The 113893-nt window shown below is 72.9% G+C and carries 107 protein-coding genes (1 of these 107 only partly in view); 58 read left to right on the top strand and 49 right to left on the bottom strand.

Translation table 11 applies throughout. From position 1 onward, the window contains the following. The 7 genes in view from DQE82_RS15100 to DQE82_RS15070 are tightly spaced (at most 32 nt apart) and all read left to right on the top strand, a layout consistent with a single transcriptional unit that may run on beyond the window. Nucleotides 1–445: the 3' end of a 3-dehydroquinate synthase II family protein gene (locus tag DQE82_RS15100; RefSeq protein WP_113973007.1), read on the top strand. It extends 659 nt beyond the left edge of the window; 445 of the gene's 1104 nt are visible here — the last part of the coding sequence; its start codon lies off the left edge, out of view; its stop codon occupies nucleotides 443–445. A gap of 26 nt (nucleotides 446–471) precedes the next feature. Beyond that, a complete protein-coding gene (locus DQE82_RS15095; protein WP_113973006.1) occupies nucleotides 472–1233 on the top strand; it encodes an amidohydrolase family protein in 762 nt (253 codons plus the stop codon). After that, nucleotides 1230–2546, top strand: a complete 1317-nt coding sequence (locus tag DQE82_RS15090; protein WP_113973005.1) for a phenylacetate--CoA ligase family protein — start codon at nucleotides 1230–1232, stop codon at nucleotides 2544–2546. The genes DQE82_RS15095 and DQE82_RS15090 overlap by 4 nt, the downstream gene beginning before the upstream one ends. Nucleotides 2547–2556: 10 nt before the next feature. Then, nucleotides 2557–3747 carry an FAD-dependent monooxygenase gene (locus DQE82_RS15085; protein WP_113973004.1) on the top strand — a complete coding sequence of 397 codons (1191 nt, stop codon included), beginning with the start codon at nucleotides 2557–2559 and terminating at the stop codon, nucleotides 3745–3747. After that, the gene (locus tag DQE82_RS15080; protein ID WP_064445549.1) at nucleotides 3747–4532 is read left to right on the top strand and encodes a 2,3-dihydro-2,3-dihydroxybenzoate dehydrogenase; all 786 of its coding nucleotides are present in this window, start codon (nucleotides 3747–3749) and stop codon (nucleotides 4530–4532) included. Before DQE82_RS15085 ends, DQE82_RS15080 begins: the two co-directional genes overlap by 1 nt. Nucleotides 4533–4564: 32 nt before the next feature. Continuing rightward, complete coding sequence (locus tag DQE82_RS15075) at nucleotides 4565–5245, top strand: isochorismatase family protein (protein WP_113973003.1); 681 nt, start codon at nucleotides 4565–4567, stop codon at nucleotides 5243–5245. Between the two features lie 11 nt (nucleotides 5246–5256). Continuing rightward, complete coding sequence (locus DQE82_RS15070) at nucleotides 5257–5958, top strand: SDR family NAD(P)-dependent oxidoreductase (protein WP_113973002.1); 702 nt, start codon at nucleotides 5257–5259, stop codon at nucleotides 5956–5958. On the opposite strand, the gene DQE82_RS15065 is transcribed toward DQE82_RS15070, so the two are convergent. Beyond that, on the bottom strand, nucleotides 5951–6691 hold the full coding sequence (locus DQE82_RS15065) for a DUF6081 family protein (protein WP_113973001.1): 741 nt from the start codon (nucleotides 6689–6691) through the stop codon (nucleotides 5951–5953). The two genes, DQE82_RS15070 and DQE82_RS15065, sit on opposite strands and share 8 nt — an antisense overlap. A 195-nt stretch (nucleotides 6692–6886) precedes the next feature. Between DQE82_RS15065 and DQE82_RS15060 the strand changes: the two genes are divergently transcribed. The 8 genes from DQE82_RS15060 to DQE82_RS15025 all read left to right on the top strand — a co-directional run bounded on the left by DQE82_RS15060 (nucleotide 6887) and on the right by DQE82_RS15025 (nucleotide 16328). Beyond that, a complete protein-coding gene (locus DQE82_RS15060) occupies nucleotides 6887–7222 on the top strand; it encodes a DUF485 domain-containing protein (protein WP_043323102.1) in 336 nt (111 codons plus the stop codon). Then, on the top strand, nucleotides 7219–8898 hold the full coding sequence (locus tag DQE82_RS15055; RefSeq protein WP_051610899.1) for a cation acetate symporter: 1680 nt from the start codon (nucleotides 7219–7221) through the stop codon (nucleotides 8896–8898). The genes DQE82_RS15060 and DQE82_RS15055 overlap by 4 nt, the downstream gene beginning before the upstream one ends. A gap of 60 nt (nucleotides 8899–8958) precedes the next feature. After that, on the top strand, nucleotides 8959–10557 hold the full coding sequence (locus DQE82_RS15050) for an FAD-dependent monooxygenase (protein WP_199495996.1): 1599 nt from the start codon (nucleotides 8959–8961) through the stop codon (nucleotides 10555–10557). A 78-nt stretch (nucleotides 10558–10635) separates the two neighbouring features. Further along, complete coding sequence (locus tag DQE82_RS15045; protein WP_113973000.1) at nucleotides 10636–11877, top strand: 3-deoxy-7-phosphoheptulonate synthase; 1242 nt, start codon at nucleotides 10636–10638, stop codon at nucleotides 11875–11877. A gap of 345 nt (nucleotides 11878–12222) precedes the next feature. Then, nucleotides 12223–13161: a ParB N-terminal domain-containing protein gene (locus DQE82_RS15040; protein ID WP_199495994.1), complete on the top strand. Its 939-nt coding sequence runs from the start codon at nucleotides 12223–12225 to the stop codon at nucleotides 13159–13161. A 180-nt stretch (nucleotides 13162–13341) separates the two neighbouring features. Further along, nucleotides 13342–14823, top strand: coding sequence for a vanadium-dependent haloperoxidase (locus tag DQE82_RS15035; RefSeq protein ID WP_199495992.1), 1482 nt, complete (start codon nucleotides 13342–13344; stop codon nucleotides 14821–14823). A gap of 108 nt (nucleotides 14824–14931) precedes the next feature. Beyond that, complete coding sequence (locus tag DQE82_RS15030) at nucleotides 14932–15270, top strand: PadR family transcriptional regulator (protein ID WP_043323114.1); 339 nt, start codon at nucleotides 14932–14934, stop codon at nucleotides 15268–15270. Then, a complete protein-coding gene (locus DQE82_RS15025; RefSeq protein WP_199495991.1) occupies nucleotides 15267–16328 on the top strand; it encodes a DUF1700 domain-containing protein in 1062 nt (353 codons plus the stop codon). Before DQE82_RS15030 ends, DQE82_RS15025 begins: the two co-directional genes overlap by 4 nt. On the opposite strand, the gene DQE82_RS15020 is transcribed toward DQE82_RS15025, so the two are convergent. Further along, nucleotides 16325–18316: an acyl-CoA dehydrogenase gene (locus DQE82_RS15020; protein WP_069088386.1), complete on the bottom strand. Its 1992-nt coding sequence runs from the start codon at nucleotides 18314–18316 to the stop codon at nucleotides 16325–16327. The two genes, DQE82_RS15025 and DQE82_RS15020, sit on opposite strands and share 4 nt — an antisense overlap. 176 nt (nucleotides 18317–18492) lie before the next feature. Here DQE82_RS15020 and DQE82_RS15015 point away from each other — a divergent pair, with 176 nt between their 5' ends. The 3 genes from DQE82_RS15015 to DQE82_RS15005 are packed head-to-tail and all read left to right on the top strand — an operon-like array spanning nucleotide 18493 to nucleotide 23559. After that, nucleotides 18493–20214 (top strand): ABC transporter ATP-binding protein, encoded by a 1722-nt coding sequence (locus DQE82_RS15015; protein ID WP_113972998.1) that lies wholly within the window; start codon nucleotides 18493–18495, stop codon nucleotides 20212–20214. Beyond that, nucleotides 20211–22001 (top strand): ABC transporter ATP-binding protein, encoded by a 1791-nt coding sequence (locus DQE82_RS15010; RefSeq protein WP_113972997.1) that lies wholly within the window; start codon nucleotides 20211–20213, stop codon nucleotides 21999–22001. The genes DQE82_RS15015 and DQE82_RS15010 overlap by 4 nt, the downstream gene beginning before the upstream one ends. 34 nt (nucleotides 22002–22035) lie before the next feature. Continuing rightward, nucleotides 22036–23559 carry a class I SAM-dependent methyltransferase gene (locus tag DQE82_RS15005; RefSeq protein WP_113972996.1) on the top strand — a complete coding sequence of 508 codons (1524 nt, stop codon included), beginning with the start codon at nucleotides 22036–22038 and terminating at the stop codon, nucleotides 23557–23559. A 40-nt stretch (nucleotides 23560–23599) separates the two neighbouring features. Here the strand turns inward: DQE82_RS15005 and DQE82_RS15000 are convergent, their stop codons facing one another. From DQE82_RS15000 to DQE82_RS14975, 6 genes are read right to left on the bottom strand one after another with little or no spacing between them, the layout of a single operon-like run. Next, entirely contained in the window at nucleotides 23600–24298 is a 699-nt protein-coding gene (locus tag DQE82_RS15000; protein WP_113972995.1) for a LysE family translocator, read from the bottom strand. Then, a complete protein-coding gene (locus tag DQE82_RS14995; RefSeq protein ID WP_233514670.1) occupies nucleotides 24291–24668 on the bottom strand; it encodes a hypothetical protein in 378 nt (125 codons plus the stop codon). The genes DQE82_RS15000 and DQE82_RS14995 overlap by 8 nt, the downstream gene beginning before the upstream one ends. Nucleotides 24669–24673: 5 nt before the next feature. After that, nucleotides 24674–25933 carry a lysine N(6)-hydroxylase/L-ornithine N(5)-oxygenase family protein gene (locus DQE82_RS14990; protein WP_064445563.1) on the bottom strand — a complete coding sequence of 420 codons (1260 nt, stop codon included), beginning with the start codon at nucleotides 25931–25933 and terminating at the stop codon, nucleotides 24674–24676. 16 nt (nucleotides 25934–25949) lie between these two features. Further along, the gene (locus DQE82_RS14985) at nucleotides 25950–26987 is read right to left on the bottom strand and encodes an FAD-binding oxidoreductase (protein ID WP_113973106.1); all 1038 of its coding nucleotides are present in this window, start codon (nucleotides 26985–26987) and stop codon (nucleotides 25950–25952) included. Next, nucleotides 26980–28344 carry a class I tRNA ligase family protein gene (locus DQE82_RS14980; RefSeq protein ID WP_113972993.1) on the bottom strand — a complete coding sequence of 455 codons (1365 nt, stop codon included), beginning with the start codon at nucleotides 28342–28344 and terminating at the stop codon, nucleotides 26980–26982. Before DQE82_RS14980 ends, DQE82_RS14985 begins: the two co-directional genes overlap by 8 nt. After that, complete coding sequence (locus tag DQE82_RS14975; RefSeq protein ID WP_064445565.1) at nucleotides 28337–28714, bottom strand: cupin domain-containing protein; 378 nt, start codon at nucleotides 28712–28714, stop codon at nucleotides 28337–28339. The genes DQE82_RS14980 and DQE82_RS14975 overlap by 8 nt, the downstream gene beginning before the upstream one ends. Before the next feature lie 298 nt (nucleotides 28715–29012). On the opposite strand from DQE82_RS14975, the gene DQE82_RS14970 reads away from it, so the two are divergent. Next, complete coding sequence (locus DQE82_RS14970) at nucleotides 29013–29918, top strand: helix-turn-helix domain-containing protein (RefSeq protein ID WP_233514669.1); 906 nt, start codon at nucleotides 29013–29015, stop codon at nucleotides 29916–29918. Nucleotides 29919–29960: 42 nt separating this feature from the next. Here DQE82_RS14970 and DQE82_RS14965 read toward each other — a convergent pair whose 3' ends face one another. From DQE82_RS14965 to DQE82_RS14940, 6 genes are all read right to left on the bottom strand, one after another. Continuing rightward, complete coding sequence (locus DQE82_RS14965; protein ID WP_113972991.1) at nucleotides 29961–30635, bottom strand: pyridoxamine 5'-phosphate oxidase family protein; 675 nt, start codon at nucleotides 30633–30635, stop codon at nucleotides 29961–29963. A gap of 118 nt (nucleotides 30636–30753) precedes the next feature. Continuing rightward, nucleotides 30754–31116 carry a helix-turn-helix transcriptional regulator gene (locus DQE82_RS14960; protein WP_043323144.1) on the bottom strand — a complete coding sequence of 121 codons (363 nt, stop codon included), beginning with the start codon at nucleotides 31114–31116 and terminating at the stop codon, nucleotides 30754–30756. 78 nt (nucleotides 31117–31194) lie between these two features. Further along, entirely contained in the window at nucleotides 31195–31602 is a 408-nt protein-coding gene (locus DQE82_RS14955) for an arsenate reductase ArsC (protein ID WP_043323146.1), read from the bottom strand. A 56-nt stretch (nucleotides 31603–31658) separates the two neighbouring features. Beyond that, nucleotides 31659–32744, bottom strand: coding sequence for an ACR3 family arsenite efflux transporter (arsB, locus tag DQE82_RS14950; protein ID WP_113972990.1), 1086 nt, complete (start codon nucleotides 32742–32744; stop codon nucleotides 31659–31661). Between the two features lie 100 nt (nucleotides 32745–32844). Then, entirely contained in the window at nucleotides 32845–33537 is a 693-nt protein-coding gene (locus DQE82_RS14945) for a helix-turn-helix domain-containing protein (RefSeq protein WP_113972989.1), read from the bottom strand. Nucleotides 33538–33555: 18 nt separating this feature from the next. Further along, a complete protein-coding gene (locus tag DQE82_RS14940) occupies nucleotides 33556–33981 on the bottom strand; it encodes a metalloregulator ArsR/SmtB family transcription factor (protein ID WP_069088396.1) in 426 nt (141 codons plus the stop codon). A 328-nt stretch (nucleotides 33982–34309) separates the two neighbouring features. On the opposite strand from DQE82_RS14940, the gene DQE82_RS14935 reads away from it, so the two are divergent. From DQE82_RS14935 to DQE82_RS14925, 3 genes are read left to right on the top strand one after another with little or no spacing between them, the layout of a single operon-like run. Further along, on the top strand, nucleotides 34310–34636 hold the full coding sequence (locus tag DQE82_RS14935) for an ArsR/SmtB family transcription factor (protein WP_369799347.1): 327 nt from the start codon (nucleotides 34310–34312) through the stop codon (nucleotides 34634–34636). A 55-nt stretch (nucleotides 34637–34691) separates the two neighbouring features. Next, nucleotides 34692–36107: an NAD(P)-binding domain-containing protein gene (locus DQE82_RS14930; protein ID WP_113972988.1), complete on the top strand. Its 1416-nt coding sequence runs from the start codon at nucleotides 34692–34694 to the stop codon at nucleotides 36105–36107. After that, the gene (locus tag DQE82_RS14925) at nucleotides 36107–36292 is read left to right on the top strand and encodes a hypothetical protein (RefSeq protein ID WP_104112324.1); all 186 of its coding nucleotides are present in this window, start codon (nucleotides 36107–36109) and stop codon (nucleotides 36290–36292) included. The genes DQE82_RS14930 and DQE82_RS14925 overlap by 1 nt, the downstream gene beginning before the upstream one ends. Here DQE82_RS14925 and DQE82_RS14920 read toward each other — a convergent pair. Both DQE82_RS14920 and DQE82_RS14915 read right to left on the bottom strand, forming a co-directional pair. Then, the gene (locus DQE82_RS14920; protein ID WP_104112325.1) at nucleotides 36289–37071 is read right to left on the bottom strand and encodes a DUF2470 domain-containing protein; all 783 of its coding nucleotides are present in this window, start codon (nucleotides 37069–37071) and stop codon (nucleotides 36289–36291) included. The genes DQE82_RS14925 and DQE82_RS14920 overlap by 4 nt on opposite strands. Before the next feature lie 151 nt (nucleotides 37072–37222). Beyond that, nucleotides 37223–37519: a DUF1540 domain-containing protein gene (locus tag DQE82_RS14915; RefSeq protein WP_064445572.1), complete on the bottom strand. Its 297-nt coding sequence runs from the start codon at nucleotides 37517–37519 to the stop codon at nucleotides 37223–37225. A gap of 635 nt (nucleotides 37520–38154) precedes the next feature. Between DQE82_RS14915 and DQE82_RS14910 the strand changes: the two genes are divergently transcribed. Continuing rightward, nucleotides 38155–38730 (top strand): VanZ family protein, encoded by a 576-nt coding sequence (locus DQE82_RS14910; protein WP_113972987.1) that lies wholly within the window; start codon nucleotides 38155–38157, stop codon nucleotides 38728–38730. An 84-nt stretch (nucleotides 38731–38814) separates the two neighbouring features. On the opposite strand, the gene DQE82_RS14905 is transcribed toward DQE82_RS14910, so the two are convergent. Then, nucleotides 38815–41535 (bottom strand): sugar-binding protein, encoded by a 2721-nt coding sequence (locus DQE82_RS14905; RefSeq protein WP_043323166.1) that lies wholly within the window; start codon nucleotides 41533–41535, stop codon nucleotides 38815–38817. Nucleotides 41536–42043: 508 nt separating this feature from the next. On the opposite strand from DQE82_RS14905, the gene DQE82_RS14900 reads away from it, so the two are divergent. From DQE82_RS14900 to DQE82_RS14870, 7 genes are all read left to right on the top strand, one after another. Beyond that, a complete protein-coding gene (locus DQE82_RS14900) occupies nucleotides 42044–43192 on the top strand; it encodes an ROK family transcriptional regulator (protein ID WP_043323169.1) in 1149 nt (382 codons plus the stop codon). 256 nt (nucleotides 43193–43448) lie between these two features. Continuing rightward, nucleotides 43449–44501 carry an extracellular solute-binding protein gene (locus tag DQE82_RS14895; RefSeq protein ID WP_064445575.1) on the top strand — a complete coding sequence of 351 codons (1053 nt, stop codon included), beginning with the start codon at nucleotides 43449–43451 and terminating at the stop codon, nucleotides 44499–44501. Nucleotides 44502–44562: 61 nt separating this feature from the next. Next, nucleotides 44563–45636: an ABC transporter ATP-binding protein gene (locus DQE82_RS14890; RefSeq protein WP_043323172.1), complete on the top strand. Its 1074-nt coding sequence runs from the start codon at nucleotides 44563–44565 to the stop codon at nucleotides 45634–45636. Beyond that, nucleotides 45633–47381 carry an iron ABC transporter permease gene (locus DQE82_RS14885; protein ID WP_064445576.1) on the top strand — a complete coding sequence of 583 codons (1749 nt, stop codon included), beginning with the start codon at nucleotides 45633–45635 and terminating at the stop codon, nucleotides 47379–47381. The genes DQE82_RS14890 and DQE82_RS14885 overlap by 4 nt, the downstream gene beginning before the upstream one ends. Continuing rightward, complete coding sequence (locus tag DQE82_RS14880) at nucleotides 47369–48190, top strand: creatininase family protein (RefSeq protein WP_043323177.1); 822 nt, start codon at nucleotides 47369–47371, stop codon at nucleotides 48188–48190. The genes DQE82_RS14885 and DQE82_RS14880 overlap by 13 nt, the downstream gene beginning before the upstream one ends. Before the next feature lie 47 nt (nucleotides 48191–48237). Beyond that, a complete protein-coding gene (locus DQE82_RS14875; RefSeq protein ID WP_043330003.1) occupies nucleotides 48238–49692 on the top strand; it encodes an argininosuccinate lyase in 1455 nt (484 codons plus the stop codon). A gap of 95 nt (nucleotides 49693–49787) precedes the next feature. Continuing rightward, entirely contained in the window at nucleotides 49788–50687 is a 900-nt protein-coding gene (locus tag DQE82_RS14870) for an ROK family protein (RefSeq protein ID WP_043323180.1), read from the top strand. 70 nt (nucleotides 50688–50757) lie between these two features. Here the strand turns inward: DQE82_RS14870 and DQE82_RS14865 are convergent, their stop codons facing one another. The 23 genes from DQE82_RS14865 to DQE82_RS14755 all read right to left on the bottom strand — a co-directional run bounded on the left by DQE82_RS14865 (nucleotide 50758) and on the right by DQE82_RS14755 (nucleotide 72584). Continuing rightward, nucleotides 50758–51618 carry a CoA ester lyase gene (locus tag DQE82_RS14865; protein WP_113972986.1) on the bottom strand — a complete coding sequence of 287 codons (861 nt, stop codon included), beginning with the start codon at nucleotides 51616–51618 and terminating at the stop codon, nucleotides 50758–50760. Between the two features lie 12 nt (nucleotides 51619–51630). Further along, complete coding sequence (locus DQE82_RS14860) at nucleotides 51631–53094, bottom strand: dihydroorotase family protein (RefSeq protein WP_113972985.1); 1464 nt, start codon at nucleotides 53092–53094, stop codon at nucleotides 51631–51633. Between the two features lie 22 nt (nucleotides 53095–53116). Further along, entirely contained in the window at nucleotides 53117–54523 is a 1407-nt protein-coding gene (locus DQE82_RS14855; RefSeq protein WP_064445579.1) for an MmgE/PrpD family protein, read from the bottom strand. Then, a complete protein-coding gene (locus DQE82_RS14850; protein WP_113972984.1) occupies nucleotides 54516–55355 on the bottom strand; it encodes a cyclase family protein in 840 nt (279 codons plus the stop codon). Before DQE82_RS14850 ends, DQE82_RS14855 begins: the two co-directional genes overlap by 8 nt. 31 nt (nucleotides 55356–55386) lie before the next feature. Then, nucleotides 55387–56586 carry a CaiB/BaiF CoA-transferase family protein gene (locus tag DQE82_RS14845; protein WP_043330005.1) on the bottom strand — a complete coding sequence of 400 codons (1200 nt, stop codon included), beginning with the start codon at nucleotides 56584–56586 and terminating at the stop codon, nucleotides 55387–55389. Continuing rightward, nucleotides 56579–57439, bottom strand: coding sequence for an IclR family transcriptional regulator (locus DQE82_RS14840; RefSeq protein ID WP_043323194.1), 861 nt, complete (start codon nucleotides 57437–57439; stop codon nucleotides 56579–56581). Before DQE82_RS14840 ends, DQE82_RS14845 begins: the two co-directional genes overlap by 8 nt. 42 nt (nucleotides 57440–57481) lie before the next feature. Further along, a complete protein-coding gene (locus DQE82_RS14835) occupies nucleotides 57482–58471 on the bottom strand; it encodes an EamA family transporter (protein ID WP_113972983.1) in 990 nt (329 codons plus the stop codon). Beyond that, entirely contained in the window at nucleotides 58458–58922 is a 465-nt protein-coding gene (locus tag DQE82_RS14830) for an Ohr family peroxiredoxin (RefSeq protein ID WP_043323200.1), read from the bottom strand. The genes DQE82_RS14835 and DQE82_RS14830 overlap by 14 nt, the downstream gene beginning before the upstream one ends. Next, complete coding sequence (locus DQE82_RS14825; RefSeq protein WP_043323203.1) at nucleotides 58919–59746, bottom strand: alpha/beta fold hydrolase; 828 nt, start codon at nucleotides 59744–59746, stop codon at nucleotides 58919–58921. Before DQE82_RS14825 ends, DQE82_RS14830 begins: the two co-directional genes overlap by 4 nt. Further along, a complete protein-coding gene (locus DQE82_RS14820; RefSeq protein WP_043323205.1) occupies nucleotides 59743–61107 on the bottom strand; it encodes a M20/M25/M40 family metallo-hydrolase in 1365 nt (454 codons plus the stop codon). The genes DQE82_RS14825 and DQE82_RS14820 overlap by 4 nt, the downstream gene beginning before the upstream one ends. 34 nt (nucleotides 61108–61141) lie before the next feature. Next, the gene (locus DQE82_RS14815; RefSeq protein WP_113972982.1) at nucleotides 61142–61888 is read right to left on the bottom strand and encodes an SDR family NAD(P)-dependent oxidoreductase; all 747 of its coding nucleotides are present in this window, start codon (nucleotides 61886–61888) and stop codon (nucleotides 61142–61144) included. A 100-nt stretch (nucleotides 61889–61988) separates the two neighbouring features. Continuing rightward, a complete protein-coding gene (locus tag DQE82_RS14810; protein ID WP_043323208.1) occupies nucleotides 61989–62840 on the bottom strand; it encodes an ABC transporter permease in 852 nt (283 codons plus the stop codon). Nucleotides 62841–62852: 12 nt separating this feature from the next. Beyond that, entirely contained in the window at nucleotides 62853–63632 is a 780-nt protein-coding gene (locus DQE82_RS14805; RefSeq protein WP_030499079.1) for an ABC transporter ATP-binding protein, read from the bottom strand. Between the two features lie 75 nt (nucleotides 63633–63707). Next, complete coding sequence (locus DQE82_RS14800) at nucleotides 63708–64817, bottom strand: ABC transporter substrate-binding protein (protein ID WP_043323209.1); 1110 nt, start codon at nucleotides 64815–64817, stop codon at nucleotides 63708–63710. Between the two features lie 128 nt (nucleotides 64818–64945). After that, on the bottom strand, nucleotides 64946–65332 hold the full coding sequence (locus DQE82_RS14795) for a hypothetical protein (protein WP_043323211.1): 387 nt from the start codon (nucleotides 65330–65332) through the stop codon (nucleotides 64946–64948). Continuing rightward, a complete protein-coding gene (locus DQE82_RS14790) occupies nucleotides 65332–65643 on the bottom strand; it encodes a hypothetical protein (protein WP_064445583.1) in 312 nt (103 codons plus the stop codon). Before DQE82_RS14790 ends, DQE82_RS14795 begins: the two co-directional genes overlap by 1 nt. After that, nucleotides 65643–66719 (bottom strand): class I SAM-dependent methyltransferase, encoded by a 1077-nt coding sequence (locus DQE82_RS14785; protein ID WP_043323216.1) that lies wholly within the window; start codon nucleotides 66717–66719, stop codon nucleotides 65643–65645. Before DQE82_RS14785 ends, DQE82_RS14790 begins: the two co-directional genes overlap by 1 nt. A gap of 63 nt (nucleotides 66720–66782) precedes the next feature. Beyond that, a complete protein-coding gene (locus DQE82_RS14780; protein WP_113972981.1) occupies nucleotides 66783–68810 on the bottom strand; it encodes an FAD-dependent oxidoreductase in 2028 nt (675 codons plus the stop codon). A 361-nt stretch (nucleotides 68811–69171) separates the two neighbouring features. Beyond that, the gene (locus DQE82_RS14775) at nucleotides 69172–69756 is read right to left on the bottom strand and encodes a TetR/AcrR family transcriptional regulator (protein WP_043323222.1); all 585 of its coding nucleotides are present in this window, start codon (nucleotides 69754–69756) and stop codon (nucleotides 69172–69174) included. 58 nt (nucleotides 69757–69814) lie between these two features. After that, a complete protein-coding gene (locus DQE82_RS14770) occupies nucleotides 69815–70540 on the bottom strand; it encodes an ABC transporter ATP-binding protein (RefSeq protein ID WP_069088408.1) in 726 nt (241 codons plus the stop codon). After that, nucleotides 70537–71667, bottom strand: coding sequence for an FtsX-like permease family protein (locus tag DQE82_RS14765; RefSeq protein ID WP_113972980.1), 1131 nt, complete (start codon nucleotides 71665–71667; stop codon nucleotides 70537–70539). The genes DQE82_RS14770 and DQE82_RS14765 overlap by 4 nt, the downstream gene beginning before the upstream one ends. A 115-nt stretch (nucleotides 71668–71782) precedes the next feature. After that, entirely contained in the window at nucleotides 71783–72250 is a 468-nt protein-coding gene (locus tag DQE82_RS14760; protein ID WP_113972979.1) for an SRPBCC domain-containing protein, read from the bottom strand. Next, nucleotides 72204–72584, bottom strand: a complete 381-nt coding sequence (locus DQE82_RS14755; protein WP_176722809.1) for a metalloregulator ArsR/SmtB family transcription factor — start codon at nucleotides 72582–72584, stop codon at nucleotides 72204–72206. Before DQE82_RS14755 ends, DQE82_RS14760 begins: the two co-directional genes overlap by 47 nt. A gap of 324 nt (nucleotides 72585–72908) precedes the next feature. Here DQE82_RS14755 and DQE82_RS14750 point away from each other — a divergent pair, with 324 nt between their 5' ends. The 10 genes from DQE82_RS14750 (at nucleotide 72909) to DQE82_RS14705 (ending at nucleotide 83710) form a co-directional block, all read left to right on the top strand. Continuing rightward, nucleotides 72909–74111, top strand: a complete 1203-nt coding sequence (locus tag DQE82_RS14750; RefSeq protein ID WP_043323232.1) for a dipeptidase — start codon at nucleotides 72909–72911, stop codon at nucleotides 74109–74111. After that, a complete protein-coding gene (locus tag DQE82_RS14745; RefSeq protein WP_069088411.1) occupies nucleotides 74108–75733 on the top strand; it encodes an ABC transporter substrate-binding protein in 1626 nt (541 codons plus the stop codon). Before DQE82_RS14750 ends, DQE82_RS14745 begins: the two co-directional genes overlap by 4 nt. A gap of 32 nt (nucleotides 75734–75765) precedes the next feature. Further along, complete coding sequence (locus tag DQE82_RS14740; protein WP_043323238.1) at nucleotides 75766–76719, top strand: ABC transporter permease; 954 nt, start codon at nucleotides 75766–75768, stop codon at nucleotides 76717–76719. Nucleotides 76720–76783: 64 nt separating this feature from the next. Continuing rightward, complete coding sequence (locus DQE82_RS14735) at nucleotides 76784–77665, top strand: ABC transporter permease (protein WP_223200978.1); 882 nt, start codon at nucleotides 76784–76786, stop codon at nucleotides 77663–77665. A gap of 2 nt (nucleotides 77666–77667) precedes the next feature. Beyond that, nucleotides 77668–78849 (top strand): Xaa-Pro peptidase family protein, encoded by a 1182-nt coding sequence (locus DQE82_RS14730; RefSeq protein WP_113972978.1) that lies wholly within the window; start codon nucleotides 77668–77670, stop codon nucleotides 78847–78849. After that, nucleotides 78846–79682 (top strand): alpha/beta fold hydrolase, encoded by an 837-nt coding sequence (locus DQE82_RS14725; protein WP_043323247.1) that lies wholly within the window; start codon nucleotides 78846–78848, stop codon nucleotides 79680–79682. The genes DQE82_RS14730 and DQE82_RS14725 overlap by 4 nt, the downstream gene beginning before the upstream one ends. Next, on the top strand, nucleotides 79679–80662 hold the full coding sequence (locus tag DQE82_RS14720; protein WP_043323248.1) for an ABC transporter ATP-binding protein: 984 nt from the start codon (nucleotides 79679–79681) through the stop codon (nucleotides 80660–80662). Before DQE82_RS14725 ends, DQE82_RS14720 begins: the two co-directional genes overlap by 4 nt. Next, nucleotides 80646–81635, top strand: coding sequence for an ABC transporter ATP-binding protein (locus DQE82_RS14715; protein WP_043323250.1), 990 nt, complete (start codon nucleotides 80646–80648; stop codon nucleotides 81633–81635). The genes DQE82_RS14720 and DQE82_RS14715 overlap by 17 nt, the downstream gene beginning before the upstream one ends. Before the next feature lie 29 nt (nucleotides 81636–81664). Beyond that, a complete protein-coding gene (locus DQE82_RS14710) occupies nucleotides 81665–82867 on the top strand; it encodes a dipeptidase (protein WP_198033260.1) in 1203 nt (400 codons plus the stop codon). Nucleotides 82868–82954: 87 nt separating this feature from the next. Then, on the top strand, nucleotides 82955–83710 hold the full coding sequence (locus DQE82_RS14705) for a GntR family transcriptional regulator (protein ID WP_064445588.1): 756 nt from the start codon (nucleotides 82955–82957) through the stop codon (nucleotides 83708–83710). A 67-nt stretch (nucleotides 83711–83777) separates the two neighbouring features. On the opposite strand, the gene DQE82_RS14700 is transcribed toward DQE82_RS14705, so the two are convergent. Beyond that, nucleotides 83778–85145 (bottom strand): PHB depolymerase family esterase, encoded by a 1368-nt coding sequence (locus tag DQE82_RS14700; RefSeq protein WP_082930904.1) that lies wholly within the window; start codon nucleotides 85143–85145, stop codon nucleotides 83778–83780. 242 nt (nucleotides 85146–85387) lie between these two features. Between DQE82_RS14700 and DQE82_RS14695 the strand changes: the two genes are divergently transcribed. The 4 genes from DQE82_RS14695 (at nucleotide 85388) to DQE82_RS14680 (ending at nucleotide 89337) form a co-directional block, all read left to right on the top strand. Continuing rightward, nucleotides 85388–86359 carry a PaaX family transcriptional regulator C-terminal domain-containing protein gene (locus DQE82_RS14695; protein ID WP_069088415.1) on the top strand — a complete coding sequence of 324 codons (972 nt, stop codon included), beginning with the start codon at nucleotides 85388–85390 and terminating at the stop codon, nucleotides 86357–86359. Nucleotides 86360–86435: 76 nt separating this feature from the next. Further along, nucleotides 86436–87689, top strand: coding sequence for a cytochrome P450 (locus tag DQE82_RS14690; RefSeq protein ID WP_113972977.1), 1254 nt, complete (start codon nucleotides 86436–86438; stop codon nucleotides 87687–87689). Nucleotides 87690–87784: 95 nt separating this feature from the next. Then, nucleotides 87785–88045 carry an acyl carrier protein gene (locus DQE82_RS14685; protein ID WP_030499102.1) on the top strand — a complete coding sequence of 87 codons (261 nt, stop codon included), beginning with the start codon at nucleotides 87785–87787 and terminating at the stop codon, nucleotides 88043–88045. 53 nt (nucleotides 88046–88098) lie between these two features. After that, on the top strand, nucleotides 88099–89337 hold the full coding sequence (locus tag DQE82_RS14680) for a beta-ketoacyl synthase (RefSeq protein WP_043323254.1): 1239 nt from the start codon (nucleotides 88099–88101) through the stop codon (nucleotides 89335–89337). Nucleotides 89338–89345: 8 nt separating this feature from the next. Here DQE82_RS14680 and DQE82_RS14675 read toward each other — a convergent pair whose 3' ends face one another. The 3 genes from DQE82_RS14675 to DQE82_RS14665 all read right to left on the bottom strand — a co-directional run bounded on the left by DQE82_RS14675 (nucleotide 89346) and on the right by DQE82_RS14665 (nucleotide 91707). Continuing rightward, nucleotides 89346–90668: a glycosyltransferase family 2 protein gene (locus DQE82_RS14675; protein ID WP_113972976.1), complete on the bottom strand. Its 1323-nt coding sequence runs from the start codon at nucleotides 90666–90668 to the stop codon at nucleotides 89346–89348. 2 nt (nucleotides 90669–90670) lie between these two features. After that, entirely contained in the window at nucleotides 90671–90940 is a 270-nt protein-coding gene (locus DQE82_RS14670) for a phosphopantetheine-binding protein (protein WP_030499105.1), read from the bottom strand. A gap of 86 nt (nucleotides 90941–91026) precedes the next feature. After that, nucleotides 91027–91707 carry a 4'-phosphopantetheinyl transferase superfamily protein gene (locus DQE82_RS14665; protein WP_069088418.1) on the bottom strand — a complete coding sequence of 227 codons (681 nt, stop codon included), beginning with the start codon at nucleotides 91705–91707 and terminating at the stop codon, nucleotides 91027–91029. 65 nt (nucleotides 91708–91772) lie between these two features. Here DQE82_RS14665 and DQE82_RS14660 point away from each other — a divergent pair, with 65 nt between their 5' ends. Beyond that, nucleotides 91773–93179, top strand: a complete 1407-nt coding sequence (locus tag DQE82_RS14660; protein WP_069088419.1) for a condensation domain-containing protein — start codon at nucleotides 91773–91775, stop codon at nucleotides 93177–93179. 16 nt (nucleotides 93180–93195) lie between these two features. On the opposite strand, the gene DQE82_RS14655 is transcribed toward DQE82_RS14660, so the two are convergent. Together DQE82_RS14655 and DQE82_RS14650 are read right to left on the bottom strand one after the other, a co-directional pair. Next, nucleotides 93196–94398, bottom strand: a complete 1203-nt coding sequence (locus DQE82_RS14655; protein ID WP_043323260.1) for a cytochrome P450 — start codon at nucleotides 94396–94398, stop codon at nucleotides 93196–93198. Nucleotides 94399–94408: 10 nt separating this feature from the next. Further along, on the bottom strand, nucleotides 94409–95572 hold the full coding sequence (locus DQE82_RS14650) for a nucleotide disphospho-sugar-binding domain-containing protein (RefSeq protein WP_113972975.1): 1164 nt from the start codon (nucleotides 95570–95572) through the stop codon (nucleotides 94409–94411). A 193-nt stretch (nucleotides 95573–95765) separates the two neighbouring features. Here DQE82_RS14650 and DQE82_RS14645 point away from each other — a divergent pair, with 193 nt between their 5' ends. Continuing rightward, entirely contained in the window at nucleotides 95766–96932 is a 1167-nt protein-coding gene (locus DQE82_RS14645) for a cytochrome P450 (protein WP_064445596.1), read from the top strand. 7 nt (nucleotides 96933–96939) lie between these two features. Here DQE82_RS14645 and DQE82_RS14640 read toward each other — a convergent pair whose 3' ends face one another. After that, nucleotides 96940–97803 carry a TauD/TfdA family dioxygenase gene (locus tag DQE82_RS14640; RefSeq protein ID WP_113972974.1) on the bottom strand — a complete coding sequence of 288 codons (864 nt, stop codon included), beginning with the start codon at nucleotides 97801–97803 and terminating at the stop codon, nucleotides 96940–96942. Nucleotides 97804–97964: 161 nt separating this feature from the next. On the opposite strand from DQE82_RS14640, the gene DQE82_RS14635 reads away from it, so the two are divergent. The 6 genes from DQE82_RS14635 (at nucleotide 97965) to DQE82_RS14610 (ending at nucleotide 105275) form a co-directional block, all read left to right on the top strand. Further along, entirely contained in the window at nucleotides 97965–98990 is a 1026-nt protein-coding gene (locus DQE82_RS14635) for a methyltransferase (protein WP_113973105.1), read from the top strand. Nucleotides 98991–99234: 244 nt separating this feature from the next. Further along, nucleotides 99235–100254 carry a polyprenyl synthetase family protein gene (locus DQE82_RS14630; protein WP_069088422.1) on the top strand — a complete coding sequence of 340 codons (1020 nt, stop codon included), beginning with the start codon at nucleotides 99235–99237 and terminating at the stop codon, nucleotides 100252–100254. After that, the gene (locus DQE82_RS14625) at nucleotides 100251–101288 is read left to right on the top strand and encodes a UbiA family prenyltransferase (protein WP_113972973.1); all 1038 of its coding nucleotides are present in this window, start codon (nucleotides 100251–100253) and stop codon (nucleotides 101286–101288) included. The genes DQE82_RS14630 and DQE82_RS14625 overlap by 4 nt, the downstream gene beginning before the upstream one ends. Beyond that, entirely contained in the window at nucleotides 101285–102985 is a 1701-nt protein-coding gene (locus DQE82_RS14620; RefSeq protein WP_113972972.1) for a prenyltransferase/squalene oxidase repeat-containing protein, read from the top strand. The genes DQE82_RS14625 and DQE82_RS14620 overlap by 4 nt, the downstream gene beginning before the upstream one ends. After that, nucleotides 102982–104253, top strand: a complete 1272-nt coding sequence (locus DQE82_RS14615; RefSeq protein ID WP_113972971.1) for an NAD(P)/FAD-dependent oxidoreductase — start codon at nucleotides 102982–102984, stop codon at nucleotides 104251–104253. The genes DQE82_RS14620 and DQE82_RS14615 overlap by 4 nt, the downstream gene beginning before the upstream one ends. Then, nucleotides 104250–105275 carry a histidinol-phosphate transaminase gene (locus tag DQE82_RS14610; RefSeq protein ID WP_113972970.1) on the top strand — a complete coding sequence of 342 codons (1026 nt, stop codon included), beginning with the start codon at nucleotides 104250–104252 and terminating at the stop codon, nucleotides 105273–105275. The genes DQE82_RS14615 and DQE82_RS14610 overlap by 4 nt, the downstream gene beginning before the upstream one ends. On the opposite strand, the gene DQE82_RS14605 is transcribed toward DQE82_RS14610, so the two are convergent. Both DQE82_RS14605 and DQE82_RS14600 read right to left on the bottom strand, forming a co-directional pair. Further along, a complete protein-coding gene (locus DQE82_RS14605; RefSeq protein WP_113972969.1) occupies nucleotides 105180–106181 on the bottom strand; it encodes a 2-hydroxy-acid oxidase in 1002 nt (333 codons plus the stop codon). The genes DQE82_RS14610 and DQE82_RS14605 overlap by 96 nt on opposite strands. A gap of 15 nt (nucleotides 106182–106196) precedes the next feature. Continuing rightward, nucleotides 106197–107135, bottom strand: a complete 939-nt coding sequence (locus DQE82_RS14600) for a 3-oxoacyl-[acyl-carrier-protein] synthase III C-terminal domain-containing protein (protein WP_113972968.1) — start codon at nucleotides 107133–107135, stop codon at nucleotides 106197–106199. Between the two features lie 71 nt (nucleotides 107136–107206). Here DQE82_RS14600 and DQE82_RS14595 point away from each other — a divergent pair, with 71 nt between their 5' ends. From DQE82_RS14595 to DQE82_RS14570, 6 genes are all read left to right on the top strand, one after another. Further along, nucleotides 107207–108403 carry a glycosyltransferase gene (locus tag DQE82_RS14595; RefSeq protein WP_113972967.1) on the top strand — a complete coding sequence of 399 codons (1197 nt, stop codon included), beginning with the start codon at nucleotides 107207–107209 and terminating at the stop codon, nucleotides 108401–108403. A 48-nt stretch (nucleotides 108404–108451) separates the two neighbouring features. Further along, complete coding sequence (locus DQE82_RS14590) at nucleotides 108452–109429, top strand: ATP-binding cassette domain-containing protein (RefSeq protein ID WP_113972966.1); 978 nt, start codon at nucleotides 108452–108454, stop codon at nucleotides 109427–109429. Nucleotides 109430–109452: 23 nt separating this feature from the next. Continuing rightward, on the top strand, nucleotides 109453–110217 hold the full coding sequence (locus DQE82_RS14585) for an ABC transporter permease (RefSeq protein WP_030499122.1): 765 nt from the start codon (nucleotides 109453–109455) through the stop codon (nucleotides 110215–110217). 121 nt (nucleotides 110218–110338) lie between these two features. After that, a complete protein-coding gene (locus DQE82_RS14580; RefSeq protein ID WP_043323274.1) occupies nucleotides 110339–111991 on the top strand; it encodes a class I adenylate-forming enzyme family protein in 1653 nt (550 codons plus the stop codon). 44 nt (nucleotides 111992–112035) lie between these two features. After that, nucleotides 112036–112512 carry a hypothetical protein gene (locus DQE82_RS14575; protein ID WP_043323276.1) on the top strand — a complete coding sequence of 159 codons (477 nt, stop codon included), beginning with the start codon at nucleotides 112036–112038 and terminating at the stop codon, nucleotides 112510–112512. Between the two features lie 347 nt (nucleotides 112513–112859). After that, nucleotides 112860–113858 carry a glycoside hydrolase family 11 protein gene (locus DQE82_RS14570; protein ID WP_064445607.1) on the top strand — a complete coding sequence of 333 codons (999 nt, stop codon included), beginning with the start codon at nucleotides 112860–112862 and terminating at the stop codon, nucleotides 113856–113858. Nucleotides 113859–113893: the final 35 nt, after the last annotated feature.

The following is a 113893-nucleotide window of genomic DNA, read 5'->3' as shown; positions in this document are numbered from 1 at the left end:
CCTGGTCGGCTCGCACTCCACCGGCATGATCCTGTGCTGCAGCGAGACGCATCCGCTGCCGTACATGCCGACCCGGCCGTTCCGGGTCAACGCCGGCGCGCTGCACTCGTACACGCTGTCCGCCGGCGGGCGGACCAACTACCTCAGCGAGCTGGTCTCCGGCGGCCGGGTGCTGGCCGTCGACTCGCAGGGGAAGTCCCGGGTCGTCACCGTGGGACGGGTCAAGATCGAGACGCGCCCGCTGCTGGCGATCGACGCGGTCTCCCCCTCCGGGACACCTGTCAACCTCATCGTCCAGGACGACTGGCACGTGCGCGTGCTCGGGCCCGGGGGCACGGTCCTCAACGTCACCGAGCTGACCGCCGGCACGAAGGTGCTCGGCTACCTGCCGGTGGAGAAGCGGCACGTCGGCTACCCGATCGACGAGTTCTGCATCGAGAAGTGAGCGGCGGCGGGAAGGGGAGCGGGGCGATGACCGCGCAGCCGGTGCTGGACTTCCACGTACGCCTGGCGCCCCGGCCCGGCGCGCGGGAGCGGCTGCTCGACGCGCTGGGCGAGTGCGGGCTGGCGCGGGCGGTGGTGTGCGCGGGCGGCACCATCGACCTGGACCGGCTGTCCCGCCAGCTCGTCATTGGCGGCCACGTCGAGACCGACGCCGACAACGACGCGGTGGCGGCGGCCTGCGCGGGCACCGACGGGCGGCTGGTGCCGTTCTTCTTCGCCAACCCGCACCGGCCGGCCGAGGCGTACCGGTCCCGGGCCGCCGAGTTCCGCGGCCTGGAGATCTCACCCGCCGTGCACGGCGTCGCCCTCACCGACCCGCGGGTCGCCGACCTGGTGGCCGTGGCGGCGGAGTTCGACCATCCGGTGTACGTGGTCTGCCTGGACCGTCCCGGCGCGGGCGTGGCCGACCTGGTCGGCCTGAGCCGCCGGTTCCCGCGGGTGAGCTTCGTGCTCGGGCACAGCGGCATCGGCAACATCGACCTCTACGCCCTGAGCCTGATCCAGGACGAGCCGAACATCTCGCTGGAGACCTCCGGCGGCTACACCTGCGTGGCCGAGGCGGCGCTGCGCCGCCTCGGCGACGGCCGGGTGGTGTTCGGCTCCGAGTACCCGCTGCAGCACCCGGCCGTGGAGCTGGCCAAGTTCCAGGCGTTGCGACTGCCGCCGGACCAGTGGCGGCGGGTCGCCTGGGACAACGCGCATCGACTGCTAGGAGAGGAGAAGCGGTGAGCGAGCCGAGTTCGACCCTGCCCCGGCTCGGCCAGTGGCACGGCCCCGAGGACCTGCGGCGCCTTCAGGAGAAGCAACTGGCGGAGACGTTCACCTGGGCGGCCCGATCGCCGTTCTACCGGGCGCGGCTGACGTCCGGGGCGCCGCCGGTGACCCCGGCCGACCTGGCCGACCTGCCGCTGACCACCAAGCAGGACCTGCGGGACAACTACCCCTTCGGCATGCTCGCCGTGCCCCGCGAACGGCTGGCGACCTACCACGAGTCGAGCGGCACCGCCGGCAAGCCCACCCCCTCCTACTACACCGAGGAGGACTGGACCGACCTGGCGGAGCGCTTCGCCCGCAAGTGGATCGGCATGTCCGCCGACGACGTGTTCCTGGTCCGCACGCCGTACGCGCTGCTGCTGACCGGGCACCTCGCCCACGCCGCCGCCCGGCTGCGCGGGGCCACCGTGGTGCCCGGCGACAACCGGTCGCTGGCCATGCCGTACGCCCGGGTGGTCCGGGTGATGCACGACCTGGACGTCACGCTCACCTGGTCGGTGCCGACGGAGTGCCTGATCTGGGCCGCCGCGGCGATCGCGGCCGGGCACCGGCCCGACATCGACTTCCCGGCGCTGCGCGCGCTGTTCGTCGGCGGCGAGCCGATGACCGACGCCCGCCGACGGCGGATCAGCCGCCTGTGGGGGGTGCCGGTCATCGAGGAGTACGGCTCGACCGAGACCGGCAGCCTGGCCGGCGAGTGCGCCGAGGGCCGCCTGCACCTGTGGGCCGACCGGGCGCTGTTCGAGGTGTATGACCCGGCCACCGGGACGGTCCGCGCGGACGGGGACGGCCAGCTCGTGGTCACGCCGCTGTTCCGGGAGGCGATGCCGCTGCTGCGGTACAACCTCGAGGACAACGTGTCGGTCTCCTACGACGACTGCGAGTGCGGCTGGAAGCTGCCCACCGTGCGGGTGCTCGGCCGGTCGGCGTTCGGCTACCGGGTCGGCGGTGCCACGATCACCCAGCACCGGCTGGAGGAACTGGTCTTCTCCCTCCCCGAGGCGTACCGGGTGATGTTCTGGCGGGCCAAGGCGGAACCGGCGCTGCTGCGGGTCCAGATCGAGGTGGCCGCCGCGCACCGGGTCGCCGCCGAGGCGGAGCTGACCCACGCGATCGGGGCCGCGTTCGGCGTGGACAGCGAGGTCACCGGCCTGGCGCCCGGGAGCCTGATCCCGCTGGACGCGCTGACCAGCATGCCGGACGTGGTGAAGCCACGCAGCCTGTTCGGCCCGGACGAGGACTGGAGCAAAGCGCTCCTCTACTACTGAGGGAACCGACATGCCGCAGATGAGGGTCGCCGTGGCCGGCGCCGGCATCGCCGGGCTCGCCTTCGCCGCCGCCCTGCGCCGGGCCGGGATCGACTGCCACGTGTACGAGCAGGCCGAACAGCTGACGGAGGTGGGCGCGGGCGTGCAGGTGGCGCCGAACGCCACCCGGCTGCTGCACCGGCTGGGCCTGCGCGACCGCCTGCGTACGGTGGCGGTGGCGCCGCAGGCGATCGAGATGCGCCGCTGGGACGACGGCACGCTGCTGCAACGCACCCCGCTGGGCAGCGCGTGCGGACGCCGCTTCGGCGCGCCGTACTACGTGGTGCACCGCGCGGATCTGCACAGCAGCCTGCTGTCGCTGGTGCCGCCCGACCGGGTGCACCTGGGCGCCCGCCTCACCGCCGTGACGCAGACCGCCGACGAGGCGTACCTGCACCTGTCCAACGGCACCACCGTCGCGGCGGATCTCGTGGTGGGCGCCGACGGCATCCACTCGGTCGCGCGCGAGCAGATCGTGGCGGACCGGCCGCGCTTCTCCGGGCAGTCCATCTACCGCGGGCTGGTGCCGGCCGAGCGGGTGCCGTTCCTGCTCACCGAACCCCGGGTGCAGTTGTGGCTCGGGCCGGACCAGCACTGCGTCTGCTATCCGGTGTCCGCCGGCCGGCAGGTGAGCTTCGGCGCGACGGTGCCGGCCACCGACTGGCGGCAGGAGTCGTGGTCCGGCCGGGGCGACGTGTCGCAGCTCGCGGCCGCGTACGCCGGCTGGCACCCGGACGTCACCCGGCTGATCGCCGCGGCCGACCGGGTCGGCAGGTGGGCGCTGCACGACCGGGAGAGCATCGACCGGCTCAGCGCGGGACGGGTGACGCTGATCGGCGACGCCGCGCACCCGATGCTGCCGTTCCAGGCGCAGGGCGCGAACCAGGCCGTCGAGGACGCGGTGGTGCTCGCGGTCTGCCTGGCCGGCGTGGAGCCGGCGGGCCTGGGCGCCGCGCTGCGCCGCTACGAACGGATCCGCCTGCCCCGGACCACCCGGATCCAGCGCCAGTCCCGGGCCAACGCCGAGACGTTCCACCTGGCCGACGGCGCCGACCAGCGCCGCCGGGACGTCGCCGCGCAGTCCTCGTCCGGCCTGGACCGCCACGAATGGCTCTTCGGGTACGACGCCGAGAAAGCCACCACGACCAGCGGAGGCACCTGATGGAACTGACCGGAATCGAGTCGAGGGTCGCCCTGGTCACCGGCGCGGCGCAGGGCATCGGCGCCGCCGTGGCCGGTGTGCTGGCCCGGGCGGGCGCGCAGGTGGCGGCGGTGGACCGCAACGCCGAGGCGCTGACCACAGTCGTGACGAAGCTCGCCGCCGAGGGCGACTCGGCGCGCGCCTACTGCGTCGACGTGTGCGACAGCGACGCGGTGGACGCGCTTGTGCGGCGGGTCGAGGACGAGATGGGCCCGGTCGGCATCCTGGTGAACGCCGCCGGCGTGCTGCACACCGGACCGGTCGTCGAGCTGTCCGACCGGCAGTGGCGCCGGACCTTCTCGGTGAACGCCGACGGCGTGTTCCACGTGTCCCGGGCGGTGGCGCGGCGGATGGTCGGCCGCCGCCGGGGCGCGATCGTCACCGTGGCGTCCAACGCCGCCGGGGTGCCGCGTACCGAGATGGCCGCGTACGCCGCCTCCAAGGCCGCGTCCGCCCAGTTCACCCGCTGCCTGGGGCTGGAGCTGTCCGGCTACGGCATCCGGTGCAACGTGGTCTCGCCCGGCTCCACCGACACCCCCATGCTGCGGGCGATGCTCGGCGAGGGCGCCGACCCGAGCGCGGTGATCGAGGGCACGCCGGGCGCGTACCGCGTCGGCATCCCGCTGCGCAAGCTGGCCCAGCCGCGCGACGTGGCCGAGGCGGTCGCCTACCTGGTGTCCGACCAGGCGGGCCACGTGACCATGCACGACCTGTACGTCGACGGCGGCGCCGCCCTGCACGTGTGACGCCGTCGCACGGAAACCGGAGGCGAGAACCGATGGCCATGACCCCGATCGCGCCGTACCGCATGCCCGGCGACGGCGACCTGCCCGGCACCACGCTGCCGTGGCGTCCGGACCCGGACCGGGCCGCCGTGCTGGTGCACGACCTGCAGCGCTACTTCCTGCGCCCGTTCGCGGCCGGGGAGTCCCCGATGGCCGAACTGCTGCCCAACGTCGCGAAGCTGCTCGCCGCGGCGCGGGCAGCCGGCGTGCCGGTGCTGTACACCGCGCAGCCCGGCGGCATGAGCCGGCGGGACCGGGGGTTGCTGCACGACCTGTGGGGCCCCGGCATGAGCAGCGACGAGGACGACCGGGGCATCGTCGACGACGTCGCCCCGCAGCCGGGCGACACGGTGCTGACCAAGTGGCGCTACAGCGCGTTCTTCCGCAGCGACCTGGAGGAGCGACTGCGCGGCGCCCGGCGGGACCAACTCGTGGTCTGCGGCGTGTACGCGCACATGGGGTGCCTGATCACCGCCTGCGACGCGTTCAGCCGCGACATCGAGGCGTTCCTGGTGGCGGACGCGCTGGCCGACCTGTCGCGTGCGGACCACCTGATGGCGCTGCGCTACGCCGCGGACCGCTGCGCGGTGCCCTTGTGGACGGCGGACGTGCTGGACGGCCTGGCGGGCGCCGCCGGCGCGGCGCGTCCGGATCGGAGCAGCATCAAACGATGAGGAGAGCATCGATGTCGGAACGGACCCGGGTCGTGGTCGTCGGCGGCACCTCGGGGATCGGGCGGCACTTCGCCCGGTCCTGCGCCGAACGCGGAGACGACGTGGTGATCACCGGCCGTTCGGCGGCCCGGACCAAGACCGTCGCGGACGAGATCGGCGGGCGGACCCGGGGACTCGCCCTCGATCTGGCCGAGCCGGAGCGGATCGCGGACGCGCTCGCCGACGTGCCACACGTCGACCGGCTCGTGGTCGCGGCGCTCGACCGCGACCACAACACCGTCCGCGCGTACCGGCCGGGCGACGCGGCGCGGCTTCTGACCGTCAAGCTGGTCGGCTACACGGCGGTCCTGCACGCCCTCGCCCCGCGGATGACCGACGAGAGCGCTGTCGTGCTGCTCGGCGGCCTGGCCAGCCACCGGCCGTACCCCGGCTCCACCACAGTCACCACCGCCAACGGCGGGATCAGCGCGCTGGTCCGGACCCTGGCGGTGGAACTCTCGCCGATCCGGGTCAACGCCCTGCACCCGAGCATCGTCTCCGACACGCCGTTCTGGAGCGACAAGCCCGCCGCGCGGGAGGCCGCCGCGACCCGCGCGCTCACCCGGCGGCCGGTCACCATGCGGGACTGCACCGAGGCGATCGACTTCCTGCTGACGAACCGCGCGATCAACGGGATCAACCTGAACATCGACGGCGGAGACGTGCTCATCTGACGCCTGCGGCGATCCGCCACGGCCCCCACCACCCGGTCGCGCCCTGCCCGTGCTCCCGCTGCTCGCGGGAGTACCGGGCCAGGTCGCGAGCGGAGAACAGCGCCATGCCGGCGTGGAATCCGGTCACCGGCACCGGAACCCGCGCCCAGTAGGCGAGCCGGCCGTCGACGTGGAACTCCACCTCCGACGTCGGCGCCCGGTAGGTGATGGCGTAGCCGTGCGCCCGGCCCGGCTCCGTCGGCACATCCAGGACTACCCGGTGGACGTAGTGCTCGTGCGGCTGGGTCACGCCGGGCAGCGCGAGGCGCTCGACAGTCGCGTACACGGTGTCGTTCGTCGCGGCGGCGTTGAACACGACGCCGGTCTCCAGGTCGAACAGGGCCACCGTGCCGAACGCGTCCAGCAGGTCGTGCGGGATCTGCCGGTACGTCCGCACGCCCATCTCCACCTCGACGGTCAGCGTGCCCTCCGCCGGCACGGCGAAGCGTCGCACCGACCGGTACATCTGCTTGGCGTTGTTCTGCCGGGGATCGGTGTCGTGGAAGCGGGTGAACGGGTCGACGGTCAGCTCCAGCCGCCCGTCGCCGGTGCGGACGCGGGCGTTGCGGTCCTGGTACCTGTGGGTCTGCCCGTCCGCGCCGGTGATCGACATGACCGCCCAGCGGGCGGGGTCCAGCTCGCGGCCGGTGAAGTCGTCGTACGTCCACGCGCTGGTTCTCAGTGCCGACGTCATGCAGTCACCATCGGACGCCGGCCGGGCGCGGGCATCACCCGTTCACGCGGTTCGGCCGGGCCGGGCACGCCAATGCGCCGGCCACGCCCCGGAAATCCCGTGATTAAGCCATGCCGCAGCGTGAGCGGTCGCCGAGACTGACGCCGCACGCCATCTCCGCATCGTCTGCGACGTTCTCACCAGGGGGAGAGAGCAATGGACACGGCAGCTCCGGCACCGGACGGCGGTCGTTACCTCGCCGTCCATCACAGCGCAGAGTTCAGGGAACTACGGCGACGATCGAGCACGGTCACGCTCTGGGCCAGCGTCGCCTTCTTCGGGTGGTGGTTCCTCGGCAGCCTGCTCGCCACCTACGCTCCGGACTTCTTCCGAGAGAAGGTGGCCGGCCCGGTCAACGTGGGCCTGCTCTTCGTCTTCCTGTCGTTCACCTTCGTGGTGACGCTCGCCGCCTTCTACCTGCGCTACGCCCGCACGCGGCTCGACCCGCTCAGCGAGAAGATCCGCGCCGACCTGGAAGGAGCGTCCCGATGAGCGTCGTCCTCGCCGACCCGCCACCCCCGGTCGACAACACGTGGGCGACGCCCGCGATCGCCGTCCCGGTCACCGTCGTCCTCGCGCTCGCGGTGCTCTACCTGGTCCGCTCGGCGCGCGCCAGCACCACCACCGCGGACGGCTTCCTGCTGGCCGACCGGCGGATCGGGCCGGTGCAGAACGCGCTGGCGGTGGCCTCCGCGCCGCTGATGTACTCGACGATGTACATCATCACCGGCCACATCGCGCTCAGCGGCTACGACGCCATCCTGCTGATGACCGCCTTCACGATGGGCACCATGCTCGCGCTGTTCCTCTTCGCCGGGCCGGTGCGCAACGTCGGCGGCTACACGCTCGGCGACCTGCTCGCGGTGCGCGTCCGGGAACGGCCGGCGCGGATGGCCTCGGCGGTGCTCACACTGCTGACGTACGTCATGCTGACCGTGATCATGATGGCCGCCATCGCGTTCATCTTCAACCGCTGGTTCGGCGTCGACGCGCTCGTCGGCCTGGTCCTCCCGGTCTTCGTGGTCGGCCTGGTCACCGTCGGGTACGTGTACCTCGGCGGGATGCTCGGGGTCACCCGCATCCTGGTGTTCAAGCTGGTGCTGTCGGTGGTCGTGGTGGGCGTGCTGACCGCCTGGGTGCTGGCCCGCTTCGACCTGAACCTGTTCAGCCTGCTGGAGCGGGCCGAGGCCAACGCGGCGCCGGTGCCCAGCGGCAGCGACCTGCTCGGCCCGGGCCGGCTGTTCGGCGAGGGCGCGACCACGCTCGTGCACCTGTCGAAGCTGTTCGCCATCGCGGTCGGGGTGGCGGCGATCCCGTTCCTGTTCATGCGCAACTTCGCGGTGACCAGCGGGCGGGACGCGCGCCGGTCGACCGGGTGGGCGTCGATGATCATCGTCGGGTTCTACCTGTGCCTGTCCGTGGTCGGGCTGGGCGCGGTCGCGATCCTCGGCCGGGACAACATCGGCGTCATCAAGGCCCACCGCGACATCAGCTTCCCCAAGCTCGCCGACGAGCTGGGCGGGCCGGTGATGGTCGGCTCCCTCGCCGGCGTCGCGGTCCTGACGATCGTCGGGGTCTTCGCGCCGCTGCTGCACAGCGCGGTGACGACGGTGACGAAGGACCTGAACGTGCTGCGGGGCCGCCGGCTGGACCCGGCCGCCGAGCTGAAGGACATCAAGCGCAACACCCTGATCATCGGCGTCGGCTCCGTCCTGCTGGCGGTCGCGATGCTGCCGGTACGGACCCACATCTTCATCCCGACCTCGATCGACGTGGCCGGCGCGGTGGTCCTGCCGATCGTCGTCTACGCGCTGTTCTGGCGCCGATTCAACACCCGCGGCCTGCAGTGGACGGTCTACGGCGGCCTCGCGCTCACCGCGTTCCTGGTGCTGTTCTCCAACGGCGTCTCGGGCGAGCCGGACGCCATCTTCCCGGACCGCAACTTCAAGTTCGTGGACGTCGAGCCCGCGCTGATCACGGTGCCGGTCGGCTTCCTGCTCGGCTACCTCGGCTCGCTCACCAGCCGCGAGCGCGACGACGCCGCCTTCGCCGAGATGCAGGTCCGGTCCCTCACCGGCGCGGTGGCCACGGGACCGGCGCGGCCGGCCGCCGTCGACGACGAGGACCGCGACGGCCGCCAGGACCGGGCGCCCAGCCCGGTGAGCTGACCATCCGCCACGGTGTGGGGCGGCCCCCTCCGCCGTCCCACACCCCCTCGGGAGGCAACTGTGGATCCGGTACCGGTTCTGGTCGTGGGCGCGGGCCCGGTCGGCATGGTCACCGCGCTGGCGCTCGCCCGTCACGGCGTCGCCTGCGTCCTCGTCGACCAGGGCTTCGAGACGTCCGTCCATCCCAAGCTGGACTACGTCAACGCCCGCAGCATGGAGTTCTTCCGGCAGTTCGGCCTCGCCGACGACGTGCGTGCCGCCGGGGTCGCGCCCGAGCACCGGTCCGACGTGATCTGGTCGACCGGCCTCGCCGGTGAGCCGATCACCAGGTGGGGCCTGCCCTCGGTCACCGAGGAGTGGCGCCGCATCGCCGAGCACAACGACGGCACCCAGCCGGCCGAGCCGGGCCAGCGGATCTCCCAGATCGACCTGGAGCCGGTCCTGCGGGCGCGCTGCCGGCGGGAACCGCTCGTCGACCTGCGCCTCGGCGTACGGTTCGACTCGCTGACCCAGGACGACGCGGGGGTCACCAGCGTGCTGGCCGACGACACCGGCGGCGAGGTCCGGCTGCGGTCGCGGTACGTCGTCGGGTGCGACGGCGCGTCGAGCCGGGTCCGCCGGGCCGTGGGCATCGGCGAGGAGGGCTTCGACGTGCCCGGCCTGCCGGGCGCGTTCATGGTGCACTTCACCAGCCGGGACCTGGACAGCCTGCACCGGCACGGCCGGTTCTGGCACTACTTCGCGTTCCGGTACGTGATCATCGCGCAGGACGAGGTGGACACCTGGACCGCGCACGTCAACGGGATCGACCCGAACGAGTTCGACGAGCCGCCGGCCGACCCGGAGGCGTTCCTGCTCGACACGATCCGCACCGAGCTGCGGATCGACAAGGTGCTGCTCACCTCGCGCTGGCGTCCCGGCTTCATGCTCGCCGACCGGTACCGCGCCGGCCGGGTGCTCCTCGCCGGGGACTCGGCGCACCGGATGTTCCCCACCGGCGCGTACGGCATGAACACCGGCATCGGTGACGCCGTGGACGTGGCCTGGAAGCTCGCCGCGGTGCTCCGGGGCTTCGGCGGCCCCGCGCTGCTCGACAGCTACGACGCCGAACGCCGCCCGGTGGGGCGGCGCAACATGCACACCTCGCACCGGCACCTGGGCGTGCACCTGCGGGCGGGGGAACTGCTGCGCGACGGCGCCCCGCTGCCGTCCGTCGCGGCCTTCCTCGACGCCGAGCGGGGCGAGAACGAGTACCGGGGCATCGAGCTGGGCTACCGCTATGCCGGCTCGCCGGTGCTCCGGCCGGAGGGCCCGGCCGAACCCCCGGACGACCCGCGGGCGTACACCCCGACGACCTGGCCCGGCGCCCGCCCGCCCAGCCTCCTGCTCAGTGGCGGGCAGCAGATCTTCGACCGGTTCGACCCGGCCTCGTTCACCCTCGTGGACTTCACCGGCGACGGCGCCGCCGATCCGCTGCTGGCGGCGGCGGCCGCGCGGGGCCTGCCGGTCACCCACACCGTGGTGACCGACGCCCGGGCCCGCGAGCTGTGGGAACGCGACCTCGTCCTGCTGCGGCCGGACCACCACGTCGCCTGGCGGGGCAACACCGCGCCGCCGGACCCCGACGCCGTGGTCCAGCGCGTACGGGGTGGCGGATAGGCGCGACGTGCCGTCACCGGCGGCCGGGTCACGCGCACACGCGACCGGCGGTCCGGCTGACTCTCGACTGGAGGACAGATGCAGCAATCCGGTTCAACGGCGGAACGCAGCCCACTCGGGCCGTGGGAGGGCAAGCCGGCGGTCCAGCAACCGGACTGGCAGGACCACCCGGCGTACGCCCAGACCTGTGCGGCGTTGGCGGCGGCCCCGCCGCTGGTCCCGCCCGGGGAGGTACGGCGGCTCCGGCAGGCGTTGTCGGAGCTGGCGTCGGCCGGCGGGCTCCTGCTGCAGTTGGGCGACTGCGCCGAGAGCCTCTACGAGTGCACCCCCCGGCACACCTCGGACAAGATCGAGGTCATCGACCGGCTGGGGGACCGGCTCAGTGAGCTCACCGGGCGCAACGTGCTGCGGGTGGGCCGGATGGCCGGGCAGTTCGCCAAGCCCCGGTCGCAGGCGACGGAGTGGCACGACGCGCTGAGTATCCCCTCCTTCCGCGGCCACATGATCAATTCCGAGCTGGCCGCGCCCGGTACGCGCAAGGCCGACCCGCGCCGCATGTGGTGGGCGTACGAGGCGAGCGACCGGGTGCAGCGGGTGCTGCGCGCCCACCGGGAGGGGGCCGGGCGGGCCGCGCGGACCGAGGGACCCTGGTCGAGCCACGAGGCCCTCGTTGTCGACTACGAGTCCCGGCTGATCCGCCGGGACCCGGACACGGGTGAGCGCTACCTGGCGTCGACCCACCTGCCGTGGGTGGGGGAGCGGACCCGCCGCTCCGCCGAGGCGCACGTGGCCATGCTGTCCACTGTGGCGAACCCGGTCGGCTGCAAGATCGGGCCGGACGCCGACCCGGAGGAGGTCCTGCGGGTGTGCGAGGCGCTCGACCCGCGGCGCGAGCCCGGCCGTCTCGTCCTGATCCCGCGGATGGGCCGGGACCGGATCCGGGAGGCCCTGCCGCCGATCGTCCGCGCGGTGGTGAACGCGGGCCACCCGGTGCTCTGGCTGAGCGACCCCATGCACGGCAACACCGTCAAGGCCTCGGTCGGCCTGAAGACGCGGCACCTCTCCGACGTGGTCACCGAGGCGCTGCGGTTCCGCGACATCCTCGACCGGCAGCGGCAGCACGCCGCCGGGCTGCACGTCGAGGTCGCCGCCGCCGACGTGACCGAGTGCGTCGGCGGGTCCGTGGCCGGCGAGGACGACCTGGCGCGTCACTACACCTCGCTGTGCGACCCCCGGCTCAACCCGGGGCAGGCCACCGAGTTGATCGAAGCGTGGGCCAAGGACACCGCGACGGTCGGCCCGGCGCCGAGGCGGCCCTGAGGTGCCGACCGTTTTCGAACTGCGGGAAAATTGACAGACGGAGACCTGCCGGAGCAAATTCGGCCAGGCTAGCCGCGCCGCAGTTCGTCGTCCACTACCTGCGTGGGTAGTGTCTACTACCCGTGCCGGGACCGTCAGTGGTGTTGCCCAGCAGGAATCCCATCGCAATGATGTGTGGGAAGGTGTAATCCTTCGATCGGTGACGCGCGCACCTCATCTTATCCGCACGGAATCCTGTCTCGGCTGAAGCGAGTGTTTCCAATGTGGGGCAACTCAAACACGCTGGAAGTGAAGGGCAACGACGAGAGATTTCCCCTGCCGGACGCAGCTACGGAGGATCGGTCTGTGCTTGGCGAGACGGTTCCGGTTTCCGCGCTGCTGCCCGGCGACTCCCCGCGACTGGCGGGAGAGAACGTCGAGCACATCCGGCTGCTGGCCGCGATGCACGACCTCCCCCCGATCCTCGTGCAGCGCGGCACGATGCGGGTGATCGACGGCATGCACCGGCTGCGGGCCGCCAAGCTGCGCGGCGACGAGACCGTACGGGTGACGTTCTTCGACGGCGACGACGCCGCGGCGTTCCTGCTCTCGGTCGACGCCAACATCAAACACGGGCTGCCGCTGTCCCGCGCCGACCGGGAGGCCGCCGCCACCCGCATCCTGCGGTTGTATCCGCAGTGGTCGGACCGCGCCGTCGCCGCCGCCGCCGGGCTGTCCCCGACCACTGCGAGCGGCATCCGGCGCCGCCTGCTGCAACCGGCGGCGCGGGAGGGCAGCCGGGTGGGACGGGACGGCCGGGTCCGCCCGCTGGACGGCTCGGCGGGCCGCCGTCGGGCCAGCGCGGTCATCGCGCTCCGGCCGGACGCGCCCCTGCGTGCCATCGCGAAGGAGGCCGGGGTGTCGGTGGGCACGGCGCGGGACGTGCGCGCCCGGCTGCAGGCGGGCCGGGACCCGGTCCTGACCCCGCAGCGGCCGGCGGCCGAGCCCGAGCCGGCCGCCGACGACGGGTCGGAGGCGCGCAGGCGCCGGCCGGGCCAGGCCCCGGCGCCGCCCGTCGACTGGCCGGCGGTACGCGGCAACCTGATCCGCGACCCCGCGGTGAAGTACGCCGAGGTGGGCCGGGCCTTCGTCCGGTGGGCCGACGGGCACGTGGTCGACCCGGCCGCCTGGCGCGAGTTCGTCGACGCCGTGCCGCCGTACTGGCGCACATCGGTGGCCGAGCTGGCCCGCTCGTGCGCCGCCGCCTGGCTGGCGTTCGCCCAGGAACTGGAGGACCGGGCGTGAAAACGGCGGTCCGCATATTTGCGGCGGTTGTCGACAGCGCGTCGAATTCCGTTGCCGTCGCCACTACCCGATCGAGTAGTGGACCGGCGTGAATAACGCGCGTTAATGTTCCTTCGATCCGCTGCCCTCATTTTCGGTGAGCACATTTGTGCGGCGGTCCAATGGAGAGGAGAATTCCCGGTGAAGATTCTGAGGCGGCCGCGGAAACGGCATCTCGGGGGTGCCGCGGCCGTCGCCGCGGCGATCGCCCTGGTGGTGTCGCTGACAAACGGTGTGTCGGCGGCCCCGCAGGCAGCGACCTTCGACCTCGACCACGGGAACGCCCTGACCGACGTCATCTACCCGGCCCTCAACACCGAGCCGCGGGTCGAGTACAGCGGCCGGCCCGGGTCCTGGGCCGCGGACCGGGCCATGCTCATCGAACTGCCGTGGTTCGACGCCCTGGCGGCGTACCACCCCACCGCGGTCGGCATCTTCTCCACCATCGGCCGCCGTCCCGCCGAGGAGCACACGACGCGCAACAAGAACATCGCCGTCATCTACTCGGCCTACACCTCGCTCAGCAAGCTCTACCCGCAGCACGAGGCGACCTGGCAGCGGATGATGGCCACCGCGGGCCTGGACCCGGCGGTCACCGCGGAGGACCGCACCACCGCCAGCGGCATCGGCATCCTCGCCGCGAAGAACGCGATGGCGGCGCGCCGCAACGACGGTACGAACCGGGACGGCGACGCGGGCGGCCGCCGCTACAACCGCGAGCCGTACGCCGACCACACCGGCTACCGGCCGGTCAACAGCCCGTACGAGCTGCGCTTCCCGTCGCGCTGGCAGCCGAACACCATCTCCAAGCGCGAGGTCGTCAACACGCAGGAGTTCGCGACGCCCCAGTTCGGCCGGGTCAAGCCGATCACCTTCGACCGGCCCGAGCAGTTCCGGCTCACCCCGCCGGCGAACCACCACCTGCTGAACCCGAAGGGCTACCGCAAGCAGGCCGACGAGGTGCTGCGCGCCTCGGCCGGCCTGGACGACCGCAAGAAGATGAGCGCGGAGATCTTCAGCGACAACATCACGCCGTACGGCGCCATCGCGCACACGCTGCTGCGGGGCCGGTACAACACCGAGGACTCGGTCCGGTTCATCGTGATGACGGACGTCGCCGGGTTCGACGTGGCGATCGCCTCCTGGTACTACATGCGCAAGTACGACTCGGTGCAGCCGTTCAGCGCGATCCGCCACCTGTATCCGAACAAGAAGCTGACCGCGTGGGGCGGCCCGGGCCGGGGCACCGTCAACGACATCACCGGCACCCAATGGCGCAGCTACCTCAGCTCGGTCGCCATCGCCGCTCCGGAGTACCCGTCGGTAAACGCGGCGGTCTGTGTCGCCTACGCCCAGGTCGCTCGCCGGTTCACCGGCACCGACAAGCTGACCGTGGTGATCCCGGTGCGCAAGGGCTCCTCGATCGTGGAGCCGGGCGTGACCCCGGCCGCCGACATGATGCTGACCTGGAACAGCTACTCGGAGTGGGCCGCCGAGTGCGGGCAGAGCCGGGTCTGGGGCGGCGAGAACTTCCCCGCCTCGGTCGCGGCCGTCGACCAGTACGCGCCGCAGCTCGGTGACCGTGCCTTCGACTTCGTCCAGCGCAAGCTGAACGGGCGCTGATCCCCGCTGTACCGGTCCGCGCTGCCGGCCATGCCCTCGGGCGTGGCCGGCAGCGCGCGTTCCGACCCCCTCACCACATGTCTTGCATAGCAAGGTATCTTGCGAGGCATGGACGGGGCACGTGAGCGGATCACCACGAACATCCGCAAGGGCGTGCTGGAGTACTGCGTGCTCGCGCTGCTCTCACGGCGCGACATGTACGGCCTGGAACTGGCCGACTGGCTCGCCGTGCGCGGCCTGACCGCCAGCGAGGGCAGCCTGTATCCGCTGCTCGCCCGCATGCGGCAGGCCGGCACCGTGCAGACCCGGTGGGTGGCCCCCGAGCAGGGGCACGCCCGGCGGTACTACGCGATCACCGACCAGGGGCGGGCGCACCTGCGGGTGTTCGCGACGGTGTGGCGGGAGATCCAGCCGCACGTGGACGAGTTGATGGGGGAGGAAGGATGAGCGACGACGGCCTCCCGGAGGCGGCGTGGGCCTACCTGCGGGCGCTGGACGCGGAGTTGTCGGACGTCCCGTCCGGCACGGCGGAGGAGATCGTCGCGGATGTCCGCGCGCACATCGCCGACGCCCTCGACAGCGGGCGGAGCGCCGACGAGGTCCTCGCCGGCCTGGGTGCCGCGCCGGACGTGGCCCGGCAGGCGCGGGAGGAGCTGGGGCTACCGGACCAGGACCGCCCGGAGCGGGTCGGCCGGACGCTGTCCCTGGTCGCGTCGGCGGTCGGCGTGCTGATCGCCGTGTGCGTGAGCTTCCTGCTGCCGTCCACAGTGCCGGTCGAGCCGATCCAGACCGACGCCGGCGAGCCGGGCGTCCTCGGCCGGCTCGGTCCGGGAATCGCGCTGCTCACGCTGCTGCCGGCGCTCGTCGCGGCCGCGCCGCTCGTGGCGCCCGCCCGGGTACGCGCCGGGTCGCGGCTCGCCGGCGCGATCGCGCTGACCATGTTCGCCTGCGCGGCCGGCGAGACGGGCCTGTACTACTTCCCGCTCGCGCTGGTGGCCTGGGCGGCGGCGCTCGTGCCGTGGGCCGTGCGGCGAGGCGCCGGGGGACGGTGGTGGCACGTCCTGGCCGGTGGGATCGTGGCGATGCCCGGCGTACTCGTGGCGGTCGCGTCGGCCGGCGGCTCGGTCGGTGTCGGCTGGGTGGGCGCGGCGCTGTGGATCGCCGGGCCGGTCGCGGCCGGTGCGCTGTGCGCCTACGGATTCCGGGCCGGGTACGCGGTGACCGCGCTGGCCGGCGCGCTGGTCATGATCCTCGCGATGGCCGAGCGCGGCTTCCTGTTCGCCGCCTTCTGGCTGTTCGGCGGGCTGTACCTGGCGCTCGGTGCCGCCGGGTACGCGGCGGCGCGGCCGGCCGACGGTGACCCCGCCACCGCGCGGGCGGCCGACGGTGACCCCACCTCACCGCCCGTCGACGGCGATCCCGCCGGGACGCCCGGCGCACCGGCCCGGCCGCGACCTGAGCCGGCCACGGAGGCGGACCCGGAGGCCGCGGCGCCGGCTGGCTAGGCCGGCACGGCCTGCGGGTCGGCGGCGGTGTCGTGCGCGGCCATCGCCTCCTGGCGTCCGGGCTCCTCGCGCAGGATCGCGGCGTGCAGCCAGGCGTCCGGGATGGCGAACCCGTCCACGAGCGTGCGCATGTACGGGCGCAGCTCCTTGAGCAGCCCGTTCACCACGCTGGTGATCGTCTTCGAGCGGGCCGGGGTGAGCCGGCCGTGCTCCAGCAGCCAGCCCTTGTTCGCCTCGATCACGGTGAGCGCGTACAGGTCGCAGACCCGGGACAGCAGCTCCTTGACCGCCGGGTCGGCGGTGGCGTCGATCCCGGCGACGAACGCCTCCAGCGTCACCCGGTCGATGTGCGCGGCGGCGACGGCGAGGACGTGGTCCTGGACGTCGTTGAAGATGTCGAAGGGCCGGTCCTTCTTGGTCGACGCGCCACCGCGCAGGCGGCGCACCGCGCTGTCGAGCAGGTGCTCCTCGCGGTCCTCGAAGAGCTTGAGCTGCCAGCCCCGGTCGGTGACCGCGACCTCGTCGTCGCGGCCCGGCACCGCGCTGACCAGACGTGCGATCAGCGCCCGGGCGGCGGTGCGCTCCAGCACCATCTCGCGTACCTGCTCGGCGACGAAGGAGGCGCGTCCCCAGCCGTCGAGCGAGCCGAACTCGTCCCGGTAACCGGTCAGCAACCCCTTGGCGACCAGTTGCAGCAGCACCGTGTTGTCGCCCTCGAACGTGGTGAAGACATCGGTGTCGGCCTTGAGGCTGGGCAGGCGGTTCTCCGACAGGTAGCCGGCGCCGCCACACGCCTCCCGGCACATCTGGATGGTGCGGGTGGCGTGCCAGGTCTGCGCCGCCTTCAGCCCGGCGGCCCGGGACTCCAGCTCCCGCTGCCGGTGTTCGTCGACCGGCCCGTCGCCGCCCTGGATCTCGTCCAGCGCCGCGACCAGCTCCGCCTGGGCGAAGGTCAGCGCGTACGTGGTGGCCAGCGCGGGCAGCAGCTTGCGCTGGTGCGCCAGGTAGTCGTTGAGCAGCACCTCGCGGTCGCCGTCGGCGTCGCTGAACTGCCGGCGGATGTCGCCGTAGCGCACCGCGATGGCCAGCGCCGCCTTGGTGGCCGCCGACGCCGCGCCGCCCACGCTCACCCGGCCCCGGACCAGGGTGCCCAGCATGGTGAAGAAGCGCCGGGAGTCGTTCTCGATCGGGCTGGAGTACGTGCCGTCCTCGGCGACCTGCGCGTACCGGTCCAGCAGCATGTCCCGCGGCACCCGCACGTGGTCGAAGCTGAGCCGCCCGTTGTCCACGCCGAGCAGGCCGGCCTTGGGTCCGGCGTCGCCGATGGTCACGCCGGGCATCGGCCGGCCGTGCTCGTCGCGGATCGGCACCAGCCAGGCGTGCACGCCGTGCCGGCGCCCGCCGGTGACGAGCTGGGCGAAGACCACAGCCATCCGCCCGTCCCGGGCCGCGTTGCCGATGTAGTCCTTGCGCGCCGCCTCGTGCGGCGTGTGCAGGTCGAAGGTCTGGGTCTGCGGGTCGTACACGCAGGTGGTGCGCAGTTGCTGCACGTCCGAGCCGTGGCCGGTCTCGGTCATCGCGAAGCAGCCGAAGAGCCGGCCCGCGACGATGTCGGGCAGGTAGGCGTCGTGGTGCCGCTTCGTGCCGAGCGCGGCGACCGCGCCGCCGAACAGGCCCCACTGGACGCCGGCCTTCACCATCAGTGACAGGTCCACCTGGGCCAGCATCTCGGTGGCGACGATCGAGGCGCCCACGTCGCCGCGGCCGCCGTACTCGACGGGGAAGCCCGAGGCGATGCCCAGTTCGACAGGGAGTTCGGACAGCAGCCGGGTGATGCGCTCGCGAGCCTGGTCACCGGTCTCGCCGTACACCGGGAGGAAGCGTTCGTCGAGGTGTTCGCGGTGCGCCCGGCGGACGTCGGCCCACCGGCCGTCAAGCGTTTCCCGCAGGCGTGCGATGTCGATGCGGCCGGCTGCGTGATCGAACATTGTCACTCCTCGGTGCAGTGGACATTTGCGTACACTCTCGGCCTGATCAACATTACCGGCGGTGATCGCGCGCCGCTGGCGGAGCGCGTGGTGAGCCCGGCCACCCCCCGGCGGTTCGGCTGCCCGCGGGGCTGAGGTTAGGCTGTCCTCACTTCAAGCACTGGAGGCATCCCCTCGTGTCCCCGCTTCCCCCCGGCAGCGCCGTCACCGCCCGGCACGTGCTCCGCCAGGCGCTGCGCCGCCAGCGCCGCCCGGTGCTGATCGGCGTGACCCTGCTCGGGCTGCACCAGGTCACCGAGGCGCTCGTGCCGGTGGCGATCGGCGTCATCATCGACCGGGCCGTGGTGACCGGCGACCCGTGGGCGCTCGCGTACTCCGTCGCCGGCCTCGCCGCCCTGTTCACCGTGCTGGCGTTCGCCTACCGCAACGGCGCCCGCCAGGCGTTCGCGGCCGTGGAGCGGGAGGCGCACCTGCTACGGGTGGAACTGGCCGAGCGCGCGCTCGACCCGCGCGGGCACCGCTCCGGCCTACGCGACGGCGAACTGCTCTCGGTCGCCGCCTCCGACGCCGAACTCTCCGCGTACGTGGTCCGGGTGGCCGGCTTCGGCGTCGCCGCGGTGAGCGCGCTGACCGTCGCGGCCGTCGCGCTGCTGGTCATCGACGTCCCGCTCGGACTCGGCGTGCTCATCGGCGTACCGGTGCTGGTCCTGGCGCTGCAACGGATGGCACCGCTGCTGTCCCGGCGCAGCGCCTCCCAGCAGGAGGCCCTCGCCGAGACCACGGCGCTCGCCGTCGACCTCGTCTCCGGCCTGCGCGTGCTGCGCGGCATCGGCGCCCAGCACCACGCCGCCGGCCGGTACGCCGCCGCCAGCCGGCGCGCCCTCGCCGTGACGCTGCGCGCCGCCAACACCAAGGGCCTGCACCTCGGGCTCACCACCGCCGCGAACGGCCTCTTCCTCGCCGCTGTCGCCGGTGCCGCCGGCTGGCTCGCCCTGCGTGGCCGGCTCACCATCGGTGAACTGGTGACAGTGGTCGGGCTCGCGCAGTTCGTCGCCGAGCCGGTGCAGACGCTGGGCTACTGCGTGCAGTTGTTCGCGATGGCCCGCGCCTCCGCGGCCCGGGTCGCGCGCGTGCTCGGCGCCGAGCCGCTGACCCGGCCGGGCGCCGCGTCCCGGCCGGACCGTACGGACGGGCCGCGGCTCGTCCTCGACCACGTCGGGCACGCCGCGCTGGACGGGGTGTGCCTGCGCGTCGACCCGGGGGAGATCGTCGGCGTGCTGGCGTACGACCCGGCCGACGCGGACGCGCTGGTCGCGTTGCTGTCCGGACGGGTGCCCGCGGACCGGCGCCGGGGCGCGGTACGCGTCGACGGCGTACCCGCCGACGACCTGGACATCGACGCGCTGCGCGGCGCCGTGCTGGTCGAGCCGCACGACGTGACGCTGTTCGAGGGAACCGTGGCCGCCAACCTCGCCGCCGGCCGCAGCACCGACGAGGGACGCCTGCGCGCCGCGGTCCGGGCGGCCGCGGCGGACGACGTGGTGGACGGGCACCCCGGCGGCCTCGGCCACCGGCTCGTCGAGCGCGGCGCCAACCTCTCCGGCGGCCAGCGCCAGCGGCTCGGGCTGGCGCGGGCGTTGCACGCCGACCCGCCGGTGCTCGTGCTGCACGACCCCACGACCGCAGTGGACGCCGCCACCGAGGCCCAACTCGCCGACGGACTGGCCGGTGCGCGCCGCGACGCGCCCCGAGGCACGCTGCTGGTCACCAGCAGCCCCGCCCTGCTGCGGATCACCGACCGGGTGGTGGTGATCGCCGACGGCCGGGTGACCGCCGAAGGGACGCACGAGCACCTGCTGGCCACCGACGCCCGCTACCGCGAGGAGACACTGCGGTGACCGCTGACCCGCGTACCGCCGAACCCGGCCGGGCGTTGCTGCCCACCGCGACCGCCCGGCGGACCTGGACGACGCTCGGCGCGGAGTTCCGGCGGCGGCCCGGCCTCAGCGCCGCCGCGACCGCCGTGCTCGTCGCCGCCGCCACCGGTGGGCTGGTCGCGCCCTGGGTGCTCGGCCGCCTCGTCGACGACGTCATCGCCGACGCCCCGGTCTCCCGGATCGCCGGCCGGGTCGCGGTGATCGCCGGTGCGGCAGTGCTCACCGGACTGCTCACCGCCGCCGGGGCCGCGCTCGCGTCCCGCCTGGGCGAGACGGTGCTGGCCCGGCTGCGCGAGCGGGTGCTCGACCGGGCGCTGCACCTGCCCTCGGCGACGCTGGAACGGGCCGGCACCGGTGACCTGCTGGCCCGGGTCGGCGACGACGTGGCGGTGGTGACGAACGTGATCGCGGTCAGCGGTCCGGCGTTCGTCGGCGCGCTGCTGTCCGTGGTGCTGACCGTGTTCGGGCTGGTCGCGCTCGACTGGCGGCTCGGCCTCGCCGGGCTGGTGGCAGCGCCCGCGTACGCGCTGGCGCTGCGCTGGTACCTGCGCCGGTCGGCGCCGTACTACGCCCGTGAGCGCGTCGCCACCGGCGAGCGGACGCAGGCGATGGCCGGCGCGCTGCGCGGCGCGGCGACAGTGCGCGCGTACCGGACCGAGGACGCGCACGTCGCGGCGATCGCCGAGCGCTCCGGCGTGGCGCGCGACCTGTCGCTGGAGATCTTCAACCTGCACACCCGCTTCGGGCTGCGGATCAACAGGTCGGAGTTCCTCGGCCTGGCCGCGGTGCTCGTCGCCGGGTTCTTCCTGGTCCGCGCCGACCTGGTCACAGTGGGCGCGGCGACCACCGCCGCGCTCTACTTCCACCGGCTGTTCAACCCGATCGGCCTGCTGCTGATGGAGTCCGACTCGGTGCTGCAGGCCGGCGCGAGCCTCGCCCGGCTGGTCGGCGTGGCCACGCTGCCCGACACCGCCCCGTCCGGTCCGGCGCCGTCGGCGGCCGTGCGGCGCGGCCCGGCGGCGCTCGACGTCACGGTCCGCCGGCACCGCTACGACGACGACGGCCCCCTGGTCCTGGCCGACGTCGAGCTGCGCCTGGCCCCGGGCGAGCGGGTGGCGCTCGTGGGCGCCAGCGGCGCGGGCAAGAGCACGCTCGCCGGCATCGCCGCCGGGATCATCGCGCCCACCGACGGGTCGGTACGCCTGGGCGGCGTGCCGCTGACCGAGCGGGGCGAGCACGCCGTGCGGCGCGACGTCGCGCTGGTCAGCCAGGAGGTGCACGTCTTCGCCGGGCCGCTCGCCGAGGACCTGCGCCTGGCCGCCCCGGACGCCACCGACGCCGAACTGCTCGACGCGCTGGACCGGGTCGGCGCCACCACCTGGCTGCGCGCGCTGCCGGACGGGCTGGCCACCGCGGTCGGCGAGGGCGGCCACCGGCTCACCGCCGCGCAGGCCCAGCAGGTCGCCCTGGCCCGGCTGGTGCTGGCCGCGCCCGCCGTCGCCGTGCTGGACGAGGCCACCGCCGAGGCCGGCAGCGCCGGAGCGCGTGACCTGGACCGGGCGGCCCTCGCGGCCACCGAGGGACGGACCACCCTGATCGTGGCGCACCGGCTCAGCCAGGCGGTCGCCGCCGACCGGATCGTCCTGCTCGACCACGGGCGGATCGTGGAGCAGGGCACGCACTCGGAACTGCTCGCCGCCGACGGCCGGTACGGGCATCTGTGGCGCTCCTGGAGCGTCCCGGTATGATCGCGCACCGCCCATCGGCCCAGGTGAGGGGAACATGACCGACGCGCCGGCCCGCTTCGTGCTCTTCCCGGGACGGCACCACCTGCTGACCCGGTTCCAGGCCGACTACCTGCGGCGGCTGGCCGGGGACGACGCCACAGTGGTCTGGGCGGTGACGTCGGCCAACCACGAGAACACCAGACGCAACCCGGTGCCGTACCACCGGCGGGAAGCCGCGATCGAACGGTTCAGCGTGCTGAGCGGGCTGCGCTCGGTGGTGGTGCCGATCTTCGATACCGCGTACACCGACGCGTTCGCCGAGGTGACGCTGAAGTCCATCGCGGTGGCCACCGGGCTCGAACTCACCCCCGCCGACACCGTGCTGGCCTGCTCCACGCCGGAGGTCGCGAAGCTGTACGAACAGCTCGGCTTCCGGATCGCGCCGGTCGAGGCGGCCCCGGACCTGCCCGAGCCGCCCGAACGGCCGTGGGACGTGCTGCTGCGCCTGGCCGCCGGGGACGAGACCTGGCGCGCGCTCACCCACCCGGCCACTGTCGACGTGTTCGAGCGCTACCGCCTGGTCGAGTCGATCCGGTCGGTGGTGAACGACCCGCTCGTCGGCGACGAGGGCGGCCTCACCGTGACCCGCGACTACCGCACCTACGTGGAGGCGTTCGCCACTGCCGCGCAGCGCAAGTGGGACTCGGTGCGCCGGTACGTGCAGCCCGGACGCATCGTGGACATCGGCTGCGGCGCGGGCGCGGTCCTGGAGCTGGCCGACCGGGAGGCCGCGCTGCGCGAGAGCGACCTGATCGGCGTGGAGGTCGCCCGCCACCTCTACCAGGAGTGCCTGCACAAGAAGGCGCAGGGCGTGTTCCGCAACGCCAACGTCTACTTCTTCCACCGCAACGTCCTCGGCGGCGCGGTGTTCAAGGACCGCTCGGTCGACACCACGCTCACCTTCGCGCTGACCCACGAGATCTGGTCGTACGGGCGGCGGCGGGAGTCGCTGCTGCAGTTCGCCCGCCGCATCCACGACCACACGGTGCCCGGCGGCGTCTGGATCAACAGCGACGTGTGCGGTCCGGACGACCCCCGGCGGCAGGTGGTCCTGCGACTGTCCACCGACGACGGCGACAACCCGGCCGCGCCCCGCACCGACCTGGCCGAGCTGACCTCGGCGGAGGTCCGGCGCCACGTCGGCGGGCTGTCGACGCGGGCGCGGCTGGACCAGTTCGCCGTCGACTTCGCGTTCGACTTCGCCTACGAGCCGCTCCCGGACGGCGCGGTACGCCTGGAGCTGGGCGCCGCGATGGACTACCTGACCCGCAAGGACTACACGGACAACTGGCTGTCGGAGACGAAGGAGCAGTTCTGCGGGCTGAGCTTCGCCGACTGGACGGCCCTGCTCACCGAGGCGGGGTTCGAGATCGGCCCGGCGTCGGCGCCGGTGCGCAACGAGTGGGTGATCGACAACCGGATCGCACCAGTCGCGTCCCTCACCGACCTCGACGGCCGGCCGCTCGACTGGCCGACCACCCACGTCCTCACCGTCGCCCACCGCCCCCGCAACCAGTGAGACCGACGGCGCCCGCCGAGGCGGCGGGCGCCGTCGTCGCTCACCGGCTCAGCGCGATCCGGATCGCCAGGACGATCAGGATGAGCCCGGTCAGCCGTTCGATCACCAGCAGCACCGACGGCCGGGTCAGCCAGGGCTGCAGCCTGTCGATGAGCATGATGTAGCAGGCCCACCAGAGCACGGCGAGGCCGATGAACGTGGCGGCGAGCACCGCCGTACGGGCCGCCGCCCCGTCGCCGGGCCTGACGAACTGCGGCACGAACGAGACGTAGAAGACGACCACCTTGACGTTCAACAGCTGGCTGGTGACGCCCATGACGAACGAGCGGCGGGCCACGTGCGGCTCGTCGGCGGCCGGGGCCTCCGGCACCGGCGCGGGGCCGGTGTCCGGGTCCGGCCCGGCGCCGCCCGCGCCGACCGGGACCGGCTGCGCCGCCGGGACCGCCCGGCGCGGCCGGGTCGCCCAGAGGATCGTGCCGCCCAGGTAGAGCAGGTACAGCGCGCCGGCGACGCGCAGCACCGTGTAGAGCGTCGGCGAGGAGACCAGCAGCGCGGACAGGCCGGCGGTGGCGAACGACGCGTGCACCAGCGCGGCGACGAACAGCCCGGCCAGCACCACGAACCCGGCCCGCCGGCCGTACCTGACGGTCTGCCGGGTGACGAGCGCGAAGTCGACGCCCGGCACGATGATGATGAGCAGGCTGGCGGCGACGAAACTGATGATCTGGATGTCAGACACGACGCCGGCTCTCCTGTCCTGCGGCGAGCGCCGGCGCCGCCTCCTCGATGACGGAGACGCCGCTGTCCTGGCGTGGCCCGTGCCGGCGCCACTGTTCCCGCAGCCGGATCCGGCCGTCCGGCAGCCGCTCGGGCCGGGACTCGCACTCGCCGACCACTATGGTGCCGTCGGTGAGCACCTCCAGGTAGGCGAAGCGCACCACGCCCTGGGCGTCGCAGGTTCCCGCGAGCCGGCCGTGCCGGACCGGGCCACCGGTGATCTCCGCCCAGACCAGGTCGCCGCGCTGGTGGTAGTGCCCCCGCAGCGGCTCGGCGTCACCGGCGTGGTCGACGGAGACGAAGACGCGGCCGTCGTAGTCGAATGTCGTCATCGCGCTCACGCCCACCGGGTGCTCACGTAGTCGTCACGGAACCGGCAGACCGTGCGGCCGGCGATCGAGTTCAGGATCATCGCGCTGCGGATCGGCAGAATGCTCAGGTTGGAGTCGACGAGCCCCTGCACGTACCGCCCCCGGTTCAGCACGAAGATCTTGTGGTCGTCGGCGTGCTTCCACCGGATCGAGTAGTCCGACTCGATCACCGGTTCGCCGCGCTCGTCCACGTCGATCAGCGCGGACAGTTCCGGATCGAAGGGGAGCGGGGCGAGCCGCCGGCCCGCCGCGACGATCACGTTCACCGCCCGGTGCCGTTCCTCGCCACTGCCGGCGGTGAGGCACTCCAGCTCCACCTCCCCGTCGAGCTGCCGGGCGCCGGTCACGGTACGGCTCGGCATGATCGTGACCGGGAACCGGCCGGTCCGCAGCCGCTCCTCGTAGTTGTGCTGGTAGACGCCGCGCAGCGTGCCGGGGGAGATGCCGTCGCTGGTCAGGATCTGCCCGGAGACGAGCCGTTCCCGCACGTCCCGGGACAGGTTGAGGAACGCCTCCTGGTAGGCGGGCCGGTACAGGTCGTTCGCCGAGGGAGAGTCCTCCAGCGGCGCGAACCAGGACCGCCGGCCGATCCACTTGATGTCGCGGCAGCCGCGGGCGAGCAGCGCCGCGACGCACTCCGCGCTGGTCTGGCCGCTGCCGATCACGACCCACGGCACGTCCGGCTCGTCGGGCACGCCGGCCAGGCGCCGGTTCAGCTCGTCGGCGACGAACAGGTGCCGGGGATCGAGGGCGTCCAGGAAGTCCGGTACGAAGGGGACGGTCCCGCTGCCGAGCACCAGGTGCTGGGAGCGGGCGACCTCGACGCCGCCGCTGCGGGTGACTATCGCGCCGTCGAACTCGACCCGGTCGACGCGGGCGCCGTAGGTGATGCGCGGCAACTGCTCCGCCGCCCACACCAGGTACTGCTGGTACTCGATCCGGGGGATGGTGTCGAAACCGGCGCCCAGCAGGGCGTAGACCCGGCCGGTGGTGACCAGGTAGTTGAGGAACGACAGCGGGTGCGTCGGGTCGTAGAGCGAGACCAGGTCCTTGACCCAGCCGGTCTGCATGCGCACGCCGCTGTGCAGCATCCCGTCGTGCCAACCCGGCTGGTCCCGCGCCTCGAACAGCGCGATGTCGTGCGGCGCGAGCGCGTCGTACATCGCGGCGAGGCTCAGGTTCGCCGGCCCCGCGCCAATTCCCACTGTGTGATAGGTCTGCGTCATCAGTCTGCCTCTGTGTCTAGCCGTGCGGGACACGGATCGCGGATCGGGAGTTCAGCAGGGCGGTGGCGGCGAGCCGGCTGGCGGCCAGGACGGTCTTGGCGGCGCCGCCGCTGCCGCCGGTGAAGGTGTGCACGGCGCCGGCCACTGCGCGCAGGGCCAGGCCGGGCGGGTCGCTGTAGCAGTCGGCGGCGCTGACCGGCGGGCCGTCCGGGCGCGGGTCCAGGCCGGGCAGCCGCCGCGCGGCGACCGCCCGCACCCGAGCCGCCAGGCCGGAGTCCGGCGCGGGCGCGGGCGGGTCGACGTCCCAGCGGTCGCTGGGCAGCCCGAGAAGGACACGCCCCGGACCGGCGGGCCGCCCGTACAGGCCGCTCGTCTCGTCGACGAAACACGGCAGGTCGGCCCGGCCGGTGCGGTGGTGGGCGTACTGGATGTGCTTGGTGCGCAGCGTGCTCGGCAGCCCGGCGGCGCGCAGCAGGCCCGGCGTCCAGGCTCCGGCCGCCACCACGACGAGGTCGCCGGTGAGCCGGCGGCCGTCGCGCAGGTCGACCGCGCCGTCGCCGAGGCGGGCCACCGGCGTGGTCTCGGTCCGGTCCAGGCCCCGCAGGACGCTGCGGCGCAACCGGTCCGGGTCGAGGTGGCCGGCCCGGCGTTCCCAGACCCCCACCGTGCCGTCCGGGAGCCGGTCGAAGCCGAACCGCCGGGAGACCTCGTCGCGGGTCAGCACCTCGGCCCCGGCCACGCCGGCCGCCGCACCGGCGTCGACGGCGTCGAGCAGGTAGAGCGAGCCGGTGGCCCGCCACCCGGCGGCCGCGGCGAGCGCCGGGTCGTCCCACAGCTCGGCGAGGCTCGCGGTGGCCAGGGCCCGGGCGGCCGGATCGGGCTCGAAGGCGCGTGCCAGGCCACCGGAGGCGGCGGTGGCGTCGGCGTGCCCGCCGCCCGGACCGCCGCCGTGCGGGCCGACCAGCACCGCCTCGGCGCCCGCGTCCCGCAGCCGCCGGGCGAGCAGGACCCCGGCGAGGCCGGCGCCGACGACGAGCACGCGGGGCTCACCCACCGGAGGCCGCCGGTTCCGCGCCGCCGACGACGTCGAGCAGGCGGGCCGCCCGGTCCGGGTCACCGGGGTACGCGGCCAGCGCCGCCCGGACGACGGTGGCGCTGTCGAAGTGCGCCGGGCGCAGGGCCTGCTCGCCCCGGGTCAGCTCGACGTCGGCGAGCACACCGTCCAGACCGGGTACGGCCCCGGCGCGCGTGGCGGCGTAGCGCGCCTTGAACGCCTCGTACACCTCGGGCCGGAAGTCCGACTCGTAGCGGTCCGGCCGGTCCCAGCTCAGGAACGCCCGCACCACGGCCGGGTCCTCGTCGGCGAGGAACTCGTGCGCCCAGATCGCGTGGCCCCGGCTGGTGGAGAACTTCGCGCCGGTGAGCCGGTAGAACTCGTTCACCACCAGGCCGGTGGGCCGGTCGGGCAGCCCGGCGGCCAGGTGCAGGGCGGGGATGAGCAGCGCGTAGTAGAAGGCGTTGTCCACCCCGAGGAAGATCCACTGCTCGCCCACGTCCCGCCACGCGTCGAGGTACCCGGCCAGGGTGTCCGCGTCCGGCCGCAGGTGGCGGGCGGGCAGCAGCAGGTTGGCCAGGGCCATCTCGGCCCAGACGTCGATGCGCAGGCCGTCGTCCCACTCGATGCCCCAGTCCGTCGGGTACGCCAGCGGCACCTCCGGCAGCCCGCCGTCGAGGTACGACGCGACGAGCCGGCGCAGCCGGGGCGGTAACACCGCCCCGGACCAGAACCCGGCGAGCCGTTCCCGGTGCTCGTCCAGCCGCAGCACCGGCACCGTGTGGGTGACCGGCTCCGGTGGCGCGTCGCAACAGGTGGACCGCGCGTCGACCAGGTTCGCGGCGCTGCAGAAACCGCCGCACCCCTCGCAGGTGCCGCCGTTCGCGCCTGCCCCGCAGGCCGGGCAGCGCCCCGCGACCCGCACGTGGTGCAGGGTCCGCCGGCAGGCCGCGCAGGCGCGCAGCGACACCGGCGCGACCTCGACCACCTTCGCCTCGACCAGTTCGGTGAGCAGGCCGGCCACCGCCCGGCGGTACGCCTCGTCGGCCAGTGGGTCGGCCATCACGTCGTACCGGATCCGCGCGGCGCGCAACGCGGCGTGGATCAGCCACCCGTAGCGGGCGACCGTGTCGGCCGGCGTCTCGCCGTTCGCCTCCGCCCGGGCGAGCACGTAGTTCTGGTGGGCGTCCAGCCCGCACTGGGTCACCACCCGCCGGCCGGCGGCGCGCAGCGCGCGGGCCGCCACGTCCCCGGCGACGTACGGGCCGCTGAGGTGCCCGAGGTGCAGCGGACCGTTAGGGGTGGGCGGCGGGGTGACCAGGAGCACCGCGCCCCGCCCGGCCGGATCGTCAGCCACGGCCGGTCCCGTCGCCCGCGTCCGTCCGGCCGGTCTCGGGGCGCGGCATCCAGTAGACGCTCAGGATGGTCAGCGGCTGCTCGGGGGAGGGGTTGTGGATGACGTGGCGCTGCTCGGGTTCGAGCAGGATCACCCCGCCGGTCGGCACCTCGACCTTCTCGCCGCCCGCCTCGTAGATGGCGGTCCCGCGGGTCACCACGGCGAACTCCACCTCGGGGTGGACGTCCTCGGTGCTGCTGCCGCCAGGCGGGATCACGCACCACATGGCGTCGAACGGCAACGGGCCGAGATCGCGGTACTGGGTCCAGCGGCCGATCTGGATGCCGTACTCGTCGGTGAGCTCGGCGGTGTCGCTGACGTACCTTCGCATGTTCGTCCTCCTGGTCGGCGCGATGCCCGTCGGGCGCGCCGGACGGATCTGGGTTTGCGGAGAGTGACCGGAAGTGGTGCTTCTGCGACGCAGAGCCAACCGCCTGCCGGAGTGGCAATTCGACTTCGGTCGATAGCGTCGGACCCACTGTGGACCTAACCTCGGCTGGCCAACAGGAGCTACACCGGCAGATCACCGGCAATGGCGCTACTGATTGCCCGCTCAGTGGCCGCGCAGCGGTGGTCCGCCTGTACGAATCCACCAGAACCGGTACGGAGACGACGCTGTGATCGGCTACATGGATACGTTGGGTGACGAAATTGCTACCGCTCGGCGACGAGCCAACCTGACTCAGGAGGAACTGGCCGCCCGCACCGGACTGAGCGTCCGGAGCATCCGCAACCTGGAGTCGTCGCGGGTGACCCGCCCGCGCCCGGCGACAGTGCGGCTGCTGCGCGACGTGCTCGGCCTGCCGGCCCACCCGGCGCCGGCCCGGATCCGCCCCATGCAGTTGCCGCTGGAGATTCCCGGCTTCACCGGCCGTTCGGCACAACTACGGCAACTCGACCGGCTGCTCGACGGCGGACCGCGGCGGATGTCCAGCGTGGTGGTCTGCGTCCTGTCCGGACGCTCCGGGATCGGCAAGACGGCGCTGGCGCTGCGCTGGGCCCACCGGTCCGCCGCACGGTTCGTCGACGGGGTGCTGCACGTCCAGCTCGGCGGAAGCGACTCCCGCCGGCCGGCGGTGGCGCCCACGGAGGCGCTCGCCGGCCTCATCGAGGCGCTCGACGTGCCCGGCGGCATTCCCTGCGGTCCGGCCGCGCGCACCGGGCTGTACCGCAGCGTGCTCGCCGGGCGCCGGATGCTCATCGTGCTCGACGACGCGCGCGACGCCGAACAGGTCCGGCCGCTGCTACCCGGTGTCCCCGGCTGCATGGTGGTGGTGACCAGCCGGGACCGCCTCACCGGACTGGTCGTCGGCGAGGCCGCGCGTCCGGTCGTGGTGGACGAGCTGGCGGCCGGTGAGGCGTGGGAGCTGCTGGCGGCCCGTCTCGGCGAGCGTCGCCTCACCGCCGAACGCGAGGCGGTACGGCAGATCATCGCCCACTGCGCGGGGGTGCCCCGGGCGCTGGCGGTGGTCGCCGCCCGCGCCGCCGTCGCGCCCCGGCTGCCGCTGGCGGAGGTGGCCCGCCAACTGCGGTAGGGACCGGCGGACCGGGGCGGTCGCGGGGCGCGGGCGCCCCGGTCAGCGCCGGTCGGCGCGGGTGCCGGCGCGGGCGGCCACGTGGGCCGGCACCGGCGCGGTCGGCGGGAGCGCCGGGTCGGTCACCGGCTGCTCCCAGCGGGCCACGAGCGGAAGCTCGCCGGCCCAGAGTCCGAGCGCGGCGTCCGGGCTGTCGCCGTCGTCCGGCGGGCCGCTGCGCGTCTTCACCGACGCCTCGGCCAGCGGCAGCGCCAGCAGGGCCGTGGCCGCCAGCTCCCGCCGGTTCGGGCGGCGGGCGTGGTCCCACTGGCCGGGGGCGACGTGCTCGGTGAGCAGGCGGAGTCCGTGCAGCTTCTCCTCGGTGCCGGTCACCCACCGAGGCCGGCCGTAGATCATCGCGCTGCGGTAGTTGACGCCGTGCTCGAACACCGAGCGCGCCAGCACCAGGCCGTCGACCACGGTGACCGTGACGCAGACCTCGGTGTCGGTGGTGAGGCTCCGGCTGGCCACCGAGCCGTGCAGGTAGAGGTGGCGGTCGTCGAACCCGTAGACGGTCGGCACCACCATCGGGTGACCGTCCACCAGGACGCCGAGGTGGCAGACGAACCCGGCCCGGAGCACGTCCAACAGGGCGGCGCGGTCGCGGTGCCCCTTCTCCTTCATCCGGCGCAGGCTCGTGCGGGGCGTCGCGGACAACTGCCCGTCGGCATCGGTCATGGCTGATCTCCCGTCGGTCCCGCCGTTTCTACCGGGCCGGACGGCGCTCCTCAAGAGGGCCGGCGGGGACGACCCGGTCAGGTCGGCGGGTGCTCGCGGCAGCCCCGCGGTCGCCTGCTCAGCGGACCTTCCTCGTCGGTCGCTTACGAGGCGGCGTCAGCAGCTCGGCGATCGCCGAGATCGCGGACGGCACCAGGCGGTAGTACGCCCACACACCCCGCTTCTCACGCTCGATCAGACCGGCCTCGGTGAGGATCCGAAGGTGATGGCTGACGGTCGGCTGGGAGAGCCCGAGCGGCGCGGTGAGGTCGCTGACGGACGCCTCGCCCTCCGGAGCGGACTGGATCAGGCTGAGCAGGCGCAGCCGGGCCGGGTCTGCCAACGCCTTCAGCACTCCCGCGAGGCGTTCGGCATCGGCACGCTTGATCGGCTCGCCGGTCAGCGGCGAGATGGCAGGGGTGGCAGTTTTCGCAGTTCCCACGCTTGCATCGTTGCATCAACGGCCGCCGCATGCCGGTGCAACCAGGACCGGATCATGGTGAGTCGCACGACAGGGGTGTCAGGCGGTGGGGCGCAGGTCGGCGAGCAGCCGTTCCACCCGGGCGCGGATCTCGTCCCGGATGGGGCGTACCGCGTCGACGCCCTTGCCCGCGGGGTCTTCCAGCTTCCAGTCCTCGTACCGCTTGCCCGGGAAGACGGGGCAGGCGTCACCGCAGCCCATGGTGACGATGACGTCCGAGGACTCCGCCGTCTCGTACTCCAGGCGCTTGGGGGTCTGGTCGGTGATGTCGATGCCGACCTCCCGCATGGCCTCGACGGCGGCGGGGTTGACCTGGTCGGCGGGCGCGCTTCCGGCGGAGCGGACCTCGACGGTGTCGCCGGCGAGGTGGCGCAGCCACCCGGCGGCCATCTGGGAACGGCCGGCGTTGTGCACGCAGACGAACAGGACGCTGGGTTTGTCGCTCATCGGGTCTCCATGATCCTGATGGTTGCCGTGACGTGCCGCGGCGCGGTCGGGGCATCTCATGGCCGGGTTCCCGGCGCGGGGAACAGGCGGGCACGGGCCCACAGCGACACGTAGACCAGGCCGACGAGAACCGGAACCTCGATCAGCGGGCCGACGACGCCGGCGAGGGCCTGGCCGGAGGCGATCCCGAAGGTGCCGATCGCGACCGCGATCGCCAGTTCGAAGTTGTTGCCCGCCGCGGTGAAGGCCAGGGTGGTGGTGCGTTCGTAGTTCAGGCCGATGGCCCGGCCGAGCAGGTAGGAGCCGGCCCACATGAGGGCGAAGTAGGCCAGCAGCGGCAGGGCGATGCGGGCCACGTCGACCGGCCGGTCGGTGATGGCCTCACCCTGCAGGGCGAACAGGACGACGATGGTGAACAGCAGTCCGTACAGGGCGACGGGTCCGACCCTGGGCAGGAATCGCCGCTCGTACCAGTCGCGGCCCCTGGTCCGTTCGCCGAGGCGGCGGGACAGGTAGCCGGCGAGCAGGGGGATGCCGAGGAAGACGAGCACGTTGCCGGCGATCTCCCAGCCGGAGACCTGCAGCGCGGCGCCGTCCAGACCCAGCCAGCCCGGCAGCACCGACAGGTAGAACCAGCCGAGCAGGCCGAACGCGAGGACCTGGAACACCGAGTTGACGGCGACGAGGACCGCTGCCGCCTCCCGGTCGCCGCAGGCCAGGTCGTTCCAGATGATGACCATCGCGATGCAGCGGGCCAGGCCGACGATGATCAGACCGGTGCGGTACTCCGGCTGGTCGGCCAGGAACATCCAGGCCAGGGCGAACATGACGGCGGGACCGACGATCCAGTTGAGGATCAGCGACGAGACCAGGAGGCGCCGGTCACCGGTGACGGTGTCGAGGCGGTCGTAACGGACCTTGGCCAGTACCGGATACATCATGATCAGCAGGCCGAGGGCGATGGGCAGGGAGATGCCACCGACCTGGACGGCGTCGAGAGCGTCGTCCAGGCCGGGAACGATCCGGCCGAGCAGCAGGCCGGCGACCATGGCCAGGCCGATCCAGACCGGCAGGAACCGGTCGAGGCGCGAGAGGCGTGCCACCAACGGTGGGGCGTGTTCGGCTCTGGTGGCGGTGCTCATCGGTCTGCTCCCGTGGATCGTCGGTGCCGGCGCGTGCGCGTCGGGTGAGGTCGCCCTGTGCCGGGCGGCTGCGTCGGGCGCCCGCAGACTGAGGCGGTGATCAGGCCGGCTTCCCGCAGGGTGCGGCGGTGTGCGGGGCGACGCGATCGACGCGGTCGGCGAGGTCGGCGTAGGCCGCCTCGAACGCTTCGTCGGTGTCGACGCGGGCCGGGTCCGGCACGGACCAGTGCAGGCGGGGGCGGACCGGCCCGGTGAGTTCCTCGTGGGCGTTGTCGCAGACGGCGATGACCAGGTCGCCGTCCCGGACGACGTCGTCGACGTGTGCGGTGCCGGCCGGGTCGAGGTCGAGGGCGTGGCGGTGGGCCACGGCGAGCGCGCGGGGATGGACCCGCGGCGCCGGCCTGGTGCCGGCGGATGCGGCGTCGCCGTTGGCGCGCTGCCTCCACAGCGCCGCGGCCAGTTGCGAGCGGGCGGAGTTGTGGGTGCAGACGAAGACGACCCGATGCGCGCCCGCCAGTGGTGGCGGCGTGAGGGCGGAGAGGGCGGCCGGTCGGAGTCGAAGGTAGATGCGTCGCCGATCGCCCTCCGACCGGCCCCGGACGACGAGGCCCGCGTCGGCGAGGACCTTGACGTGATGGGCGACCAGGTTCGTCGGCATGGCGAGGGTGTGTGCGATCTCCCCGGGTGAGGCGTCGCCCAGGGTGAGCGCGTCCACGATGGCCAGGCGGGCCGGGTCGCCCAACGCGGCATGGATCCGCGCGCGCTCGACCAGCGAGAAAGACTCAATGTCCATTGACTCAATAATTTCTGATTAATCTGGAGGCGTCAAGCCGGCGCGGCCGGATCCCCCGGGAGCGCGAGTCGCCGCGGCGGTCGGCTCGATCGACAGCAGGCCGGCGAGCTGGCGCAGGATCTGTGGCCGCGCCCGGTAGTAGACCCACGTGCCCCGCCGTTCGGCGTCCACCAGGCCTGCCTCGCGCAAGGTCTTGAGGTGATGAGAGATCGTCGGCCCGGTCAGGTCGAACGCCGGCGTCAGGTCGCACACGCAGGCCTCGCCGCCGTCGGCGGAGGCGATCATCGACATCAGCTGCAGCCGTACCGGATCACCGAGGGCCTTGAACGCGGGCGCGAGGATCGCGGCCGTCTCTGCCGGGACCCGGCGCTGCGCCAGTGGGGGGCAGCACGGCGCGTCGGCGTCGAGGTCGACGAGGGGGATCGGCGCTTGGCGCTTCGGCATGCCTCTAGGTTGACATCCATCTAATCAGCGTGCAACTCTCTGTTTAGACATATGTCAAGACAAGGTGCTCCCAGGAAATGAGGCTCGTCATGTTCGGCTTCCCGCGTCGCCGGCCGTCATCCGTGGCAGGGGTCCGGTTCTGCGACTCCTGCGCCCGGGTGTCCACTCCCGCGCAGAGGATCGCCCGCCTCCGCGACCGCGCCCGCACCACCGCCTACGCGCTGACGGCACCCCGCTGAGAAGCGGGACCGCTGCCCTGCGGATCGCCCGCTCCGGCGCCTGCTAGGCTTCCATCGTCAATCGGCGATTAACGATGGAGGGAGAGATGATGGGGGACCTCCTCGACCGCGACACCGCGCAGACCTATGCCTCGTGGTTCCGGGCCCTCGCGGACCCGACGCGGGTGCAGGTGGTGGAGTACCTGGCCCGCCATGCCCGGCCGATGAGTGTGGGGGAGATCGTCGCCGCCGTCGGGCTCGCCCAGTCCACCGTCTCCCAGCACCTGAAGATCCTCACCGAGGTGCGGTTCGTGCTCGTCGAGCCGGTCGGCACCGCACGCCACTACCGCATCAACGACGCCTGTGTCGGGTGCTTCCCGTCCGCCGCCGACGTCGTCATGGGCCGCCCGGCCCCCGATCCGGTCGGAGCCTGCTGAGGCAGGCGTCACCCGCACCTCTTGATCCGCCATTCTCAACACCGAGGAGTTCCCGATGAGTGTCCTGGACGAGTCGCCCGTCGTGGTGATCGGCGCGGGCCCGGTGGGTCTCGCCGCCGCCGCCCACCTGCACGAGCGTGAGCTGCCCTTCCTCGTCCTGGAGGCCGGGGACACCACCGGCGCGGCGGTGCGGCAGTGGGGGCACGTGCGGCTGTTCTCCCCGTGGCGCTACAACGTCGACCCCGCCGCCCGCCGGCTGCTCGACGACGCCGGCTGGGTCGCCCCGGTCGAGGATGCCCTGCCCACCGGCGCCGAGCTGGTCACCGACTATCTTCAGCCGCTCGCGGACCTGCCGCAGCTCAAGCCCCACCTGCGCTACGGCGCGCGGGTGGAGGCGATCAGCCGGCTCGGCCTGGACCGGCTGCGCACCGCCGGCCGCGAACAGACGCCGTTCCTGATCCGCCTCGCCGACGGCGACGAGTTGCTCGCCCGCGCCGTCATCGACGCCTCCGGCACCTGGGGCACCCCCAACGTCCTCGGCGCCTCCGGCCTGCCCGCCCGCGGCGAGACGGACGCCGCGGCGTTCCTCGAGCACGCCCTGCCCGACGTGCTCGGCAGCGGCCGGGACCGCTTCGCCGGCCGGCACACCCTCGTCGTCGGCGCCGGCCACTCCGCCGCGAACACCCTGCTCTCCCTGGCCGAGCTGGCCACCGCCGAACCCGGCACCGAGGTGACCTGGGCGATCCGCTCGGCCAGCCCCGCCCGCACCTACGGCGGCGGAGACGCCGACGCCCTGCCCGCCCGCGGCGCGCTCGGCGCCCGGCTGCGCGACCACGTCGACGCCGGCCGGATCAGGCTGCTCACCGGTTTCTCCGTACACGGCCTCACCCCGGCCGAGGGCCGGGTCACCGTGGCCGTCCGGCACGCCGACGGCACCGACGAGTCCGTCACCGTGGACCGCGTCGTCGCCGCCACCGGCTTCCGCCCCGACCATTCCATCGCGGCCGAGCTGCGCCTGGACCTCGACCCGGTCATGGGAGCCACCCGCGCCCTCGCCCCGCTGATCGACCCGAACGAGCACTCCTGCGGCACCGTCCCGCCGCACGGCGCCGCCGAACTCGCGCACCCCGAGGTCGGCTACTACGCCGTCGGCATGAAGAGCTACGGCCGCGCGCCGACGTTCCTGATGGCCACCGGCTACGAGCAGGTCCGCTCCGTCGTCGCCGCACTCGCCGGCGACTGGGACGCCGCCCGCGACGTCCAGCTCGACCTGCCCGAGACCGGCGTCTGCAACAGCAACCCCGCCGACTCCACCGGCGCGGACAGCTGCTGCGGCCCCGACCCGGCGGCCACGCCGGCCGCACAAGGGTTGGCGACCGGAATCTCCGGGGGCCTGCTCTCCGCGCCGCTCAGCCTGGTCAGCCTCGACACCCCGACCAACGGCGAGACCGGCGGCTGCTGCACCAGTTGATGACCACCACGACGGCGCCCGCCGGCCCCACGGCCGGCGGGCGTCACGGGTGGCGCCTCGTCGCCGCCCTCGCCGTCACCAGCACCATCGGATACGGCACCCTCCATCGCCTGCTGGCCGCGGTCACCACCGCCCGCCTTCTCGCCGCCGCCGCGATGCGCTCGGTAGGGAGCGGACAGCCCTAGCCGAGCAGCGTCCGCAGCGCCCCGGCGAGGCCGGCGCCGGCGGTGACCGGGTGGAGGAAGGACAACCGGATGTCGGCGTGACCGTCCGGCCGCTCCGCGCGCAGCACGATGCCCTCGGCGTCGAGCGCGACCGGGACCATCCGCGTCGCGCCGGCGCTGACGGCGCTGTCGACGAGCGCACCGAGCCGGTCCAGGAGGTCGCCGTGGCACCGGGTCAGGTGCGCGAGGTGGGCGGCCTCGTCGACGGCGATCGGGTCCGGGCGGGCGGCACGGTACGTGCCGAGGTCCACCGCGACGGGTTCGGTGGCCCGGTCGAGGAGGATCTCGTCCGGCTCGATCGCCCACAGCGCCACCGGCGGCAGGTCGAGCAGCGACATCACGGTGGCCGGGTCGCAGGCGTCGAGCGCGGCCGGGTCGAAGCGGCGGGCGGTGCCCAGGATCCGCAGCCGGTCCCGCACCCGCGAGCGTACGGCGACCGGAGCGAGGTGGGTCACGTCCACGCGTACCGCACCGCGGTGACCGCGCGCGGCCACCAGCAGGCCGCCGGTGCGGCTCATCGCGTCGACCGCGAGGACGATCGTGCCGTCGGGGAGGACTGCGTGGGCGGACAGGAGGTCGGCGGTGGTGTCGCCGAGCGTCAGCCGCAGCGACGAGGCAGCGCTCAGCACGCACCGGGCGGCGACGGCGTCGCGGGGCGTGGAGGTGACCGGAGACGGCCCGGCGGCGACCGGGGTGACGCCGGTCGACGGGGCCGGGCGCCCGGCGGGGTGCAACGCCATGTCTGTCTCCTCGGCCGGAAGGGGTGAAGTCGGCCCAGGTCAGACGGTAGTAGGTAAGCCTTACCTGTGCAACGGCGGGTCGGGTGCCGGAGACGCATACGGGTCACGACGGTGACCGTCGTGACCCGTACGGGCGTGGGTGTCCGCTTTGTTAGGCGGGCTGGTAGGTCAGGCAGTCGCTGACGGTGGCGCCGGGGCCCACCGTGATCGACTCGGCCGTGCAGGCGAGGTTGGTGTTGAACACGCACTCGGCCCGCGCGCACGCGCCCACCGCGCCGGTGACCTCCGCGATCCCGCCGCTCATCGACGACTCGACGAACGTCGCGCAGGACGCCGCGTCGGCGCTCGCCGCCACGGTGATCGCGGGCGCGTGACAACCGTTGTCGTTGAAACTGCACGCCGTGGCGGCGCACTCACGTACCGGCGGAGACTGCAACAGCGTCTTCATGGTGCCTCCAAGTCATGCGGGCCGGCGGTGCGACGGCCGGCCTCGTGGTGCTCGAATGCCATTCGGTATTAGCCCTGCGAGCGGGGCTTCAAACCTGTCCGCCCGAAGTGAGGATCATGCTCACCATAGCAGCGCAATGCGGCGTCGGCGGCGGTAAACCGTCGATCCCGCGCGAACTCCCGGGCGGGCGAAGATGAGGCTTACCTTTGTAAGGAAAGCCTTTGTTTGCCGGTGCGAGGTGGGCATGCGCTGGCCCCGTCCGCGCTGGTCCGAGCGCAGGGTGCGGTCCGGCGAACGGCCTGGAGCGCGCCGAGGGTCATGCGCCGGATCGGGGAGGTGAATTGATGTGCGGAAATCGGCGCTCCGGAGCCGGGAATTGGTTTCGCCGCCCGGGGCGGAAATCGAATTTCCGCAGCGCCGGTTCCGTACACGGAATTGTGCGCCCGCGCCGGTCGGCGGCGGTGGGTCGGCCGGGGGTCCGCGTCGTGCCCGTGCGGCGGGCTGTCGTCCGCGCGGGCCGCCCGGGGCGGGGGCCCGCGGGGTGGCGGGCAGGATGGCACCCTGGGCGCGCCGGGACGCCGGTCCGCGCCGGTCGGACCTGGCAGGATCCCCGGGCGGACAGAAGGTGAGGCGGCGTGGTCGAGGGGTGGCACGGCTGGTTCGGCACGATCAACGGGGTCGTGCTCGTCACGGTGGCCGCGCTGCCGTTGGCCGCGCTGGTGGTGTGGCTCCTCGCGCGCCGGCGCGGCGGCGGGCCGGCCTGGCGGCTGTCGCTGGCCGAGGTCGGCATCGTCTACGGGACCGCGCCGTGGGTCTGGATGATCATGCTCCCGGGGGACGGCGCCGGTGTGGTTCCGGGCCGGGTGAGCCTGGTGCCGCTGCGGGACCTGCTGACCGTCCTCGCGAGCGGGCCGCTGACGGTGGCGGTCCAGATCGTCGGCAACCTGCTGGTGTTCGCGGCGCTCGGGTTCTTCGGCCCGCTGCGGTTCGCGGCGCTGGCGTCGGTGCCGCGGATCCTGGCGCTCGCGGCGGGCTGCTCGGTCCTGGTCGAGGTCGCGCAGTACGTCCTGCGGCTGGACCGGGTGTCCTCGGTGGACGACGTCCTGCTCAACACCGCCGGCGCCGGACTGGCCGCGCTGGCCTCGCGCCGCTGGTGGCCGGCCCCGGCGTCTCCGGACCGGCCCCTGCCGGTGCCGGCGGCGAAACGCTGAACGGCCCGGATACGGCACGATGGGCCGGACCTCACGGCCCGGCCCATCGCGTCAGCGCGTCAGGTCGACGCGTTCACCGTCCGGTCAGCACAGCTTCTTCGCCAGAGCGGTGGTGGCGCCACCGCTCTCGTAGGAGACGAGCAGCGAGGTGCCGGCCGGGAGCGACCCGCTCAGCGGCAGGACGAGCGTGCCGTCCTTCCGCAGGCTGGCCTGGGTCTGCGCCACGACCCGGCTGCCGTCCCAGACGAAGACCCGGGCGGTGCCGGCCTTCTTCACCTGGAGCTGCACCGAGACCTTGTTGGCGGTGCGGGTGACCTTCTTGAGCTTCACCGTGTTGTCCGCCAGCTTGGCGTAACCACCCGGTGCGACCCCGTCCGAGACGGACTGCAGCAGGGTCTGCGGCGAGTCCACGCTCAGCGCCGCGGTGTCGGGCATGATCGGAGCCTTCGGCGCCGACGGCTGCGCCGGCAGGCCCGGCAGGAGCGCGTTGCCCCAGCGCCACGGGTCGGCCCGCACGCCGCTCCAGGTCGACCAGCCGACCCGGGTCTGCGAGCTGAGGTCCTGCGTGTCCGAGTCGTTGACCAGGATGTTCAGGCCCATCCGGCTCGGGTCGATGGTGTCCGGCAGCACGCTGAACGGAATCTTGACCTCGATCCGGTAACCCGTGTACGGGTTGCTGGTCACCACGGAGGCGATCTCCACACCCGGCGCGGTCTCCGGGCCGCCCTGGTGGTTGTCCCGCTCCCGGGCGAAGCACGGCGGGTTCCCGTTGGCCGGGTCGTTCGTGGCCGGGAAGAGCGCCATGTTGAACACCGTGGAGGTGTTCGCCGAGTTGCCGCGCGGGTCGATGCCGAACTCGATGTTGTCGTTACGCCGCGGACGCTTGCAGTCCTCCGGCGGCAGGACGGTGCCGAGCACGTCATCGGTGATGTTGAAGATGGCGTACAGGGCGTCGTCGGTGTGGGTCAGCTGGGCGGTGCCGGAGATGTCCGACGCCGGGGCGGCGGTGCCCTCCCAGCGGGTGGAGATGTCGATGACCTCGCCGGTGTACTCGTGGTCGTGCCCGTGACCGTCCACCGTCGGCGCGGTGGTGGCCTTCGGGATCGTGGTGGTCGGGACCAGGTTGAACGCGCCCGGCTCGGTGGCGCTGCCACCGACGTAGCTGGTCTCGATCTGCACCCGGTAGGCGCCGTTGTCCGGCGCCCGGTTGGCCGTCGGCAGCGACGTGTCGGTGTTGCTGACGGTGAACGTCACCGAGGTGGTGGCGCCCGGCCGCAGGCCGCTGTACGGCACCTGCTGCTCGGCCACCGAGAAGCCGGCGGGAACGTTCAGCTTGACCGAGCCGGACTCGACCCGGGTGCCGTGGTTGGTCAGGTTGACCTTGACGCTGCGGGTGCCGCCGCTGGGGATGTTCAGCAGGGACTCGATGAGCGCGTCGAGCTGCTGGGTCTTGTTCCGCACGGTCCAGGCGCGGAAGTCGGCGATCTCCTCCAGCGGCTCCAGGGTGCCGCGCACCGGAGCGGTGCCCTGCACCTGGGCGCTGCTGACGCCGCTGCCGTCCTTCTTGCTGGTCAGCGTGGCGTTGAGCCGGAAGCGGGTGCCCACCTCGACCTGCGCGGGCGGGGTGACGGTGAAGGTCTTCACGACCTCCTTGCCCGGGGTCAGCGTGCCGACGTTGCCGTTGCCGCTGACGCTCCAGCCGGCCGGGACGTCCAGGGCGACCTTGGCGCCCGGGATGGCCTTCTCGGCGTACAGGACGGTGTCCACCTTGATGGGCTGGCCGCCGACGGCCTCCCAGGTGCGCGGACGCACGTGGATCTCGGTGCCGAGCGGCAGGCCGCCCGGGGCACGCAGGGTGGCGCCCTGCAGCGCGCCGGTGCCGGCGCCCACGTTCGGGTCCGGGTACGGCGTGCGGGTGTCGATCAGCGTCAGCCGGTTGCAGCCGATGGCGTCCGGGTTGGTCGTCGGGAAGGAGCTGTTGCCCCAGCCCTGCGACACGTACTCCCGGCGGGCCCAGGTCTGGACCGTGTTCCACCGGTTGCCGTCGTGCCGCGCCGACTCGTAGCCCTGCCAGGTGCCGAAGATGACGTTGCTGGCCTCGGCCGGCGTGAACGTGGTCTCGCAGGCGGGGCCGTTGGTGCCGGTGGTGCCGCTGCCACCGGTCTGGAAGATGCGGGAGACCCGCCAGGGCTTGAGCCCTTCCTTCTTGATCTGCTCCGGGAACGCCTTCGGGTCGGCCGCCGCGTAGAAGGCCTCCACGGCCAGCATGGCCGCCTTCTGGTGGTTGCCGTGGTTGCCCTGCGTCGCCGAGGGGTTCATCGTGAGGATGACCTCGGGCTTGGTGGTCCGCAGGACCCGCACGATCCGGGACAGCGTCTCCTGGTGGCCCCAGACCTCCTCGGTCAGCGGGGCGCTCGCGGTGTACCAGAAGTCGAGCGCGTCCAGGTTGTAGATGTGCTCGACGCCGGCCCAGCCGACGGCCTTGCGCTCCTCGGCCTCCCGCAGGATGCCGAGCTCCGGGCCCTCCTCGAGACCGGTGGCGTTGCCACCGCCCTCGCCGCGGGTGGTGGTGATGACGCCGGCCTTCATGCCGTGATACTCGTTCCAGTATCCGAGCATGCCGAGCTGGCCTGCCTCGTCGTCCGGGTGCGCGCCGATGAACATGATGTCCAGGTCGACGGGCTTGTCGGACTTCTTGGCCTGTGGCTTCGGTGCTGCGTTCTGGGGGTTGGCCTGGGCCGGAGTGGCCAGGCCCAACGACAGAAGACCGCACATGGCGATCGCTGCCGTGGTGCGCCATCTCATGGGCATACCTCTTCGTCTCGAAGCGAGAGTGCTGCGGCTGGGGGACGGGTCACGGGCCCGGCGCGCGCCGGGTCGTGACGCGGACAGCTGTCCATTGAGGACTGTTGGGTCCTCGCTGGTCGTGGTGCTCGACAACGGGGTGATGGTGTACGCGCACCGTCACGGCGTGAGCGGTGCACACGGTGGCGACGGATCGGTCCACCGGAAGGCCTTCGGGCCGTAACCTAGGGATCTTGCGGAGGCGTCGTCAATAGGCCCGGACGACTTTCTTCCTTATTCGAAGAAACAATCCCCGCAGCTCAGTGGCCCGGCTGCTCGGCCTGCATCAGCCGTAGGGGGCGCTTTGCCCGACTTTGGGCACCCAATGTGGACGCGAGGGCCCGGTTTTGCGTGCCATGTCGGGGTGGCCTGGCGCGTCCGGCTTGCCACTTCCCAAATTTCCGCTGGCCGGAGCTCCGAGATCATCTCGTTACTTGACGTCTCATTTTTTTCACACTAGGAAGAAAGCGTGTCTGACAAAGCCCCGACCAGCCCGGTCAGCCGTGAGCGGTCCCGTGAGATCAAGCGTCTCTCGGTGATCTTGGCCGCCCGGCAGGCCCGGCGGCTGTCCCGAGTGGACCTGGCCGAGATGACCGGCCTCTCGGCGGCCACGGTCACCGCGCTCGTGCGGGAACTCGTCGCCGAGGGCTACCTCATCGAACGCGGGCCCGGCGCGCCCACCACCGGCCGGCCCCGGGAGATGCTCGAGTTCAACCCCCGCGCCGAGCTCGTCGCGGCGGTGTCGCTGGAGCCACCCCGGATCAGCTGCGAGATCGCCGACAGCGAGGGCGCGGTCATCGCGCACCGCGTCGCGCGGCTCGGCGCGAACGTGGTGGAGACCGTCTGCGAGTTCGTCCTCGACCTCGTCGGCGACAACCTGCCCTCGCTGCGCGGCGTCGCGATCGCGGTGCCCGGCGTCTCCACCAACGGCGCGGTACGCCTCGCGCCGTCGGTCGGACTGGTCGAGGCGTGGCCGATCGGTGAGTCCGTGCAACGGCGGCTCGGCGTGCCCGTGGTCGTCGACAACGACGTGAACCTCATGGCCGCCGGCGAGTGCGTCGCCGGCGCCGGCGCGGACGTGGCGAACCTGCTGCTGATCCACGTCGCCGAGGGCATCGGCGCCGGCCTCGTGCTCGACGGCAAGGTCCGCCGCGGCGCCAGCGGAGCCGCCGGCGAGGTCGGCTTCCTGCCGCTGGGCGGTACGACCGAGCGCCGCTACAGCGGTGTCGGCGACTTCGAGGCCCGGTGGTCGGTGAACGCCATCGCGGAGCGGGTCGTCGCGCTCAACCCGGGCCGCCGGCCCGAGTCACCGGTACGGGAGCTGAGCCGGCTCGCCGCGACGTCTGCGCCCGCCCGCGAGTACCTCGACGAGGTCCTCGGCGCCTGGGCCGGGCTCATCCTCTCCTGCGCCTGCGTCGTCGATCCGGGACTGGTGCTGCTCAGCGGCGCCGCCGCGGAACTGGACGACGCGGCCCTCGACCAGCTTCAGACCCTCGTCTCCGCCCGGACCCCGGCCCCCACCGAGGTGCGCCGGGCCACCCTCGGTGACCAGGCAGTGCTGCACGGAGCGATCAGCTACGCGCTCTCGGCCGCGGTGCCCCGCCCCTCGCTTCCCTGACCACCACCCGACCCCGGCCCCCGACGACCCCGACCCCGACACCCGCCCACCACACCCCACCGTCACCGTCGCGGCGACCGCGTCCGGATCCCGGACGACAGGTCGCGGCGCGATGCGGCGCGCCCCGGTCCGGGCGCGACCCGCGGACCTTCGACCCCGAGCCCGGGGAGCCGGCGAACCCGCCGGCGTCCCCGGGCCGGCACCGCACACCGTCTTTCTCCGCTCCCGATAGTTCCCCCGCAAAATGGAGGTACCAATGAAACGTCGTTTGGCCCTGGCCGTCGCGTTCAGCGCGCTGCTGGCCGTCAGCGCGTGCGGCAGCAGTGACGACGACAAGGACACCGGCTCCTCCGGCGCCGCGCCGGCCGAGAAGGTCGTCATCTACAGCGCCCGCGACAAGTCGGTCACCGACTACGTCGTGGAGCAGTTCACGACCAAGAACCCCGAGTACAAGGGCAAGGTCGAGGTGCTCAACATGGGCGCCCAGGAGGTGCTCGAGCGGGTCCGCGCCGAGAAGGCCAACCCGCAGGCGTCGGTCTGGTGGGGCGGCACCCAGCAGGGGCTGGCCGCCGGCGCGTCCGAGGGGCTGCTGGAGTCCTGGCAGCCGTCGTTCGCCTCGAAGATCGACGCGCGGTACAAGGACGCCGAGGGCCGCTGGTTCGGCGAGATCCTGCTGCCCGAGGTCATCATGTACAACAACAAGGCGCTGACCCCGGAGACCGCGCCGAAGGACTGGGACGACCTGGTCGACCCGAAGTGGAAAGACAAGATCATCATCCGGGACGTGGCCGCCTCCGGCACCATGCGCTCGATCTACGCCTCGATGATCCAGCGCTACACCCCCGACGGGTCGAACCCGCAGCCCGGCTACGACTGGCTGCGCAAGCTCGACGCCAACACCGTCGAGTACGCCGCCAACCCGAGCGACCTCTACCTGAAGATGTCGCGTGAGCAGGGCGTGGTCAGCGCCTGGAACCTCCAGGACATCCTGCTGCAGGCCAACGAGAAGATGCCGTTCGGCTACGTCATGCCGGCCTCCGGCGCGCCGGTGCTCGTCGACGGCGTGGCCGCGGTCAAGGGCGGCAACACCGAGGGCGCGAAGAAGTTCCTCGAGTTCCTCTTCGACGACTCGCTGCGGGCCAGCCTGGCCAAGGACTACTTCCAGATCCCCGCGGTCGAGATCGCCGAGAAGCCCGAGTGGCTGACCAAGCTCGACCTCAAGCCGATGGACGTCAACTGGGACGTGATCGGCAAGAACGAGACCGCCTGGATCACCCACTGGAACGCCCAGATCAAGGGCAAGGGCTAAGACGCTCGGAACCGGGCCGTGCTGCGGCACGGCCCGGCTTCGTCCTGGAAGGACCCACGAAATGATCGATGTCCGACTGACGGCGGTCAGTAAGCGCTTCGCCAAGTCGAGCGACTCCGCGGCGGTCGATGACGTCACCGTCACCATCGGAGCCGGCGAGTTCTTCACGCTGCTCGGACCGAGCGGCTGCGGCAAGACGACGACGCTGCGCATGGTGGCCGGCTTCTACTTCCCGACCTCCGGTCACATCCACTTCGGCGACGACGACGTCACCCACTGGACGCCGAACAAGCGGGACACCGGCATGGTGTTCCAGAACTACGCGCTGTTCCCGCACATGACTGTGGCGCAGAACGTCGCGTACGGGCTCAAGGTCCGCCGGGTCTCCCGCGCCGACCAGGCCCGCCGGGTCACCGAGGCGCTCGAACAGGTGCACCTCGCCGGGTACGGCGACCGGCGCATCGACGCGCTCTCCGGCGGCCAGCAGCAGCGGGTCGCGCTGGCGCGGGCCCTGGTCATCCGCCCGCGCACCATGCTGCTCGACGAGCCGCTGTCGAACCTCGACGCGAAGCTGCGCGAGGAGACCCGCGCCGAGATCCGGCGCATCCAGCGGGAGAGCGGCACCACCTCGATCTACGTGACGCACGACCAGGCCGAGGCGATGGCGATGTCGGACCGGATCGCCGTCATGGAGTCCGGCCGGGTCCAGCAGGTCGGCACCCCGCACGAGATCTACTACAAGCCCGCGAACGCGTTCGTGGCCCGGTTCATCGGGCGCAGCAACGTGCTGAGCCTGCCGGTGACCGGCGCGACCGACGACAGCGTCGCGGTGCGCCTGCCCGGCGGCGCCACCATCGACGTCGGCGCGCCCGCCGGGCACGGGCTCGGCGCGGGCGACACCGCGCTCGTCTCCGCGCGCCCCGAGCACATCGCGCTCGGCGGCGACGACGACACGGCGGCCATGCGCGGCCGGATCAGCCACGTCGAGTTCACCGGCATGGCCACCAACATCAGCGTCGACGTGGACGGCAACGAGGTGATGGCGGCGCTGATCGACGCGCCGGCCGGCCTGCAGCTCGGCGACGTGGTGGGACTGCGGCTCGTACCGGAGCGCCTCTGGGTGGTCAAGCCGTGACCGCTGCGACCCGGACCGCCCCCGCCTGGGCGGCGGCCCTCGGCCGGCGTCTGTCCGGCGGGGCCAATTCCCGCTGGTTCCCGTACCTGCTGGTGCTGCCGCTGGTCCTGGTGCTCTGGGGCTTCGTCGTCCAGCCGATGTTCGCCACCTTCCGCGAGAGCGTCAGCGCCAACGGCTCTGACAACTACCTGCAGTTCCTCTCCTCCTCCGGGGTGGCCCGCGAGTCGCTGTTCACCTCGCTGTTCATCTCGGCCGCCAGCGTGCTGCTCTGCGGCATCGTCGGCGTGGCGATGGCGTTCCTGCTCAAGCGGTTCCACTTCCGCGGCCGGCGGCTCATCGAGGCGTTCATCCTGGTGCCGGCGGCCCTGCCGCCGCTGATCGGCGCCGTCTCCTTCCAGCTGCTCTACAGCAACATCGGCATCGTGCCGCGCGGCCTGCAGGCGCTGCTCGGCACCGAGAAGCCGGTCCTGGCCTTCGACGGCATCGCCGGTGTGCTCGTGGTGCACACGTTCACCATGTACCCGTTCTTCTTCCTGGCCGCCTCCGCGGCGCTGGCCGGGATGGACCCGTCGGTCGAGGAGGCGGCGTACAACCTCGGCGCGGGCCGGTTCCGGGTGTGGCGCACGGTCCTGCTGCCGATGCTCACCCCCGCGCTGATCTCGGCGTCGCTGCTGGTCTTCATGACGTCGCTGGCGTCGTACACCGCGCCGCTGCTGTTCAACGTCAGCCAGACCATGACGATGCAGATCTACATCAACCGCACCAACGGCGACCTGCCGATGGCCTCGGCGTACGCCTCGGTGCTCGGCATCGTCTCGATCATCTTCCTGCTGGCGATGCGTTGGTACGAGGGACGGCGCAACTACCAGTCGCAGTCCAAGGGCATCTCGGCGGTCCGGCGGGAGATCACCAACCCGATCGGCCGCTGGCTCGCGCCGCTCGCCTCGGTGCTGGCCACGCTGGTCCTGCTCGCCCCGGTCGCCGCGATCGCGCTCGTCGCCTTCTCCGAGGACCGGTCCTGGACCACCGAGGTGCTGCCGCCGACGTACACGTTCGAGAACTTCGTGACCATCTTCACCGACCCCAAGGCGTTCGAGCCGATCCTCAACTCGGTGCAGATGAGCCTGATCGCGGTCGTGGGCTGTGTGGTGATCGGCGTGCTCATCGCGTACGCGGTGCGGCGGCTGAAGTTCGTCGGGCGCGGCCTGCTCGACGTGGCCGTCATGATCGCCTGGGCGCTGCCCGGCACGGTCGTCGCGATCAACCTGATCTCGGCGTTCAGCACCGGCAACGCGTTCAGCTTCGGGCAGGTGCTGGTCGGCACGTTCTGGATCCTGCCGCTGGCCTACTTCGTGCGGTTCCTGCCGATCGTGTTCCGGTCCAGCTCCGCGACGCTGGCGCTGATCGACCCGTCGCTGGAGGACGCCGCCCGTAACCTCGGCGCCTCCTGGCTGCGCGCGTTCTACACGATCACCGTGCGGCTGATGCTGCCCGGCGTGCTCGCCGGCGCGCTGCTGGCGTTCGTGCACGGCGTCGGCGAGTTCGTCGCCTCGGTGCTCATCTACACCTCGTCGACGGTGCCGATCTCGGTCGCCATCAACAACCGGATGTACAGCTTCGAGCTGGGCACCGCGGCCGCCTACGGCATGCTCCAGGTGCTGCTCATCTTCGTGGTGATGTGGTTCTCCGGTCGGCTGGAGAGCAGCCGGACCGCGACCCGGAGGGCCGAGCAGTGGACGAACTGATCGAGCGGTGGCGGACCGGGGGAGGGCTGCTCCCGGTCACCCGGGTACCCGGGCACGCGTTCGCCGCCGTGACCGAGGCGGCCGACCTGGCGGTGCTGCCGGTCGGCGCGGTCGAGTGGCACGGCCCCCACCTGCCGATCGGAACCGACCTGATCCTGGCCGAGGGCTTCGCCGGGGAACTGGCCACCGGGCCGGCCCGGGCGGTGCTGTTCCCGGCCACGCCGTACGCCGCCTGCCCGGGCCAGACCCGGCCGTGGCCGGGCACGGTGGCGCTGCGACCGGAGATCGCCGTCGGCTACCTCGCCGACGTGCTCGCCGGCATCGTCGAGGCGGGCTTTCCCCGGGTGCTCGTGGTCAACGGGCACGACGCCAACATGTCCACCGTCCGCGCCGCGATGGAGTGGGTCTCCGGCCGGCACCGGGCCAGCATGATGCTGGTGAACTGGTTCCAGCTCGTCGGCCCGGACGAGACCACCGAGATGTTCGGTGAGCTGCCCGCCCGGGGGCACGGCGGCGCGTACGAGAGCTCCGCGGTGCTGGGCTTCGACCCGGACGCGGTGCGCCTGGACGCCGCGCCGGACCTGCCGCCGAAGCCGAAACTGCCCACCCCGTACCCGTACGTGCTCGTGGAGTCGCGGCCCGACCCGTGGCAGGGCTGGTCGGGCCATGTCTCGCTGGCCGGGGAGGAGGCCGGCGGCCGGATCCGCGCCACCGCCGGCGCACGCCTGCGCGAGCTGGTCGGGGCGTGGCTCGCCGCGCCGCTGCCCGGGCCCCCCGGCGCCGACGGGCCGGACCAGACGACCGGATGACCACGCGCGGCACGCCGCACGACAACGCACCACCTCGGGAGGCCACCATGAGCCCGTCACTGACCGTCTATCAACAGCACCACCTCCGGGTGGTGTTCGACCACCACGTCGCCCACCTCTACCCGGCGATGGTCACGGCCAGCAAGGCCCACGTCGTCATGCTCGCCGAGCAGGGACTGATCACCGACGAGGCCGCCGCCACGATGCTGCGCGGCCTGGTCACCCTCACCGGGGACCGGCCCGAGGAACTGGAGTACGACGGCAGCGTCGAGGACGTCTACTACACGCTGGAGAAGCGGCTCGCCGCCGCGGCCGGCATCGAGCCGTCGCAGCTCAGCGTGCAGCTCGCGCGCAGCCGCAACGACCTCGACGCCGGCGTGTTCCGGATGGTGCTGCGCGACCAGCTGCTCCAGGTGCTCGACGCGCTGCTGGCCACCGGCCGTACCGTGCTGGACCGCGCGGACCGGCACGCCGACGTGGTGGTCACCGGCTACACGCACCGCCGCCCGGCCCAGCCGACCAGCATCGGGCACGTCTTCGCCGGCTACGCCGAGGCGCTTGCCGGTGAGGCCGCCGCGTACGCCGACCTGCTGGACGAGATGAACCGCTCGCCGCTGGGCTCCTGCGCGTTCGCCGGCACCGACCTGGACATCTCGCCCCGGCGGCTGGCCGACCTGCTCGGCTTCGACCAGCTGATCGTCAACTCGTACGAGGCGGTGGCCGGCGCGGACCACCTGGTCCGGGTCGCCACGCTCAACGCGCAGGCGCTCGCCACCGGGGCCCGGCTGGCCCGCACGCTGATGGACTGGCTGAGCTGGGGCTGGGTGGTCACGCCCGGCGAGTTCACCCAGGGCAGCAGCATCATGCCGCAGAAGCGCAACCCGGTGGTGTTGGAGCACCTCGTCTCGATGGCGGGCGCCGCGGCGGCCGACGCGGCCAGCGTGCTGAACAACGTCGGCGCCGCCTGGTGGGAGGACTCCAACAACGCCACCACCGACGTGCAGGCCCGGCTCTGGGACGGCGACGACCGGGCGTACCGGTTCTTCTCGCTGCTCGGCGGCCTGATCGAGAAGCTGGACCCGCTGCGTCCGCCGTCCGCTGAGGAGATCGTCGCCTCCGGCGCCACCACCACCGCCGCGGCCGACGCGCTGGCCCGCCACGGTGTGCCGTTCCGGGGTGCCCACTCGCTGCTCGGCCGGCTGGTACGCGGCGGCGCGCCCGCCACCTGGACCGGGGACCTGGTCCGGTCCACCGCCGCCGAGCTGGGTCTGACGCTCGACGACGCCGCGGTGCGGGACCTGCTGGCCGCCGCGGTCCGCCCCGAACTCGTGCTGCGCCGCGCCCAGGCCGACGGGCCCGGCGAGGCGGCCGTCCGGGACCAGGTCGGACGACTGTCTACAATGCTCGACGCGGTGCAGGAGCGGGCGCAGGCGTTGCGCGAGCGGCTGACCCGTGCCGACACGGCTCTCGCCGAGGCGGTCGCGGCGAGGGTAGGCCCGTGACGGGGCGACAGACGCAGCTGGCCGTGGTCGCGGACGTCGTGTCGCGGCGACCACGTGATCTGGACCGACGGCCCGAAGGGCGATCTGACATCACCATGGAACGACCGGCAAATCCGCGCCTGCTCGGCATCGACTTCGGCGGCACCAAGATGGCCATCGGCGTGGGCGACGCCGACGGCCGGCTGCTCGTCTCCGAGCGCCTGCCCACCAATGCCGAGCAGGGCGCGCAGCAGGCCCTCACCCGGGCGCTGGACCGGGCCCGCGAACTCGCCGAGCAGACCGGCGGCACGCTCGTCGCGGCGGGCATCGCCTCGCCCGGCGTGGTCCACGACGAGGGCATCGAACTGGCGCCGAACGTGCCCGGCTGGGAGCAGCTGCGGCTCGCCGACGCGGTCCGCGCCCACCTGAACCTGGCGCACGTGCGGGTCACGAACGACCTGAAGGCAGCCGCCCACGCCGAGCTGCGGCTCGGGGCGCTGCGCGACGCGGACCCGGGACTCGTCGTCGGGCTCGGGACCGGCGTCGCGGCGGCGGTCACCGTCAACGGCGAGGTGCTGCCGGGCCGCCACGGCGCCGCCGGCGAGATCGCGTACGGGCTGACCGACCACAGCTGGCCGCCCCGGCTGGAACCGATGCTGGAGGCGACGTTCTCCGGCCGGGCCCTGGACGAGCTGGCGCAGCGGCTGGGCGTGGACGGCCGGGCCGCCGGTCTGTGCGCGGCCGCGCAACAGCCGGGCGAGGTACGCGAACAGCTCCGCCGACGCGTCGACGAACTCGCCCGCCACCTCGTCACCTGCTGCCTCGTGCTCGACCCGCAGCGGATCGTGCTGGTGGGCAGCGTCGCCGGCAACGACCTGGTGCGGGCGCTGCTGACCGAACGGCTCACCCACACGCTGCCGTACCCGCCGGAGATCGTGCTGTCGGACTTCGCGCAGGACGCCGCGCTGCTCGGTTCGCTCGCCATGGCCGTCGAGGCCCAGCCCGCGGTGGTCTGAGCGGGCCGGGCGCCGGGAACGGATCGGGCGGGGCGCGGTGGGGCGCCCCGCCCGGTCGTTTCTCGCGGGTTCAGTCGGTGGACGCCTCGGCGCGGCGTACCACCTCGGCGGCGGCCCGCACCACCGCCCGGTCCAGCAGCCGCCCGTCGGCGTCGGTGGCCACCCCGGAGCCGCCGCGTTCGGCCCGCTCCAGCGCCTCCAGCACGGCCCGCGCCGAGGCCACCTCGGCCTCGGTGGGGGTGAACACCTCGTTGATCGTCGCGATCTGCCCGGGGTGGATGGCGCTGCGGGCCCGGAAGCCCTGCCGCAGCAGCGCCCGGGTGGTCAGCTCCAGCCGTTCCGGGTCGCGCAGCGTCGTCTCCACCGGTCCCACCGGCGGGGTGATGCCGGCCGCCGCCGACGCGACCACGACCTGGGAACGGATCGGCGCGAACTCCGCCCGCTCCGGTCCCGGCTGCAACCCCAGCTCACCGGCGAGGTCCGCCTCGCCGAGGCCGAGCCGCAGCACCCGTGGCGCCTCGGCCACCCGCGGCGCGGTGAGCACGCCCCGGGCGGTCTCGATCAGCGCCACCACCCGGAACGCCGGGGCGTCCGGGCCGATCCGCCGCTGCACCCGGGTCAGCGCGGCGTCGACCTCGGCGAGCAGCTCCGGCTCGGCCTTCGGCACCCAGACCCCGGCCGCCGCCGGCGAGAGCACCTCGACGTCCGCCGCGACCTGGTCGCTGTTGATGCGCACCCACAGCTCGGGGCCGGCCGGCGCGGCGGCGCCCAGGTACCCGGCGACCGTCTCCCGGGCGTGCGCCTTGCGGGCCGGCGTGACCGCGTCCTCCAGGTCGAGCACGAGCGCGTCCGCGCCGCGCCCGGCCGCCTTGTCCAGCAGGTCCGCCCGGTCGCCCGGCACGTACAGGTAACTGCGCGCCACCGCCGCCATCAGTCGTTCCCCCTACCGCTGCGGGCGGGCGAGGTAGCGGCCGGCCGGCTCGCCGGTCACCTTGCCGTCGACGAGCACGTGCTGCCCGCGCACGAAGGTGTCAGTGACCCGGGCGGTCAGCTCGAAGCCCTCGAACGGCGTGTACTCCTGCGTCGACTCGGAGTCCTCCGCGCGCACCGTCCAGGTCGAGTTCGGGTCGACCAGGCAGATGTCGGCGTCGTACCCCTGCGCGATCGCGCCCTTGTTGCGCAGGCCGAAGCGCTGGGCCGGGTTCCACGAGGTCAGCTCCGCCACCCGCTGGTAGGACAGGCCGCGCCGGTTGCCCTCGGTGACCAGGCCGGGCAGCAGGTACTCGGCGCCGCCGAACCCGGACTTGGCGACGAAGATGTCGTCGCGCGGCTCACCGAACTTGACCTCGTCCTTGCAGCAGGCGTGGTCGCTGACCACCCAGTCGATCTTGCCGTCCAGGACGTACCCCCAGAGCGCCTCGACGTCGGCGCGCGGGCGCAGCGGCGGGTTGACCTTGCCGCCCAGGCCGTGCGCGGTGTCGATGTCGGCCACCAGGTGCCCGATGGTCACCTCGCGGCGGAAGTCGATGTGCGGGAACGCCCGCGCCATCCGCAGCGCCGCGTCGACCGCCTTCTCCGAGGTCAGGTGCAGCAGGTTGATCTTCGGCAGACCGGTCTCGTGCGCCAGGTACGACGCGATCGACACGGCCAGTCCCTCGGAGTGCGGCGGCCGCGACGCGTGGTACGCCTCCAGCCCGCGCAGCGTGCCGTCCTGCTCGACCTGCTTGGTGTACGCGCTCATGATCTCGGCGGTCTCGCAGTGCAGCGACAGCGAGATCTCGTCGGCCAGCTCGGGGAAACGCTCCCGGGCCGCCTGGACGCCCCGCATCACGAACTCGAAGTGGGCGTAGTCGTACCGCTCGCCCTCCGGGATCATCAGGAACGAGTTCTGGTCGGCGGAGCGGCCGTGCAGGCCGTGGCTGCCGTAGAACATGAAGATCTTGAACGAGGTGACCCCGTGCTCCTCCACCAGCGACGGCACCTCGCCGATGTGCTCCCGCGACATGGGCGCCAGGTGGAAGCCGTAGTCGATGTAGGAGCGGCCCTCGGTCGCGGCCAGCACCTCGGGGAAGAAGTCGGCGTACCGGCCGCCCCGGTTGAGGTAGTACTGCCCGGTGCGCATGTAGTTCAGCGCCGTGGTGACGCCGCCCTGCACCGAGGCGCGGCTCTCCGAGACGGCGTCCTCGCTCAGCGGGTTGTAGATGCCCCAGTGCTGGTGCGCGTCGACTACGCCGGGGAAGGCGAGCCGGCCGCCGCCGTCGACGACCTGGGCGGCCTCCACCCGGTCGATCTGCGGGGCGACGCGGCTGATCCGCCCGTCGGTGACGCCGATGTCCATCAGCTCGGGCTCGGGCCGGTCGTGCCGGACCACGCGGACGTTTGTCAACAGCAGGTCGTAGGTGCTCATGGTGTTGCTCCTCGTGCTCGGTTCAGCGGCGGTTGATCAGGCCCATCAGGCCGTGGACGTCGGGGGCCTGGTCGAGCCGGTGGACCTCATCGGCGATGCGGGCGGCGGTGGCCTCGGGCAGGGACGCGGCGTTCGTGCGGAACTTCACCGCCAGCTCGGCGTCGCTGAGCGGACGCTGCGGGCCGCCCCGGTTGGCCAGGACCTCCTGCACCCACTCGCGTCCGTCCCGGGTGACGATCCGCAGCACCGCCGGGAACTGGTGCGGGAAGATCTCGTCGCACCGCTCGTCGGCCACCACGTCGACCCGCGCCATCAACGCCCGCCGTTGCGGGTCGTGCGCCAGGGCGTCGGTGAAGTCGGCCAGCTCCACGCCCAGACCGCCGCCGCCGATCAGGCCGGCGGCGACCGCGTACGGGCCGCTGAACTGCGCCTCGTAGCCGGTCTGCGGCGCGCGCTTGCGCTCGATCGGCTGGCCGATGGTACGCACCGTCGGCGTGGGCACGCCGAGCGTGATCGACTCGATCTCGTCCAGCGGCAGCCCGCGCTCGCGCAGCGCGATCGCCGCGTCGATGGCGGCGTGGGTGAAGTGGTTCGCCGGGTACGGCTTGAAGAAGATGCCGGGCACCGCCCACTCGGAGCCGAGCCCGCGGACGATCTCGTCGCCGTCGAACTCGCCGCGCAGGAACGCCTGGAAGAAGCCGAAGCGCCCCTCCAGCACGGTCGGCGGGCCGGTCACGCCGTGCCGGGCCAGCTGCGCGGCGCTGACCGCCGCGTGCGCCGCCCAGCCGCAGTGGATCCGCTTGACGGTGCCGCCGTTGCGGTTGGACTCGATCAGCCCGGCCGCCATCGAGGCGGACACCCCGAGCGCGTCGAGCGTGCCGCCCGCGTCCAGCTTCAGCAGCCGGGCCGCGGCCACCGCCCCGCCCAGCGTGCCGCAGATCGAGGTGGCGTGCTGGCCGTGCTCGAAGAAGACCGAGTTGCCGGCCGCCGGGTCGTAGCCGGCCATGCCGAGGCGTACGCACGCCTCCAGGCCCACCGCGATCGCGGCCACCGTCTCCTGCCCGGAGGCGCCGGACAGCTCGGCGGCGGCGAGCGCGGCCGGCACCACCGTGGCACTGGGGTGCAGCACCGACGGCAGGTGCGTGTCGTCGTAGTCGAGGGAGTGCGCCAGCACGCCGTTGGCGAACGCGGCCAGCGCGGCGGGGACCTTCTCGTCCACGCCGACGGCGGTGGCCTGGCCACGGCCGCCCTGCTCGGCGACGTACGCCAGCGCGGCCTGGCTGGTCGGCAGCGGCTGCGCCGCCACGCAGAGCCCGAGCACGTCCAGCACGCGGGCCCGGACGCTGGCGACCACCTCGTCGGGCAGCGTCGCGGCGGAGGTGTCGGCGGCGAAGGCGGCCAGGTGCCGGCCCAGGGTCGGCTCAGCCATGGCTGACCACCGCCAGCGGACGCACCGGGGAGCCGGTGGCGCCGTACAGCGGCAGCGGGGCCATGACGAAGGTGAACTCGTGCACCCCGTCGCGGGCCAGCTCCTCCAGCGCCATCGTCTCGATCAGGTAGATGCCGTGCTCCACCAGCAGGATCCGGTGCGCCGGCAGCGTGCTGTGGCCCTTGCCCGGCGGCAGGCACTCGAAGGCGATGGTGTCCGCGCCGGCCGCGTGCACGCCCCGCTGCGCCAGCCAGCCGGCGCCGTCCGCGCCGACCCCCGGTACGCCGGAGTCCTTGCCGATGTACTGGTTGCGGTCCTCGTGGTCGAACAGCCGGCCCCAGCCGCTGCGGATGAGCACCACGTCGCCCGCGCCCACCGGCGTGCCCTGCCGGGACACGGTGGCGTCCAGGTCGGCGGGGGTGATCTCGTAGCCGGCCTCGCAGCCCTCCAGGCCCAGCGTGGCGGGCACGTCCAGCAGCACGCCGCGGCGGACCATCGGCGCGACGGTGTGCACGCCCAGCTCGTCGAACCGGCCGCCGACCTGCGCCGCGGCGGCGTCGGCGCCGCCGTGCAGCCGGCCGTCCTGGGACACGTGCGCGAGGGCGTCGACGTGCGTGCCGACGTGTGTGCCCATGACCAGCAGGTCGTTGGCGGCGGAGCCGCCGTCGGCGCGCACCATGTCGCCGTGCCGGCGCGGCAGGGTGAGCCCGAACGCCGGGTGGTTCGGTGACTGCGGCATGCCGACGGTCAGCCGCCGGCCCAGGTCGTAGATCGTGACGCCGGCCTGCACGGCGTCGAGCAGGCGGTCGGCGGTTCTGGCAGTGGTGCCCACGGGGTTCCTCGCGTTTCGGCTGTCGGCGTCGTCAGGCGACGACGCCACGGGCTTTCAGGTCGGCGATCTCGGCCGGGTCGCAGCCGAGCTCCTCGACGAGCAGGGCGTCGGTGTCGGCGCCGGGGGAGCGGCCGGTGAAGCGGATCCGGCCCGGCGTCTCCGACATCCGCCACATGACGTTGTGCATCCGCATCGGGCCCAGGTCCGGGTCGTCGACCTTCGTGATCATCTCGGTGGCCTGCACGTGCGGGTCCTCGACGATGTCCTTGGCGCTGTAGACCGGTGCGACGGCGGCGCCGGCCTCGGCGAAGGCCGCGGCCACCTCGTCGCGGGTCCGCTCGCCGATCCACGACCCGACGTACTCGTCGAGCAGGTCCGCGTGCGCCACCCGGCCGACGCCGGTACGGAACCACGGCTCGTCGATCACCTCCGGGTGGCCCACCAGCCGCAGCACCCGCTCGGCGATCGCCTGGGCGCTGGTGGAGATGGCGACCCACGAGCCGTCCTTGGTCTGGTACGTGTTGCGCGGCGCGTTGTTCGTCGACCGATTGCCCTGCCGCTGCTCCACCACGCCGAGCTGGTCGTAGACGGTGGGACCCGGGCCGACGGCGGTCATGATCGGCTCCAGCAGGCTCATGTCGATCACCTGGCCCCGGCCGCCGGAACGCTCCCGGTGCCACAGCGCCATCATCACCGCCGAGGAGGTGGCGATGCCGCAGATGCTGTCGGCCAGCCCGAACGCCGGCAGCGTCGGCGGGCCGTCCGCCGTGCCGGTCAGGTGGGCGAACCCGCTCATCGCCTCGGCCAGCGTGCCGAACCCGGCCCGGGAGGCGTACGGGCCGGTCTGCCCGAAGCCGGTGATCCGGGCGATCACCAGGCCGGGGTTGACCCGGTGCAGCTCCTCCGGGCCGATGCCCCAGCGCTCCAGCGTGCCCGGGCGGAAGTTCTCCACCAGCACGTCGGCCCGCTCGGCCAGCCGCAGCAGCAGCGCCGCGCCGTCCGGCGCGGACAGGTTCAGCCCGATCAGCCGCTTGTTGCGGGAGATCTCCTTCCACCACAGGGGATGGCCGTCCTTGGTCTTGCCGTGGCCGCGCATGCTGTCACCCATGGTCGGGTGCTCGATCTTCACCACGTCGGCGCCGTAGTCGCCGAGGATCTGACAGCACAGCGGTCCGGCGAGGATCGTCGAGACGTCCAGCACGCGCAGGCCCGTCAGGGGTCCGTCACTCACCTGTTCCACCTCCCCAGTTCTGTTCCTGACCCGTCCGTCCGGCGGCACGTTGCGCCGGCGGCCGGAAACCCAGTTCGGCGGATATCTCCGCCGCCGCCGCGGCGACCAGCGCGCCGTGCGCGGCGCAGACCTCCGGGGTGAACCGGTTCTGCGGCCCGCACAGCGAGATCGAGCCGAACACCTGCCCGGTCGCGTAGCGCACCGGCGCGGCCACGCTGCCCGCGCCGTTCTGCCGCTCGCCCATGCTCACCGCGTACCCCTGGCGGCGGACCCGGCCCAGCTCGGACCGCAGCTTCGCGGTGGAGGTGATGGTGGCCGAGGTGACCGCGTCCAGCGGGTGGTGGTCGAGGTAGTCCTCGATCTCCGCGTCCGGCAGCGCCGCGAGGATCGCCTTCGACGACGACCCGGAGTGCAGCGCGTGGCTGGTGCCCAGGGACACCGACATGCGTACCTCGTGCGGCGAGAGCACCTGGTCGATGTAGACGCGGGTCCAGCCCTGCCGCACCGACAGCGTCGCGGTCTCGCCGCTGTCGCGCACCAGCCGGACCAGGTACCGGCGGGCGATGTCCGGCACGTCCAGCGCGCGCAGCGCGGCCAGTCCCACCGCCAGCGCGCCGCTGCCCAGCCGGTACCGCTTGGTCTCCTCGTTGAAGGTGAGGAAGCTGTCGGCCACCAGTTCCTTGAGGATCCGGTGCGCGACCGCCTTGGGCAGTCCCAGCTCCCGCGCGATCGTCGACACGCCGAGGGTCTCCGGCGCCCGTTCGGCGATGATGTTGACGATGTCGAGGGCGCGTCCGAGGCCGGAGCGGGTCCGGCCGGCGGTGGCGCTCTCGACAACCGCTGTGGTGATCATCTTCTCTCCTCCACTGTCGACGTAGGGCGGGATCGCCGGGCCTCAGGCGGGCGCGACCGGAGTCTTCCCGGGCGGCAGGCCGTCCGGCTGCCGGGGTCGCTCCCGCGCGATCACCAGTGCCACCGAGGCGAGCACCACGGCGCCGGCGAGCACCTGACGTCCGGACAACGACTCATCCAGCACCATCATGCCGAGCAGGACCGCCACCACCGGGTTGACGTACGCGTAGGTGGACGCGAGCTGGATCGGCGCGTTGCGCAGCAGCCACGTGTAGACGCTGAAGCCGACCACCGTGGACACGAGCATCAGGTAGGTCCAGGCCAGCCAGGACCGGCCCGTCACGTCGGCCAGGCGGAACCCGCCCAGCTCACCGCTGGCCAGGCTGGCCACCGCCACCGCGAGACCGCCCACGAGCATCTGCCAGCCGGTGCCGACCAGGTGGTCGGCCGGCATGCGCAGCCGCTGCGACAGCGTCGAGCCCAGCGCCCACACCATCGTGGAGAGCACCACCAGCAGCATCCCGCCGAGGTGCCACCCCTGCGTCGGCACCGCGAACAGCAGCGCCAGCCCGACCACACCGCCGAGGACGCCCACGGCCGCCAGCGGGGACGGCCGCGGACCGACCACCAGCCGCAGCACCAGCACCCACAGCGGCATCCCGGCCACCAGCAGCGAGGTCAGACCCGTCGGCACGTACAGCTGGCCCAGCGCCAGCAGCGCGCTGCCGGCGCCGACCATCAGCAGCCCGCTGGCACCCACCCCGGTCCACTGCCGCCGGGGCAGCAGCAGCCCCGCCGGTCCCCGCCACAGCGCCGCCACCGCGAACAGCAGCAGCGCCGCGGCCAGGAACCGGGCCGAGGTGGCCACCAGCGGCGGAATGCTGTCCAGGGCCACCCGGTTGCCCAGGTAGGTCGAGCCCCAGATCAGGTAGACCGCGCCGAGCCCGACGGCCAGGGCCATCGGGCCGGCGGGCCGCGGCGGATCCGCCGGGTGGCGGGCCGCCGCGGGCCGGGTCAGATCAGCGGTGTCCATTTACCCGGATCGCCACCGCGGTGTTGCCCCGAAGGGCGTTCGAGTACGGACACATCCGGTCGGCCAGCTCCACCGCGCGCTCCAGGTCGGCCTGCGGGCACTGCGGCGCGGACACGTCCAGCACCACGGCGATCGCGTACCGGCCGTCGTCGGTCTGCCCGAGGGAGACCGAGGCGGTGACAGTCGTCGGGCCGGGCTTGACGCCGGCCTGGCGGGCGGCGACGGCGAGCGCGCTGTCGAAGCACGCGGCGTAGCCGGCGGCGAACAGCTCCTCCGGGTCGGTGCCGGGCGCGTCCGGGCCCCGCTGGGCGGGACGGGTCAGGTCGACCCGCAGCGACCCGGTCAGCGACCGGGCGCTTCCGCCCCGGCCGCCGGACACCTCCACCTTCGCGGTGTAGACGGTGTTCGCCGGTACGACCTTCGCCTCGGACGCCGGGGTGCCGACGTTCATGCCGGCACCTCCGTTCCCAGGTCCGCGTGCACCTGCGCGGCGACCGCGTCGGCGAACGCCTCCGGCTGCTCGTCGGCCACGAAGTCGGTGCCGCCGGGGATGGTGACCAGCTCGGCGCTGGGCAGCGCGGCCCGCACCTGCGGCGTCATCCGGTCCAGCAGGTCGTCGGCGCCGTGCAGCAGCACGATGGGCAGCGCGTCCAGGGCGGCCGTGTCGACGTGGTGGTCGAACACCGCCCGGTACGCGGTGGCGTAGTCCGGGCCGGTCAGCAGGTACTCGGTGACCTGGCGGTTCGCCTCCTCCGGGGTCAGCGCCGGGTACAGGCCGTACACCCGGTCCCAGATCACCTTCAGGTGCCCGCCGTCGCGGTCCGGGGAGTAGCCGGGCGCGTACGACCGCTTCTTCTCCGCCCGCTCCTGCTCGTCGTAGAGCGGGATGCCCTGCAGGATCAGCCGGTGCACCCGCTCCGGCGCCGACATCAGCGCCTGCGCGCCGACGATCGCGCCGGTGTGCTGCCCGAGCAGGTGCACCTTGGACAGCCCGAGGGCGTCGGCGAACTGCCACACGCCGGCCGCGTACTCGGGGATGGACCACGGGCGCGGCGGGGCGTCGGACATCCCGAAGCCCGGCGTGTCCGGGGCGATCACCCGCAGTCCGCGGCGGGCCAGCGGCTCGATGACCGCGTCGTAGGTGGCCGAGGAGAGCGGGGACTGGTGCAGGATCAGCAGCACCGGGGCGTCGGCGTCGCCGCCGTGCCGGTAGTGCACCTGACCCCACGGCACGTCGACGTAGGCGCGGCGGGCCACGCCGCGGGCCCGGGTCACTCGGCCACCGCCAGCGCCGCCATGACCTCGATGACGTGCTTGATGCCGGCCTTGTAGTCGTCCAGCCGGATGTTCTCGTTCGGGCCGTCCACACCGGAGTCCGCGCGGGAGACGCCGACGCCGACGATGGGCCGGTCGGCGATCACGCCCTGGTTGCCGATCCACTGCGTGTACGGCTCGATCACCGGCTCGGTCCCGTACACCCGGCGGGCCGCGTCCGCGACGAGCGCGACGAACGGGTCCCGGTGGTCGGTGAGGTTGGGCCGGCTGGTCGCCATCACCTCGATGCGCAGGTCACCGAAGCCGGTCGCGGCCAGGTGGTCGCGCACGCACCCGAGGACGCGCTCCGGGTCCTGGCCCGGCACCAGCCGGATCTCCAGCTTCGCCGACGCCGTCGACGGGATGCCCAGCGTCACGTCGTCACGCATGTCGCCACCGGCGATGCCGGCCACGGTCAGCGTCGGCACGGTCCGGATGGCCACCGCCGCGGCCTGGTCGTCCAGGTCGCCGGTGAACCGCTCGACCTGGGCCCGCTTGCGCAGGAAGTCCCCGTCGAACGCCACCTTCTCCAGCAGCGCCCGCTCCTCGTCCGTCGGCGGCCGTGCGTCGTCGGCGAAGCCGGGGATCGTCACGGTGCCGTCGGGCCGCTGCAGCTGCGCCAGGGCGGCGGCCAGGCGCGCCGTGGCGGCCGGCAGCAGCGCGGTGTTCTGGCTGGTCAGGTCACGCGGCAGGGTCTGCGCGGTGAGGCGCAGGTAGAGCACGCCCTTCTCGGCCAGCTTGAGCAGCAGCCGGTCCTCGCCGTCGAGCCAGGAGTTCTCCCACAGCGCCGCGTCGCTGGCGAGCCGGTCGGCGTGCGCCTGCACGAACGAGCCCAGACCCGGGCTGTGCAGCCACTTCTTGCCCTCGAAGATGATCCGGTTGGTCACCGGCGGGGTGAGCCCGGCGAGCTTCCAGGCCGCCGCCGCGTGGATGCGGGACATGATGACGCCCTTGTCGTCGGCCACGCCCCGGGCGTAGAGCCGGCCGTCGTGGATCTCCGCCGCGTAGGGCGGGCTGATCCAGTCGGCGTCGTCACCGGCCGGCTCGACCTCCACGTCGTAGTGCGTGAAGTGCAGCAGCGCCTTGTCGCCCTCGCCGGCCACCTCGGCCAGCACGTACGGGTACGACTGCTCCCACGGGATGATCTCGGCCTCGCCACCCCAGCGGCGGACCGATCCGGCGATGAACTCGGCGGTGGCCTCCATCTGCTCCGGCTCCTGGCGGCGGCTGCGGATGCGGCACAGCTGCTGGAGCTCCTCGACGAACTCGTCGAAGTGGGCGTCGACGGCCGCCAGCGCGGCCGCGGTATCCGGTTTGGGCATGGTGGTCCTCACAGAAGGGGTCGGAGAGGGGAAGTCAGTGGATGGTGACGCCGCCGTCGACGAAGATCGTCTGGCCGGTGGTCATGGCGGCGGCGTCGCTCAGCAGGTAGGCGACCGCGTTGGCGACGTCCTGCGGCTGCGCCATCCGGCCCAGCGGGATGCTCGCCATCTTGTCCGCGAGGTACGCCTCGTCGCCACGTACGTCGGAGGTCATGTCGGTGGGCACGATGGTCGGTCCGACGGCGTTGACCCGGATCCGGTCGGGCGCCCACTCCAGGGCCAGCACGCGCGCCATGTGCATCACGCCGGCCTTGCTCACGCAGTAGCCGAGCGTGTTCAGCACCGCGATGTGCCCGTTCGTGGAGCCGATGTTCACCACCGCGCCGCTCGTCTGCCGCAGCGCCGGGTACGCGGCCTGGCACATCCGGAACGTGCCGGTGAGGTTGACGTCCAGGACGTCGGTGAAGTCCTGCTCGGACATCGTGGCCGCCGGCCCGCGCCGGACGATCCCGGCGTTGTTCACCAGCAGGTCCAGGCGGCCGTGGGAGTCGAGGACCTCGTTCACCAGCGCGGCGCAGGAGCCGGCCGACCGGACGTCGACCCGGTGCCGGGTGTGCGCGCCGCCGGACAGCTCGGCCTCGCTCCAGTCGTCGAGCAGGTCGGCCTGGGCCACGGTGGCCCCGCGCTGCGCGAGCGTCGCCGCGATGCGGGCCCCGATGCCGCGGGCCGCCCCGGTCACCACTGCCACCCGGCCGTCGAACCGGTTCGGGTCGGTGTTCATGTCGCGTGTCCTGCCTTTCCGGTCCGGCCACCGGCCGGGCGGGCGTTGCGCACGCCCGACCGGTGCCCCCAACACGTGACGGCGGTCCCGTCCACTGCCGTCACGCGCCGATCACCTTCGTGTCCTCGGCCCAGAAGGCCAGCCGCTTCTGCAGCAGCCGGATCACGAAGTGCGCCACCAGACCCATCAGCGACAGCACCACCAGCACGGCGAACATGCCGGCGATGTCGAAGTTGTAGTTGGTCTGCAGCAGCAGGTAGCCCAGGCCCTCCTTGGCGCCGATGAACTCGCCGACGACCGCGCCGAGGATGGCGAAGACGATGCCGATGTCCAGGCCGGCGAAGATGAACGGCAGCGCGCTGGGCAGCCGCACCATCCGGAAGATCTGCGCCTTGCTCGCGCCGAACACCGTCAGCATCTGGATCTTGTCGGCGTCGGCCGCGCGCAGACCCTCGATGACGTTCACCAGCATCGGGAAGAACGAGATCACCGCGGCCATGACCACCTTGCTGGTCAGGCCGAAACCGAACCAGACCACGAACAGCGGGGCCAGGGCGACCTTGGGCACGGTCTGGAAGGCCACGATGTACGGCATCAGCGTGGCTTCGACGATCTTGATCTGGGAGATGAACGTGCCGAGCACCAGGGCGGCGCCGACGCCGATCACGAACCCGAGCAGCGCCTCCTGCGTGGTCACCCAGAAGTGACCCCAGAACTGGTCGTCGCCGAGCTGCTGCCACAGCGACTCGACCACGCTCGACGGCAGCGGCAGGACGTACTCGTCGACGCCGAGGAGCTGGACGCCGTACTCCCAGGCCAGCACGACCACGACGAAGACCGTCGGGACCAGCCAGAGCTGGGGCTTCTCCCGCAGGTCGAACTTGCGCCGGGCGGGCCGGGCGGACGGCGCCGGTGGCTGGGCCGGCTTGCGGACCAGGTTGCTTGTTGCCATGGCTGTCCCTCGTCAGTCGATTACGCCGGCGGCGTTGAAGTGTCGGCGGATCCGTTCCACATAGACCCCGGCCCGGTCGGACGACATGATGCCGAGGTCACGCGGACGCTCCAGGTCGATGTCCATGACCTCGGCGATGCGGCCCGGCCGGGGGCTGAGCACCACCACCCGGTCGGAGAGGAAGACCGCCTCCGGGATGGAGTGCGTGACCAGCACGATCGTCTGGTTGCTCTCCTGCCAGATCCGCAGCAGCTCCACGTTCATGTACTCGCGGGTCATCGCGTCGAGCGCGCCGAACGGCTCGTCCATCAGCAGCACCGCCGGGTCGTGCACGAGCGCCCGGCAGATGCCGGCCCGCTGCTGCATACCGCCGCTGAGCTCGTGCGGGTACTTCTGCTCGAAGCCGTTGAGACCGACCATCTCGAGCAGTTGCTGCGCGCGTTCCCGGTGCCGGCGGGGATCCAGTCGCTGGATCTCCGCCGGCACCATCACGTTGTCGAAGATGGTGCGCCAGGGCAGCAGCGTCGGTGCCTGGAACACCATCCCGACCTCGGGAAGGGGCTTCGTCACGTCCCGCCCGGCGATCCGTACCGCGCCGCCGGTCTTCGGGCTGAGCCCGGCGAGGATCTTCAGCAAAGTGGTCTTGCCGCACCCGGACGGTCCCACGACCGAGATGAACTCGCCGCGACGTACCGTCAGGTTGATGTCGCTCAACGCCAGGGTCGGTGCCGACTTCCGGGGCCGGTACTCCTTGTCCAGCCCGTCGATCTCGATCCAGGAGTCTTCCGACACCGATGCCGGAGCCTGCGTCTGCGCCCGGCGGGCCGTCGCCTTGATGGCCATCGAAATCCCTTCCGCTGTCCGCTGCTAGGCGGTGTAGTTCGCGGCCTTGCTGAGCACCGCGGCCTTGTCGAAGTTGTTCGCGCCGGAGAGCAGGCTCGGGTCCCAGAGCTTCTTCAGGTCGACGTCACCGGAGATCTGGCCGGCCTCCTTGGTGTACGCCTGGGTCTTCGCCCACTCGTCGTCGCTGATCGCGCCCCAGTCACCGAACTGCTCCGGCTCGCCGCTGGCCGGCGTGGCCGTCTTCAGCCACGCGGCGAGGCTCTCGGTGTCCGCCTTGAGCCGCTCGTCGGCGGACTTGCCGGCGAGGATCTGCGGGAAGACCTTGTAGCCGATCTTCATGGCGGCCTCGGGGTTCTTGGCCGAGAAGAGCATCGCCTTGTACGCCGCGCGCAGGAACCGCTCGTACGAGTCCTTCTTGGCGTCGAAGTCACGGGCGCCGACGCTGAAGGTGAGCGACCGGATGCCGGTGAACACGTCCGGGTTGGTCAGGTACTTCAGCTGGGTGCCGGCGTTCTCGATGACCGCGTACGCCTGGGTGTAGAGCGCCAGCATGTCGACCTTGCCGTCGTTGAGCGCGGCGGCGGCCTGCGCGCCGACGCCCACCGGCAGCAGCTCGACGTCCTTGGCCGGGTCCAGGCCGGCGGCCTTGACGTAGGCGCGGGCGTACGGGGCCGAGCCGGAGGCAAGGCTGATCACGCCGATCTTCTTGCCGCGCAGGTCCGCGCCGCCGGTGATCGGGGAGTCCGGCTTCACCGCCATCACCCACGGCCAGTTCTGCACCAGGCCGCCGATGGCCTTGATCGGCACGTTCTTCTCCACTGCGCCGAGCGCCGAGCCGGCGTCGGCCGGGGTGATGTCGCCGCTGCCGGAGGCGACCGCCTGGAGGGCGGCGACCGAGCCGTCGGCGTTGATCGTCTCGACGGTCAGCTTCTCCTCGGCGAAGTAGCCGAGTTCCTTGGCGACCGCGTAGACGGCCACCTCCTCCTTCGGGCCGATCACGGCCGAGGCGATGGCCATGGTCAGCTTCGCCTCCTTGCCCTCGCCGCCGGCCTCGTCGTCGGAGCCGCCGCCGCAGGCGGAGAGAACCAGCGTGGCGGCCAGCGCCGCCGGGAGCAGTGCCCACTTCCGTTTCATATGCACACACCTCGTCGTGAGTCGGGGGAGACCGCCTCCGCCGCCGTGGCGGCGGAGGCGGGGTATCAGGCGTCGCGGCGCGACGCGACAGTTGCCGTCAGGCGTCGCGCGGCGACGCCCCAGTGCCCTCAGGCGTCGCGCAGCGACGCGACCAGTGCCAGGTCGTTGTAGACGTGCTGCTCGACGATCAGCGCGCCGTCGAGCACGAACACGTCCGCGTAGCGGATGTCCTCGAACGGCGTGCCGTCGAGCCACTCCCCGTACAGCCGCCCGAGCGAGGTCACGGTGACCCGCCCGTTGTCGTCACCCACCAGGTAGCGGTCCCGGTGCTTGCGCACCCACCGGTAGGTCCCGGTCGAGGCGGCCGCCATCTCCCGCAGCGAGGAGTACTCCCGGCCGCCCGGGAAGACCAGCCGGGCCTGCGGCGCGAGGAACGCGCCGGCCTCGTCGAGCCGGCGGTCCTCACACAGCTGCAGGTAGCTGTCGATCAGCCCGGGCGCGTCCGGTGCGCTCATCAGCCGGTCTTCTCGCTCAGCGCCGCCTCCCACTGGTCCCGCAGCGGGTGCTCCGCGGGGCCGTGCTCGGTGAGGATGCGCATCAGGCGGGCCAGCAGCGCGTCCCGCTCGCGGTCGAGGACCTGCTGCTCCTCCTCGGTGGAGGCGAACCCGTCGACGGCGCCCTCGGTCAGCACGCCGGAACGGGTCAGCAGCGCCTCGACCACACGTACCCGCTGCCGGGTCACGTGCAGCTCGGTGGAGAGCTGCAGCACCAGGTCGAGCAGCTTGCCGACCTTGGGGTCTCCGAAGTAGTCGAACTCGGTGCTCATCACGCCTCCGGCTTGGTCGCGGCCAGTACGGCCCAGGGGAAGTGCCACTCGGGACGGTCGCCCCAGCCCTGCGGCTGGACGCCGTTGCGGCGCTCGTCGAACGGGGTCCACGACACGTCGGTCAGGCCCGCCTCGGCGCAGACCTCGATCAGGTCCGAGCCGAACAGGTCGTGGAAGAACGGCTCGTTGTTGCGCTCGGCGTGCTCGTAGACGGTGGCGTCGCGCAGCGGGTCGCCGGTGAGCATGAACTCCAGGAAGCGCAGCGAGCCGCCCGGCTTGAGCAGGCGCGCCGCCTCCACGATCGTTTCCCGGATCGCGGTGGCCGGCATCTCGTGCAGCACCATCGTGCCGGTGACCACGTCGCAGCTGCCCGACTCGATGCCGGTGGCCCGGCCGTCGGCCTGCCGGTAGTCGATCGCCAGCCCGGTCGCCTCGGCCTCGGCGTGGGCCAGCCGTAGACCCGGCGCGGCCAGGTCCACGCCGATCACCTGCGCGGACGGGTACTTGGCGGGCAGCGGCCGGGTGCTCTTGCCGAAGCCGCATCCGATGTCCACGATCCGGGTCGCCGCGGGCAGCTCGGGCAGGGCGGTCTTGGCGAACAGCGTGTGGAACTTGTAGCCGTCGTTGTCGCGCAGCATGACGATGCGCGCCCCGAACTCGTACACGTAGGCCGACATGTCGTCGGAGAAGAAGCTGCCGGGCTGGATGTGGATGTCGTAGTCGGTGTACCAGTCGGGCAGTTCCAGGTCTGGGTTCAGCTCCAGCGAGCCCTTCGGCTGCTCGGGCACCGACGTCAGCTGGTCGGTCAGCTCCTCGCGGCGGCTGAGCACCGCGTCGCCGGCGACCTTCCACAGCATCTTCTGCTGCACCCGCTCCAGGTGGCTGAACCACGGGTAGAGCGGAAGGCCGCGCAGCACCTGGCTCGCGTCGCCGACCGTGGTGGCCGCCGCGCCGGTGGCGCCGTACTCCTCGCGCAGCGCCGGGTAGACGGTGTCCGCCCAGCGCTTGCGCAGGCCGAGGACGAAGTCCACGGCGGAACGCTCATCCAGGGTGAGGCGCTCCTCGATGTCCAGCATGCGTGTCTCCTCTTCAGGTGGGGGAGGACCGGTCCGCGGCGGGCCGCGACCGGGATGGACGGGTCAGTGGGCGTACCGCACGCGATCTGCGGACGCGGTGTCGTAGCGGCCGAGGAACGCACCCGCCATGCGTCCCTCGTAGACGGCCTCGAAGGCCGTGCGGGGGGCGTTCGCGTCGCCGACGACGTGGATCCGGGGACCGTCGGGCAGCGCGTCGAGCTGCCGGTACAACTCGTCGGCGGCCTGCGGCGAGCCGGCGTCGACGACTGTGGTGACGCCCTCGACGAGGGTGTCGGCGCCGGCGAGCGGACCGCCCAGGGCGACCGCGTCGGCGCCCGCCGGGCGCGCCGTGCGCATCGGGTGCACCGCGATCCCCAGGTCCGCGAAACGCTTGAGCAGCGCCAGCCGCGAGTACGTGGTGATCTTGGCGCTCACCGAGGCGGTGGGGGAGACCAGGTGGACGCGGGCGCCGCGCCGGGCCAGCCCTTCGGCCACCGAGGCGGCGGCCCAGGTGCCCTCGTCGTCGAGCACGACGACGGCGCCGGTCGGCCGGAAGTCGGGGTCGGTCAGCGCGTCGACGGCCTGCCAGATGTCGATCACCGGCGGGCCGCCGGGCAGCTCCCGCCGGGTGGGCCGGGAGCCGGTGGCCAGGACGACGTCCTGGTAGCCGCCGGCCAGCACGTCCTCGACGCCGATGCGGTGGTCGAGGCGTACCGGGATGCCGGCGGCATCGACGTCGCGGGCCAGGTCGCGGGTGAGCAGGCCGAGCCGTTCCCGTCCGGGTACGCGCGCGGCCAGTTCCACCTGCCCGCCGAGGTGCCCGCGCGCCTCGACCACCGACACCTGGTGCCCGGCCCGGTGGGCGGAGAGGGCGGCCTCCAGGCCGGCCGGGCCGCCACCGACGACGAGGACCTTCCGCGCGCCGGACGGTCCGGGCAGCTCCGGCCAGGCCTGCGCCCACTCCCGCTCGGCGCCGACCTCCGGGTTGACCACGCAGGAGATCGGCAGGCTGGTCTCCAGCCGGCCGATGCAGCCCTGGTTGCAGGCGAGGCAGGCGCGTACCTCGTGCTGGCGGCCCTGCTCGGCCTTGCGGACCAGGTGCGGGTCGGCGATGTGCGGGCGGGCCAGGCCGACCAGGTCGGCCTCGCCGGCGGCGACGAGCTCGGCGGCCTCCGGCAGGCTGTCCAGCCGGCACACCGCGAGCACCGGCAGGTCCGGGAACTCCTGCTTGAACAGCGCCGCGTGGTGCCGGAACGGGGCGTGGCCGAAGCTCATGTCCGCCATCTGCGTCGCGAGCGACCAGCTGCCGTGGTAGGCGGAGTGGCTGACGTGCACGTAGGCGAGCGGGAAGTCGGCGCGCAGCTTGCCGACGATCTCCAGCACCGCGGCCGGGTCGAGACCGCCGGGCAGGAACTCGTCGGCGCTGACCCGCAGTCCGACGGGCAGGTCCGGCGCGGCGGCCAGCACCGCGGTGAGCACCTCACGGGTCAGCCGCATCCGGTTGTCGAGGCTGCCGCCGTAGGAGTCGGCGCGGGTGTTGGTGTGCGGCGAGAGGAACTGCTGCAGCAGGTGGCCGTGGCCGGCGTGCACCTCCAGGCCGTCGAAGCCGGCATCACGCATCCGCCGGGCGGCGGCGGCGAACGCCTCGACGACGACGGCGATGTCCCGGCGTCCCATCGCGTGCGGCACGTGTGAGCCGGCCGCCCACGGCACCGGTGACGAGGACCAGGCGGCGGTGCGGGTCGCGTCCCCGTTCGCCTGCCGGCCGGCGTGCATGATCTGGGCGAAGATGCGCGCGCCGTGCTCGTGCACGGCCTCGGTCACCGCCGCGTACGCCGGGATCGACGAGTCGTCGAAGCTGCCGAGGCTGATGCTGCGGCCCGCGCTCGTGGGGTGCACGCGGATCGCCTCGGTGATGATCAGGCCGACGCCGCCCCGGGCGCGCTCCGCGTGGTAGGCCACGTGGCGCCCGGTGGGCACGTTGTTCAGTCCGAAGTTGGTGGTGTGACCGGGGACGAAGACCCGGTTCCGCAGTGTGAGACGACCGAGCCGGGTGGGGGAGAGAAGAGCGAGAAGCTTGTCGTCAGGCATGCCTCGGACTTCCTGTTTCGGGCCGCGCTCGGCATGGCCGAGAGCGTTCGGTTGAACCGTACGCCGTTCGATTGAGTGGAACGGTAGGGGTGACGCCGGTCTCCGTCAACAGGCTACTGATCGGTAACTTACCGAACCGTACTGCCTCTGACCTGCTGTTCCACTAGGCGGAACGCAAGCGGGCAAGGTTCGTCGATTCGTGGCTCGATCGTTCGGGCGGCCACGGGAGATGACAGTGCCGCCGCCCGGCGACCGGCCGGCGGTCCGTTTCGATCGTTCGGCCGGCCGGGTCGGCACTGTCCGGTTCGGAGGGACGCTCGCCGCGAGGCGGCCGGGTGGGACGTGCCGGCGGTGGCGGGGGTCAGGCAGCGGCGGGGCGCACGTACGGCGTGAGCAGCTCGCGGGCGAGGCCGGTGGCCGAGGGAAGGTCGAGGCCGTTCTCGATCATGCGGCTGAGGGCGTAGACGATCGACTGGATGACCTCGGCCATCCGGTTCGGGTCGCTCGCCCCGTGGTCGGCGAGAGCGGCGCGCAGCGGCGCCTCGAGGCTGTCGTGCAGGAGGCGGCTGGAGGTCGCGAGCACCTCGCTGTTGCCGACTGTCGCCATCGCCCGGGCCAGCGCGTGGTCGCCCCGGGCAACCAGTTGCAGGTTGGCCTCGACGTACGCCAGGATCCGCGACCCGGGCGTGCGGGCCTCGGCCATCCGGTTCTCGACGAAGGCCGACCACCGCGGAAAGGTGTCGGCGACGAGCACGTCGAACATGTCGGTGCGCGACTTGAAGTAGGAGTACGCGCTGGACCGGGCCAGGCCGGCGTGCCGCGCCACGTCGGCGAGGCTGGGGATCTGGTCCGGGTGTTGCGAGAGCAGGGCGCGGGCGGCGTCGAGCAGCGCCGCCCGCTGGGCGGCCCGGTGCTCGGCGACGGTTGAGGCCTGGATCTTCGGCACGCCAACCTCCAAGTCTCCGGTGCGCGCACCGGGTCCGCGTCGCGCCCTGCCGTCGCGGTCAGCTGCTCGTGGCGAGCTTGCCGTCGATCATCTCGTAGACGGTGTCACAGTACTGCAGCACGTCGTGATCGTGAGTGACCATGACCACCGCCACCGACCGCTCCCGTGCCTCCTGGGCGAGCAGCTGGACGATGTCGTGGCTGCGGGCCCGGTCCAGCGCCGCTGTCGGTTCGTCCACCAGCAGCACGGACGGCTGTGTCATCAGCGCCCGGGCGATGCCGACGCGCTGGCGCTCGCCGCCGGAGAGCTGGTGCGGCCGGCGGTCGGCCTTACCGGCCAGGCCGACGTGCGCGAGCATCTCCAGCGGGTCGCGTCCGGCGCGGTCCCGCCGCCCGCCCAGTCGCAGCGGCAGGCGCAGCTGGTCGGCGGCGGTCAGCGCGGGCAGCAGGTTGCCCGACTGGAACACGAACCCGACGTGCCGGCGGCGAAGCTCGGTGCGCGCTCGGCGGCTGGACACGGTCATGTCGTGGCCGGCCACTGTGACGGCGCCCTGATCGGGGCGGGCCAGCCCGCCGGCGACGGCGAGCAGGCTGGACTTGCCCGCGCCGGACGGCCCGACGATCGCGGCCAGCTCGCCCGGCGCGACGGTCAGGTCCACGTTGTCGAGCGCGTGCACGGTCTCCGCGCCGTCGCCGTGCCGCAGGTGGACGCCGCGCATGACCAGGCCGAGGTCGGCCGGCGCGGTGCCCGTCGTCGAGGGGGATGCTGTGGTCCGGCTGCTCATCGGTTGCCTCCCAGGGCGGTCGCCGGGTCGATGGAGGTGAGGCGGACGACGGCGGCTGCCGCGCCGACCAGGCCGAGCACGAGCAGTCCGGTCGCGGCGGCGGCGATGCTCTGCGGGTGCAGCGCGAACGGCACGTTGCCGCCGGAGATCAGCGCGCCGAGGCCGAGTCCGATCCCCATGCCGACGGCGATGGCGAGGGCCAGCAGGATCAGCGCCTGGGTGAGGGCGTCGCGCAGCACCCAGCCGGTCGAGGCGCCCAGCGCCCGCAGCACGGCGACCTCCTGCTTGCGCTGGATCGCCCAGACCGCGAAGAACGCGCCGGCCACGAGCGCCGAGATCGCGTAGAGGAAGCCCTGGATCAGCTGGAGCGTCGTCGTCTCGGCGGTGTAGCCCGGCGAGGCGCCGTAGGACTCCTCCAGCGTCAGGCTCTCCGTGCCGGCGGCCTTGTCGCCCGCGGCCAGGTCCACCGAGTCGCCGTCGGCCGCGCGGACCGCGACGGCGGTGATCTCCTGGGTGGCCTGTGCCGACACCTGCGTGCCGGCCGGCGTGCCGGACTTGACCGCCTGCCAGGTGGCCAGCGGTACGTACGCCACGTCGACGTGGCCGAAGGTGTCCTGCTGCTCGGTGACGCCGACGACCCGCAGCTTCGTGCCGAGCCGGTCCACCGTCACGGTGTCGCCGACGCGCAGGCCCGCGTCGATCGCGGTGGGGCTCACCACGATCCCGTCCGCCGGGCCGAGCCGGTCGCCCTCGCTGACCGCGGGCGACAGGAACGAGTCGGTCTCGACGCCGAACAGCGCCAGGTCGACCTCGGTGCCCCGGTCGGTACGCCCGTTGATGAGCGTGTTGCCGAACGGGGTCGCCTCCGCCACCCCGGGCTGCTCGCGCCAGGTGTCCACCGTCGAGGCGTCCACCACGCTGCGCGAGAACGCCGAGTCGTGCTGCACGCCGTGGGCGAACGCGAACGAGGTGACCGGAAGGTTCTGCAGCCCGGAGACGCCGTCGCGGACCAGTCCGACGGACAGGCCGGACAGCATCACCATCAGCACCGAGATCAGCACGATCACGGCTCCCATCAGGGCGAATCGCAGCCGCGCGAACCCCAGCTCACGAATGGCCAGGAACATCAGCCGCCACCTCTCATGTTTGTCGACACCATGTCGCGATCTTACCAACGCGGTGTCGGCAAAAAGCGGGATCCGGCGCTGTCTACCCGACCACAATCCGTGACGGCTCGGCCGGTCAGCCGGGCGAGGGCAGCGTCCCGCGCTCCCGCGTCAGGTACGCCTCGATGCGGGCGAACGCCCCGGTCCACACCTCGGTGGCGAAGAAGTCGCGCAGCTCCGGGGCCGGGAAGCCGCTCTGCGTCACGGTCATCAGCGTGCCGCCGTCCTTCTCCTCGAAGGTGACCTCGACGCGGGTGGTCATCGTCTCGCCGTCCGGGCTGCTGCCGGAGGACTCGGTGACCAGGCGGTGCGGGCGGTCGATCTCCAGGAACGTCTGGGTCTCGCGGAACAGCATGTCGGGGGAGGGCCCCCAGACGGCTGTCTGCTTCCCGCCGACCCGCAGGTCGACGTCGATCTCCGCGATGCCCGGCTCCTCGTCCAGGATGCCGAACCAGATCTTCTGTTTGCCGGCGTCGGTGTAGGCGTCGAACGCCTCCTCAGGCGTGCCCGGAAGCTGTCGGGTCAGGTGGATCTGGAGCGTCATGGTCACGGTCCTCCGTGGTGAGAGTGAGATAGGCGTCGAGGCCGTCCAGGCGGCGTGCCCAGAGGCGCCGGTAGAAGCTGATCCAGGCCATCGCCGTGTCCAGCGGGGCCTCGCTGAGCCGGCACTGTCGGGACCGGCCGACCTTCTGCGTCACCACGAGACCGGCGTCCTCCAGCGCGCGGACGTGCTTGCGCATGCCGGTGAGGCTCATCCCGGTGGGCCCGGTGAGCTCGCTGATGGTGGCCGGACCCGTGCCGAGCCGGATCAGGATGTCGCGTCGGGTGGGGTCGGCCAGGCTGGCGAAGACCCGGTCGAGCGTCTCTTGCTGAACCACATGGTTCACCGTACAACACTGAACCCCTTGGTTCACCATTGCCGCGCATTCGGCGTGCATTTCGCCGTCGAGTGGTCTGACCACTGGGGGTGATCGAGGCGCGGTCCGCCGTTCGGCCCGATCGCCTCGTGCATTCGGCCGGGGCCGGCTCAGTTGCTCGGCCTGCTTGCCGGAGCCCGGTCCCGACCTGCGGGAATGTTCCCCGATTCCGGTAACGGAAAGGTCACGAGGTATTCCTGTGCCGTGCTTGCGCTCGGTACGTTCCACGAGGCATGAGGTCAGACCTCACTCCTCATGCCTCTAGCTGACGAGGTGAGTAGACCAGTGCAGGAACCCGCCCCCCGCTACGCCGGATACCGGTCCTTCGACTACCTGGTGCCGCATGTGGACTACAAGGTCTTCGAGCTCGCGCCACAGATCGGCCGGGTGCCGGAACACGACCTTGGCCTGACCGACGACCAGCGTGCCCGCGTCTCCCGGCTGCTGCGCGAGCACATGGCCATCTCGCTGCACGAGCACCCGAAGATCCTGCCGGCCGACGTGACGCAGTTGCGCGACTACAACCGCACCGGCCGCAACTCCTTCGGGTTCGAGGGCCTGGCCCGGTCCGGCATGACCGCGGTCTTCGACAACTTCATGAACGGCACCGGCTGCGTGACCAGCGAGCACGCCTGGAAGTGGGACGACGTCATCTACGACATCGGCCTGCGCTTCGCCGACGTCGCCAAGCAGGACCACGTGGTGGTGGCGACCACGCTCGAACAGATCTTCGAGGCCAAGCGCAACGGGCAGATCGCCCTGGTGGCCGGCCTGGAAGCAGCCACGATGATCGAGAACGAGCTGGACCGGATCGACATCCTCTACGGCTTCGGCGTACGCCAGATGGGCATCGCGTACAGCCAGGCGAACATGCTCGGTTCCGGCCTCTCCGAGGACCGCGACGGCGGGTTGACCCACTTCGGCCGGCGCGCGGTGGACCGGATGAACAAGCTCGGGATCGCCATCGACATCTCGCACTCCGGCGACCAGACGTCGCTGGACGTGATCGAGGCCAGCCGGGTGCCGGTGTTCATCACCCACGCCGGCGCCCGCTCGGTCTGGAACACCCCCCGGATGAAGCCGGACGAGGTGATCCGGGCCTGCGCCGAGCGGGGTGGCGTGATCGGCATCGAGGCCGCTCCGCACACCACCCTCTCCGGCGACCACCCGCACCACTCGATCGAGTCGGTGATGGACCACTTCACCTACTGCGTGGAACTGGTCGGCATCGACCACGTCGCGTTCGGCCCGGACACCAATTTCGGTGACCACGTCGGACTGCACGACAGCTTTACCCAGCACCTGGCGATCGGAAAGGCCCACGGAGTGGTGGACCACCCTCGGGTTCCGTACGTGAGTGGCATGGAGAACCCGGCGGAGTGCTTCAGCAACATCGTCGGGTGGTTGGTCACGCACGGTTACTCCGACGACGAGATCGCCAAGGTCATCGGCGGCAACATCATCCGGGTTCTTCAGGAGGTTTGGTGAACAAGACAGTCAAGGGTCGGTGGCGGCTCGCTGTCGCGCTCGGCGTGGCGGCCACGCTCGGTGTCTCCGGCTGCGGTCTGAACGAGGAGACCTCCTCCTCCAGCGGCTCGTCGTCGGACTCGGTGCTGCGGATCGGCACCACCACCGACGTGAGCAATTTCAACCCGCTCCAGTCGTTGAGCAAGACCGACTCGTGGATCCTCAACGCGATGTACCCGCACCTGCTGCGGATCGACGAGAACGCGAAGAAGTCGCCCGAGCTGGCCAAGGAGTACCGCTACGAGGACGACGGCAAGACCGCCGTCTTCGTGCTGCGCGACGACTTCAAGTGGACCGACGGCAAGCCGGTGGTCGCCGAGGACGTGAAGTTCTCCGCCGAGTCGATCATGAAGTACAAGCTCGGCAACGTCGCGGCGAAGCTGACCTGGGTCGAGTCGGTCGAGGCGCCGGACGCGACCACTGTGAAGTTCAAGCTCTCGCAGCCGTACGCGCCGTTCGCCGAGGGCGTCGGCTTCTGGATGTCGGTCGTGCCGAAGCACGTCTTCGAGCCGGCCGGTGACCTGTCCAAGTTCGCCAACGACTCCAACTGGGTCGGCGCCGGGCCGTTCGTCCTGGACAGCATCACCAAGGGCCAGCGCTACGTCATGAAGCGCAACGAGCACTACCCGCTCGCGCCGGGTGGCAAGGCCGCGGTGAGCCAGGTCGAGTACCGGGTCTACCCGGACGTGAACACCATGATGCTGGCGCTGCGCAACGGCGACATCGACATGATGGGCACCCCGGTGCCGGTCTCGGCGGCGAAGACCTTCGAGAACGACGACAAGATCAAGCTGAAGAAGGTCGGCGCACTCGGCTTCGCGCACCTGACCTACAACATGAAGAACAAGTACCTCGCCGACCAGGACGTCCGGCAGGCGCTGTCGATGGCGGTCGACACCAAGGCGATCATCTCGGCCGTGCTGCAGGGCGACGGCCAGCAGATGGCCGGCCCGATCTCGCCGATCTTCTCCGAGTACGACAACACCGAGCTGCAGCCGTACCCGTTCGACCCGGAGGGCGCGAAGGCCAAGCTGAGCGCGGCCGGCTACAAGGACGCCAACAACGACGGCTTCTTCGACGAGCTGAAGTTCGGCGTGGCGTGCGACCAGTCCAACGCCAACATCACCCGGGTCGTGCAGCTGTTCCGGGAGAGCGCGGCCAAGGCCGGCGTGAAGCTGGAGAACGAGTGCGTGGAGCGGAACACCTTCCTCACCCGCACCAAGAACGGCGAGTACGACATCGACGCCTCGCAGTGGGGTGTCTTCGACAACCCGATGGACCAGCTGCGCAGCACCTACCTGTCCAGCAACCCGGGTGGCATCAACTACAACCTGCTCGAGTCGGCGGAGATGGACGCGCTGATCAACGACGCGGCCGGCACCACCGACGTGGAGGCGTTCAAGACCAAGATCAAGAACATTGACAAGGTCGTGCACGAGCAGGCGTACCTGACCCCGCTGTACGTGGAGAACTTCCAGTTCGCCTACAACGCCAGCAAGTTCACCGGCTTCGTCCCGTCGCCGTCGGACCTGCTCGGCATGGTCACCGCGTACTCGCTGGCCCAGGTCACCCCGGTCAAGTAACCCACCCAACCAGACGAGAGGAGGGGTCCCCCGTGGCGCGTTTCGTGCTCAGCCGGGCACTGAAGGCCGTCCTGACCGTGTGGATCGCGATCACTTCGACGTTCTTTCTGCTCCGGCTCCTGCCGGGGGACCCCACGACCCTCATGGTCGAGGGCGACATGACACCGGAGATGCAGGCGGCGCTGCTCAAGACGTACGGCCTGGACCGTCCGCTGTGGGAGCAGTACGTGTCGTACCTGCGCGAGCTGGTCCAGGGCAACCTGGGCATCTCGTTCCGTCAGATCCAGCCGGTCACCGACATCATCCTCGACCGGCTTCCCTGGACGTTGCTGCTGGCCGGCAGCGCGTTCGTCCTGACCGTCGCCGTCGGCATCCCGATCGGCGTGGCCGCCGCGGTCAACCGCGGCAAGTGGCTCGACCGCGCGTTGCAGGGCTTCGGGATCAGCGCCAACGCGCTGTTCGTGCCGAGCGTCGCGATCCTGCTGCTGGTCTTCTTCGGCGCCCAGCTCGGCTGGTTTCCGATCGGCGGGGCGATCGACCCGGACACCCGGGGCGCGGCGGCCTACCTGAGCCTGGCACACCACCTGGTGCTGCCGGTGCTCTCCCTGGTCCTGGTGCAGCTCGGCCCGTACGCGCTGACCCTCCGTACCAACATGATCGAGGTCCTCGGTGAGGACTACATCCGCGCCGCGCAGGCGCGTGGTCTCTCGGCCCGGCGTCGGGTGTGGAAGCACGGCCTGCGCAACGCGATCCTGCCGGCACTGACCCTGATGGGCCTGCAACTGGGCACCCTGGTCGGCGGCGCGGTGCTGACCGAGACGGTCTTCGCCTACCCCGGGGTCGGCCGGCTGATCTACGAGGCGGTCGGGCAGCAGGACTACCCGGTGATCCAGGGGGCGTTCATCATGCTCGCCGTCACCGTGGTGATCGCCAACGCCCTGACCGACATGCTCTACGCGGTCCTCAACCCCCGGATCCGGCTGTGAGCGCGCGCCGCGTCCCGGCGCGTCGCCCGGATCCGTTCGCCGCCACCACCGAAGGGAGGGTGCCGTGAGTGCCCCCGTGCTGACCGAGCAGGCGCTCCCGCCGGCCCCGGCCGCGCCCAGGCGGTCCTTCCTCTCCGGCTACCTGCGTCAGCCCGTCGTGGCGCTGTCGGTGCTGGTGCTGCTCGTGATGGCGGTGCTGGCGGTCTTCGCGCCGCTGATCGCCGACGAGCCCGCCGGCGCCGGCGCGGACGTGCTGCAACCGCCCTCCGGGGCGCACTGGTTCGGCACCGACGACCTCGGGCAGGACATCTTCGCCCAGGTGGTCTGGGGCACCCGGACCAGCATGGTGATCGGCCTGGCCGCCTCGCTGCTCGCCATCGTGCTGGGCACCGCGATCGGGCTGGCCGCGGCGTACTTCCGGCCGTTCGACGCGGTCGCCACGGTGATCACCGACGTGATGCTGGCGCTGCCCACCCTGCCGCTGATGATCATGCTGGCGGCGGTGGTGAGCCCGAGCGTCACGACGCTGACCCTGATCATCGGGTTCTTCGCCTGGCCCGAGGTGGCCCGGCTGATCCGGTCACAGGGCCTGGTGATCAGCGCGATGCCCTACATCGACGGCGCGCGGGTGCTCGGCGCCACCGGCTGGCGGATCGTCACCCGGGAGATCCTGCCCGCCGTCGTCTCGCTGATGGTGGTCAGCGTGCTGCTCACCGCCTCCCGGGCGGTGATCTCCGAGGCCGGCCTGAGCTTCCTCGGGCTCGGCGACCCGGACGCCTGGTCCTGGGGACGCATCCTGCTCAACGCCCAGCGCAGCGGCACGATCGCGATCGCCTGGTGGCAGACGCTCTTCCCGTCCCTGGCGATCCTGTTCCTGGTGCTGGCGGCGACCCTCGCCGGAACCCGGTTCAACGACACCCGCGACCCCCGTCGCAACGGAGGCTGACCATGCGACTGCCCGAGAGCTTCTACCACAGCGTCCGTGGCCGGCTCGCCGAGGCGCTCGAACAACGAGGGCTGGACGGGTTCCTGGCCACCTCGCCGGCGGAGGTCGCCTTCCTCAGTGGCTTCTTCTACATCGCCACCGAACGTCCGGTGTACCTCTGGCTGCCGCGGACGGGGGATCCGCTGCTGGTGATCCCGCGCCTCGACGAGGAGTACGCGGCCCAGCAGGGCGTGACGGTCCAGACCGTCACGTACTTCGAGTACCCGGGCGTGGTCACCGCCGAGGAGACGCTCGCCTCGGCGCTGTCCCGTCCGGGCGGTCCGGTCCGCCGTATCGGCGTGGGCGCGGGCCTTTCGGTCGGCGCGTTCCGGGCGCTGTCCCGGGCCATCGGCGGGGCCACGCTGGAGACCACCGACGCGGTCGCCGAGCTGCGGCTGCGCAAGTTCCCCGAGGAGATCCCGTTCCACGAGGCGGCCGCGCGGATCTGCGACGAGATGCTGGCCGCCGGACGGGCCCTGATCGAGGAGGCGCTCGCCGCCGGGCGGCCGCTGCCGCGTGAGGACGAGATCGCCCGGCACGTGATCGGCTTCGGCACCGACCGGATGTACGCCGAGTACGACCTGGTCGTCTACACCACCAAGCTGGCCGGCGGGCTGGTCTACGCCGGCCCGAACTCCGCCCTGCCGCACGGCCTGCCGACCCGTCGGCGGCTCCAGCCGGGCGACACCCTGATCCTCTCCCTCGGCGCGGCGGTGGCCAGCCGGTTCGTGGAGAGCGAGCGGACATTCGTCATCGGCGAGCCCACCGCCGAACAGGTGCGCTACTACGAGGCCGACCGGGAGGCGCAGGAGGTGGGCACCCAGGCGATGATCGCCGGGCGTACCTGCGCCGAGGTCAACCGGATCTGCCTGGACGTCCTGCGGGACCGGGGCCTGGGCGACTACATCCGGCACCGGCAGGGCCACGGCATCGGGCTGCAGAACCACGAGGCGCCCTGGGTCGAGGACGGGGACCACACCGTGCTGGCCTCCGGGATGCTGCTGTCCAGCGAGCCCGGCGTCTACGTGCCCGGCCACGCCGGCTACCGCATCTCCGACACGGTCCTGGTACAGGACGACGGCCCGCGCCGGCTCACCCGGTACCCGCGTGACCTGGCGTCCAACATCATCGAGGGGGTCCGATGAGAATCAACGGAGCGGAACTGGTCGTCGAGGCGTTCGGCCCGGTCGACGGCCCGGCGATGATCGTGCACCACGGTGCGCCGGGCCTCGGCTCCCGCCAGGAGCCGAAGCGCTCGTTCGGCCCGTTCGCCGACCGCATGCGGGTCATCGTCTTCGACGCCCGCGGCTCCGGCGAGTCCAGCGACGACGAACCGTTCACCCACGAGCAGTGGGTGGCCGACGTGGACGCCATCCGCGCGCACTTCGGCTACGAGACGATCGTCATGGCCGGCGGCTCGTACGGCGGGTTCATCGCCATGGAGTACGCCATCGCCCACCCGGAGCGGGTCTCCGCGCTGGTGCTGCGGGACACCGCCGCGGACACCGCGCACGACCACCTCGCGGTGGAGCGGGCCCGTAACACCGACCGTTCGGTGATCCCGGAGTGGGTCATCGACCGGATCGGCACCGGCCGGTTCGAGAGCAACGAGCAGTTGCGCGAGTACTGGAAAGCGATCCTGCCGCTCTACGACCACCAGCACGACCCGGCAAAGGACGAGGCGCGGCTGGCCGCCACCCGGTTCCACTACCGCACCCACAACGCCGCCTTCGGGCAGAACATGCCCCGCTACGACCTGAAGCCGAAGCTGCCGTCGATCACGTGCCCGACCCTGGTGACGGTGGGCCGGCACGACTGGCGTACCCCGGTGGCCGCCTCGCAGGTCATCGCGGACCTGGTGCCCCGCGGCGAGCTGGTGGTCTTCGAGTCCTCCGGCCACTCGCCGCAACTGGAGGAGCCGGAGCTGTTCCAGCAGGTGGTGCGGGACTTCCTCAGCCGCGCCGGAGTGCTCCGATGAGCCTGCTGGAGATCGCCGACCTGAAGGTCGCGTTCCCCGGTCCGACCGGGCCGGTCAACGCGGTGAACGGGGTGTCGCTGCGGATCGAGTCGGGGCAGACCCTGGCCATCCTCGGTGAGTCCGGCTCCGGCAAGAGCGTCACCGCGCAGGCGGTGACGGGCATCCTCGACGTGCCGCCGGCGACGGTCAGCGGCTCGGTCCAGCTGCGGGGCAGGGAACTGCTGACCCTGTCACGCAAGCAGCGGGAGCGGGTCAGCGGCGAGGAGATCGGGATGGTCTTCCAGGACGCGATGGCCGCGCTCAACCCGGTCTTCACCGTCGGACACCAGATCGTGGAGGTGCTGCGGGTCCGGCGGGGCATGTCCCGGGCCGACGCCCGCCGCCGCGCCGTCGAACTGGTCGACCGGGTGCGGATCCCGGCGGCCAAGGACCGGATGCGGGACTATCCGCACCAGTTCTCCGGGGGCATGCGCCAGCGCATCATGATCGCGCTGGCCATCGCCCTGGAACCGGACCTGCTGATCGCGGACGAGCCCACCACCGCGCTGGACGTGACGGTGCAGGCCCAGGTGATGGAGTTGCTCGCGGAGATCCAGCGGGACAGCGGAATGGGCCTGCTGCTGATCACCCACGACCTGGGGGTGGTCGCCGAGGTCGCCGACGACGTGGCGGTGATGTACGCCGGCCGGATCGTCGAACGGGGCACCGTCGAGCAGATCTTCGCCGGTCCGGCGCACCCCTACACCGAGGGGCTGCTCAACTCGATGCCCCGGGTGGACCGGCGCGACGAGCAGCTCTACGCGATTCCCGGCGCTCCGCCCAACCCGGCTCGGCTCCCTGCCGGCTGCCCGTTCCACCTGCGTTGCCCCCGGGCCACCGACGAGTGCCGGGTCGTCCTGCCGCCGCTGCTGGCGCTGCCGGCCGATCGCGCCAGCGCCTGTCACCACCACGAGGAGGTGCTCGATGCCACCCGGCGATGAGGTCGTGCTGCGGGTCGAGAACCTGGTCAAGCACTTCCCGGTCAAGGGACGGGTCCCGTTCACCTCCGGCGGCGTGGTCAAGGCCGTCGACGGTGTCTCCTTCGACCTGCGCCGGGGCGAGACGCTCGGCGTGGTGGGCGAGTCCGGCTGCGGCAAGAGCACGCTGGCCCGCATGCTCGTCGGGCTGGAGCAGCCCACCTCCGGCGCGGTGCGCTTCGGCACGTCAGTGGTGCACCAGGCCAGGGGACGGGAGCTGCGGGCCCTGCGCCGGCGGATCCAGATCGTGCTCCAGGACCCGTACACGTCGCTGAACCCCCGCCGCACGATCCGGGAGATCCTGCTCCAGCCGTTCGAGATCCATCCGGACGTGCTGGACCGCCGGCGCCGGATCGAGCGGATCAAGGAGCTGCTCGACCTGGTCGGTCTCGACCCCGGCCTGCACCTGGACCGCTACCCGCACCAGTTCTCCGGCGGGCAGCGCCAGCGCATCGGCATCGCCCGGGCGCTCGCGCTGAGCCCCGACGTCATCGTCTGCGACGAGCCCGTCTCCGCGCTGGACGTGTCGGTCCAGGCGCAGGTGGTCAACCTCCTGGAGCGGCTCCAGGAGGAACTCGGCGTGGCGTACGTCTTCATCGCCCACGACCTGTCCGTGGTGCGCCACATCTCCGACCGGGTGGCAGTGATGTACCTGGGCAAGCTCGTGGAGACCGGCCCCGAGGTCAGCCTCTACGAGTCGCCCCGGCACCCGTACACCCGGGCGCTGCTGTCGGCGGTGCCGGTGCCGGACCCGGCCGGCCGGCAGGGGCGGCAGCGGATCCTGCTGGCCGGCGACCCGCCCAGTCCGGTGGATCCGCCCTCGGGCTGCCGGTTCCGGACCCGTTGCTGGCAGGCGGCCGACACCTGTGCCACCACCGAACCACCGCTGGCCGCCGGCGCGCATCCGGTCGCCTGCCACTTCCCGCTGGCCGCGTGACGGCCGGCGATCGCCAAAGGAGAAGCGTCTTGCTGCAAGAACCCGCCCCCCGGTACAAGGGTCACAGGTCGTACTCGTACCTGGAGCCGCACTCGGACTACCGGGTGTTCACGCTGGCCGAGGAGATCGGCCGGGTGCCGGAGCACGACCTCGGCCTGACCGACGCTCAGCGTGCGCGGGTGACGCGGCTGCTCACCGAGCACGCCGCCATCTCGCTGCACGAGCATCCGGTGGTCCTGCCGGCCGACGTCAGCGAGCTGCGGGCCTACAACCGCACCGCCCGCCAGCGCACCGGATACGAGGGGCTGGCGCGCTCCGGCCTGACCGCCGTCTTCGACAACTTCATGGCCGGCGCCTCCTGCGTGACGAGCGAGAACGGCTGGAAGTGGAACGACCTCGTCTACGCCCTCGGCATGCGGATGAGTGACCTCTACAAGCAGGACCACGTCTTCCTGGCCACGTCCCTGGACGACATCCACGCCGCGAAGCGGGACGGCCGGCTGGCCCTGGTCGCGGGCCTGGAGTGCAGCAGCCCGATCGAGAACGAGCTGGACCGGATCGACATCCTCTACGGCTTCGGCGTACGCCAGCTCGGCATCGCGTACAGCCAGGCGAACATGCTCGGCGGGGGCCTGTCGGAGAAGCACGACGGCGGGCTGACGCACTTCGGCCGCCGGGCGGTGGACCGGATGAACAAGCTCGGGATCGCCATCGACATCTCGCACTCCGGCGACCAGACCTGCCTGGATGTCATCGAGGCCAGCCGGGTGCCGGTGTTCATCACCCACGCCGGCGCCCGCTCGGTCTGGGACACCTCCCGGATGAAGCCGGACGAGGTGATCCGGGCCTGCGCCGAGCGGGGTGGCGTGATCGGCATCGAGGCCGCCCCGCACACCACGCTCTCGCAGGCGCACCAGCACCACTCGATCGAGTCGGTGATGGACCACTTCACCTACTGCGTGGACCTGGTCGGCATCGACCACGTCACGTTCGGTCCGGACACCATGTTCGGCGACCACGTGGGGGTGCACGACACCTACGCCGGCAACTACGCCCACGACGCCGGCAACCGTCCGCAGCACCCGCGGGTGGAGTACGTGTCCGGGCTGGAGAATCCGGGCGAGGCGTTCGGGAACATCGTGGGCTGGCTGGTGGCGCACGACTACTCCGACGACGAGATCGCCAAGGTGATCGGCGGCAACACCATCCGGGTGCTGGAGCAGGTGTGGTGAGGCCGTGCCGGTGATCGTCCGAGCGGACGTGGACGAACTACACTCCGTACGCCGACGCGGCGGCGGGCAGTGATGAGGTGAGGGCGGATGGCTCGGCGGGAAACCGCGCTACAGGCGGCGCACGGCCGGCTGCGGCAGCTGATCGGCAGCGAGTTCCGGTCGGGTGAGAAGCTGCCCAACGAGCGGGACCTGGCCGATCGTCTGGAGGTCAGCCGCGCGACGGTGCGCGAGGTGCTGGGGCAGCTCGCCGCCGAGGGGGTGGTGACCCGGACCTGGGGGATCGGCACCTTCGTGCACGACGACGCCGAGCGGGTGCCGGTGTCCATCGGTGACGTCACCGCGCTGCGGGACCGGATCACCGCCACGGGTCACCGTCCGACGCTTCAGGACGCGTCGGTCAGCCGGGCGAAGTGCCCGGCCGACTGCGCGCGCGTCCTCGGACTGGAGCCGGGCTCGCCGGTGTGGCGGGTCGACCGGCTCTTCGCCGTGGACGGGGTCCCGGCGGCCTGGATCCGTGATCACCTGCCGCTGCGGTTCGACGGCCGCGACCTCGACCCGTCCGGGCTGCTCAGCATCGACCTGGACATGTTCGAGTTCCTGGCCAGCGCGACCGGCATGCCGGTGCGGCGGGCGGAGATCGAACTCACCGCGGTGCTCGCCGACGACGAGGCCACCGAGCGGCTCGGCGTGGCGGTCGGACATCCGCTGGTCACCGCGACCCAGGTCGGTTACGGGACGGGCGGAGCGGCGCTGTTCCACGGCCACATCACGGTTCGCACCGACGTGTTGACGCTGCGGATCAGCCGCGGCGGGGCTCCGGAACCGGCCCCACCGGCCGGGTAGCCGGCGGCCCCGCGACGCGGGGTCGCGGGGCCGCCGTCCGGACGTCACCGGGGTCGGGGTACGCCGGTCAGGTGAGTGTGCAGGACTGGCCGTTGAGGGTGAACGAGCTGGGCCGCCCGGCGTTGCCGGTGTGCGTGGCCTGGAAGCCGATGGTGGTCGAGCCGCCGGCCGGGATGGCCGCGTTGTAGGAGACGTTGCGCGCCGTCACCTGGCCCGAGGAGGGGGAGTACGAGGCGTTCCAGCCGGAGGTGATGGTCTGGCCGCCGGGCAGCGTGAACGCCAGCGACCAGCCGTTCACCGCGGTCGAGCCGGTGTTGCTGATGGTGATGTTCTCGGTCAGGCCGTTGTTCCAGGCGTTCAGCTCGATGCGCACCGAGCAGGCGCCGGTGCCGGGCGGCGGCGTGGTCGGTCCCGGCGGCGGGGTGGTGGGGCCGGGCGGGGGCGTGGTCGGCCCCGGCGGCGGAGTGGTCGGTCCCGGCGGGGGCGTGGTCGGCCCGGGCGTGCTGGTCAGGCCGAAGAAGGCGATCGCCGCCGCAGCCATGCCGGACGACGGCAGGCTGTGCCCGGCGCCCTGGATGCTGTACGCCTCGACCTGCACGGTGCCGGTGGAGTCGGCGTAGCGCCGCCGGTTCCAGCCGGACTGCGGCGTGTCGGTGGAGGTGGGGTTCTGGCTGAGCCCGAACACGTTCGTCCACTGCTCGATCGTCTCCTGCAGCAGCGAGTACGGCACGAGCGTGTCGTTGGTGCCGTGCCACAGCTGCACGCGGGGACGCGGCCCGGTGTAGCCGGGGTACGCCTGGCGGACCGCGTCACCCCACTGCTGCGGGGTGCGGTTCATGTTCCCGCCGGTGCACTGGCTGGACCCGGGCGGGTAGTCGGAGGCGCCGGCGAAGCAGTTGAACGGCACCCCCATGAACGCCGCGCCCGCCTTGAAGACGTCCGGGTAGAGCGCCAGCATGTGGTTGGTCATCATGCCGCCGGACGAGCTGCCGGTGGCGTAGACCCGGTCCGGGTCGGCGCCGTACTGCTGCTGCACGTAGCGGACCATCGAGATGAGCGACACCGGGTCACTGCCGCCGCCGCGGCGCTTGGCCGCGTCGGACCAGGTGTCGAAGCAGTTGCCGAACCCGGCCTGCTGGGTGGCGCTGGGATAGATCACGATGAAGCCGTACCGGTCGGCCAGCCCGGCGAACTCGCTGCCGGAGTAGAAGCCGGGGCCGGAACCGCCGCAGCCGTGCATGGCCACCACCGTGGCCGGCCGGGACGGGCGGTTGTCCGGCACGTAGACGTGCATGCGCATGCGCCCGGGGTTGTCGCCGAAGCTGGTCACCTCGGCCAGCGACGCCGCGTACGCGGGTTGCACGGTGGGGATCACCAGGCCGGCCGCCACCAGCGACGCGGCCAGGGCCACCACCATCTTGGCTCTGATTCTCACGGAGACTCCTTCGATCGCCTGTGTGCAGGCGGGAATGAGCGGTCACGCGCCGCGCCGGCCGCCCGGACGGCAGCGGTGTCGCGCCTCGCTCACGGAATGTGGCTTGCCCGGCCCGGCTCCGCGCTCATATGGCACATAGTGTTCCCGTCGGGCGGTGAACTGTCAATCGAAGCACGCCGATATGCTGCGGCGGCGTTCGTCTAGAGTCGATGCTCCGTCCCTGAGCCGAGCCCGGAGCGCGTGTGCCAAGCCCGTTCGACATCGAGGAGATCTACCCGGACGAGGCGCCCACGCCACGGCTGCCCCGGCGGCAGGCCGGCACCTCGCCGCAGAGCGTGGCGGTGACCCTCCTGGCCGACTACACGCTGCGTACCCGGGCCCCGCTGCCGTCCGCCGCGATCGTCGAGCTGCTCGCCGAGACCGGGGTGACGAGCGCCGGCGCGCGTACCGCGATCAGCCGGCTGGCCCGGCGCGGCGTGCTGGAGGGCAGCCGGCAGGGCCGCAACAGCTTCTACCGGCTCAGTCGTGGCGCCGCCGCCGACCTCTCCGCCGGCGGGAGCTGGATCGTCGCCTCCACCGCCGACACGCAGGCGTGGGACGGATGCTGGACGGTGGTCGCGTTCTCGCTGCCGCAGGACCGCGGCACGCAGCGCCGCGCCCTGCGCGGGCAACTGCGCTGGCTCGGCTTCGCGCCGCTGTACGACGGGCTGTGGATCTCCCCGTACGAGCTGGCGGAGCCGGCCCGGTCGCGACTGGCGCAGCTCGCGCCCGGCGCGGTCACCGTGTTCCGGGGCCGGCAGGACGCGCTCGACGTGACCGGCCAGCGCGCCCCCGTCGACGCCTGGGACATCGCCGCGATCAGCGCCCAGTACGAGGATTTCCTGCGCCGGTGGACCCCGCTGGCGTCCCGGCTGGAGTCGGTCGACGGTCCGGCGGCGGTGCGGGCCCGCACCGAGGTGATGGACACCTACCGGCGGTTCCCCACGCTCGACCCGCGGCTGCCGCTGGAGCTGCTTCCGGCCGGATGGCTGCGCCGGCCGGCCCGGGACCTGTTCACCGCCGTCTACGACGGACTGGCCGAACCCGCGCAACGGCACGTGCGGGCGGTCGTCGCGCGGTTCGCCGATCCGGTGCCGTCCGGCATCCAGGCGCACACGACCGCCGACATGCTCGCCGGCGTACGCGAGGACGCCTGCGGGGCGGGCCCGGACTGACCGCCGGACGTCCCGTGGACACATCGGCGCCGGTGAGTCTATGGTCACGGGACTGCGGTGACCGCGAGGAGTGGCCATGAGCGTCCGCGTCTCCCTCGACGAGCTGCTCGGCGACGAGGTGCGGCGCGACCCGTACCCCTTCTACGCCCGGCTGCACGAGGCGGGGGAGGCGGCCCGGCTGCGGCCGGGCGACCCGCACGCGCTCGTCGTGCACGGCTACGAAGCGGTCAACCGGGTGCTGCGCGACCCGGTGTTCCGGGTGCTCGGCGCCGACTACCTGGACCGGGCCGGCGTCCGCTGGCGCCAGCACCAGGTGACCCGGATCCTCCAGTCGTCCATGCTCAACGCCGCCGAACGCGACCACCTCCGGGTCCGGCACCTGTTCTCCCAGGCGCTCACCCCGCGCCGGGTCGCCGCGCTGGAACCGGCCATCGGGCGCATCGCCGACGACCTGCTCGACCGGCTCGCCGAGGCGGGCGCGGACGGCCGGCCCGTCGACTTCATGGCGCGCTTCGCGCTGCGGCTGCCCAGCGACGTCATCGGCGAGCTGCTGGGCGTGCCGGAGGAGGACCGGGAGTGGTTCCCGCCCCGGGTCCGCGCGTTCGACGCGGTGCTGGAGATCGGCCGCCGGTCCATGCGCGAGGTCCGGGCCGCCAACGTCGCGGCGGCGGAGCTGACCGCGTACTTCACCGACCTGGTCGCCGCGCGCCGGGCGACCCCGCGTGACGACTTCGTCTCCGCGCTGCTGCGCGGCCTGGACGACGAACCCGGCCGGCTGACCGCCGACGAGCTGCTCGCCAACCTGATCATCATGTACAACGCCGGGTTCCGGACCACCGCGAACCTGCTCGGCAACGGGCTGGTGCTGCTCACCGAACGGCCGGACGCGCGGGCCGCGCTGCGCGCCGACCCGTCGCTGGCGGCGTCCTACGTGGAGGAGATCCTGCGGTACGAGCCGCCGGTGCACTTCGCGGTCCGGTACGCCGCGGCGGACACCGAGGTCGCCGGCCTGCCGGTGCCGGCCGGGCGGACGGTGGTCGTGCTGACCGGCGCGGCGAACCGGGATCCGCGCCGCTTCCCCGACCCGGACCGGTTCGACCCGTCCCGCGCCGACAACCGGCACCTGGCGTTCAGCGCCGGGCCGCACTACTGCTTCGGGGCGACGCTGGCCCGGGCCGAGGGGCGGCTGGTGCTGCCCCGCCTGCTGGACCGCTTCCCGGCGCTGACCGCCGAACCGGGGCCGCGCCGCGCGCTGATGCTGCGCGGGTACGACCGGCTGCCGGTACGGCTGACCGATCGGGTGCCTTGTCAAACCAACCTGATCGAGTAAGGTCGATGCTACGCGGAGTGTCCGCTCCGCGCCTCACAGGTTCCGTCGAGCAGGTCGAGCGCGCCGCCAGGCACCGTGGAAGGGAAACACCGGACATGACCGATGAGATCCGCGCGTTCCTCCTCGCCGCACTGACCGAAATGAAGTACGACGTCGGCGACGTCGACGACGACACCGTCTTCGGCCCGGCCGGGCTCGACGTGGACTCCCTCGGCCTGGCCGAGCTCGCGGTGCGGGTGGAGGACCGGTTCGGGGTCGCGTTCGACGACGACGAGGCGGAGGAGCTGGCGATGATGACAGTCGGCGAGTTCAGCCGCGCGGTCGCGGCGCGGATCGCCCCGGCCTCGGCGCACTGACCGATGCCAGGGCACGGCACCCGGCCGCGTCACGCCCCGGCGCGCCGGTTCCGGTGAGCGTGCGCGAACGGGTCACGGTCACCGGCATCGGGCTCGTCAGCCCGGTCGGCGCGACCGCCGCCGAGGTGTTCGACGCGGTCTGCGACGGCCGCTCCGGGCTCACCCGGCCGCCGCACGACCATCCGCTGCACGGCGTCGTCGACGTCGCCGCGTTCGCCCCGGCGATCGATCCGGCCACCGTGCTGCCCGGCCCGGAGTCCCGCGTCGTGGACCGGTCGATAGTCATGGTGCTGCGCGCGGCCGAGGACGCGCTCGCCGACGCCGGACTGCGGATCGGCCACGACGTCGACAGCTACCGGGTGGCGGTCGTCGTCTCCGGCGTCGGCGGACTGTCCACGCTGGAGGAACAGGTGCTCGCCCGCGCCGGGCGCGGGCGGTTCGGGGTCAGCCCGTACATGCTGCCCGGCACGCTGCCCAACATGGGTGCGGCCCGGATCGCGATCAAGTTCGGCATCCACGGCTACACCTCGTCGATCGGCACGGCGTGCGCGGCCGGCGCGCAGTCGATCGGCGAGGCGCTGCGCATCCTGCGCGCCGGCGACGCGGACGTGGTGCTCGCCGGATGCGCCGAGGCGCCGCTGTTCCCGACGTTCGCCGACGCGTTCGGCAACGCCCGGGCGCTCGCCCGCGGCTGGGCCGACCCGGCCGCCGCGAGCCGCCCGTTCGACCGCCGCCGCAACGGGCTCGTCCTCGGCGAGGGCGCCGGGGTGTTCGTGCTGGAACGCGCCGCGCACGCCGCCGCGCGCGGCGCCCGCCGGCACGCCGACGTGCTCGGCTGGGGCGCCACCAACGACGCCCACCATCCGACCACGCCGCGTCCGGACGGCGCCGGCGCGGCCCGGTGCATGCGCCTGGCCGTCCGCGACGCCGGTCTGGAGCCCGCCGACATCGGGTACGTCAACGCGCACGGCACCAGCACCCGGGCCGGGGACGCCGCCGAGCTGGCCGCGCTCGCCGACGTCTACGGCGCGGAAGCGCCGCCGCTGAGTTCGACGAAGGGCGTCACCGGGCACATGCTCGGCGTCTCCGGCGTGATCGAGGCGGCGATCGCGGTCGAGGCGCTGCGCCGCGGCCTGCTGCCGCCCACCCGCAACCTGGACGAGCCGGAGCGCGACGGCGAGGTCGACCACATCCGTGGGCGGGCGCGCGCGACGACGGTGGACGCGGTGCTGTCGAACTCGTTCGGCTTCGGCGGCCACAACGTCAGCCTCGTCCTGGCGCGGCCCGCCTGAGCGGCGGGTCAGCGGAGCGTGATCACCGTGGCCGCGTCGTACGCGGCGACGGCGACGCTGAAGTGCGGGCGCAGCATGTCGGCCACGTAGTCCAGGTCGGCGACGAGCGGCACCGGCAGCAGAGCGCGCTGGTCCAGGCCGGTACGGGTGGCGACCAGCTCGATCCGGTCGGCCTTGAGCAGCCCCCGGGTGAGGAACGCCGGCAGGTCCTCGGGGAGCAGGCAGCGCCACATGTCGACGTTGACGATCAGGTCCAGCGCGCCGGCCTTGAACTGCTGGAGCACGGTGCCGAGCAGGTGGGAGTTCGTCCCGCCGACCGGCGCGTCGTGGTCGAACGTGTGCGACCCGGGGCCCAGGTCGAGCGCGGACACGCCGTTGCCGACGACCAGCGCGGCGCTCGTGGCCAGCTCGTCGCGCAGCGACCCGGGCAGCACGTCCGGCCGGCCCAGCCCACCGGAGCGGTACGCCTCGATGGCCGCGCCGTAGAGCCGGATCCGGCCCAGGTGCCGGCCGAACGTGTTGATCCCGTACAGCACCTCGACGTCGTAGCGCAGGTGCTTGCGCAGCAGGTACTTCATGTTGTCCATCGAGGCGATCCCGTTGGACGTCTTGCGGAAGTGCGGGAGGTGGTAGGAGAGCGCGTCGACGTCCAGCCGGAACAGCTCCGGCGGGGCGCCGTGCAGGTGGAACACCCGGTAGAAGAACTCCAGGTCCTCGAAGCCCCACTTGACCATCGCCTCGTCGAAGCCACCGACCCGCCGGAACGACTCGTGGTCCACCGACGCGTTGTGGGTCAGGCCCAGCACCCAGGGCGCGCTCGGGAAGTCGCCCATCCGCTGCGGGAGGGCGATGTCCTCCAGCCGCGGGTCGCCGCGCTCGGCGTCCAGCATCGCCGGCACGACCGGCTCGCCGCGGCGCAGCGCGTCCGCGCCGGCCCAGTCCAGGTCGTACCGCTGGCCGAGCAGCACCCCGGGCCGGCCGGCGCGCCCGGCGTGGAAGTCGCGGTGCCGCTTGAGCAGCGTGGGATGCGCCACCGTGTCGGCGTCCAGGAACATCAGCGTGGCCGCGCGGGCCCGGGCCGCCGCCGCGTTGCGGTTGGCGCTGCGCCCCCGGTTCCGGTCGCTGCGCACGTACTCGATCCGCAGCCGGCCCCGGTACGCGTCCACCACCGGGCCCAGCGCGACGGCCGACCCGTCGTCGCCGACGACGACCTCGAAGTCGGCGGCCGGCAGCGTCTGCCGGGTCAGCGAGCGCAGCGTGGTGTCGAGCGCGGACGGGTTCTCGTGCGCGGGCACCACCACGCTCAGGCTGGGCCGGTCCGCTGTGGGCATGCTCAGCGCGCGGTGGAGTTGGCGGTGATGTAGTCGGCCAGGTCCCCGAGCGTCGCCATCCGGTCCTCGTCCAGCTCCTCGACGTCGATCTGGATCTCCAGCTCGTCTTCCAGCGCCAGCAGCAACTCCAGGCCGAGCGAGGAGCTGAGGCCGAGCTCGTCCATCAGCTGGGTCTGCTCGGTGACCGGCGCGTCCGGCCGCAGCATCCGGGTCAGCAGCACGGTCAGGCGGTCCACGACCTGGTCCCGGGGCGGCGCGTCGTGTTCTAGCACCGGGGCTCCCACGGATCGATCACGCGCTCCAGCATGGAGTCATCAGAGCAGGGGAGATCGGTGAGTGTCAACGGGTGCGATGGTGGTCACGGGCAGTCACCGAGGTCGGTGCGACACTCGACGGCGTACGGCTCGTCGCCGGCCAGCGCCACCGCCACCGCGTACCCCCGTGGCGCGACCAGGTCGGCGAGCCGGTGCCGGCCGGCCGGGTCGGCGCACTCGACCACGTCGGCCCGGTCCACCGGCATCCCGAGGTTGGGCCACAGCCGGCCCCCGGCCGCCTTGACGGCCGCCTCCTTGCGGGCCCACAGCCGCACGAACCGCCGCGCCCGGGCGGCCTGGTCGGGGCCGGCGGCGACGTGCCGCGCCTCCCGGGGGTGGAAGAAGCGCGCGGACGCCGGCACCGGGTCCCCGCCCGGCACGACGTGCTGGATGTCCACCCCGACCGGGCGGCCGTCGCTGAGCGCCACCGCGACCAGATCGCCGGAGTAGGACAGGCTGGTGTGCAGGCCGCGCCACGGCCCGGTCAGCGCCGGTTTGCCGTACCGGCCGCGACGCCAGGTCAGCGCCGCCGGTGACGCGCCCGTGGCCCGCCCGGCCAGCACGCGCAGCGCGCCGTGCGCCACCGTGAACCGGTCCCGCAGCCCGTCGGCGGCGAGCCGCGCGGCCCGGGCCCGCTCGGCCGGGTCGAGCACCGCCCGGTACCGGGCCAGCACGTCCGGCGGCGCCCCGGCCGCAAGCACCCAGACCCGTACGGTGTCCCGCATGGACGGCAGCGTAACGGTGCGCCGTCGCGTTGACACACACCGATGCCCGTTGCTCTCATTGACCGGTGTTCGCGCAGACGGCCCAGGCCCACGTTCCCGTCGCGTTCGCCGGGCCGGGCGCCGGCGTCGCGCCCCTGACCTGGGGGCAGAAGGCCATCATGCAGGACATGCGGGAGACCGGCTGGACGCACAACGTCAGCGGCGCCCACCCGGTGCCGCCGGGCGTCACGGTCGAGCAGGTGGCGGCCGAGTTCGCCGCGCTGATGGCCCGGCACCCGGCGCTGCGGATGCGGCTGGGCGAGGGCGACGGCGGTCCGTGCCAGGTCGTGTCGGCCACCGGCGAGACGGTCCTGGACGTGGTGGACGTGCCCGACGACGCCGACCCGGCCGACGTGGCCACGTTCGCCTACGACCTGGGCCACGCCCGCCTGCTGAGCCACTACGACCTCTACCGCGACTGGTCGGTGAAGATGGCGGTGATCCGGCACCGGGGCGTCCTGGTGCACCGGGTGCTCACGATCGACCACCTCGTGGTCGACGGCACCGCCACGTCGCTGCTCCTGGCCGATCTGGGCCTCGCCGGCCGCCCGGTCCGCCGGGTCGCCGACCCGCGTACCGTGCAGATCCTCGACCTGGGCCGGCGGGAGGAGACGCCGCCGCTGCGCCGGGTCAGCGACCGGGCCGTGCGGCACTGGGCGGAGCACCTGCGGGACATCCCGCCGCTGACGTTCGGCGAGCCGGCCGCCGGTGGGCGCCGGGGGCACCGGTACTGGCACGGCCGGTTCAGCTCACCGGCGGCGTACCTGGCGGTGCGGGCCATCGCGGCGCGGACCCGCACCGACACCTCGCGCGTGCTGCTGGCGGTCATCGCGGTCGCGATCGGCCGGGCCACCGGCGTCAGTCCGCTCACCGCGAAGCTCATCGTCGGCAACCGGTTCCGGCCGGGTTTCGCCGAGGCCATCGCCCCGCTGAGCCAGAACGGCGTGCTGCGCGTCGACACCGCCGACACCACTGTGGACGAGGTGGTGGCGCGTGCCCGCCGGGCCGCGGTGTCGGCCGGGAAGTACGCCTACTACGACCCGGCGCAGCTCGCGGAGGTGTCCGACCGGCTGGACACCGAACGCGGATACCCGGCCCGGATCAGCTGCCGGATCAACGACCGGCGGGTGACCACGCGGCAGGCGGCCGACGTCGGGCTGCACGACGACCCGGTGACCGCCGAGCGGATCCGCCGCCGCGCCGACGAGACGTTCCTGGTCTGGGACGGCCCGCTGGACCACCTGCCCGAGCAGGTGTTCATCACCGTCGAGGACCAGCCGGAGACGGTCTACCTCCAGGTCATCTTCGACTTCGGCTGCTTCACCGAGGAACAGGCGGAACGGTTGCTGCGCGGCGTGGAGGAGGTGGCGGTGGAGGCGGCCCTCGACCCCGCCGCCCCGACCCGGGTGATCCCGGGATCGGCGGGCGGCTGACCGGTCACAGCGCCGGTCACGCGTCCCAGGTCACCGGCAGCGACTCCAGGCTGCGCACCACCAGACCAGGCCGGAACCGCAGCTGCGACTCGTCGACCGCGAGCCGCAGCCCGGGCAGCCGGCGCAGCAGGCCGCCGAGCGCCTCCTGCAGCTCCATCCGGGCCAGCGCCGCGCCGAGGCAGTGGTGCGGGCCGGCGCCGAAAGCCAGGTGCGGGTTGTGCGCGCGGGTCAGGTCGAGCGTGTCCGCGCCCGGGAACACGGTGGCGTCCCGGTTCGCCGACGCGATCGCCGGCAGCACCGCGGCGCCGGCCGGCAGGCGTACGCCACCCAGCTCCACCTCCTCGGTCGTGACGCGGGGCAGCAGCACCCCGTTGTCGCCGAGCTGGATGAAGCGGGACAGCTCCTCGACCGCCCGGGCCACCGCGACCGGGTCGTCGCCGCGCAGCGCGGCCAGTTGCTCGGGGTGGCGGGCCAGTACGAGCAGGAACAGGTTGAGCTGGTTGGTGGTGGTCTCGTGCCCGCCGACGAAGATGCCGGCGGTGACCGAGACCAGCTCCCGCTCGGTGAGGTCGTCGTGCTCGTCCCAGACCGCGATGAGCGCGCTCATCAGGTCGTCGCCGGGCTCGCGGCGGCGCTGCTCGATCAGCTCGCGGAACGCCTCCAGCGCGGCCCGGGGCGCCTCCGGGTCGGCGTCCCAGTCGCCGACGAGCGCGTCCGACCACTGGCGTACCCGCTCCCGGTCCCGCTCGGGGATGCCGAACAGCGTGCTGATCACGGAGATCGGCAGCGGGCCGGAGACGTGCGTGATCAGGTCGGCGGGCGGACCCGCGGCCACCAGGTCGTCGATCATGGCGTCGACGAGCGCCGCGACCCTGGGGCGCAGCTCCTCCACCCGGCGGACGGTGAACGCGTGCGACACGGCCCGGCGCATCGTGGTGTGCCGGGGCGGGTCCATCCCGATCAGCGAGTCCTCGGCGAGCGAGCCCAGCTCCCGGGTCGGGCGGTTCGGGCCGGCCGCTGCGGCCCGGCTGAACCGCTGGTCGGTGAAGACGCGGCGCACGTCGGCGTGCCGGGTGGCCAGGTACGCGCACGCCCCGTCGGGCAGCTCGACCCGGGCCACCGGGCACGTCTCGCGCATCCGGGTGTAGTCCGGCGACGGGTGGTAGATCGTCGGAGCCGGCGCGAGCGGGTACGGGATGGCCGGCGGGTCCTGCGTCATCTGCGACTCCTCAGATCGGGCCGCCCCGGGCCAGGGCGGCGAGCGTCGGCACCAGGTCGGCGGGGGCGGGCATGGCGTGGACCCGGTCGCGCATCAGCGCCGCCGCGCGCCGCCACGGGCCGTCGGCGATCAGCTCGCGGACGAGGTCCCGCACCGCGGCGGCGGTGGCCTGCTCGCGGGTCAGCCAGGCGCCCGCGCCGGTGGCCGCCAGTCGTTCACCGTTGAAGTGCTGGTCGCTGACCTGCGGCAGGACGAGCTGCGGCACGCCGTACGCGAGCGCGGTCATGGTGGTGCCGGCCCCGCCCTGCTGCACCAGCGCGGCGCAGGTCGGCAGCACCAGCCGCATCGCCAGCGGCCCGTCGGCCAGGCGGACCCCGGCCGGCACCGGCCCCAGCGCCTCGCGCTGGCGCGGCTCGACCACGACGACGACCTCCACGTCCGGCCCGGCCACCGCGTGGATCACCCCGGCCAGGTCGAGCCGGTCGTCCAGGCCCGCGCCGGCCATCATGGTGCCCGCCGTGACGCACACCCGGGGCCGGTCCGCCGGGCGGCGCAGCCAGGGCGGCAGCACGGCCGGGCCGTTGTACGGCACGAACCGCACCGGGCGGCCGGGGCGGCGCATCGGCACCTGCATCGGCGGCGGCACCGGGTCGAGCGTGAGCACTCCGTCCAACGCCACCTCGGCGGTGGCGAGCCCGAACCGGGCGGCGAGCGGCCCGACCACCGACTCCGGGTCGAGGCGCAGCGTGGTCGAGGAGTCCGGCCCCCACAGGTTCAGCACGCCGGGTACGCCGAGCGCGGCGGCGGCCACCGGCGCGGCCAGGTTGAACGGCTCCCAGAGGATCAGGTCCGGCCGCCAGGACCGGCCGAAGGAGACCAGCTCGTCGAGCACGGCGTCGGCGAAGCGGACCACCCCGCCGTCGGCGGTGATAGCCGGCTCCAGGGCGTCCGCCGTGGCGGGCCCGTCGAGCGGCGCCACCGCGCCGATCCGGCCGGCGAACGCGGCGGCGAAGTCGACGTCGGCGCCCAGCGGCACGGCGGCGAGCCCGGCCGAGCTGATCGCGGCGACCATCGAGGGGTGGCTGGCCACCCGCACCTCGTGGCCGGCGGCCTGGAGCGCCCAGCCGAGCGGGACCAGGCTGTAGAAATGCGACCGCCAGCCCCACGTCGACATCAGAATTCGCAGAGCCGCAGTCAAATCCCACCAATCCGCGCGTGAAACGGCAGTCCTGGCCAACCGATGCTAGGTGATGGAAGCGGTACGCGGAAGGTCGCGGCCGACCGCAATGGATATTGACGCCGGGCTAACCGATGCTGGAGTCTTAGCCGGTGCCCGAGGTGGACCGCGATCGGCAGGCGGTGGTGCGTTGAGCGTCAATTCCGGGTTGCGTTCCTATCCGTTCGAGCCATTCACCGGCGATCTTCCGGCCGAGCTGCTGGAGATGGTCGTGACCGAGCCGGTCAGCCGGGTGCGGCTGCCCGACGGGCGGGCCGCCTGGCTGGTGCTCGGCTACGAGCAGTGCTGCACCGTGCTGGCCGACCCCCGTTTCTCCCGGCTTCCGCTCGGCGCCACCGCGACGCCGGACGGCGGCGGTCCCCGCGAGTTGAACATGGACGGTCCGCCGCACGCGGCGGTGCGCCGGGTGGCCGCGCGCGCGTTCACCGCCCGCCGCATCGAGACGTTCCGTCCCCGGGTGCAGCGGCTGGTGGACGAGCTGGTCGAGGCGATGCTCGCCGGCCCGCGCCCGGCCGACGTGGTGGCCGGGCTGGTCGCGCCGCTGCCGGTGTTCGTGGTGTGCGACGTGCTCGGCGTGCCGGCCGCCGACCGTCCCCGCTTCTACGCCTGGATCGAGGGGCTGAACTCGGTCACCGCGTACGGCTCGGCCGACGCCGCGACCGCGCAGGCCCAGCTACGGGACTACCTGGCCGGTCAGCTCGCGCGCAAGCGGGCCGAGCCCGGCGACGACCTGCTCTCGGCCTGGGTCCGCGGCACGCACGAGCTGGCCGACGCCGAGCTGGTCGAGCTGGCCATGGGGGTGCTGCTCGGCGGGCTGGAGATCAACTCGACGAGCGCCGGCCTGCTCGCGCTGTTCCGGCACCCGGAGCAGCTGGCCAAGCTGCGTGCGGCGCCGGAGAAGCTCTCCGCGGCCACCGACGAGATCCTGCGCTACACGTCGGTGAGCGCCATGTTCCGGGTGCAGGTGGTCCGGGAGGACCTGGTCCTCGGCGGCGTCGGCATGCGCGCCGGGGACTGCGTGATGGCGGTGCCGTGGGCCGGCAACCGCGACCCCCGGTTCTTCCCCGAGCCGAACGTCTTCGACATCGACCGCAGGCCCGACGCCCCGCATTTGACCTTCGGCTTCGGGCCGCACTTCTGCCTCGGTACGGCGCTGGGCCGGATGCAGGTGGAGCTGTCGCTGGGCGCGCTGCTGACCCGGATGCCGGCGCTCGCGCCGGCGGTGCCGCCGGCCGAGATCCCGTGGCGGCACGACCGGATGAACGGCGGCATCGCCTCGTTCCCGGTGACCTGGTGAGCGGCGGTCAGTAGCTCTCCACCGCGTTGACCCGGCCCGGCCAGTAGCGCTCGCCGGGCGCGGGCGCGTAGTGCTCCCAGCGCGGCGGGTTCCCGGTCGGGTGGTCGCCGAGCACGGTGATCCGCTGCCCGCGGCGCAGTCCCTCGTAGTCGTTCACCGCGTAGTGCTGGGTGACCCGGTTGTCCCAGACCGCGACGTCCCCGGTCCGCCAGCGGTAGCGGCAGGTGAACTGGGGACTCTCGGAGAAGGCGAACAGGTGCTCCAGCAGCGCGTCGCTCTCGTTGCGGGTCAGCTGCGGGATGTGCGAGGTGAACAGCCGGTTGACGTACAGCGAGCGGCGTCCGGTCTCCGGGTGCACCCGGACCACCGGGTGTTCGGCCCGGCTGGTGAACTCGGTGCCGATCCGGATGACGTGGATGGCGGTCAGCCCGTCGAGCAGGTCACGCATCGGCGCGGAGAGCGCCTCGTAGACCCGGCACTGGTTGGTCCACATGGTGTCGCCGCCGACCTCGGGCAGCTGGACCAGGTGCAGGATCGAGGCGATCGGCGGGCTCTGGTGGAACGTCATGTCGGTGTGCCAGACGTCGACCTTGCCGCCGTCGGCGGAGTCGATGACGACGATCTCCGGGTGCCCGTCCAGCCGTGGCAGATAGGGGTGCAGCTCGACCTCGCCGAAGCGGCGGCCGAACGCCACGTGCGCGGCCGGCGTCAGCCCGGTCTGGCCGGCGAGGAAGACCACCTGGTGCTTGAGCAGCAGGTCGTGGATCAGCGCGAAGCCCTCGTCGGTGAGCGTGTTGAGGTCGATGCCGTGAACCTCGGCGCCCAGCGCGCCGGAGACGAGCCGGACCTCGGCCGCGATGGATGTGGTCATCGATGATCCCTCCGGTCTGCGCGCCACGGCTGGTCCGCGAATTGTTCCACGTCCGTGAATGTCCTCACCAGCCGTCGTCGTTGACTCACCCGGCGTACGCCTGGAACCATTCGGTGCCGGCGGGGGCGGCGAGGCCGGCCCGCGACGTGGAGGAGGCGCGGGTGGCGATCGATGCCCCGATCGAGGGTGACGCGGCGGAGCGGCTCGACCGGCTCACCGACCTGGCCACCCCGTTCGCGGTCCGTACGGCGGTGACCCTGCGCGTGCCGGACCTGATCGCCGACGGTGTCACCGGCCTGGCCGAGCTGGCGGGCGCCGCCGGGGCCGACGCCGCCGCGCTGGGCCGCCTGCTGCGCTACCTCGCGCACCGGGGCGTGTTCGTCGAGGTGTCGCCGGACGTCTTCGGCCTGACCGACGTCGGCGAGCTGCTCTGCGACCGCGAGGGCGGTGGCCTCGGCGCCTATCTGGACCTCGGCGGCCTCGGCGCGCGGATGGACCTGGCCTGGGCCGGTCTGCCGCACGCGATCCGCACCGGCGGGCCCGGCTACCGCGAGGTGCACGGGCGGGACTTCTGGGCCGACCTGGACGCGCACCCGGACCACCGGGCCTACTTCGACGCGCTGATGCTCAGTCAGCAGCGGTTCACCGCGCCGGAGGTCGCGGCGCTCTATCCCTGGCGCGAGGCGGGCCACGTGGTCGACGTGGCCGGGGGCGCGGGCGGGCTGCTGCGGGAGGTGCTGGGCGCCCATCCGCACCTGCGGGGCACGCTCGTCGACCGCCCCGAGCCGGTGGCCACCGCCGCCGCGACGTTCGCCGAGTGCGGTCTCGCCGACCGGGTCGAGACCGTGGTCGGGGACTTCTTCGCCCCGCTGCCGCCCGGCGCCGACGTGTACGTGGTCTCGCGCGCGCTCACCGACTGGAGCGACGCCCACGCCACGGCGATCCTGTGGCGCTGCGCCGAGGCGGCCGGAGCGGCCGGCCGGGTGCTCGTCATCGAGGTGCTGCCGACGGTGCCGCACGTGCCGCACCTGTCCGCGTACGACCTGCGGATGCTGGTGCTCGTCGGCGGCCGGGAACGCGGGTTGCCCGAGTTCGCCGCGCTGGCCGCCGCCGCGGGCCTGTCGCCCCGGCGCACGTACCACGGCGCCGACGGGCTCACGCTCATGGAGTTCGCCGCCGGCGCCTGAGGGCGCGTCGCACCTGTCCGGTGCCGTCCCGTGCGCCCGATCATTGACGTATATGCATCGACATGGCGGCCCTGGGTGGAAGGGCGGTTTTCTCTGGGCATCGGTCAATGTGCTGAGAAATGCGGTCACGACATTTGCCGCCACCCATATCTGCTCGCATTTATCAATGGTTGTTCGCGGGGAGGGCGGCCGGTAACGTCTCGCGTGGCGACTAGCCGATCCCTCGCGAAAGGGTCGACGCGTCATGACGGTTGCTGGCTCCACGCGATATCCGCCCTTCATCGACGACCTCGCCCGCAGCGAATCGGGACGGCTGCTGCGCGCCGAACTCGGACGGCGGTGGCCCGAGACACCCGACCAGCTCGACGCGATAGTGCGCTACGCGCTGCTGCCGGCGGGCAAGATGCTGCGCCCGATGATGACGCTGCACGCGGCCGAGGCGGTCGGCGGATCTCCCCGCGACGCGCTCGCCGCCGCGCTCGCCACCGAGTACCTGCACGTCGCGACGCTCGTGCACGACGACATCATCGACGCCGACACGCTGCGCCGCGGCCGCCCCGCGGTCCCGGTGGCGTACGGCATCCCCGGCGCCATCGTGGCCGGCGACCACCTGATCTTCCACGCCTTCCGGGCCGTCGTGGAGGGCGGTCCGGACACCCCCGCCGGCCCCGTCGTCGCCGCGGTCGCCGCGCTGGCCGAGGCGGGACAGGACCTGTGCCGGGGGCAGGCGCTGGAGGCGCGGCTCGTCGGCGACCTGGACGCGGGCGCCCGCTGGTATCCGGAGATGATCCGGCTCAAGACCGGCGCGCTGTTCCGCGCCGTGTGCGAGATCGGCGCGCTGCTCGGCGGCGCGGACCAGCCGGTTGCCGCCGCGCTCGCCCGGTACGGCGAGCACCTCGGGATGGCCTTCCAGATCCGCGACGACCTGCTGTCCTATCTGGCCACCCCGGAACAGACCGGCAAACCGGCGTCCAGCGACCTCAACAACGGCCGCCCCACCCTGCCGCTGCTGCTGGCGTACGACGCGGTCACCGACGCGACCCGGGTGGAGCTGCTGGCGGTGCTGCACCGGCGCGGCGCCGGTCCCGGCGACGTCGAGTGGGTCGCCGCGCTGCTGCGCGACGTCGGCGCGGTCGACGGCGCCCGCCAGCGGATGGTGGGGCACGCCGAGCGGGCCCGCGCCGAGCTGGCCGTGCTCACCCCGTCCGCGGGCGCGGACGTGCTCACCGGCATCGCGGCCTGGATGACGAGCGGGACGGCGTGAGCACGGCCGCCGCCGTGCGGGCACTGCGGGCCCACGTCGAGACCTGGCGGCCCTACACCCTCTGGTACGTGGGGCTGGTCGGCCTGGCCGGCGCCGCCGTGGCCGGCGGCCCGCACCATCCGTGGGTGCTGCTGTCGGCCTGGGCCGCGCCGACCGCCGGCTGGCTCGGCGGTCACTATCTCGGCGACTACTTCGACAGGCACCTGGACGCCGGCAGCAAACCGCACCGGCCGATCCCCTCCCGGCGCCTCGGCGCGGGCACCGCGCTCTGGTGCGGCTGGGCCTGTTTCACGCTGCTCGGCGTCCTGGCCGTGCTGGGCGGGTGGGGCACCACCGTGGCGGCGCTGCTGGCCGGGTGCGGCATCGTCGCGTACAGCAGGTGGTTCAAGGCCCGCGGCATCGCCGGAAACCTGGTCCGGGGCGCGCTCGGCGCGGTCGCGCTCGTCTACGGCGCGCTCGCCGCCGGCCTCGCCCCGGACCGCGCCTCGGCGACGCCGGTGCTGCTCGCGCTCGTCGTCGCGTTCTGGTCGCACGACGCGATGTCCAACCTGGTCGGCGCGTTGCGCGACATCGACGGCGACCGCGCGGGCGGTTACCGGACGCTGCCGGTGGGGCGGGGCGTGCCGTTCGCGGTGCGGACCGTGCTGGCGCTCTACGCCGTCGCGATCGCCGCCGCCGTGGCCGCCGGGCTGCTCGCCGGCCGGGACGCGCGGACCGCGTACCTGATCACCGTGCTCGTGGTCCTGCTGACCGGCGTGGTGGCACTGGCCCCGCTGGTGCGCCGGCGCGGCGGCATGCCGGTCGTGGTGGCGCTGCGCGCGCACTCGGTCCTGGTGGTGGAGCGGGTCGCGCTGGCCTCCGCGGCGGTCGGGCTGGGCCTCGGCGTCGCCGTGCAGCTCGCGCTCGCGCTGCCGATGGTCGCGCTGACCTGGGTCGCGCAGCGCGCCATGCGTGCCCGGCACGAACTCGGTCCGCCGGTCGCGGGCCTGACCCTCGCCACCCGCAGTCGAGTACCGGTGGAGGACGCGCCATGACCACTGTGACCACCGAGGCCGTCGGGAAGGCCGTCACCGCCGGCGCGGAGGCGCTCCTGCGCCGGCGCCGCCCCGACGGCGCGTTCGGCGACGACCCGCCCGCCTCGGTGCTGGGTACCGCGGGCGCGGTGGCCGCGCTGCACGCCGCCGACCCGTCCGGCTGCGCGGACCTGGTCGGCGCCGGAACCGCGTGGCTGCGCCGGCAGCAGCACGACGACGGCGGCTGGGGCGGCGTGGTGGGCGCCGGCACCGAGGTCGTGCCCACCGCCGTCGCGATCGCGGCGCTGGCCCTGACCGCGCCGGCCGACAGCGCCGGGGCGATCGCGGCGGGCCGGACCCGGCTGGCCGCGCTGGGCGGCGTCGACACCGTCACCGACCCGGCCATCTCCTTGCTCTGCCGCCAGTTGCTCACCATGGCCGGGATGACCGCCGAGGCGGGCCCGCTGCGCCGGCTGCCACTGGAGATCGTCCTGTTCGACCGGGTACGCCGGCAGCGCCTGTCGTTCCGTACCGCGCCGTTCATCGGGCTCGCCCTGATGCAGGCCGACCTGCTGCCCACCGGCCGCCTGCGCCGGGCCACGCTGGGCCGGGCCCGGCCGGTGGCGCTGCGGCTGCTGCGGTCCATCCACGACCACGAGGGCGGCACCGGCGCGCTCAGCGAGGACCCGTGGCCGGCCGCGCTGGTGCTGCTCGGCCTGGCCCGCAGCGGCGAGGCGCCGGACATCGCCCGCGCCGTCGTCGGCTGGCTGCGCCGGGCGGTACGCCCCGACGGCGCCTGGGACGCGGTCACCAACCTGGACCTGACCCGGACCGGGTACGCGGCGACCGGGCTGATCGCGGCCGGCTACGCCGACGACCCCCGGTTGCGCGCCACCCGGGAGTTCCTCCACGCCGGCCGCAAACCGGAGGCGTTCGAGGTGCTGGACGTGCCGCCGGGCGGATGGAGCTACTCGAACGCGCGCGGCTGGCCGGTGACGCTGGAGTCCGCCGAGATCCTCTCCGCGCTGGCCGGCTTTCCCGGCGCCGGCGCCGACCCGGTCCTGCGCGACGGACTGGCGTGGCTGGTCGGCCGCCAGGACAGCCGCGGCTCGTGGAGCCTGTGGGTCCGTGACACCCGGCTCGCCAACGACGGTCCGTGCCCGGCCATCACCAGCCAGGCGATCCTCGCGCTGCACGACGCCGGCCACCCGGACGACAATCCGGCGATCGCCCGGGCGGCGACCTGGCTGCTGACCCGGGCCGCGCCCGACGGCACGTTCGAGAACCTCTGGTACCGCGACCACACCTCCGGCACCGCCGTCGTGGTCGCCGCGCTGTCCCGGGTCGGGCACGCCCGGCACGAGGTGGTGCGCCGGGCGGCCCGGTGGCTGCGCGACACCCAGTTGCCCGACGGCTCGTGGGGGCCGGGCGACGGCACGGCGGGCTCGGTCGAGGAGACGTCCTGGGCCGTCCAGGGCCTGCTCGCCACCGGCGACCCGGACGCCACCGGGGCGGTGGACCGGGGCGTGGCCCGGCTGGTCGCCGCCGCCGGGCCGGACGGGAGCTGGCCGGCGGCCCGGGTGTGCAACTACATCCGCCACCACATGCGCTATCCCAACGCCGTGATCACCCAGGCGCTCGCGCTGCGGGCGCTCGGCGAGTACCGCCGGGCCGCCGCCGCGCGGCCGGACGTGGCGCCGCCGGCGGTGACCCGATGACCCCCGACGTGGTGGTGGCCGGCGCGGGCGCCGGCGGCCTGGCCTGCGCCCGCGCGCTCGGCGCGCTCGGCCTGCGGGTGCTGGTGCTGGACCGGCAGCGCACCCCGGCGTCGATCGCCAAGGGCGAGATCCTGCAGCCCGAGACGGTACGCATCCTCGACTCCTGGGGCCTGCTGGACGCCCTGCGGGCCACCGGCGCGCGCCCGGTCGGGCGGCTGGCCATCCGCGACCCGGCCGGCGAGCCGTTGCTCTGCCTGGACTACGCGGGGCTGCCCGGCGCGTACCGGCAGATCCTCTGCGCCGACTACGGCGACCTGCGCCGCGTGCTCACCGACCGGCTGCCGCCCGCAGCGCGCATCCGGTGGGGAGCGCGGGTCACCGGCGTCCTGCGCGACAGCGACGGGCGCATCGGCGGCGTCCGGTTCGTCGCCGACGGCGCCGAACAGGAGATCCACGCGCCGCTGGTGGTCGCCGCCGACGGCATGTCGTCGCCGCTGCGCCGCGGCGCCGGGATCGCGGTGCGGCGCCAGGAGTACCCGCACGGCCTGGTCGCCTTCGACGTGGCCGGCGCCGACGTGGCCGAGGAGGTGTCCGCCTACCGCACCGCCCGGGGACTCTGCCTGGTCTACCCGCTGCCGGGCGGGCGGTGCCGCCTGTACGCGCAGGTGACGCCGGACGAGTTCCGGGGGCGCGTCGACCTGGGCGCGTGGTGCGACCGGCTGCTCGCCGACGTGCCGGCGATCCGGCCGCTGGGCGCGGCGCTGCGCGCGAGCCTGGACCGGCGCCAACTGCTCGCGGTCTACCGGCTGCGCAGCGCGCGCCTGGCCGTGCCGGGGCTCGCGCTCGCCGGCGAGGCCGCCCACGCGGTGCACCCGATGGCGGCGCAGGGCGTCAACAGCTCCCTCGGTGACGCCGAGACGCTCGCCGCCTGCCTGGCGGCCGAGGGCGGCGCGCCGGAACCGGCGGCGGTGGACCGGGCGCTGCTCGCCTTCGAGGCGGCGCGGCGGCCCCGCCTGGACCACGTCGCGACGGTCAGCCACAACGCCTCCCGCATGATCACCGCGGTGTCCGGGCTGCCGAAGCTGCTCGGCGCGCGGATGATGCGCCGCACCGCCGCCAACCCCCGCCTGCTCGGGCTGACCGCCGGCAACCTCTCCGGCACCGACGTCCGGCCGCTGTCCGCGGTCGACCGGATGTACCAGCTCGGGCTCCTGGCCGACCGGCGAGCGCACACCCCGCCGGTCCCGTCGGAAAGTGAGCGACCATGACGCCTGGCACCGCCGTCGGGACGCACCCGCCGGCCGACCTGTCCATGAACGAGACGCCCTACCCGCCGCTGCCGGGGGTGCGGCGGGTGGTCGCCGACGCCGCCGCGACGCTGCAGCGCTACCCGGACCGCACGTCGGCGGCGCTCGTGGCCGCGCTGTCCCGGCGGCTCGGCGTCGGACCGGAGGCGATCCTCGTCGGCCCCGGCTCGGCCGGACTGTGCCAGCACCTCGTGCAGTCCCTCGGGCCCCGGCCGGACGTCGTCCACCCGGCCCTGTCGTTCGAGGGCTACCCGCTGATCATCGGCAACGCCGGGGCCCGCGCCGTGCCGGTGCCGATGGACGGGTACGGCCACGACCTGCCCGCGATGGCGGACGCGGTGACCGAGCGGACCCGCTGCGTGCTGCTGTGCAACCCGAACAACCCGACCGGGGCGGCGCTGCGCCGCGACGACGTCGAGGCGTTCCTGGACCGGATCCCGGCCGACGTGCCGGTCATCGTGGACGAGGCGTACCGCGAGTTCGTCACCGACCCCCGCTCGCCGGACGGAATGGACCTGTACCGGGCGTACGGCAACGTCTGCGTGCTGCGCACGTTCTCCAAGGCGTACGGGCTGGCCGCGCTGCGCGTCGGGTACGCCGTCGTGCCGCCCCGGCTCACCCGGGCCGCCGCGCTCACCGGGGCGGTGTTCTTCCCCTCCGCGCTCGCCCAGGCGGCGGCGGTGGCGAGCCTGACGCCGGAGGTGGATGCGGAGCTGACCCGGCGGTGCACGGAGCTGGTGGCGGAGCGTACCCGCCTGGTCGGCGCGCTGCGCGGCCTCGGGCTCACCGTGGCGCCCAGCGAGGCCAACTTCGTGTGGCTACCGCTGGGAGAGCGGGCCGTGCCGTTCGCCGACCGGGCCCGGGAGGCCGGCATCCTGGTCATGGCGCTACCCGGCGCCGGGGTCCGGATCACCGTCGGTTCCCCGGAGGCGAACGAGCGGCTGCTCGCGTTCGTCCGCGCGGCGCTCGCCGACGGGCTCTGACCGGCCGGCCGGCGCCAGCGCGACCACGCTCAGGTAGTTCAGGCCGGGCTCGTAGTCGGCCACCACCACCGGCCGGGGCCGCGCCGCGGCCCCGGCGAGACGGTCCAGCAGCGCCCACCAGACCCCGGTGGACGGCTGCCTGCGCGGCCCGGTCGTCACCGCGGCGCCGCCGTGGCCGGGCCACACGGCGGCCAGGTCCGCGCCGAGCACGACCGCGACATCGGTACGTCCGGCCGTCAGCTCGCCCACCTCGGCCGCCGCGAGCGCGGCCACGTCGCCGGCGTCGACGTCCACGTGCTGGCGCAGCGCGGTCACCCGTGCGCCGCCGCCGAGCCCGATCAGCTCGGGACCGCCGGCCGCACCATCGCTGTCGCCGCCGGTCGCGCCGTCGTCGGCGAGCGCGTCGTAGAGCATGGCCACGGCCCGGTGGCGCGCCGGTACGGGCACCGCCGCGTCGTACGGCAGCACCGCCTGCTCGACGGTGAGCAGCAGGGCGCGGCGGCACCCGTACGCGCGGGCGATCCGCAGCCCGGTGAACGCCGCCGCCGAACCCTGGTCGCAGAGCGCGAACGACATCGGCGTGCCCGGGCAGACGTGACTGAGGTACGCCGCGGTGGCCCGCCCGGGCAGCATGTCGTGCACGGCGAACGCCAGCACGAGCAGGTCCACCGGCTCCTCCGGCGGCACGACGGCGGGGATCAGCTCGGCGGCCATCTCCCCGTACGACTGGCCCAGCGCCGCCGCGGGCGCGTCGAACAGGCCGGCGGGCACACGCAGCCCGTACGGCCGGGTCAGGTCGGCCAGGTAGCCGGCGGCGCGCTCGCGCAGCACGGGGTCGCCGAGCAGCGCGGCCGGACCGGTGAACGTGCGCCGCGCGGCCCGCAGCAGGCGGAGTCCGGTCTCCATGGTGGCCTCCGCCGCTCAGTGCTCGAAGACCATGGCGGCGAACGTCGCGCCGTCCCCGGCGCCCACCGCCGCGACCAGATAGCGGTCACCGGGCCGGAGCAGGTCGCGCTGCCGGGCGGTGCGGTAGTTGACGAACGCGTCGGCGCAGAACACGTGCCCGGTCTCGGTGACGTTGTCCAGCAGCACCCGGTCCAGCGGCAGCCCGATCAGCCGGCACAGCCGCTTCCAGGTCATCAGGTTCACGTTGTGCGGCAGCACCAGCCGCAGCTCGGACAGCGTCGTGCCGGACTGCTCCAGCGCCCGGCCGATCACCTCGGCCAGCGCCGGCCGGTACGCCCGCTGGAACCGCGCCGGGGACTCGCCGCCGGCCACGTCGAACTCGCCCCGCTGGTGGCAGGCGTACGCGAGCAGCCGGTCCCGGCCGCCACCGGCGCTGAGCAGGCAGGCCGAGGCGCCCTCGCTGAACACCGACGTCTCCGGGATGAACTGGGCGTCACGGGTGAACGCCTTCTCGCCGGTCAGCACCAGCGCCAGCGGCGGGCCGTCCGGCGTGTCCGGTTCGGACGCGAGCAGCCGCCCGGCCACGTCGATCGCGGCGAGCGCGCTGGCGCAGGACTGCTGGGTGAGCGTGAACGCGAGCGCGTGGCCCAGCCCGAGCGCGCGGCACACCTCGTGCAGCGGGTTGACCGGGTAGGGGGTGACCACCGGGAAGGCCCGCCCGTACACCACGAACCGCACCCGCCGCCGCAGCGTGTGCAGCGCGGTGAGGCCGTGCGCGGCGCGCAGCAGCAGGTCGGTCAGGGACAGCCCGGGGTCGCGGCGGACCTCGGTCAGGCCGTGGAAGCGGCGGAACAGGCGCACCTGCATGTCGCTCAGGCCCAGTGGCGCGGCCAGGCTCTCGACCGGCACCCGGCGCTGCGGCAGGAACACCGAGACGGCCTCGATGGCCGTCATGCGCGAACCGTCACGACACGGATCAGATCAGTGACGCCGATGGATGTCAACGCGCGTGCGATCATATCGACGTGGCTCGCTTCCTGTTCGTCGTCCTGCCGGTGGAGTCCCATCTGAACGCGCCGGTCGCCATCGCCCAGGAACTGGAGGCGGCCGGGCACGAGGTGGCCTGGGTCGGGCCGCGCAGCGACCTGCGCCCGCTGGTCGGCCCGGACGCCACGCTGTTCCCCACCGGCAAGCGCTACTACCGCCCCGACGACGCGGCCGGGATGGCCTCGGTGCGCAGCCTCTGGGAGGGGCACGTGCTGCCCGCGAACCGGTTCATCCGCGACGCCGCCGACGCCGCCGTCGAGCGGTACCGGCCGGACGTGGTGGTGGCCGACCAGTACGCGCTGGCCGGCGCGCTCGCCGCGCACCGCCGCGGGCTGCCGTGGGCGACGTTCTGCGTCGGCATGCTGGAGCTGACACCGCCGACCGAGGAGATGCCCGAGTTCACCGGCTGGGTGGACGCCCAGGTCCGCCGCGTGTGGGCGATGACCGACCTGCCCGTGGACGAGACGATCGACCTGCGCTTCTCGCCGTACCTCGTGATCGGCCTGACCACGACGGCGCTCACCGGCCCGGCGCCGCTGCCGCCGGGCTGCGTGCTCACCGGGCCGGCGCTGGGACGGCGGCCGAACGCGCCCGCGTTCGCCTGGGAGGCGTGGGATCCCGGCCGCCGGCACGTGCTGGTCACGGTCGGCACGATGGCCGAGCACCTCGCCGCCGACTTCTACCGGCGGATGACGGCGGCGACCGCGCCGCTCGCCGAGCGGGTCCAGGTGATCCTCACCGCCGGCGCCGGACTGGTGCCCGACCCGCCGCCGCACGTGCTCGTCGCGCCCCGGGTGCCGGTGCTCGCGCTGATGCCCCGGCTCGACGCCCTCGTGTCGCACGGCGGGCTGGGCACCGTGTCCGAGGCGCTGGCCCACGGTGTGCCGGTGGTGGTCGCGCCGATCCGGCACGACCATCCGGCGGTGGCGCGGCAGGTGCGCCGGGCCGGCGCCGGACTGGAGGTCTCCTTCGGCTCCGCGACCCCGGCGGAGCTGACCGCCGCGCTGAGCGCGGTGCTCGACGAACCCGCGTACCGGGCGGGAGCGCGCCGGGTGGGGGAGTCGTTCGCGGCGGCCGGCGGCGCCCGCGCGGCGGCGGCACGTCTCGCCGTGTTGGCACGCACGGCTCCCGACACTGACGCATCGACCGTTGTCCAACCGTCGGGGCCGAACTAGCCTGACCTGACGCACCCGCGCCGGCGTCGCGCCGCACGAGGAGGCTCGATGATCGAGGCCACCGGCCTACGCAAGTCCTTCCGGGTCGGACGTGGCCGCGGCGCCACCACTGTCGAGGCGGTACGCGGCGTCGACTTCGCGGTCCGGCGCGGCGAGATCGTCGGATTCCTCGGCCCGAACGGCGCGGGCAAGTCCACCACGCTGCGGATGCTCGCCACGCTGATCCGGCCCAGCGGGGGAGCGGCCACCATCGCCGGGGTCGACCTGCTGCGCGCGCCCGCGCAGGTGCGGCGGCGGATCGGCTTCGTGGCGCAGGCCAGCGGCACCTACGACGACTCGACCGCCCGGCGGGACCTGGTGCTCCAGGCCCGGATGCACGGGCTGTCCAAGTCGGTGGCGCAGGAGCTGGCCGCCGGGGCGATCCGCGCGTTCCAGCTCGACGACTTCGCCGACCGCAAGATCAAGACGTACTCGGGCGGGCAGCGCCGCCGCCTCGACGTCGCGCTCGGCGTCATCCACTCGCCGCAGGTGATGTTCCTGGACGAGCCGACGGCGGGGCTCGACCCGCCCAGCCGGGTCCGGATGTGGCAGGAGGTACGGCGGCTGCGCGAGGAGGGCATGACCATCTTCCTCACCACGCACTACCTGGACGAGGCCGACAGCCTCTGCGACCGCGTCTCGATCATCGACGCCGGGCGGATCGTGGCCGAGGGCACCCCGTCGGCGCTCAAGCGCGAGATCTCCGGCGACGTGGTCGCCGTCGACTTCGCCGCCGCCGACGTCGCGGACGAGACCGGCGGCGACCTGCCGGCCGCGGCGAAGCTGCTGGCCGAGGCGCCGTACGTGCACGCGGCCGAGCCGGTCGACGGCACGCTGCGGCTCTACGTCGACAGCGCCGCCACGGCCATCCCGCAGGTCATGCGGGCGCTCTACGACCGGGGCATCGAGCCCGGCGCGATCGAGGCCCGCCGGCCCAGCCTCGACGACGTGTTCCTGGCCAAGACCGGCCGGTCGCTCGCCGAGTGACCGGACGCCGAGAGGAGTACGGCGTGAAGCTCGTCCGCGACACCTGGCTGATCTTCCAGCAGGAGGCCGGCCTGATGGTGCGCAACCCGGTGATGGTGGCGTTCAGCCTGGCCCAGCCGATCACCTACCTGATCCTCTTCGCGCCGTTCCTCAAGGTGGTGATGGTCGACCGGGGCGCCTCGACCTACGCCGACGCGTACCGCATCTACGTACCCGGCCTGTTCGTGGCGATGGGCCTGTTCGGCGGCCTGTTCGCCGGTTACGGGCTGCTCAGCGCGCTGCGCGCGGGCATCATCGACAGGTGCCGGGTGACGCCGGTGAGCCGGACCGGCCTGCTGCTGGGCCGGGCGCTGATGCACGTGTGCCTCAACGTGGTGCAGGCCATGGTGGTCACGCTCGTGGCGCTGCCGTTCGGCCTGCGGGTGCACCTGGCGAACCTGCTGGTGTCGTACGCGCTGCTGTCGGTGATGGTGCTGCTGAGCACCTCGATCTCGTACGACATCGCGTTGCTGGTCCGCAACGAGAACAGCCTCGGCGTGCTGGTGAACACCGTCGGGCAGCCGGTGTCGCTGCTGGCCGGCGTGCTCATCCCGCTCGTGCTGGCGCCGATGTGGATCCAGCGGGTCGCGGTGTGGAATCCGTTCGCCTGGGCCACCGACGGCATGCGGGCGCTGTTCGCCGGCCAGATCACCCAGAGCGTGGTCTGGCAGGGCGCGCTCATCATGTCCGGGCTGGCCGCGGCGAGCCTGTTCTGGTCGTCGCGGCTGTTCAACCGCGACGTCTCCTGACCGAGCGTACATCGAGCATTGTCTCAGCGTGGCGGGCGCTCTAGCCTGATCGTGTCCCCGCCCGGCGGCCGGTACGCCGCCGGCGCGGCCGTGACGTGTGTCAGCTGAGGAGGCGACTCGTTTGGGTGCCGACAACTTCCGCGCGACGCTGGCGGCCGACATGGAGCTGGGCGCGGGCAACGTGCTGCTCCGGCTGGCCGAGCACGGCGCCGACATGGACATGCCCCGGGTGACGTTCGACGTCGACGTCGACGGCATCCCCGCCTGGACGCCGCTGTCGCTCGCCACCCTGACCGAGCGGGTCGCGGCGCGGGCGGCGTGGTTCCGGGCGCGCGGCGTCCGCCGGGCCGACCCGATCGCGGTGTACGTGACCTCGGCGCCGGACGTGTTCCTCAACTTCCTGGCGCTGACCTGGCTCGGCGCGATCCCGGCGCTGATGAACGGCAACATGCCGATCGAGCTGGCGGCCGAGTTCGTGCGGCGGCTGCGCGCCGCCGGGGTGGTGGTCGACGCCGACCACGCCGCCCTGGCCGGGCACGACCTCGGCGCGCCGGTCCTCGGCGACGCGGCGCAGACCGGCGCGGGCGACCCGGCGCAGGCCCCGCCGCACCACCGGCACCACCCGCAGGACCCGGTGGTCATCACCCACTCCTCGGGCACCACCCGGGTGCCGGCGGCGATCGTCCACTCGCACCACGGCCTGTTCGCCGCGATCCGCGCGGTCCGGCTCACCGAGTCCCGGCCGTACGGCGAGGTGCGGGAGATGTCCGCGCTGCCGGCCGCGCACGCCGCCGGCATCATCACGCTCAACCAGGCGCTCTGCAACGGCTACCAGCTGCTGTGCCTGTCCGCGCAGGGCGGCCCGTTCGCGCGCAGCGCCGAGACGATCCTCTCCGCGATCGAGCGGTGGCGCCCCACCGGCGTCTTCGGCTTCGCGGTGACCTGGTCCGAGCTGGCCCGGGTCGACCTCACCACCCGCGACCTCAGCTCGGTGCGCAACTGGTTCAACACCGGAGACTGCGCGCACGAGTCGCACGTACGCCGGCTGGTCGCGGTCGGCAGCCATCCCACGTACACCCGCGACGGCATGGTGGACGCCCCCGGCTCGAAGTTCGTCGACATGCTCGGCTCCACCGAGATGGGGCACGGCGCGTTCCGGATCACCCACCGGCTGGGCAGCGACCGGTACGACCGCTGTGTCGGCAAGCCGTACCCGTTCGCCGAGATCGCGCTGCTCGACGTGGAGACCGGTGAGGAGGTAGCGCCGGGGCAGGTGGGGCACGTCGGCCTGAAGTCGCCGACGCTGGCGCTCGGGTACTGGAACGACTCGGTCACCACGTACCGCACCCGGCTGGGCGGTTACTACCTCACCGGCGACCTGATGTACCGCGACGAGGCCGGCGACTACCACCACGTCGACCGGGCCAGCGACGCGGTCGACCTGGGCGGCGGGACCTGGCTGTACACCGCGCTGTCCGAGGAGCGCGTCCTGCGGCACTGCCCGGACGTCCGTGACTGCACTGTGGTCGCGGCGGCGGCCGAGGACGGCACGACCGTCACCGACGTGCTGCTCCTGCTCGCCGAGGACGCGGATCCGGCGCGCGACCGCACCGACCGGGTCCGGGCCGCGCTGGGCCCCGCGGTGGCCGCGACGCTGCGCCGGGTGGTGACCGTCCCCGACGACGACGTGGTCATGGGACCCACCGGCAAGGTCCGCAAGTTCCTGATGCGACAGCGCCTGCTCGCCGGCGCCGCGGCGCCCGGCGCCGGCTGAGCGGGGGAGATCGACACCTGGCGCGGCCGTGCCAGAATCTGGCCGTGTCCTACCTCCCCTCGCAGCCGTACCCGCCGATGCACGGCGTCGTCCCGCTGATCGCCTACCCGCACCCGATCACCCCGCCGCCGGGCTGCGGAGTGCTCGTGGTCTCGGTGAACCGGGGGCCGTACATGATTCCCGCGCCGGTCACCAGCCGCTTCAAGATCGACCGCCAGCTGGTCGCGATCCCGGGCGAGGGCACGTGGCACGTCGCCGTCCCGGCCGGCGGGCACGACGTCCGCTACACCGACTTCATGGGCGTCCCGCTGATGACCACGTCGCTCATGGTCCAGCCGGGAGCCGCCCACCACCTGGTGTTCCGCTTCGGCGGTTGGCGCAACCGGGTGCACGACGGGTACGGCACCGACGTGACGCGGTTCGGCCTGTGGTCGAACTACTCGGTCGCCCTCGTCACGCTCGTCGTCGGCGGGCTGGCCTGCTGCGGCGTGTTCGGGGTGATGCTGGGCTCGACCGGGTAGCGGTGCCCGGCGCGGGCCCGGCCTTGATCCGGAAAGCCGCCGAAACTTCCGGTCACCATCGCTTACTCGGCTCGTTCAAGAGACCTCCGGCAGGGCTGCGACAGCCTCACCCGGCAGCGCTAAGCCCTATTTGTGCCACTTCGGGTTTCCACAACATTTCCGGAACTTGTTGACACGGAGAAATGAGCCTCCAATACTGTGGCCATCGGCGTATCTCGATTGACGTCGATGTCCGTCCACCGCCGTGGCGCGCAGTCGCCCGTCCCGCCGTCCACCAGCGGACGGCCACATGCGGCTCGTGCCACCCGGCTGGCCGCGCCAGCCGGTCACAGGGAGGAAACCCGTCCATGAACGACGCCCCCGTCCGCACGGGCAACCGCAGGCGCGGACGCCTCCGGATGCTCTTCGGCGGCGCCTGTGCCGTGGCGCTGATCGCCGCCGGGACGACGGCGGTCACGTCCGGCCCGGCCTACGCCGACACCACCGTCACGTCGAACTCGACCGGCACCAACAACGGCTACTTCTATTCCTTCTGGAAAGACAGTGGCAACGTCTCCATGACCATGGGCAACGGTGGTCAGTACAGCACCCAATGGAGCAACATCAACAACTTCGTCGCCGGCAAGGGCTGGAACCCGGGCGGCCGCCGCACGGTCAGCTACTCCGGCAGCTTCAACCCGTCCGGCAACGCGTACCTGACGCTCTACGGGTGGACCCGCAACCCGCTCGTCGAGTACTACATCGTCGACAGCTGGGGCAGCTGGCGCCCGCCGGGCAGCGGCTACATGGGCTCGGTGTCCTCCGACGGCGGCACGTACGACATCTACCGCACCCAGCGGGTCAACGCCCCCTCGATCGAGGGCACGCGGACGTTCTACCAGTACTGGAGCGTCCGGCAGTCGAAGCGCGTGGGCGGCACCATCACCGCCGGCAACCACTTCGACGCCTGGTCCCGCTACGGCATGAACCTCGGTTCGCACGACTACCAGATCCTCGCCACCGAGGGCTACCAGAGCAGCGGCAACTCCAACATCACGATCGGCGGGACCAGCGGTAACCCGACCACCCCGCCGCCGAACAACGGTGGCTGCACGGTCAGTGTCAGCCGGGCCGAGGAGTGGGGCGACCGGTTCAACGTGACCTTCTCGGTCAGCGGCACCAGCAACTGGGTCGTCAGCATCCAGACCCAGGGCGGCCAGAGCCTGCAGAACAGCTGGAACGCCTCGGTCAGCGGCACCAGCGGCACGCTCACCGCGCGTCCCAATGGCAACGGCAACAACTTCGGCATCACGCTCTACAAGAACGGCAACAGCAACACGCCCACCGCGAGTTGCTCAGCCGCCTGAGCCCTCTTCCGGGGAGGGGGTGCCGCGCCTGGCGC

It is taken from the genome of Micromonospora sp. LHW51205, assembly GCF_003315815.1.
GTDB classification, from domain to species: domain Bacteria; phylum Actinomycetota; class Actinomycetes; order Mycobacteriales; family Micromonosporaceae; genus Micromonospora; species Micromonospora chalcea.
The sequence above is the reverse complement of the archived record's forward strand: the minus strand, read 5'-3'. Positions and strand labels throughout refer to the sequence as shown.

Bases quoted from the DNA above. Each gene is read 5' to 3' on its own strand.
- DQE82_RS15095 (WP_113973006.1), top strand. From the start codon at position 472: ATGACCGCGCAGCCGGTGCTGGACTTCCACGTACGCCTGGCGCCCCGG.
- DQE82_RS15085 (WP_113973004.1), top strand. From the start codon at position 2,557: ATGCCGCAGATGAGGGTCGCCGTGGCCGGCGCCGGCATCGCCGGGCTC.
- DQE82_RS15080 (WP_064445549.1), top strand. From the start codon at position 3,747: ATGGAACTGACCGGAATCGAGTCGAGGGTCGCCCTGGTCACCGGCGCG.
- DQE82_RS15075 (WP_113973003.1), top strand. From the start codon at position 4,565: ATGGCCATGACCCCGATCGCGCCGTACCGCATGCCCGGCGACGGCGAC.
- DQE82_RS15070 (WP_113973002.1), top strand. From the start codon at position 5,257: ATGTCGGAACGGACCCGGGTCGTGGTCGTCGGCGGCACCTCGGGGATC.
- DQE82_RS15065 (WP_113973001.1), bottom strand. From the start codon at position 6,691: ATGACGTCGGCACTGAGAACCAGCGCGTGGACGTACGACGACTTCACC.
- DQE82_RS15060 (WP_043323102.1), top strand. From the start codon at position 6,887: ATGGACACGGCAGCTCCGGCACCGGACGGCGGTCGTTACCTCGCCGTC.
- DQE82_RS15055 (WP_051610899.1), top strand. From the start codon at position 7,219: ATGAGCGTCGTCCTCGCCGACCCGCCACCCCCGGTCGACAACACGTGG.
- DQE82_RS15045 (WP_113973000.1), top strand. From the start codon at position 10,636: ATGCAGCAATCCGGTTCAACGGCGGAACGCAGCCCACTCGGGCCGTGG.
- DQE82_RS15030 (WP_043323114.1), top strand. From the start codon at position 14,932: ATGGACGGGGCACGTGAGCGGATCACCACGAACATCCGCAAGGGCGTG.
- DQE82_RS15025 (WP_199495991.1), top strand. From the start codon at position 15,267: ATGAGCGACGACGGCCTCCCGGAGGCGGCGTGGGCCTACCTGCGGGCG.
- DQE82_RS15020 (WP_069088386.1), bottom strand. From the start codon at position 18,316: ATGTTCGATCACGCAGCCGGCCGCATCGACATCGCACGCCTGCGGGAA.
- DQE82_RS15005 (WP_113972996.1), top strand. From the start codon at position 22,036: ATGACCGACGCGCCGGCCCGCTTCGTGCTCTTCCCGGGACGGCACCAC.
- DQE82_RS14995 (WP_233514670.1), bottom strand. From the start codon at position 24,668: ATGACGACATTCGACTACGACGGCCGCGTCTTCGTCTCCGTCGACCAC.
- DQE82_RS14990 (WP_064445563.1), bottom strand. From the start codon at position 25,933: ATGACGCAGACCTATCACACAGTGGGAATTGGCGCGGGGCCGGCGAAC.
- DQE82_RS14975 (WP_064445565.1), bottom strand. From the start codon at position 28,714: ATGCGAAGGTACGTCAGCGACACCGCCGAGCTCACCGACGAGTACGGC.
- DQE82_RS14970 (WP_233514669.1), top strand. From the start codon at position 29,013: ATGGATACGTTGGGTGACGAAATTGCTACCGCTCGGCGACGAGCCAAC.
- DQE82_RS14965 (WP_113972991.1), bottom strand. From the start codon at position 30,635: ATGACCGATGCCGACGGGCAGTTGTCCGCGACGCCCCGCACGAGCCTG.
- DQE82_RS14955 (WP_043323146.1), bottom strand. From the start codon at position 31,602: ATGAGCGACAAACCCAGCGTCCTGTTCGTCTGCGTGCACAACGCCGGC.
- arsB (WP_113972990.1), bottom strand. From the start codon at position 32,744: ATGAGCACCGCCACCAGAGCCGAACACGCCCCACCGTTGGTGGCACGC.
- DQE82_RS14945 (WP_113972989.1), bottom strand. From the start codon at position 33,537: ATGGACATTGAGTCTTTCTCGCTGGTCGAGCGCGCGCGGATCCATGCC.
- DQE82_RS14940 (WP_069088396.1), bottom strand. From the start codon at position 33,981: ATGCCGAAGCGCCAAGCGCCGATCCCCCTCGTCGACCTCGACGCCGAC.
- DQE82_RS14935 (WP_369799347.1), top strand. From the start codon at position 34,310: ATGGGGGACCTCCTCGACCGCGACACCGCGCAGACCTATGCCTCGTGG.
- DQE82_RS14930 (WP_113972988.1), top strand. From the start codon at position 34,692: ATGAGTGTCCTGGACGAGTCGCCCGTCGTGGTGATCGGCGCGGGCCCG.
- DQE82_RS14925 (WP_104112324.1), top strand. From the start codon at position 36,107: ATGACCACCACGACGGCGCCCGCCGGCCCCACGGCCGGCGGGCGTCAC.
- DQE82_RS14920 (WP_104112325.1), bottom strand. From the start codon at position 37,071: ATGGCGTTGCACCCCGCCGGGCGCCCGGCCCCGTCGACCGGCGTCACC.
- DQE82_RS14915 (WP_064445572.1), bottom strand. From the start codon at position 37,519: ATGAAGACGCTGTTGCAGTCTCCGCCGGTACGTGAGTGCGCCGCCACG.
- DQE82_RS14905 (WP_043323166.1), bottom strand. From the start codon at position 41,535: ATGAGATGGCGCACCACGGCAGCGATCGCCATGTGCGGTCTTCTGTCG.
- DQE82_RS14895 (WP_064445575.1), top strand. From the start codon at position 43,449: ATGAAACGTCGTTTGGCCCTGGCCGTCGCGTTCAGCGCGCTGCTGGCC.
- DQE82_RS14890 (WP_043323172.1), top strand. From the start codon at position 44,563: ATGATCGATGTCCGACTGACGGCGGTCAGTAAGCGCTTCGCCAAGTCG.
- DQE82_RS14875 (WP_043330003.1), top strand. From the start codon at position 48,238: ATGAGCCCGTCACTGACCGTCTATCAACAGCACCACCTCCGGGTGGTG.
- DQE82_RS14870 (WP_043323180.1), top strand. From the start codon at position 49,788: ATGGAACGACCGGCAAATCCGCGCCTGCTCGGCATCGACTTCGGCGGC.
- DQE82_RS14865 (WP_113972986.1), bottom strand. From the start codon at position 51,618: ATGGCGGCGGTGGCGCGCAGTTACCTGTACGTGCCGGGCGACCGGGCG.
- DQE82_RS14860 (WP_113972985.1), bottom strand. From the start codon at position 53,094: ATGAGCACCTACGACCTGCTGTTGACAAACGTCCGCGTGGTCCGGCAC.
- DQE82_RS14855 (WP_064445579.1), bottom strand. From the start codon at position 54,523: ATGGCTGAGCCGACCCTGGGCCGGCACCTGGCCGCCTTCGCCGCCGAC.
- DQE82_RS14840 (WP_043323194.1), bottom strand. From the start codon at position 57,439: ATGATCACCACAGCGGTTGTCGAGAGCGCCACCGCCGGCCGGACCCGC.
- DQE82_RS14835 (WP_113972983.1), bottom strand. From the start codon at position 58,471: ATGGACACCGCTGATCTGACCCGGCCCGCGGCGGCCCGCCACCCGGCG.
- DQE82_RS14830 (WP_043323200.1), bottom strand. From the start codon at position 58,922: ATGAACGTCGGCACCCCGGCGTCCGAGGCGAAGGTCGTACCGGCGAAC.
- DQE82_RS14820 (WP_043323205.1), bottom strand. From the start codon at position 61,107: ATGCCCAAACCGGATACCGCGGCCGCGCTGGCGGCCGTCGACGCCCAC.
- DQE82_RS14815 (WP_113972982.1), bottom strand. From the start codon at position 61,888: ATGAACACCGACCCGAACCGGTTCGACGGCCGGGTGGCAGTGGTGACC.
- DQE82_RS14810 (WP_043323208.1), bottom strand. From the start codon at position 62,840: ATGGCAACAAGCAACCTGGTCCGCAAGCCGGCCCAGCCACCGGCGCCG.
- DQE82_RS14800 (WP_043323209.1), bottom strand. From the start codon at position 64,817: ATGAAACGGAAGTGGGCACTGCTCCCGGCGGCGCTGGCCGCCACGCTG.
- DQE82_RS14795 (WP_043323211.1), bottom strand. From the start codon at position 65,332: ATGAGCGCACCGGACGCGCCCGGGCTGATCGACAGCTACCTGCAGCTG.
- DQE82_RS14790 (WP_064445583.1), bottom strand. From the start codon at position 65,643: ATGAGCACCGAGTTCGACTACTTCGGAGACCCCAAGGTCGGCAAGCTG.
- DQE82_RS14785 (WP_043323216.1), bottom strand. From the start codon at position 66,719: ATGCTGGACATCGAGGAGCGCCTCACCCTGGATGAGCGTTCCGCCGTG.
- DQE82_RS14780 (WP_113972981.1), bottom strand. From the start codon at position 68,810: ATGCCTGACGACAAGCTTCTCGCTCTTCTCTCCCCCACCCGGCTCGGT.
- DQE82_RS14770 (WP_069088408.1), bottom strand. From the start codon at position 70,540: ATGAGCAGCCGGACCACAGCATCCCCCTCGACGACGGGCACCGCGCCG.
- DQE82_RS14765 (WP_113972980.1), bottom strand. From the start codon at position 71,667: ATGTTCCTGGCCATTCGTGAGCTGGGGTTCGCGCGGCTGCGATTCGCC.
- DQE82_RS14760 (WP_113972979.1), bottom strand. From the start codon at position 72,250: ATGACGCTCCAGATCCACCTGACCCGACAGCTTCCGGGCACGCCTGAG.
- DQE82_RS14730 (WP_113972978.1), top strand. From the start codon at position 77,668: ATGCGACTGCCCGAGAGCTTCTACCACAGCGTCCGTGGCCGGCTCGCC.
- DQE82_RS14725 (WP_043323247.1), top strand. From the start codon at position 78,846: ATGAGAATCAACGGAGCGGAACTGGTCGTCGAGGCGTTCGGCCCGGTC.
- DQE82_RS14720 (WP_043323248.1), top strand. From the start codon at position 79,679: ATGAGCCTGCTGGAGATCGCCGACCTGAAGGTCGCGTTCCCCGGTCCG.
- DQE82_RS14715 (WP_043323250.1), top strand. From the start codon at position 80,646: ATGCCACCCGGCGATGAGGTCGTGCTGCGGGTCGAGAACCTGGTCAAG.
- DQE82_RS14705 (WP_064445588.1), top strand. From the start codon at position 82,955: ATGGCTCGGCGGGAAACCGCGCTACAGGCGGCGCACGGCCGGCTGCGG.
- DQE82_RS14690 (WP_113972977.1), top strand. From the start codon at position 86,436: ATGAGCGTCCGCGTCTCCCTCGACGAGCTGCTCGGCGACGAGGTGCGG.
- DQE82_RS14685 (WP_030499102.1), top strand. From the start codon at position 87,785: ATGACCGATGAGATCCGCGCGTTCCTCCTCGCCGCACTGACCGAAATG.
- DQE82_RS14675 (WP_113972976.1), bottom strand. From the start codon at position 90,668: ATGCCCACAGCGGACCGGCCCAGCCTGAGCGTGGTGGTGCCCGCGCAC.
- DQE82_RS14665 (WP_069088418.1), bottom strand. From the start codon at position 91,707: ATGCGGGACACCGTACGGGTCTGGGTGCTTGCGGCCGGGGCGCCGCCG.
- DQE82_RS14655 (WP_043323260.1), bottom strand. From the start codon at position 94,398: ATGACGCAGGACCCGCCGGCCATCCCGTACCCGCTCGCGCCGGCTCCG.
- DQE82_RS14650 (WP_113972975.1), bottom strand. From the start codon at position 95,572: ATGTCGACGTGGGGCTGGCGGTCGCATTTCTACAGCCTGGTCCCGCTC.
- DQE82_RS14640 (WP_113972974.1), bottom strand. From the start codon at position 97,803: ATGACCACATCCATCGCGGCCGAGGTCCGGCTCGTCTCCGGCGCGCTG.
- DQE82_RS14630 (WP_069088422.1), top strand. From the start codon at position 99,235: ATGACGGTTGCTGGCTCCACGCGATATCCGCCCTTCATCGACGACCTC.
- DQE82_RS14620 (WP_113972972.1), top strand. From the start codon at position 101,285: ATGACCACTGTGACCACCGAGGCCGTCGGGAAGGCCGTCACCGCCGGC.
- DQE82_RS14615 (WP_113972971.1), top strand. From the start codon at position 102,982: ATGACCCCCGACGTGGTGGTGGCCGGCGCGGGCGCCGGCGGCCTGGCC.
- DQE82_RS14610 (WP_113972970.1), top strand. From the start codon at position 104,250: ATGACGCCTGGCACCGCCGTCGGGACGCACCCGCCGGCCGACCTGTCC.
- DQE82_RS14605 (WP_113972969.1), bottom strand. From the start codon at position 106,181: ATGGAGACCGGACTCCGCCTGCTGCGGGCCGCGCGGCGCACGTTCACC.
- DQE82_RS14600 (WP_113972968.1), bottom strand. From the start codon at position 107,135: ATGACGGCCATCGAGGCCGTCTCGGTGTTCCTGCCGCAGCGCCGGGTG.
- DQE82_RS14590 (WP_113972966.1), top strand. From the start codon at position 108,452: ATGATCGAGGCCACCGGCCTACGCAAGTCCTTCCGGGTCGGACGTGGC.
- DQE82_RS14570 (WP_064445607.1), top strand. From the start codon at position 112,860: ATGAACGACGCCCCCGTCCGCACGGGCAACCGCAGGCGCGGACGCCTC.